90 protein-coding genes, 1 tRNA gene and 2 pseudogenes (1 of these 93 running past the window's edge) are annotated in these 115,343 nt (G+C 57.6%); 45 read left to right on the forward strand and 48 right to left on the reverse strand.

The window, feature by feature from the left end; genetic code table 11:
- The 10 genes and pseudogenes from DL88_RS00005 to DL88_RS00050 all read right to left on the reverse strand — a co-directional run.
- Window positions 1-710 (reverse strand): annotated as a pseudogene (locus tag DL88_RS00005) (hypothetical protein); the annotation flags it as partial.
- Window positions 711-882: 172 nt separating this feature from the next.
- Window positions 883-1,836: a peptidylprolyl isomerase gene (locus tag DL88_RS00010; RefSeq protein ID WP_034990548.1), complete on the reverse strand. Its 954-nt coding sequence runs from the start codon at window positions 1,834-1,836 to the stop codon at window positions 883-885.
- Between the two features lie 90 nt (window positions 1,837-1,926).
- Entirely contained in the window at window positions 1,927-2,850 is a 924-nt protein-coding gene (locus DL88_RS00015; RefSeq protein ID WP_034990551.1) for a TonB family protein, read from the reverse strand.
- Between the two features lie 10 nt (window positions 2,851-2,860).
- Window positions 2,861-3,241: an ExbD/TolR family protein gene (locus DL88_RS00020; protein WP_034990553.1), complete on the reverse strand. Its 381-nt coding sequence runs from the start codon at window positions 3,239-3,241 to the stop codon at window positions 2,861-2,863.
- 39 nt (window positions 3,242-3,280) lie between these two features.
- Window positions 3,281-3,709 carry a TonB-system energizer ExbB gene (gene exbB, locus DL88_RS00025; RefSeq protein WP_034990554.1) on the reverse strand — a complete coding sequence of 143 codons (429 nt, stop codon included), beginning with the start codon at window positions 3,707-3,709 and terminating at the stop codon, window positions 3,281-3,283.
- A gap of 14 nt (window positions 3,710-3,723) precedes the next feature.
- Window positions 3,724-5,565 (reverse strand): ShlB/FhaC/HecB family hemolysin secretion/activation protein, encoded by a 1,842-nt coding sequence (locus DL88_RS00030; RefSeq protein ID WP_084704680.1) that lies wholly within the window; start codon window positions 5,563-5,565, stop codon window positions 3,724-3,726.
- Between the two features lie 126 nt (window positions 5,566-5,691).
- Window positions 5,692-12,969: a two-partner secretion domain-containing protein gene (locus tag DL88_RS00035; RefSeq protein WP_084704682.1), complete on the reverse strand. Its 7,278-nt coding sequence runs from the start codon at window positions 12,967-12,969 to the stop codon at window positions 5,692-5,694.
- Window positions 12,970-13,418: 449 nt separating this feature from the next.
- Window positions 13,419-14,339, reverse strand: coding sequence for a molybdate ABC transporter substrate-binding protein (gene modA, locus DL88_RS19115; protein ID WP_051955405.1), 921 nt, complete (start codon window positions 14,337-14,339; stop codon window positions 13,419-13,421).
- 638 nt (window positions 14,340-14,977) lie between these two features.
- Complete coding sequence (locus DL88_RS00045; protein ID WP_084704684.1) at window positions 14,978-17,173, reverse strand: O-linked N-acetylglucosamine transferase, SPINDLY family protein; 2,196 nt, start codon at window positions 17,171-17,173, stop codon at window positions 14,978-14,980.
- A 1,197-nt stretch (window positions 17,174-18,370) separates the two neighbouring features.
- Entirely contained in the window at window positions 18,371-19,174 is an 804-nt protein-coding gene (locus tag DL88_RS00050; RefSeq protein WP_034991059.1) for an SDR family NAD(P)-dependent oxidoreductase, read from the reverse strand.
- 123 nt (window positions 19,175-19,297) lie between these two features.
- On the opposite strand from DL88_RS00050, the gene DL88_RS00055 reads away from it, so the two are divergent.
- The 8 genes and pseudogenes from DL88_RS00055 to dksA all read left to right on the forward strand — a co-directional run bounded on the left by DL88_RS00055 (window position 19,298) and on the right by dksA (window position 26,186).
- On the forward strand, window positions 19,298-20,266 hold the full coding sequence (locus DL88_RS00055; RefSeq protein WP_034991061.1) for a GlxA family transcriptional regulator: 969 nt from the start codon (window positions 19,298-19,300) through the stop codon (window positions 20,264-20,266).
- A gap of 6 nt (window positions 20,267-20,272) precedes the next feature.
- Window positions 20,273-20,395 carry a hypothetical protein gene (locus DL88_RS20915; protein ID WP_280949190.1) on the forward strand — a complete coding sequence of 41 codons (123 nt, stop codon included), beginning with the start codon at window positions 20,273-20,275 and terminating at the stop codon, window positions 20,393-20,395.
- A 3-nt stretch (window positions 20,396-20,398) separates the two neighbouring features.
- The gene (locus tag DL88_RS00060; protein ID WP_245270557.1) at window positions 20,399-20,866 is read left to right on the forward strand and encodes an SDR family NAD(P)-dependent oxidoreductase; all 468 of its coding nucleotides are present in this window, start codon (window positions 20,399-20,401) and stop codon (window positions 20,864-20,866) included.
- Window positions 20,867-20,995: 129 nt separating this feature from the next.
- Window positions 20,996-21,154: pseudogene (locus DL88_RS00065) on the forward strand (carboxymuconolactone decarboxylase family protein); the annotation flags it as partial.
- Between the two features lie 185 nt (window positions 21,155-21,339).
- The gene (locus DL88_RS00070; RefSeq protein WP_034990558.1) at window positions 21,340-22,731 is read left to right on the forward strand and encodes an NAD-dependent succinate-semialdehyde dehydrogenase; all 1,392 of its coding nucleotides are present in this window, start codon (window positions 21,340-21,342) and stop codon (window positions 22,729-22,731) included.
- 230 nt (window positions 22,732-22,961) lie between these two features.
- Entirely contained in the window at window positions 22,962-23,747 is a 786-nt protein-coding gene (locus DL88_RS00080) for a hypothetical protein (protein WP_034990562.1), read from the forward strand.
- Window positions 23,748-24,185: 438 nt separating this feature from the next.
- Window positions 24,186-25,400 (forward strand): NADP-dependent isocitrate dehydrogenase, encoded by a 1,215-nt coding sequence (locus DL88_RS00085; protein WP_034990564.1) that lies wholly within the window; start codon window positions 24,186-24,188, stop codon window positions 25,398-25,400.
- Window positions 25,401-25,820: 420 nt separating this feature from the next.
- Window positions 25,821-26,186, forward strand: coding sequence for an RNA polymerase-binding protein DksA (gene dksA / locus DL88_RS00090; protein WP_051955477.1), 366 nt, complete (start codon window positions 25,821-25,823; stop codon window positions 26,184-26,186).
- 818 nt (window positions 26,187-27,004) lie between these two features.
- Here the strand turns inward: dksA and gpt are convergent.
- Together gpt and DL88_RS00100 are read right to left on the reverse strand one after the other, a co-directional pair.
- Entirely contained in the window at window positions 27,005-27,484 is a 480-nt protein-coding gene (gpt, locus tag DL88_RS00095; RefSeq protein ID WP_034990566.1) for a xanthine phosphoribosyltransferase, read from the reverse strand.
- A gap of 10 nt (window positions 27,485-27,494) precedes the next feature.
- Window positions 27,495-28,235: a competence/damage-inducible protein A gene (locus tag DL88_RS00100; RefSeq protein ID WP_034990567.1), complete on the reverse strand. Its 741-nt coding sequence runs from the start codon at window positions 28,233-28,235 to the stop codon at window positions 27,495-27,497.
- A 150-nt stretch (window positions 28,236-28,385) separates the two neighbouring features.
- Here DL88_RS00100 and DL88_RS00105 point away from each other — a divergent pair, with 150 nt between their 5' ends.
- The 3 genes from DL88_RS00105 to DL88_RS00115 all read left to right on the forward strand — a co-directional run bounded on the left by DL88_RS00105 (window position 28,386) and on the right by DL88_RS00115 (window position 29,987).
- Window positions 28,386-28,955, forward strand: a complete 570-nt coding sequence (locus DL88_RS00105) for a hypothetical protein (protein WP_051955406.1) — start codon at window positions 28,386-28,388, stop codon at window positions 28,953-28,955.
- A gap of 166 nt (window positions 28,956-29,121) precedes the next feature.
- Window positions 29,122-29,466 carry a hypothetical protein gene (locus DL88_RS00110; RefSeq protein ID WP_034991072.1) on the forward strand — a complete coding sequence of 115 codons (345 nt, stop codon included), beginning with the start codon at window positions 29,122-29,124 and terminating at the stop codon, window positions 29,464-29,466.
- Between the two features lie 98 nt (window positions 29,467-29,564).
- Entirely contained in the window at window positions 29,565-29,987 is a 423-nt protein-coding gene (locus DL88_RS00115; protein WP_156970858.1) for a hypothetical protein, read from the forward strand.
- Between the two features lie 163 nt (window positions 29,988-30,150).
- Here the strand turns inward: DL88_RS00115 and DL88_RS00120 are convergent, their stop codons facing one another.
- From DL88_RS00120 to DL88_RS00135, 4 genes are all read right to left on the reverse strand, one after another.
- Window positions 30,151-30,591 (reverse strand): hypothetical protein, encoded by a 441-nt coding sequence (locus tag DL88_RS00120; protein ID WP_034990570.1) that lies wholly within the window; start codon window positions 30,589-30,591, stop codon window positions 30,151-30,153.
- Window positions 30,592-31,213: 622 nt separating this feature from the next.
- A tRNA-Trp gene (locus tag DL88_RS00125) sits at window positions 31,214-31,291 on the reverse strand.
- Window positions 31,292-31,389: 98 nt separating this feature from the next.
- Window positions 31,390-32,067, reverse strand: a complete 678-nt coding sequence (locus tag DL88_RS00130) for a phosphoribosyltransferase (RefSeq protein WP_034990572.1) — start codon at window positions 32,065-32,067, stop codon at window positions 31,390-31,392.
- Window positions 32,068-32,080: 13 nt separating this feature from the next.
- A complete protein-coding gene (locus tag DL88_RS00135; protein WP_034991073.1) occupies window positions 32,081-32,755 on the reverse strand; it encodes a dienelactone hydrolase family protein in 675 nt (224 codons plus the stop codon).
- A gap of 316 nt (window positions 32,756-33,071) precedes the next feature.
- On the opposite strand from DL88_RS00135, the gene DL88_RS00140 reads away from it, so the two are divergent.
- Window positions 33,072-33,326, forward strand: coding sequence for a hypothetical protein (locus DL88_RS00140; RefSeq protein ID WP_034991074.1), 255 nt, complete (start codon window positions 33,072-33,074; stop codon window positions 33,324-33,326).
- Between the two features lies 1 nt (window position 33,327).
- On the opposite strand, the gene DL88_RS00145 is transcribed toward DL88_RS00140, so the two are convergent.
- The 5 genes from DL88_RS00145 to DL88_RS00165 are packed head-to-tail and all read right to left on the reverse strand — an operon-like array spanning window position 33,328 to window position 40,320.
- Window positions 33,328-34,188: an aldo/keto reductase gene (locus DL88_RS00145; protein WP_051955407.1), complete on the reverse strand. Its 861-nt coding sequence runs from the start codon at window positions 34,186-34,188 to the stop codon at window positions 33,328-33,330.
- A gap of 16 nt (window positions 34,189-34,204) precedes the next feature.
- A complete protein-coding gene (locus DL88_RS00150; RefSeq protein ID WP_034991077.1) occupies window positions 34,205-34,630 on the reverse strand; it encodes a secondary thiamine-phosphate synthase enzyme YjbQ in 426 nt (141 codons plus the stop codon).
- Between the two features lie 7 nt (window positions 34,631-34,637).
- Window positions 34,638-38,375 carry a methionine synthase gene (gene metH / locus DL88_RS00155; protein ID WP_034990573.1) on the reverse strand — a complete coding sequence of 1,246 codons (3,738 nt, stop codon included), beginning with the start codon at window positions 38,373-38,375 and terminating at the stop codon, window positions 34,638-34,640.
- The gene (gene metF, locus DL88_RS00160) at window positions 38,376-39,320 is read right to left on the reverse strand and encodes a methylenetetrahydrofolate reductase [NAD(P)H] (RefSeq protein WP_084704686.1); all 945 of its coding nucleotides are present in this window, start codon (window positions 39,318-39,320) and stop codon (window positions 38,376-38,378) included.
- Between the two features lie 10 nt (window positions 39,321-39,330).
- Window positions 39,331-40,320 carry an ArsR/SmtB family transcription factor gene (locus DL88_RS00165; protein ID WP_210165245.1) on the reverse strand — a complete coding sequence of 330 codons (990 nt, stop codon included), beginning with the start codon at window positions 40,318-40,320 and terminating at the stop codon, window positions 39,331-39,333.
- 1,031 nt (window positions 40,321-41,351) lie between these two features.
- Here DL88_RS00165 and fldA point away from each other — a divergent pair.
- The 3 genes from fldA (at window position 41,352) to DL88_RS19685 (ending at window position 43,892) form a co-directional block, all read left to right on the forward strand.
- A complete protein-coding gene (gene fldA, locus DL88_RS00170; protein WP_034990577.1) occupies window positions 41,352-41,834 on the forward strand; it encodes a flavodoxin FldA in 483 nt (160 codons plus the stop codon).
- Entirely contained in the window at window positions 41,813-42,247 is a 435-nt protein-coding gene (locus DL88_RS00175) for a DUF2023 family protein (protein WP_245270558.1), read from the forward strand. The genes fldA and DL88_RS00175 overlap by 22 nt, the downstream gene beginning before the upstream one ends.
- A 967-nt stretch (window positions 42,248-43,214) precedes the next feature.
- Complete coding sequence (locus DL88_RS19685; RefSeq protein ID WP_084704688.1) at window positions 43,215-43,892, forward strand: PadR family transcriptional regulator; 678 nt, start codon at window positions 43,215-43,217, stop codon at window positions 43,890-43,892.
- A 256-nt stretch (window positions 43,893-44,148) separates the two neighbouring features.
- Here the strand turns inward: DL88_RS19685 and DL88_RS19120 are convergent, their stop codons facing one another.
- From DL88_RS19120 to DL88_RS00200, 4 genes are all read right to left on the reverse strand, one after another.
- Complete coding sequence (locus DL88_RS19120) at window positions 44,149-45,939, reverse strand: L,D-transpeptidase family protein (protein WP_169741511.1); 1,791 nt, start codon at window positions 45,937-45,939, stop codon at window positions 44,149-44,151.
- A gap of 358 nt (window positions 45,940-46,297) precedes the next feature.
- The gene (locus DL88_RS00190; RefSeq protein ID WP_034990580.1) at window positions 46,298-47,251 is read right to left on the reverse strand and encodes an acetyl-CoA carboxylase carboxyltransferase subunit alpha; all 954 of its coding nucleotides are present in this window, start codon (window positions 47,249-47,251) and stop codon (window positions 46,298-46,300) included.
- A gap of 480 nt (window positions 47,252-47,731) precedes the next feature.
- Window positions 47,732-49,354, reverse strand: a complete 1,623-nt coding sequence (locus DL88_RS00195; protein ID WP_084704690.1) for an OpgD/OpgG family glucan biosynthesis protein — start codon at window positions 49,352-49,354, stop codon at window positions 47,732-47,734.
- Window positions 49,355-49,690: 336 nt separating this feature from the next.
- Window positions 49,691-49,963 carry a hypothetical protein gene (locus tag DL88_RS00200; RefSeq protein WP_051955409.1) on the reverse strand — a complete coding sequence of 91 codons (273 nt, stop codon included), beginning with the start codon at window positions 49,961-49,963 and terminating at the stop codon, window positions 49,691-49,693.
- A gap of 289 nt (window positions 49,964-50,252) precedes the next feature.
- Between DL88_RS00200 and DL88_RS00205 the strand changes: the two genes are divergently transcribed.
- The 5 genes from DL88_RS00205 to cyoD all read left to right on the forward strand — a co-directional run bounded on the left by DL88_RS00205 (window position 50,253) and on the right by cyoD (window position 56,636).
- Window positions 50,253-51,989: an AMP-binding protein gene (locus tag DL88_RS00205; protein ID WP_245270559.1), complete on the forward strand. Its 1,737-nt coding sequence runs from the start codon at window positions 50,253-50,255 to the stop codon at window positions 51,987-51,989.
- Between the two features lie 688 nt (window positions 51,990-52,677).
- Entirely contained in the window at window positions 52,678-53,556 is an 879-nt protein-coding gene (gene cyoA, locus DL88_RS00210; RefSeq protein ID WP_245270560.1) for a ubiquinol oxidase subunit II, read from the forward strand.
- Window position 53,557: 1 nt separating this feature from the next.
- Window positions 53,558-55,585 (forward strand): cytochrome o ubiquinol oxidase subunit I, encoded by a 2,028-nt coding sequence (gene cyoB, locus DL88_RS00215; protein ID WP_034990585.1) that lies wholly within the window; start codon window positions 53,558-53,560, stop codon window positions 55,583-55,585.
- Entirely contained in the window at window positions 55,582-56,238 is a 657-nt protein-coding gene (cyoC, locus tag DL88_RS00220) for a cytochrome o ubiquinol oxidase subunit III (protein WP_034990587.1), read from the forward strand. The genes cyoB and cyoC overlap by 4 nt, the downstream gene beginning before the upstream one ends.
- On the forward strand, window positions 56,235-56,636 hold the full coding sequence (gene cyoD, locus DL88_RS00225) for a cytochrome o ubiquinol oxidase subunit IV (RefSeq protein WP_034990589.1): 402 nt from the start codon (window positions 56,235-56,237) through the stop codon (window positions 56,634-56,636). The genes cyoC and cyoD overlap by 4 nt, the downstream gene beginning before the upstream one ends.
- 186 nt (window positions 56,637-56,822) lie before the next feature.
- On the opposite strand, the gene DL88_RS00230 is transcribed toward cyoD, so the two are convergent.
- From DL88_RS00230 to DL88_RS00245, 4 genes are all read right to left on the reverse strand, one after another.
- Entirely contained in the window at window positions 56,823-57,044 is a 222-nt protein-coding gene (locus DL88_RS00230; RefSeq protein ID WP_034990592.1) for a hypothetical protein, read from the reverse strand.
- A gap of 57 nt (window positions 57,045-57,101) precedes the next feature.
- Complete coding sequence (locus tag DL88_RS00235) at window positions 57,102-59,657, reverse strand: arylsulfatase (protein WP_051955410.1); 2,556 nt, start codon at window positions 59,655-59,657, stop codon at window positions 57,102-57,104.
- 419 nt (window positions 59,658-60,076) lie between these two features.
- The gene (locus tag DL88_RS00240) at window positions 60,077-61,588 is read right to left on the reverse strand and encodes a TAXI family TRAP transporter solute-binding subunit (RefSeq protein ID WP_034990594.1); all 1,512 of its coding nucleotides are present in this window, start codon (window positions 61,586-61,588) and stop codon (window positions 60,077-60,079) included.
- Between the two features lie 280 nt (window positions 61,589-61,868).
- A complete protein-coding gene (locus tag DL88_RS00245; RefSeq protein WP_034990596.1) occupies window positions 61,869-62,174 on the reverse strand; it encodes a BolA family protein in 306 nt (101 codons plus the stop codon).
- Between the two features lie 134 nt (window positions 62,175-62,308).
- Between DL88_RS00245 and DL88_RS00250 the strand changes: the two genes are divergently transcribed.
- From DL88_RS00250 to cobT, 3 genes are all read left to right on the forward strand, one after another.
- A complete protein-coding gene (locus DL88_RS00250; protein ID WP_034991090.1) occupies window positions 62,309-62,911 on the forward strand; it encodes a J domain-containing protein in 603 nt (200 codons plus the stop codon).
- Between the two features lie 272 nt (window positions 62,912-63,183).
- Window positions 63,184-64,188 carry a cobaltochelatase subunit CobS gene (gene cobS / locus DL88_RS00255; RefSeq protein ID WP_034990597.1) on the forward strand — a complete coding sequence of 335 codons (1,005 nt, stop codon included), beginning with the start codon at window positions 63,184-63,186 and terminating at the stop codon, window positions 64,186-64,188.
- Between the two features lie 178 nt (window positions 64,189-64,366).
- On the forward strand, window positions 64,367-66,286 hold the full coding sequence (gene cobT / locus DL88_RS00260; RefSeq protein WP_034990599.1) for a cobaltochelatase subunit CobT: 1,920 nt from the start codon (window positions 64,367-64,369) through the stop codon (window positions 66,284-66,286).
- 289 nt (window positions 66,287-66,575) lie between these two features.
- Here the strand turns inward: cobT and rpmB are convergent, their stop codons facing one another.
- The 3 genes from rpmB to DL88_RS00275 all read right to left on the reverse strand — a co-directional run bounded on the left by rpmB (window position 66,576) and on the right by DL88_RS00275 (window position 69,492).
- Window positions 66,576-66,875: a 50S ribosomal protein L28 gene (gene rpmB, locus DL88_RS00265; RefSeq protein ID WP_034990601.1), complete on the reverse strand. Its 300-nt coding sequence runs from the start codon at window positions 66,873-66,875 to the stop codon at window positions 66,576-66,578.
- A gap of 407 nt (window positions 66,876-67,282) precedes the next feature.
- Window positions 67,283-68,038: a PRC-barrel domain-containing protein gene (locus DL88_RS00270; RefSeq protein WP_034990603.1), complete on the reverse strand. Its 756-nt coding sequence runs from the start codon at window positions 68,036-68,038 to the stop codon at window positions 67,283-67,285.
- 467 nt (window positions 68,039-68,505) lie between these two features.
- Entirely contained in the window at window positions 68,506-69,492 is a 987-nt protein-coding gene (locus tag DL88_RS00275) for a magnesium transporter CorA family protein (RefSeq protein ID WP_034990605.1), read from the reverse strand.
- A gap of 283 nt (window positions 69,493-69,775) precedes the next feature.
- On the opposite strand from DL88_RS00275, the gene DL88_RS00280 reads away from it, so the two are divergent.
- Window positions 69,776-70,276 (forward strand): GNAT family N-acetyltransferase, encoded by a 501-nt coding sequence (locus DL88_RS00280; protein ID WP_034991092.1) that lies wholly within the window; start codon window positions 69,776-69,778, stop codon window positions 70,274-70,276.
- A gap of 28 nt (window positions 70,277-70,304) precedes the next feature.
- On the opposite strand, the gene mutM is transcribed toward DL88_RS00280, so the two are convergent.
- The gene (gene mutM, locus DL88_RS00285; protein ID WP_034990607.1) at window positions 70,305-71,192 is read right to left on the reverse strand and encodes a bifunctional DNA-formamidopyrimidine glycosylase/DNA-(apurinic or apyrimidinic site) lyase; all 888 of its coding nucleotides are present in this window, start codon (window positions 71,190-71,192) and stop codon (window positions 70,305-70,307) included.
- Between the two features lie 256 nt (window positions 71,193-71,448).
- Here mutM and DL88_RS00290 point away from each other — a divergent pair, with 256 nt between their 5' ends.
- The 3 genes from DL88_RS00290 (at window position 71,449) to DL88_RS00300 (ending at window position 74,518) form a co-directional block, all read left to right on the forward strand.
- On the forward strand, window positions 71,449-72,660 hold the full coding sequence (locus DL88_RS00290) for a glycosyltransferase (RefSeq protein WP_169741512.1): 1,212 nt from the start codon (window positions 71,449-71,451) through the stop codon (window positions 72,658-72,660).
- 127 nt (window positions 72,661-72,787) lie between these two features.
- A complete protein-coding gene (mepA, locus tag DL88_RS00295) occupies window positions 72,788-73,780 on the forward strand; it encodes a penicillin-insensitive murein endopeptidase (protein ID WP_051955411.1) in 993 nt (330 codons plus the stop codon).
- Between the two features lie 99 nt (window positions 73,781-73,879).
- Window positions 73,880-74,518, forward strand: coding sequence for a sterol desaturase family protein (locus DL88_RS00300; RefSeq protein ID WP_034991101.1), 639 nt, complete (start codon window positions 73,880-73,882; stop codon window positions 74,516-74,518).
- A 117-nt stretch (window positions 74,519-74,635) separates the two neighbouring features.
- Here the strand turns inward: DL88_RS00300 and DL88_RS00305 are convergent, their stop codons facing one another.
- Complete coding sequence (locus tag DL88_RS00305) at window positions 74,636-75,619, reverse strand: class I SAM-dependent methyltransferase (protein ID WP_084704694.1); 984 nt, start codon at window positions 75,617-75,619, stop codon at window positions 74,636-74,638.
- A gap of 432 nt (window positions 75,620-76,051) precedes the next feature.
- Entirely contained in the window at window positions 76,052-76,987 is a 936-nt protein-coding gene (locus DL88_RS00310) for a class I SAM-dependent methyltransferase (RefSeq protein ID WP_034990610.1), read from the reverse strand.
- A gap of 309 nt (window positions 76,988-77,296) precedes the next feature.
- On the opposite strand from DL88_RS00310, the gene DL88_RS00320 reads away from it, so the two are divergent.
- A complete protein-coding gene (locus DL88_RS00320; protein ID WP_245270561.1) occupies window positions 77,297-78,565 on the forward strand; it encodes a glycosyltransferase family 2 protein in 1,269 nt (422 codons plus the stop codon).
- Between the two features lie 110 nt (window positions 78,566-78,675).
- Here DL88_RS00320 and DL88_RS00325 read toward each other — a convergent pair whose 3' ends face one another.
- Entirely contained in the window at window positions 78,676-79,401 is a 726-nt protein-coding gene (locus tag DL88_RS00325) for an alpha/beta hydrolase (RefSeq protein ID WP_051955412.1), read from the reverse strand.
- A 462-nt stretch (window positions 79,402-79,863) separates the two neighbouring features.
- Here DL88_RS00325 and DL88_RS00335 point away from each other — a divergent pair, with 462 nt between their 5' ends.
- Together DL88_RS00335 and xth are read left to right on the forward strand one after the other, a co-directional pair.
- Window positions 79,864-80,676: an outer-membrane lipoprotein carrier protein LolA gene (locus DL88_RS00335; RefSeq protein ID WP_034990616.1), complete on the forward strand. Its 813-nt coding sequence runs from the start codon at window positions 79,864-79,866 to the stop codon at window positions 80,674-80,676.
- A gap of 624 nt (window positions 80,677-81,300) precedes the next feature.
- Window positions 81,301-82,116, forward strand: coding sequence for an exodeoxyribonuclease III (gene xth / locus DL88_RS00345; RefSeq protein WP_034991109.1), 816 nt, complete (start codon window positions 81,301-81,303; stop codon window positions 82,114-82,116).
- Between the two features lie 109 nt (window positions 82,117-82,225).
- Here xth and DL88_RS21035 read toward each other — a convergent pair whose 3' ends face one another.
- Complete coding sequence (locus DL88_RS21035) at window positions 82,226-82,564, reverse strand: YdcH family protein (protein ID WP_370736372.1); 339 nt, start codon at window positions 82,562-82,564, stop codon at window positions 82,226-82,228.
- 349 nt (window positions 82,565-82,913) lie between these two features.
- Between DL88_RS21035 and DL88_RS00355 the strand changes: the two genes are divergently transcribed.
- The 5 genes from DL88_RS00355 (at window position 82,914) to DL88_RS00375 (ending at window position 89,169) form a co-directional block, all read left to right on the forward strand.
- Window positions 82,914-83,132, forward strand: coding sequence for a YdcH family protein (locus tag DL88_RS00355; protein WP_034990621.1), 219 nt, complete (start codon window positions 82,914-82,916; stop codon window positions 83,130-83,132).
- Window positions 83,133-83,251: 119 nt separating this feature from the next.
- Entirely contained in the window at window positions 83,252-86,398 is a 3,147-nt protein-coding gene (locus DL88_RS00360) for an O-linked N-acetylglucosamine transferase family protein (protein WP_084704701.1), read from the forward strand.
- Window positions 86,399-86,948: 550 nt separating this feature from the next.
- The gene (gene purE, locus DL88_RS00365; protein WP_034991112.1) at window positions 86,949-87,422 is read left to right on the forward strand and encodes a 5-(carboxyamino)imidazole ribonucleotide mutase; all 474 of its coding nucleotides are present in this window, start codon (window positions 86,949-86,951) and stop codon (window positions 87,420-87,422) included.
- Window positions 87,419-88,516, forward strand: a complete 1,098-nt coding sequence (locus DL88_RS00370) for a 5-(carboxyamino)imidazole ribonucleotide synthase (RefSeq protein WP_034990623.1) — start codon at window positions 87,419-87,421, stop codon at window positions 88,514-88,516. Before purE ends, DL88_RS00370 begins: the two co-directional genes overlap by 4 nt.
- Before the next feature lie 347 nt (window positions 88,517-88,863).
- Complete coding sequence (locus DL88_RS00375) at window positions 88,864-89,169, forward strand: hypothetical protein (protein ID WP_034990625.1); 306 nt, start codon at window positions 88,864-88,866, stop codon at window positions 89,167-89,169.
- Window positions 89,170-89,201: 32 nt separating this feature from the next.
- Here the strand turns inward: DL88_RS00375 and DL88_RS00380 are convergent, their stop codons facing one another.
- Entirely contained in the window at window positions 89,202-89,894 is a 693-nt protein-coding gene (locus DL88_RS00380; RefSeq protein ID WP_051955413.1) for a glycosyltransferase family protein, read from the reverse strand.
- 772 nt (window positions 89,895-90,666) lie between these two features.
- Here DL88_RS00380 and DL88_RS00385 point away from each other — a divergent pair.
- The gene (locus DL88_RS00385; RefSeq protein ID WP_034990627.1) at window positions 90,667-91,119 is read left to right on the forward strand and encodes a hypothetical protein; all 453 of its coding nucleotides are present in this window, start codon (window positions 90,667-90,669) and stop codon (window positions 91,117-91,119) included.
- Between the two features lie 61 nt (window positions 91,120-91,180).
- Here DL88_RS00385 and DL88_RS00390 read toward each other — a convergent pair whose 3' ends face one another.
- Together DL88_RS00390 and pgl are read right to left on the reverse strand one after the other, a co-directional pair.
- On the reverse strand, window positions 91,181-92,449 hold the full coding sequence (locus DL88_RS00390) for a M48 family metallopeptidase (protein ID WP_034990629.1): 1,269 nt from the start codon (window positions 92,447-92,449) through the stop codon (window positions 91,181-91,183).
- Between the two features lie 41 nt (window positions 92,450-92,490).
- A complete protein-coding gene (gene pgl, locus DL88_RS00395; protein WP_034990631.1) occupies window positions 92,491-93,216 on the reverse strand; it encodes a 6-phosphogluconolactonase in 726 nt (241 codons plus the stop codon).
- An 801-nt stretch (window positions 93,217-94,017) separates the two neighbouring features.
- Here pgl and DL88_RS00400 point away from each other — a divergent pair.
- The 3 genes from DL88_RS00400 (at window position 94,018) to zwf (ending at window position 97,979) form a co-directional block, all read left to right on the forward strand.
- A complete protein-coding gene (locus DL88_RS00400; protein ID WP_034990633.1) occupies window positions 94,018-95,268 on the forward strand; it encodes an ROK family transcriptional regulator in 1,251 nt (416 codons plus the stop codon).
- 67 nt (window positions 95,269-95,335) lie between these two features.
- Complete coding sequence (locus DL88_RS00405) at window positions 95,336-96,307, forward strand: carbohydrate kinase family protein (protein ID WP_034990634.1); 972 nt, start codon at window positions 95,336-95,338, stop codon at window positions 96,305-96,307.
- A 193-nt stretch (window positions 96,308-96,500) separates the two neighbouring features.
- Window positions 96,501-97,979, forward strand: coding sequence for a glucose-6-phosphate dehydrogenase (gene zwf / locus DL88_RS00410; RefSeq protein WP_034990636.1), 1,479 nt, complete (start codon window positions 96,501-96,503; stop codon window positions 97,977-97,979).
- Window positions 97,980-98,008: 29 nt separating this feature from the next.
- Here zwf and glk read toward each other — a convergent pair whose 3' ends face one another.
- The 4 genes from glk to DL88_RS00430 form a co-directional block, all read right to left on the reverse strand.
- Window positions 98,009-98,983 carry a glucokinase gene (glk, locus tag DL88_RS00415; RefSeq protein ID WP_034991115.1) on the reverse strand — a complete coding sequence of 325 codons (975 nt, stop codon included), beginning with the start codon at window positions 98,981-98,983 and terminating at the stop codon, window positions 98,009-98,011.
- Between the two features lie 861 nt (window positions 98,984-99,844).
- Window positions 99,845-100,165: a 2Fe-2S iron-sulfur cluster-binding protein gene (locus DL88_RS00420; RefSeq protein WP_034990638.1), complete on the reverse strand. Its 321-nt coding sequence runs from the start codon at window positions 100,163-100,165 to the stop codon at window positions 99,845-99,847.
- Between the two features lie 75 nt (window positions 100,166-100,240).
- Complete coding sequence (locus DL88_RS00425; protein WP_034991118.1) at window positions 100,241-102,448, reverse strand: primosomal protein N'; 2,208 nt, start codon at window positions 102,446-102,448, stop codon at window positions 100,241-100,243.
- A gap of 121 nt (window positions 102,449-102,569) precedes the next feature.
- Complete coding sequence (locus DL88_RS00430; RefSeq protein ID WP_051955414.1) at window positions 102,570-103,352, reverse strand: TerC family protein; 783 nt, start codon at window positions 103,350-103,352, stop codon at window positions 102,570-102,572.
- A gap of 400 nt (window positions 103,353-103,752) precedes the next feature.
- Between DL88_RS00430 and DL88_RS00435 the strand changes: the two genes are divergently transcribed.
- From DL88_RS00435 to panD, 5 genes are all read left to right on the forward strand, one after another.
- On the forward strand, window positions 103,753-105,123 hold the full coding sequence (locus tag DL88_RS00435) for a malonyl-CoA decarboxylase (protein ID WP_034990641.1): 1,371 nt from the start codon (window positions 103,753-103,755) through the stop codon (window positions 105,121-105,123).
- 87 nt (window positions 105,124-105,210) lie between these two features.
- Window positions 105,211-106,170: a biotin synthase BioB gene (bioB, locus tag DL88_RS00440; RefSeq protein ID WP_034990642.1), complete on the forward strand. Its 960-nt coding sequence runs from the start codon at window positions 105,211-105,213 to the stop codon at window positions 106,168-106,170.
- A 454-nt stretch (window positions 106,171-106,624) separates the two neighbouring features.
- Window positions 106,625-107,038 carry an ExbD/TolR family protein gene (locus tag DL88_RS00445; RefSeq protein ID WP_169741513.1) on the forward strand — a complete coding sequence of 138 codons (414 nt, stop codon included), beginning with the start codon at window positions 106,625-106,627 and terminating at the stop codon, window positions 107,036-107,038.
- A gap of 116 nt (window positions 107,039-107,154) precedes the next feature.
- The gene (locus tag DL88_RS00450; protein ID WP_034990644.1) at window positions 107,155-107,676 is read left to right on the forward strand and encodes a peptide deformylase; all 522 of its coding nucleotides are present in this window, start codon (window positions 107,155-107,157) and stop codon (window positions 107,674-107,676) included.
- A gap of 111 nt (window positions 107,677-107,787) precedes the next feature.
- On the forward strand, window positions 107,788-108,240 hold the full coding sequence (gene panD / locus DL88_RS00455) for an aspartate 1-decarboxylase (protein ID WP_034990646.1): 453 nt from the start codon (window positions 107,788-107,790) through the stop codon (window positions 108,238-108,240).
- Window positions 108,241-108,285: 45 nt separating this feature from the next.
- Here the strand turns inward: panD and DL88_RS19125 are convergent, their stop codons facing one another.
- Complete coding sequence (locus DL88_RS19125) at window positions 108,286-111,960, reverse strand: PAS domain S-box protein (RefSeq protein WP_051955416.1); 3,675 nt, start codon at window positions 111,958-111,960, stop codon at window positions 108,286-108,288.
- A 271-nt stretch (window positions 111,961-112,231) separates the two neighbouring features.
- Between DL88_RS19125 and DL88_RS00465 the strand changes: the two genes are divergently transcribed.
- Window positions 112,232-112,789, forward strand: a complete 558-nt coding sequence (locus tag DL88_RS00465) for a gamma-glutamylcyclotransferase family protein (protein ID WP_034990648.1) — start codon at window positions 112,232-112,234, stop codon at window positions 112,787-112,789.
- A 70-nt stretch (window positions 112,790-112,859) separates the two neighbouring features.
- Here the strand turns inward: DL88_RS00465 and DL88_RS00470 are convergent, their stop codons facing one another.
- The 3 genes in view from DL88_RS00470 to DL88_RS00480 are tightly spaced (at most 7 nt apart) and all read right to left on the reverse strand, a layout consistent with a single transcriptional unit that may run on beyond the window.
- Window positions 112,860-113,858 carry a CmpA/NrtA family ABC transporter substrate-binding protein gene (locus tag DL88_RS00470; protein ID WP_034990650.1) on the reverse strand — a complete coding sequence of 333 codons (999 nt, stop codon included), beginning with the start codon at window positions 113,856-113,858 and terminating at the stop codon, window positions 112,860-112,862.
- A gap of 6 nt (window positions 113,859-113,864) precedes the next feature.
- Window positions 113,865-114,434, reverse strand: a complete 570-nt coding sequence (locus DL88_RS00475) for an ANTAR domain-containing response regulator (protein WP_034990653.1) — start codon at window positions 114,432-114,434, stop codon at window positions 113,865-113,867.
- A 7-nt stretch (window positions 114,435-114,441) separates the two neighbouring features.
- Window positions 114,442-115,343, reverse strand: partial view of a bifunctional nitrate reductase/sulfite reductase flavoprotein subunit alpha gene (locus DL88_RS00480; protein WP_245270562.1) — the final stretch only. It continues 3,250 nt past the right edge of the window; only the last 902 of its 4,152 coding nucleotides appear in the window; its start codon lies off the right edge, out of view — the gene reads right to left on this strand; the stop codon is at window positions 114,442-114,444.

Here is a 115,343-nt window from a genome sequence, read left to right on the forward strand (position 1 = left end):
ACCGGCACATTCTTGACGCTGATGACCGAGACGCCATAGCCTTCACCCGCATCGTGATGATAATGCACGTTCTGCAGCGTCGTCGCATCGCCTGCGGGCACGACCTTGTAGAGATCGTTCTGCTTGAGAACCACCGCATTGATGCCGGTCAGCGCCGATTCCAGCAACCGCACGAGATATTTGCGCGGAACCGGCCGTGACGATGTCAGGCTGAGCTGCCCGTTGATGCGCGGATCGATGACGTAATTGGTGTGAAGAACATCGCCAAGGATCGTCTTGACGACGGTGACCGCGTCGGCATTCTCGAAATTCAGCTGATACCCATTAGGGTCCGCCACGGCGTCGCCGGCGGTCTCGTCCCTGACTTGCGCCTCGGCATTGCCGACGACACTGCCGCGCACGATCGTCGGCCTTGGCGTCGCCCCGAGAGCGGAGGACGCACCGCCGGCTTCCTGCGTGCCGGACCGGGCCGCGAGATCCTGCGCGCCAAGACCGTGCGCCTGATCGAAGGCCGAGGGAATCTCCGGACCGCCGACCGAATTGCATCCCGCAAGGGTCGCAGAAAGAGTCGCAGCGAGAGTCAGAAAGAGCGCAGCCTGAACCTGTGGGAAACCGGCACGACTTTGCGTAAAACTCTTCCAGACTTTGTCCAGCCCACCCTTTAAACTCGAAAAGGCGTGCCAGCGCTTTGTGGAAGCAAAGGCTTTCACTTCGACTCCTGCATACCTCCGAAGTAAATAGATTAACCCATTCGGGTTCTATTTCTATTGGCAGCTAGCATTTTATTCCGCTTTCGGCATTCTTTTTTCCTGCCGCAAGAATGCTCGAATGAACTCTTGCAAAAAGCCGAATCTCTTATTCCGTTGCGATAGAGCCCGCCTTCTATTTGAGGACGGGAGCCAGCTTGGAGAGCACCAGCTCGTTGATGACAGGGGGCTTCTCCTGCAGAAGCTTGGTGATGTAGGCTTGGCGTTCGGCAGCCTGTTTCTGACGCCGCATTTCGGCAGCGAGGGGTGCCTTGGCCTCAGCGAAGGGCAAGGGTTCAGTCCCGGCTGGTTTCATATCGACCAGACGCAGGATATGCCAACCGTCACTGAGCCGGACGGGCGCGGTGACAGCGCCTTTCTCGAGGCCTGTCAACGCCTGGCGGATCTCAGGCACGATCTGGGGTTCAGCAAACCAGCCGATCTCACCGCCCTTGGCGGCCTCCGCTTTGGCATCCGACATGTCCTTGGCGATCGCGGCAAAGTCGGCGCCCTTGGTTTTCAATTTCTTCATCACCTCATCGACGTGTTGGGTGGTTCTAGCCTGCGCTTCTTTCGCTTTTTCGTCCTTCCCATCTTTTGGTGCGGCTATGAAGATCTGAGCCAGGAGGAATCGGCGTGGAGCGACGAGAGCCGTCTTGTTGGCATCATAAAGGGCGCGAACTTCGGCTTCGGTTGGATAGGTGTCCGGGATTTTTGTTTCGGCCTGCAAATAAAGCTCGGTCAGCAAGCTGTTGCGGGCCTGATCGAGTCTGGCCTTGATCTCCGGCTTCTGGTCAAAATGGGAGCCGATTGCTTCTGTAAGCACGACGCGGTCAGCCAGATAGCCCCGCACCGCCTGTGCAAGTTGAGCCGGGTTTTTGGCAAGCCGCTCGCGATCAGCGTCTGGCAGGAGAGCAAGGTATGCTTGCAGATCGGCTGTTGAAACATCCTGCGTGCCGGCGCGGCCGATGACCTCGGTGTCTCCTGCCTGCGGTGCTGGCGTTCCCGTGGCCGGTGCGGCAAGGCCCGGCACCGTAGCCGCGCTGGCTGCGAGCAGCGCCAGGAAAGCGGAGGAACGTATGTATTGCATGGGGTTTCCTGTAACAGGTGCGAGCCTCGATGCGTTTGCACGGCTGCCTCGCATCCAGGTTGGGGGAATTAGAGCGAAATCTTGTGACGCTTACCGTCGACGGTCGAATGCGACTTCCATTGTGATAGGCAATTCTCGCGGTGGCGGTGGCAGAGGCAGACTGGCGCGAATGGTTGCAAGCGCGCAGGCGTCGAGCGAAGGCTCGCCACTACTCTTCACGATGCGCAGGCTTTCCGGGCGGATCTGTCCCATCGGCAAAATGGTGAAGGCTACTGTCGCGGCCGTGTGGTGGCCGGACTGGCGCGGGGCATTAGGGTAGATCAGATGGTGCCGCACTTCCTTGCCCAAGATACGGATATAATCACGAAGCTTATTTTGCTTACCCTCGGCGTCACCCTGGACCGTACTGGCGCTTTGCTCTTCGTCACCGCCAACCACATTCGCCGAGCCAGCGGCGCCAGCCGTTTGGCCCCCACCGGAAGCCGCTGGTTGCGGTTTCGGCTGTACGGCCCCCCCGGTCTTTTGTGCTGCGGCTTTTTCGGGTGTCGCCTTCTGTGCACTTTGCGGCGGCGGCAGGCTTCCTTCATCGGCCACAGGCACGTCGGGGCTTGCCATTCTGGACGGCCGTGCCGCCGAGGCATCCTGCGCGGCCTGCGACGTGGCTGCGCCATTTGTACTTGCCTCGGGAGCCACAAGAGTCTGCGCCGCCTTGTTGCCAACCGGTTCCGCCGCCTCGACCGCGCTTTTTGCTTCGCTCGCGGCATCACCCTTCCGCTGCTGCATGATTTTCTCTTCCGCCTGATCCTCGCCGACGAATCCGTTCAGATCGAGAACCAGTAGTGATTCCTCGGGCTTGTCGATCAGATTTGGCAACAGGGGAAGAGCGAAAAAGGCCGAAAGCACTCCGGCATGGAGAGCCAGCGACAAACAGAAGCCATGCGCCAGTGTGAAGCGTGGCTTTATGGCTTCATCGGGGCTCGGGCTATAAGGCAACACATTGGAAGCGGCTGACATGTGCCCTCCTTCACCGTGACGCTTGCGTCTGCACGGCGACTTTGCTGAAATGAGCCTGTTTCAGGAGGTCGGCAACATCAATGAATTGTTGCAGCGGGATCGATTTGTCGGCGCGGATCAGAAAGCTCGTATCCGGCGCGAGATCGGCAAGTGTTGCCGCCAGCTCTTCTTTGCTGGTTGCCTTGCCATCGAACGCCGTCTCGCCACCCGCCGTGAGTTCGATGATCCTGTCCGTATGCCGCTCAGCCGGCATGCGCGCGGCCTGGGGCAGATTGACCGGCAAGCGCCCCGTGGTGATGAAGCTCGCCGTTGTCAAAACAATCGCCAGCATGACCAGCATGATGTCGACAAAGGGAATGACATTCATGGTCTCGAACGGCTTTTCATCCATTGCATCCGCCCTCCCTGCCGCCCTTCCCGCTCTCTGTCGTCATGAGTGTGCGATCTCCCATTCGAGCATCAACACTTTGGCGCGGCGCAAAAGCGCATTGTAGGTGACGACGGAGACAAGCGCGACGACAAGGCCGACGGCCGTGGATTTCAGGGCCAGCGCCAGACCGACCATGATCTTCGTCGTGTCGGCGGCTCCCTCGAGGCTCATGTTGTAGAAAGTCAGCATGATGCCGAGCACGGTGCCGAGGAGGCCAATATAGGGTGCGTTGGAGGCGACCGAAGCGACGATCATCAGCCGCTGGCTCAAGGCGAGCTCCAATGCCTTGCCATGGGTAAAATGTGCGGTATCGAGTGCACGGAAATAGAAGAACCGCTCGAAGGCAACGGCGATGACGATGACGCTCAAGGCTGCAAGAAAGCCGATGACACCATAATCGATAACGTCGGCAAGCCAGTCCATGTGCATGATGGTCGCTCCATTTAGAAGGTGATGCCGATTTGGACGAGGCCTTTGGTCTCGCGGTCGTAGCTTGCGAGGCCACCGTTGGAGCCGTAGCTATGCGCCAGGATCCCCTTGCCGGTGAGGAACCGGCCCGGCATATATTCGTAGGTCATGTAATAGCCAAGCCCGATATCATTGATCTGGGTAAAGCGCCGCTGCACCGTCGAATAGGATGCATTCTCCAGCCAGCCGCCGGCAACGTCTGTGAAGAAGCCCAGCGAATGCTGATATTGCGGCAGCGGCGGCAGCGCGAGGCGGAACTCCGGCGTCACCAGATAGCCGCTGTCCGCTGAAAGCCCTTCGTCATAGGAACGCACACCCCAAAAGCCCGACATCGTCATCTGCTCGCTGGTATCGAGGCTGCCGCTCAGGGCTTTCTGAGCGCGCAATTGCATGAGGAATGACAAATTTTCCGCAAGCCCCAAAGTCGCATTAGCATAGAGATTCAGACGATCGTAATGGCCAGCGGTGTTGATCGTCGACTGGTTCTGCTGGAGCTGTTCCGGATCGGGAAAATTGACATAGCCCGCCGTATAAGAAAGCGACACATTGGTCGAGAGTGGCATGCCGTTGATCATGCCGAATGTCTCGTTGTTCAAAGCGATGGTGCCGAGATTGATCTCGCGATTCGCCGTCGAGATGCCGAAAATCTTGTCGTCCAGGCTCTTGTGTGTGAATGTGCCCGAGACATAAAGACTTTCCTCGCGTGATCGCAGGATGGCATAGCTGAGCGTGGCATAGATGGCGCTGGCATCACCCGTTGCGTCGAGCCCGGTATAGACGCCACCAAGCACATAGGTGGTCTTGTAGGCGCCGATCTCGCCGCGCAGACCATCATAGCCGACGGGAAAGGAATAAGCCGCACGCCCGTTCATCAGCCCCTTGCCGGCCGAGATGAGGCCGTAGAGCGACAGACGATCGCCGAAGCCAAGCAGCGAATTGATGTTGAGGCCGCCGCTCAAACGATCGCGGCCGGTATAGCGCGAGCCGGCATTATCGCCGAGCAGATAGCCGTCGACCCTTTTCCCTTCCGGCACCGAGAACACGAAATCGGAGGTCTCCGGCTGCTGGCCGGGGGCAATGGCGACACGCGGCATGCCAGCGCCGGGAAGATCGGAGACGAGCAGCATGGCCCGTTCCAACGCGGCCTTGTGAATGTTGGGATTGTCCGCGAGCGCCGTATCGATGACATCCTTCAGGAAATCCTCGCGCACCAGCGACTGGTTATTCACACTCACCTGGCCGAAACGGCCCGCCACCAGCTTGATGCGCAAAGTCCCCTTGCGGGCATCCTGGGCCGGCACATAGGCCTTGGCGACGAGGAAACCGCGTTCGCGGTAGAGCGTGGTGATCTTGTCCGCCGCCTCATAGATCTCGCCGAGCGTCAGCTTGCGCCCTTCATAGGGGGCGACCAGAGCCCGCACCTCCTCCTCGCTCGCCGCATCCACACCCTGAACCTCGATATGGCGGATCATCAGCTTCTCGTTCGAGGGAAAGCTGAGTTGCGGCTCGACGAGCTGCGGCAGCACCGGCACCGCCGCCGGCTGCGCCAGCGGCGGCTGGTGCGCGACATTGGCCTGCCGCACCGCATCACCGACATTATAGGGCAGACGCGGAAGGATCTGCGCGGGCGTCACCTGCGGTACTGACTGCGCATGCACCGCAGAGGGATTTGCCGCCGCCAGCAAGAGGACAGTGAGGCTCGGACCAAGGTTGAGAGCACAGGCACCGGCAAAAGTGGCAACAGGGGCCAGTGATCGACCGGACGACCATTTCGGGGAGAACAGTACTGGGCAAAGACGCCGTGAACAGGAGGACATGGGAGGAGACCTGCGGACCCCGTTCGGGGCATGATTGTTATAGGCGCCGGCGTGGGAATGACGGCAAGGAGCGTGAGGAATATGGCCAGCGGGGCAATGAGGTCCGCCAGCCTGGCCAATGTCCGGTCAGGGCGTCGGTGTGATCTTGGGCTCGTTCTTGGGTTCGTCTTTGACTTTGCCTTGCAGGTCGAAGCGTTGGCCGTCCACCTCGATTGAGCGGATCGAGGGGCTGTAGCCGTCGCGGCTGCGACCGCCGCCACTGCTTTGCCCACCATGACCGGCATGGGAGGAACCCATTTGCGTAATGGGCCGCTGACGGGGCACGGTGATCAGCGGCACCGGCGTCGCCGCCGCTGGCGCAGTGACTTGAAGCTTGTCTTCGATCTCACGAGCTTCTGAGGTAACTTCCATACTCCCCGCTACAGAGAGATCAGGCGCCGAAAACTGGGTCGCCGACAGAGAGGTATTGGTCGTCGTCACCGAACCCATCGACTGCATCGCCTGCGTGAACGAGAGCAGGTTCTGTGTCTGCACCACTGTCGGCGTCGGGGCCACCTGGGCTTCTACCGGATTCGTCGGCGTCGAAGGCTGCGTCGGATTGGTCGGCGTCACTGGCGTTGAAGGTTGCGTCGAAGCCGAGGACGAGCCTGAGGATGTATCCCCTGTATTTGCCGGATTGGACGGTGTCGAGGGTTGCGTCGGATTGGTCGGACTCGTGTTCCCTGCGGTATTCGAGCCACTGTTCGCACTATTGCCTCCGGTCGAGGAACCGCTGTTACCACTGCCGCCGGACGCAGTATCGGTACCGCCGGTCGAATTGCTGCTGCCACCCGTGCCCGTGTTCCCCGCCGTGTTCGAGCCGCTATTGGACGAATTACCTCCCGCCGAGGAACCGCTATTACCACCGCCGCCGGACCCAGTATCAGTACCGCCGGTCGAACTGCTGCTGCCACCCGTGCTCGTGTTCCCCGCCGTGTTCGAACCACTGTTGGACGAATTACCAACGGTCGAGGAACCACCGTCACTACCTCCACTAGACTTTCCATTATTACCGGTAGTGCTGTTGGTTCCGTCTCCGGGGTCAGACCCGTTGTTGGAGTTTTGCCCATTATTGTCTTGGGATGGAGGATTGTTATTTGGCGAAGGAGGTGTCGGAGCCGGGTTCCAACTCACATTTGTTACAGTCGTACCCAGATCAATATGCCCAAAAAGCCCAGATCCATTACCAAGGAGAGTATTATTGACTGTAGAATTGGAGATTGAACCTCCAGAGATATACCCGCCAAATGCACCTACGTAATAACCGGAACCAGTTACAGTTCCACTAGAACTGTTATTTTGAAAAATCGCACCGTCACTGCCAGCGACGAATCCACCAGCCATGGAAGAGCCGAATTGATCCGTACCAGTGGCTATTACGTCCCCACTTGAAGACGATTCTCTAATCGTCGCTACAGCGGAGCTTGCCACAATCACAACACCTATAAATCCACCAACATTGTTTGAGGCAATCACATCACCTGCGGAGTAAGATTGGAAAACATTACCAGCGACATCCTGACCTATAAGACCACCAACAATACTATTACCACGTACCGTTCCCGTCGCATAGGAATCAATAACATTACCGCCTTGATGTCTCCCTAACTGTTCCACGCTGTTGTAACCAATAAGGCCACCAACATTACTTCCGGATCCATAAACATTTCCAGTGGCAAAAGAACGGATAATATTGCCACCATCGTTCAACCCCACCAAACCGCCGGTAGCGCTACCCGTTGCGGTGACATTACCCTTCGCATAAGAGTCGTAAATACTGCCGTAGGAACTCAGGCCGTCCACATCCGGATCGGGGACGCCAGTCGTTAACCCGACCAAACCACCTACACTATCACCCCCAGACACATTACCCAGTGCATGGGAATTGGTAATAGTACCATTATTATTGTCGCCGACCAAACCGCCGGTAGCGCTGGCTCCCTTATTAATCGAATTGACTACCACATCGGTATAGGAATATCTAATCATTCCGTAGGAATTCAGCCCCACCAATCCGCCGCTTATGGAGCCCGCGCTCGTCATCGAACCCGTAACATAGGTGTTTTCGATAATTCCGTAATTATTTCCGACTAACCCACCATTGTACTGATCACTGGTCGTGATGTTGATATTTGTCACTCCAATATCACGAATAGTAGCAGTACTACCATTAGCTGTACCAAGCGTGCCGATAAGACCCGAAGCAGAATTGGTACCGGTATCGTTGATGACCAGATTGGCCACAGTATGACCAAGCCCCGTCAGGACGCCGCTATAGAGGTTGTTCACCACCGCCCTCGAATAGCTTGTTCCTGACGCATCCAGATTTTGCGCTAGAGCGTAATAGCCGGTTCCTGCCGTATTGATTGCGACCAAATCGCTCATACTGTTAATCAACGTATAGGCCTGACCATTGATCGTCAGGCCAGCATTGCTGCCCTTGAGGTCTATGCTGGCATATTGCACATTCGTGGGCACCTGCTGAGCCACCGGATAGCCATCGGCATCGAGAACCGCACCGCTATAGCTCGCAGGCGTCAAGAGGTGATAATCTCCACCATAGGCCATGGAGAGTTGCGCATTGGCCCCGCTCAACTGAACGGCATTATTGATGTAGATGGAGCCGCTGGCATTGAGGGTCAGCGCCGTCCTGGAGCCACTGGCGGTAATAGCGCCATTAATCTTAATGTCCCCAGCGGCATTAAGGTTCAACTGATTATTGGATGCCCAGTTCAAACTATCGCTGAGGGTAATTGCCCCACTGTGTGTGGTAAAGGTAAAGCCAGTGACGCCGAGAAGACTGGAAAGGCTGGCGCCATCAAGGGCACCACCAGAGCCGACGGTGAGCGCGCCCGATTGTGTCCAGGACCACAGGCCGCCAGAGCCATTGTCAAGTGATGGCGAGGTGAGTTGGACATTGACGCCGGCTGTCTCCAGAAGGCCGCCGACATTGTTTGTTCCAGCCAGGCTGATGCTGCCGCCCAGATTCACCGAACCAGACAAGGTCCCAACCGAATAGCTGGTGAGGCCCGGATCGGCCTTGTCGAGCGCCAGCGTCAGACTGCTGGCACTCGCCAGCACCGCCTTGCCCGCCGGCACGGTCGCGGCACCAGTGCTGGTCACGCCATGATCGCTCGCCAACGCCAGAAAGCCGCCTTCGACGATCACGATATCGCCATTTGAAACCACAGATCCGGTTCCGCCCGAAGCTGAGAACACATAAGTGCCGTTCAGGAAATCGCTGTCGCTGATATTGAGCGTGCTGGCCACGAGCGCGCCGACATTGACGCTGGATGTCGCGGAAAACAGGATACCGTTACTGTTGATGAGGAAAATGCGGCCATTGGCGTTGAGCGCACCGTCGATCACACTCTTCTCATTGCCCGTGACGCGGTTCAATGTTACGGAAGTCATGGCAGGCTGCTGGAAGGTCAGGGATTCCGTGGCGCCGACCGAAAACCGCGACCAGTCGATAATCGCCTTGTCCGTCGTCTGCGCGACCGTCGTTGTCAGACCCGAAGACGTAATGGAGACAGTGCCAGAGACAACATGGTCGACAACTAGGTTTTGCGTGCCGACCACTACTGTTCCCGAGGCCCCGACCAATGTGTAATTGGCGTTATTCAGCGACAACCGGCTGAAATTGGTGATGGCCTGAGTTCCCGAGGCGGAACTCGCGAGGCCCGCAGTGCCGCCAAGCCTGACACGGTCGCCATAGACCAGATTGGTCACCGTCAGGACATTACCGGCGATGGTGCTGGTGCCATCAGCCATCTTTGTGCCGAACAGGATGACGGGCCGAGGATTAATCGATGCCGTCAGGGATGACACCGTCGAGGTGAGCGTATAATTTTTCGCATCTGTGCCGGTCAGGCCAAGCCCTGAAACGGAAATGGTTTTATTCTGTCCAGCATTTCGGTCACTAAATGCAGCTTTATAGGCAAGGGCGACATTGTCGCCCGTGACAAGACCGGAAAAAGTTGAGGAGAGCGTAGCGGTTGTCGACCCGTCATAGACCTTGTCATTACCATTTATGGCAGCCGTAATCGATTTCGCCGTGATCCTGGCCGTCAGGGACGAAACGGGAACAACGACGTAATTGCTCGCCTTGCCGCCATTGTCGCCATCGGCAAGCGTATATGTCAGTGAGACACTCTTGCTCGTTCCAACATTTTTATCGGAAAAAAGACCTCCGAGACCGGAAAGGATAACGCTCTGGGTCGAACCATCCGCATTACGGACAAAACCATTGACACTCGCCGCGCCGCTGAGCGTCGCGGTGGCGGTGCCATCATAAACCTTGTCTGCCGCACTCAAGCCTGAAATCTTCAATCGCGCCGGATCGACCGTCAACACACCCTTGAGATTCGAATAGGATGAAGATGCCACGATACTCGATGCGGCATAAGCTCCGGCATCGATATAACTGCCATCAAGGACAGTCGAGTTCAATTTCAGTTGGAGAGTCGTGTCGGGATCTTGCCATGCACCCTGAAGGCCGAGCACCGTACCGTTCAAGTCGCCGAGGGACGACGCCTGACCGTATGTTGGCTCTTTGCCCAGATTGCTGAAATAAACCGGGATATTTCGCAAGATGGGATATTGGCTGTTTACTGCAGGTCCCCAGATATTTGAGTCAAACCCCACATAACTAGAATAGGACGCAGCGGTCGCGTCGGTAAGTTCTACCGCATTCGAATTATCGGGAAGGGTGGGAGCAGTTTTACCGAGTAATTGAGCATACCAATAAGCATTTGTAATCGTCCCGCTATTCGCAAAGGCGAAGCCATAACTGCCAGTTGGATTATAGGGCGACACGACGGTATAAACATTGGCAATCGTCCCTTCATTCTGATAGACGAAACCTGCTGTCCAATGATCATCAGTAGAGGGCGTGCCTGACGTATAATGCGCTAACGACGTTGTATATGAGTTTGTAATTATTCCATCCGCCAGATTGTCATAGACAAAACCGGCGAGAGAGGGACCGTAATTAAAATTTATGTAATCTGTTTTTCGGGCATAGGATTGATCAATGGTACCTGAGTTCTGACCGACGAAACCACCAGCCTTTGAAGTAGTGTCACTCAACCTGATCAGATTTGCGGCATAGGACCATTTGATTGTCCCTTTATTGATGCCCACAAATCCTCCGACATAGTCAGCCCCAGTAGCGAGGGGAGCGGAGATGGTCTCGGTATAATTATATGTATTATTCCCGCCATGCGCGGAACTATAGATGATTTTACCACTCTCTTCATTGATACCTACAACACCACCACCAACCTTCGTCACGTCAACATTAGCCAATGTATAGCTTTGCGCGATCAGTCCGAAATTATCACCGACGAGGCCACCTGCGTAATCGACCGACGCATTTTGTGCAGCATTATAAGCAGTCGAGACACGGCCTCCAGAAAAGCTATTGAGGATCGTGCCGTAATTTACATTGGCGAGAATACCAACCGCCGGCGTATCCACACCTACCAGCGGATCAATACCCGCATTAGTAACGCCGAGATTGACCACCGCGGCTGTTGAGCCGATCGTCCCAAATAATCCCGTCGCATTCGTGTTGAGATTTGAAATCAAATGGCCCATGCCATTGAAGTTCCCCGTGAATGGAGCCGAATCACCAATCGCTCCACTCCAGACATCGGATGTCAAGCCGGCGATATCACTGCCGAGGACATAATTACCTGACAGGTTTTTCTTGACGGCTATCAAATCCACGAGGCTATTGATGACCCGATAGGCTTCACCATTGAGGGTCACACCGCCGGTGCTTGAAAAATTAAGCTTCCCGTCGAAGGTCTGACTGGAGTAACCGCTAGAATCATGTGTGACCGTGCTTTGGTAAGTATAGATCCCATAGGGCATTCCATCTGAACTGGCTGTAGTAGCCGTCGCGGTAGGATTGCCCGAGGCATCGATCGCATAGCCGTAATTGGCGGCAAAGCTCGCCGTTCCGGTCGCGCTCATCACGGCATTGACGTAAATATTGGCCCCCGCGTTCAGCGTCAGCGTGCCGGAGGCCCACGAGACCGCTGCATTGACGTTGACGTCATTATAGGCAGCGAGCGTCAGGCTGTTGCCGGAAGCCCAGGTGAGCGCCGCATTGATGTTGATATCGCCCTTGTCGGTGCCGTCGCTCGAAGTGACGATCGTGACGTTACTATTGGCGAGATTGGCCTCGAGCGTCGTCACACCGATGCCGCTGGACGTCTGAGCCGCCGCGCCATTGCTGATCGTGAAATCGGTCGGATCGATCAGCCATGAACCATTCTGGCCCGAAGCGGATTTGGTGGTGACGAGCGCGTCGGAAGCGACCAAAACCTTGGTGCCCGAGGTCTCGATCGAGCCGCCCTTGCCGCCCTTGGGCGCCGAGGCGTCGAGCTTGCCCGCGACATTCACCGTGCCCCCCTGAGCGAGCAGCTTGATTGTGCCGACATGCACGGAACCGCCAGTGCCGGACGCCTTGCCATGGCCACCCGTGAGATCAGACAGCGTGCGGGCCTGGATGATACCGGTATTATTGACCTGCGCTGAAAGCACCTGATCCGCCGCCTTGGCGGTCATGATTACGCGGCCGCCATCGGCCTTGATCGCCCTTTTGTTGGCCACCAGGGCATCGAGCGTGCCTTTGTCGATGGTCACGTCGATCAGCGAATCGCCGTTGAAGTTCAGCGTGATCTTCTCGCCCGAGGCCATCGCCACCGTGCCGAGCTTTGCCGAGATCACCCCGTCATTTTCGACCGTCTTGCCGAGCAGCGCGACATAGCCACCCGAATGGGCGTGGATATGCCCCTGATTGATGACGGAGGCCTGTGAAGTGCCGGAGAAAGTATATTTCCCGGCCATGAAATCCTTATTGGAAATATCCAGCGTCGAGGCAACGATGCCGCCGACATTGACCTGCGCCGTCGAGGAGAACAGAATACCGGCAGGATTTACCAGAAAGACCTGACCATTGGCATTGAGGGCACCGGCAATGACGCTTTGCTCGTTACCGGTGACACGGTTGAGAATGGCGGCGCTGGCGGAGGGCTGGTGGAAATTGACCGTCTCATGCTGGCCGATGGAGAAACTCTGCCAGTTGATGATGGCCTTGTCTGACCCTTGATTGATGTTTGTAATGCTTCCGGCCGTAGAAATGGCAGCCTGCCCGGCCACAACCTGCCCGCCCTGTGGTTCCGCGAAAGCGGGACGAGGCAAGGCCATGAGTGCGGCAAGCGCCGTCATCGCAGTGACTGGGCGATAGGCACGCCGTCTCTCCAGAACCCGTTTTGGGTTCGAGAAGACCGACACATTTGAACAACCCATACGGGAAGGTAAGAGGTCAAGCCCAGCCTTTGCGCGACGCATGACAAACCTCTGAAATTACGGAGAAGATGATGTCCTTTGCGCTATGTGAATCGTTCTGCCAGAAAAAATAAGGCAAAATAAATCAATATGCTAAGACTCATACATAAATTTTATCGATATATCCTTAGCTATAGTTCAAAAAAACGTCAAGCTACGGTTGTGCTAAAACAAAATGCATAATCGAACAAAATAAATGCAATTGATGCGTGTCTTCGCACGAGATCATGCTGAGTCTTTAAGGGAATTGCTTGGCACTGTTGGGGTAATGCCGTTAACCTCATGAAGGACGTATGAGATTTTCGATTGTTCTGTCACCCATGAGTGTTACTTTGAGCCTGAACACGAAATACCTATGCTGCATAAAGCAGCATAGGCTTGATAAGATATTTGTTGGATCCGAGAGCCGCGCAGGGAGCCGGATTGTGCCGCAGCCCCTATCCCATGATATTTTATGGTGCCATATAACAGTATTTTGAGAGCGTTGCCGTCACTGATGTAGAAGTTAGATAATTGACAAAGGCCGTGAGTGCGGCCTCCGTGCCTGCATCTCGATAAGTGGGCGAACTTCCACCACCTGTAGACGAACGATTTACCCTGACCGCACCCTGCAGGATTGCATTATAATTTGTCTTTACTGACCCTTGACTTGAGGATGTTCCTTTATAGTAAACAAATTCAATAGCCGGATATAACCGAACCGCCTGGTAGGTTCCCGCTGGATTTGGAAACTTTTTGCTGTTGCAAATGGCCGACGCGGCGATAAAGCCAACAGGAACCGCCCCGGTGCTGACAGCGCTGTAAACGGCATCAATATTCGTATAGCTGACGAAAGTCGCCGGGAAGGTCGTTGTACTGAATTGATTCTCCAGCAGCTCTAAAGTCGCCTCGCCATAAGGCGCTTTTGTCGGGTCAGCGACCGCCACGCTGGTATAGCCGCCAGTCGAATATCCTTGCGACGCATCGACACCATTCGTATTGCTCCAGAATGCGAGCGTCCCGATGGCGTAGGTAAATGGAATCCCCTCAACCGTCGTGTTATAATTATTATAGAGATCAAAAGGCTTGGCGGTATCGGCCGACAGGAAGAGATCGACGTTCAGGCTGTTGCCGCTGCTGGTGATCTGGCTCTCAAGCGAACCAGAAGATCCATTTTGGACCACGACGACGCTATAAGACGGATTAGCGGCGACGAAAGACGAAATAATATTACCAATCGGACTCGTCGTCGGGAATCCGCTCGTCGTTCCGTAGAAATTCGAAGCTACGGCGAGATTGATCGTCGTCGTCGCAACCGCTTCAGCGCCAGCGGACAGCAACATTGCAGCCGAGGCGGCGGCAGGTACAATATGTTTCATTTTTCTATTGAGCATAGCTCATCCTTTGCAGATAGTTTGCTAATCGATCGTGGCCCGTCGCCCGCAAGCCACAGGTTGGTAATTCACCGCGAAAAGTTTGTTGGAGGGCGAAAATTCGGGTGAAACGGTGAATACTTCTGATCAGCGCTCCGAATGACGCCTCAAAGGACTTAAGTTGTGCGACCCTTCGCCCATGACGTCGCAAAAGACAGCCATGCGTATTGATTGATATTCGTCACCCATCAACATGAAACGCCCATGTTCTTGAGCGATTCAATATTATAGCGTTAGTTTCTATACTTATGAGAATAGGTTAGATTGCCCCGAAAGGCGATTACCTATCCAGCCTAGAGGGACCGCACACTCAAGCCTACAAGACTCACCCCCTCCAAGGACGAATTTCACAACGCCCAAGGGTGATGACAAGCCATTGATTTTCGAAGATGTTATAGATGTGTGTAAACAGACTTACCCACGCGTGATTTTGAAACGCAACATACATCCGGCGCTGTAAGCTATATTCTTTTGTACCATTTACATGGAACAGTCAATGGCCTTGCCCGCCTCGCGACAAATTTTGTACTCATTTTCGACGTATTATAAATACATTCTTGCCGTATTTATTTTGCGATCAATTTGCTATAAATTCGGGCTCAACCCTCATTTATAGCACGCATATCGCACCATTCTTTCCATAGCCGTGTTAAGGCCGCATCGAGATTATGGCCGAAGAGAACCGGATTATTTAACGGAGAAGCAGCGACTTTATCGCGCAAGCTTGCTCGCAAAGCAGCGAGTTCCTTTGGCCGTTGAGCCCAGTCCACCGCGAGATCAATGTAGGCTTCCACGGAATTGGTACAGAAATCCGCAAGGCCCGCCGCCGTGAGATGCGATGCGGAATGTCGTCCAGCAAAAGTGTCGCCGGCAAATGTGATTGTCGGAACGCCCATCCACATCGCTTCGAGTGTTGTAACCCCTCCTGAATAGGGGAACGGGTCAAGCGCCAGATCAACTCTTTCGGCATAGGCTTCAAGCAGTTTCAACTGGTTGGTTTCACCAATGAGTTCCACCCGATCGCGAGAGAGCCCGCCACTTTCCAGAATGTTATAGATGGCTTCCTGTGTGCTTGCCTCGCCTAAACCGCCATAGACCATGAGAATACGTGCATTCGGCACGCGTTCCAGGATCCTGGACCAGGCTTTCCCGACTTCAGAATTGAGCTTTGCCGGGCGATTGAAACAACTGAATGTAAAGATGCCGGTCTTATCGTAAGGAAGCGGCCCCACATCGACGTCTTGGGTTGGGGGGTGATAGCAGACGTAACAGTCTGGCAGACGAATGACCGGCTCGAGATAATGATCATCATGGCTCGGCGGAATTTCGACCGGATCCGCAATGATCCCGTCGAAAGTGTCCAATCCAACCGTGCCAACATAACCGGCCCATGTTAGCTGGATTGGAGCCGCGCGCAGCGCGAACAGGGACAGACGGTTTCCGCTCGTGTGGCCGGCAAGATCGAACAATATGTCAATCTCCTGTTCGGCAAGGAGCTCCACAAGCTCAGTATCCCTCAGGTCGGATATATCGCGCCAGGATTTCGCGGATGCTTTGTAACGATCGCTAAAATCGTCGTCGCGGCGCTTTGGATCGGTCTTATAGCAAAAAATCTCATAACCCTGCGCCGCGAGTTGCTCAAAGGCCCGCAACGTCAAAAAGGCGACGGCATGACGGTGCATATCAGCCGATACCAAGCCAATTCGCGGTTTCCTCTGTGGGTCAGGATGATTTGTAAATGACATCCGGTCTTTTGGTGGGTGAGGCTGGGCAAGCTTTCCCCATTTCTTATGCGCTTGCAGCAACTCGGCCCTTGTCACTCCGGGCTTGTGTTGCAAAGTGAAGAGAGGCGCCCCGGCGACTTCAATATTATCAGGCGCCAGTGCGCTTGCCCGCTGATAACAGCTCATCGCATCCTGGATACGGCCTTGTCCAAGAAAGCCTAAAGCACGCGCAAGATATGGCGCCCATTGTAGCGGGTCTAATTCTATTGCGCGGTCGACGAAGCTCAAACCAAGCTCATGCATACGGTGGCTAATGAGAAAATGACCATAGGCATATTGCGCCAGAGCCATCTTGGGAGCGATTTTGGCTGCCACCTCGAGAAGCCGACTGGCTTGGGGCAGATTCGACTTCTCATTATTTCGTGTGCCAAGAGTAACGAGAATATCGAAATTTTTCTTGTCAAGGAGTGCCGCAACACGCAAGTCTTGAAATGACTTCTCGTCATCTCCATTCATTGCGTGGGCCAAGCCGCGCAGGCGATAGGCATCCGCATAATTTACATCGATCTGGATTGCACAATCGCAGGCATTGATTGCCTCTTTACGTCGATTTTCTGTTAATAAAGCCAGTCCAAGATTGAATTGCGCCTGCGGCAAATGAGGCATCAATTCCAGGCCGCGCTGTAAATAGGAAATAGCTTCCCGGTTGTGCCCGGTGCGCGCAAAACAGGCCCCCATCTCAGCGAGCGCCGACCCATGACCCGGTACGATCGCAAGTTCACGTTCAAATGCCTTTATGGCATCACCAAAGCGACCAAAATGACATAATGCGACTCCATGCGCATAATGGAAATTGGGTTCATTTGGCGCCCGGCGTGCGGCTTCTTCAAATTCGTGGAGCGATTGTCTCCATCGATTTTCACGGGCATACTCAACACCCTTCGCATGGTGCTTGTAACCGCGCCGTATTTGGATGGGGGACACGGCCGCCTTTTGAAAGATCCGAGCGGGATTTGCATTATTGAGGCGAAATGATGCTGCCGGCAAATTCGCACATGGTTTTTCAGTCATCTCGCGATCTCAGAGAAAGGGGAAAGATCACACCGCTTAGGCTTTTTAGACTTGAACCCAAAAGAAAAGAGTAGAATAAAAACCTACGCTTCTAAAACATCCCAGAAGACGCCGATTGTCTCGGGACCAAAACTCACAGCATAACAATCTGAAGAACACAGCTGAGGTTCACTTTCAACGTCCCCCTCTCGCATACCGTCTGACAGATTCGCTCACGCACATCTCCGCAATGTCTTGGACGTAAACGAAAGTCCAAAACCCTCAGAGCTATCCCTCATCTCCATGAACGAAGACGCAACGCGGACGCAATCTCCCTGAGCACACCCGCGGAAGCCAAACCTACGAAGAAACACGACAATCATGAAGGAACGATCGCCGCCACGAGAGCACCCCAATACTTCACATTTTCAATGAAAGGCCATCGCGATTCATCGAAAGCATCAGACCTGCACGCAAATCTTACATCCCAGACAAAACGATTTGGTTTTCAGATCAATAAAGCACCGGAATTGATTTAATTCGGAGATTAGACGCCTCAAGCTTTCCAGCCTGACGATTAATACAATCAGATTACTGTAAAACCACAGGTTTTACAGAGAGCGGACAAGCATGCGCCTGGGGAGGAGAGGGAATATGACTCAGAAGGACTCATAAGTGGTACGAGATTATCAAGCCTTTTCAGTGACGAGCGACAAAAAGCGCCCTAACCATTAACTGGAATTAATATAGGTTTGTCTCCCCCGAGTCTATATAAAAATATATATATCATGAGTATCAGACCAAAATGGTCCACACTGGCCGGATTTGGGCTTAATCCGCTTATTCTTGCAGATACATGAAACCGCCTGGTGATATCGAGCAAGTACAGAAAGCACTATGGGTCACACCCTACATCGTGATCCAGACACACAGGTAAAAGCCGCCGTGAAATGGGATCCACTGCCTGTCAGAGACGTGTGGGCCCTGTAAGAGGCAACTGCTCGTCTTGCCGTGGTTTTCCCATGCGATTTGTTGAAGGCGAATTTACTCATCCGAACAATTACAACGCAGCAACGAGCATGTCATACCAAGTCTCTATGAGTCATGCTCATTGAGACCTGGTATCAGACCTCCGAACATCGGCAGCAGCGTAAACAGGTCCCCTGCTCATGCTCCAAGTCCTGCCTTGGCGAGCGGCAGACTGCGAATCCGATACGTTCAGGCTACCTTGGCGCCGCGATACCGATCGGCCGGGACGGCACTGGAAAGATGCGGTAGCATGGTCTGGCGCGCCGCCTCGAATGTGTCCCATTCCGCACCGTTCAGCAGAGAGGGAATGGTGACGAATTCGCCCCGATCGAGGCCAAGAAGAGCCGAGTCGACGAGATCGGCGGCTGACATGACCCATTCGCTCGGCAGATTGCTTGCGGGCATGCCGACGACGTCCCAGAACTCAGTCCCGGTGGCGCCAGGCAGAACGACCTGCACGGTGACGCCCATGCCGGCGAGTTCCTTGCGCAGCGACTGGCTGAAAGCGAGGATGAAGGATTTGGTCCCGCCATAAACACCGTTCAGGATTTCCGGACCGATGGCGACGATGGAAGAAATGTTGATGATCGTGCCGCTGCCACGGGCGATAAATCGGGGGACCGCGGCATAGGTGAGCCGCATGGGCGCGGTGACGTTGATCGCCACCATTTTCTCCATCTCATCGACCGGGGATGCAGCGAGAGGCGACGCACTGCCGAACCCCGCATTATTGACGAGATGGCTGATGGTCTCATCCGATTTCAGGATGGCTTCGACTTCGGCCAGGCCGGAGTTTCTGGCAAGATCGGCGACGACGACGCGGACTTTAACGCCATGGAGGTCTATAAGCTTCGCAGCGACGGTATCGAGACGCTCCTTGGTCCGTGCCACGAGAATGAGGTCATGGCCGCGGCTGGCGAAGCGATCGGCATAGACGGCACCGATACCGGACGAAGCGCCGGTAACGAGAACGGTTCCTTTGGCGGCAGTCATTGTCATGTCCTGTTTGAAGCGTGATGGGGACGCTGGTCCCGACACGCAGAAAGCTAGCCCTCGACCACCATGTCTGAAATGACATATAAACGGCAAAAAATGACAGGCTTCGAGGCTCCAGACATGCGTCACATCAGCTTTATTCTGGAAGACGAATTCCAGGTGATGGGCCTTGCCGCCCTCACCGCCTTCGAACTGGTCAATTTCGATCTCGGCCATGAGGCCTATCGATTGAGCGTCATGTCCGAACGCGGAGGCACGATCTGCTCGTCGCTCGGTATCCGGATCGAGACGCAGCCACTTGGCGATTTCCCGGATACGCTGATCGTGGTCGGAGAACTGATCCCGCGCCCGCCGAAGCCGGATTTGCGCGACTATATCGCCCGGGCAGGCCGGGAATCCCGGCGTGTCGCCGGAGTCTGCACCGGCGCTTTCGCGGTCGCCGAGGCGGGGTTGCTCGACGGGCGCGTCGCGACCACCCATTGGGCACATGCCCATCTATTGCAGAAGCGATTTCCGCTGATCAAGGTGGACGCGGACCGGATCTTTACGCGCGACGGCAACATCTGGACATCGGCCGGAATGAGTGCGGCGATCGATCTGACACTGGCCCTGATCGAGGAGGATCACGGCACCGCCTTGTCGCGCGCGGTTGCCCGTAATCTGGTCGTCTATCACCGCCGTCCGGGTGGCCAGTCGCAATTTTCCGCCCTGCTCGAACTGGAGCCGCGCTCGGATCGTGTCCGCCGCGCTCTCCTTTATGCCAAGGAGCATCTGCGCAATCCGCTGACCGTGGAGGAATTGGCGGAGGCGGCGAGCCTCAGCCCGCGCCAGTTCAGCCGCGTCTTTGCCGAAGAAACGGGACAATCTCCCGCCAAGGCAGTCGAGCGTCTCCGGTTGGAGGCGGCAAAGGCGATGCTGGAAGATGGGCGGCATGCCCTGGATGTCATCGCCCGCGACACAGGCTTTGCCGACCGCGACCGCATGCGCCGTGCTTTTCTTCGCTTTTATGGCCAACCGCCACAAAGTCTGCGCCGCAATCTGCGCGCGGTCCAGGAGGAGGACGAATCCGGAGACGCCGTGGTTGAATGAGAAAGCATGCATTTTCTTCTGATGTCAGCCGCACCTTCCATCGAGGAAGTTGCAGTCTCCGCCGTGAAAATCGCCCCTACCCTGCTTGCACTGGCTTGCGTCCTGAATCGCTGGCTTAATGTCATTTGAGCCATGACCTTTCAGCGTCAATGTCGGGCCGCTGAAAACCGGCCTCGCATCATGGCGGCGGCCACCAACCAGGGATTGACGCCCCATGCAGATGAACAGCAAGCCGTTGTCATCTACAGTACCTCGGTTCTCGCCTATGTGCCGCTGGCGACGGCGGCGGTCTATTCAGCGAGCAAAGCGGCATTGCACTCCTATGCACTGTCGCAACATTTCATGCTGCGCGATACCAATGTGCGCGTGCAGGAGATCGCGCCTCCCTGGGTCGATACCGACCTCGTCAAGAAGAGCTGTGATCCACGCGCCATACCGCTCGACCTCTTCATCACCGAGACCATGAAGGGCCTTGCGACCGAAGCGGAAGAAGTGATCGTCGAGACCATCCGCCCCCTGCGCGACAATCCCGGCAATGGCGAGCACAAATTCGTCAACGACTTCAACGCCAGCCTCATGGCCAATCCGATTCCGGCATGAACGGCGGACGCATACCTGGTCTCAATGCCATCCGTAAATTCAAAGCCAAACAAACAAGAAGATGTCTGTTTGCGGTATCGAACGGGAAAGCAGACCCTGCTTTTGAGAAAGAATTTTCTGCATTCATACGGCTGTATCAGTGTGCACAGCGAACAGGCACGAAAACTCGACGCGTCCCGCGAGGAGGTCGCGGAAGCGCTCGGCCTGGCTATAGCACTGAATGCGGGAGCCGCTCTCGTTTATTCCACACGCACTCTGGACGCCTTTACCGCCGCTAGCGACATCTGATCAGACCCGAAGCGCAAATCACGATCGGCTCGACCGGTCCTTGCATCCAGCCCTTTCAAAAACCGTATCCTTTTGAGGATACAGGCTTCTTTTTTCCGCACCTTGCCGTTGAGAACGGACTTGATTGCCTACAGAACTTTGGACGGCTTCCACGGCGCGCCGCTCTTTCGAGATGGAGAATGACAATGGCCTATCAGACCATTAATCCTTATACGGGCGAAACCGTCGCCACCTTTCCCGACGCTACGGACGCGGATGTTCTGATCGCGCTCGACAAGGCCCAGGCAGCCTTCCTGCATTGGAAGAAAAAAGGTTTCGCCGAACGCGGCCGTATCCTGCAGAAGGCGGCTGACCTGTTGCGCGCCAATGCCGATGGCTATGCCAGGCTGCTCACGCTCGAAATGGGCAAGCTCTTCGCGGAGGCACGGGCGGAAGTCGAACTCTCGGCGAAAATCTTCGAATATTACGTGCGCAATGCGGAAACGCTGTTACAGCCGGAGGCGTTGCCTGTCCTTGATCCCGCCGAAGGTGACGCCGTTGTCGTTCATGAGCCCCTCGGCATTATCCTCGCGATCGAGCCCTGGAACTTCCCTTATTATCAGATCGCCCGCATCCTCGCGCCGCAGCTCTCCGCCGGCAATGTTCTGGTTCTCAAACATGCCTCGAACGTTCCGCAGAGCGCCGCCATCTTCGAGACCTTGATGACGGAAGCGGGATTGCCGGAAGGAGCCTTCAAGAACCTCTACGCGACGCGGTCCCAGATCGAGATGATCATTAATGATCCGCGCGTTCACGGCGTGGCTTTGACGGGATCAGAAGGCGCCGGCGCCCTTATTGCCGCGCAGGCCGGCAAGGCGCTCAAGAAATCCACCATGGAGCTCGGAGGTGCCGATGCCTTCATCGTTCTGGAAGATGCCGATCTGGAGAAAACCGCCAAATGGGCAGTGGTGGGTCGGCACTGGAACGGCGGGCAGGTCTGCGTTTCCTCCAAGCGCATGATCATCGTCGATCCCATCTATGATGCATTTCTCACACGCTATCGAGCCGGTGTCGCAAGCCTCGTGGCGGGCGACCCGTTTGATCCCAAAACCACACTGGCGCCATTGTCATCCAAAGGCGCGGCCGACGAGGTGAAAGACAAGATCCGCGAGGCGGTCAAGCTCGGAGCCAAGGCGGAAGAGGTCGGGCCGCCCGTCCCCAACCAAGGTGCTTTCGTGCAACCGACGATCCTGACCGACATCGGCGAAGACAATCCGGCCCGTTATTGGGAATTCTTCGGTCCTGTCTCGATGCTGTTTCGCGCGGCGAATGAAGATGATGCCGTACGCATCGCGAATGATTCGCCTTTCGGCCTCGGCGGCTCGGTCTTCACCGCCAATCCGGCTCACGGCGCCGAAGTCGCCAAACGTATTTCGACGGGCATGGTCTTCGTGAACCATCCGACCAAGGTGGAAGCCGACCTTCCTTTTGGTGGTATCCGCCGCTCGGGCTATGGGCGTGAACTGATCGGTCTCGGCCTCAAGGAATTCGTCAATCACAAGCTCATCGATATCGTCGATATTGATGCACGCTTCTGATTGGCTCTTCGCTCAGAAGAAAGGCATCGCGCATCTCAGAAGTCCGGCAACGGCGCAAAATTGATGGATGGAAACCTTTGGCCATTGTGGCGGCATGGTCAAAGGCCCCAGCGTGAACCGCCGGTTGCGCGGATCCTCCCGCTGCACCGAACGATGGATATCCTTCACCGCGACAAATCGTGGGCAAAAAGCCATGCTATAATGGCAAAATCCCCTGAAGGATGGGCCATATGAACATAGCCTCAAAGTCCCTCGTCATGAGACGGCGCAAGTTTTCCCAAAGACTGCCCGACGCATCCGGATTCGACGACAATGCAGGCGGCATGGCGGCCTCTACCTCTTCGCTCATGCGCAAATCATTGTTCGCATTTGCTGTTTTGATCGCTCTTTGCGGATTGTGGATTTTGGTTCCCGGCCTGCTGACGGCACAAACCATCGGTCTCCCGCTCTCACAGCCGGAGGCGGAAGCCGCGCAAGCCTATGCCTCCCGCAACCGGCTCGCAGCGATTTTAGGAATGATCCGTGGCGATCTCTGGTCGCAGGCGAGTTTTGCGACAGCCAACGCGGTTTGGTTCGCGACGCCGTCGAAGACAGATGCCGACCAAACAGAAAAGCTGCAAACCGCGCGCGACCTGGCAACTCATGCCTTGAGACTGGCGCCGATCAATGGCGCGCAATGGCTGCTCCTGGCCCTCATTCGTGACCACAGTCTCGATCACAACGCGGCTTCCGCACTTCAAATGTCTTATTATACGGCTCCGGTGGATTTTCGGATCATTCCCCTGCGTCTCGCCGCCGCCTTCAAGGCCAGCACGCTGGACGATACGGATTTGCAATTGTTCATCCAGTCCGATCTGCGCCATCTTCTGACCCAGGAGCCGCAATTCACGCCCTATATTCAGACGCTTTATGGGGCCGCACCTCCGGAAAGGAAGACCCGGCTCTTCGCAATGATCAAAACTGTCGATCCGGCTTTTGCCGCCTCCTTGCAAGAGACCCAACCGAAACCCGAATAGGGCCGAGATCGAGTCTTCCCCAATTCAGCCCCTCGACCGATCTCGACGATCTGCCCGCTGCAAGGAGGGCCCCGCCGCGCGGATGCGCCCTCGGCGCAATTGGATGAACGCCCTGTCGAAATTGTCCATCATCCCGGTTTGATGGCTGCATAGCCCCTGTCTATTAGGCGATTGCCCTCCCGCTTCCGCCTTGCTAACGACACGCCGATGCATTCCGCCTTAAGGCCTGATGCATAGGCGTGAGCCAAAGTCGTTCTGATGTCCCCATCCGAAATATCGTCTTTGCGTATGCTCGGCGTATGCTCATCCTGGAGCGGAATGAAACCAGGTTGAATCGCTTCGCGATCTCTAAAGCGCTGTCTCGTCAGCTCCGCGCAACGAGACCGATTCAGTCACACCGTAGCATTGCCGCAAACGTCCATCCGCAAAGGGGTTTCCATGGAAAAGATCAAGGTCGCCAATCCGGTCGTTGAGCTCGATGGCGATGAGATGACGCGGATCATCTGGCATTATATTCGCGACAAGCTGATTCATCCTTATCTCGACATCAATCTCGAATATTATGATCTCTCCGTCGAGAATCGCGACAAGACCAAAGATCAGGTCACGATCGATTCCGCCCATGCCATCCAGAAACATGGCGTCGGTGTGAAATGCGCGACGATCACGCCTGATGAAGCCCGTGTGAAGGAATTCAATCTCCACGAAATGTGGAAATCGCCGAACGGCACGATCCGCAACATTCTCGGCGGCGTGATCTTCCGCGAGCCGATCATCTGCAAGAACGTGCCGCGCCTCGTCCCCGGCTGGACACAGCCGATCATCGTCGGCCGCCATGCCTTTGGTGATCAGTATAAGGCGACCGATTTCAGGGTTCCCGGCAAGGGTCGGCTGACCATCAAATTCGAGGGTGATGACGGTCAGGTCATCGAGAAGGAGGTCTTCCAGTACCCAGGCTCCGGCGTCGCGCTCGCCATGTACAATCTCGACGATTCGATCCGGGATTTTGCCCGCGCCTCCCTGAATTACGGTCTCCTCCGGAAATATCCGGTCTATCTTTCAACGAAGAATACGATTCTGAAAGCCTATGACGGCCGTTTCAAGGATCTGTTCCAAGAGGTCTACGAAAGCGAGTTCAAGGATAAATTCACGGCGGCGAAGATTATCTACGAGCATCGCCTGATCGACGACATGGTTGCCTCCTCGCTCAAATGGTCTGGCGGCTATGTCTGGGCTTGCAAAAACTATGATGGCGACGTCCAGTCGGATTCCGTTGCGCAGGGCTTCGGTTCCTTGGGCCTCATGACCTCAGTTCTCATGACTCCCGATGGCAAGACCGTCGAGGCCGAGGCGGCGCACGGCACCGTTACCCGCCATTACCGCGAATATCAGAAGGGCAACGAAACCTCGACCAATTCGATCGCCTCGATCTTCGCCTGGACGCGCGGCCTGGCCCATCGCGCCAAGCTCGACGATAATGAAAAACTGACGAAATTCGCTTCAACCCTCGAAAAGGTCTGCGTCGATACGGTCGAGGCCGGCTATATGACCAAGGATCTGGCCCTGCTCGTCGGTTCGCAGCAGAGCTGGCTCTCCACCACCGGCTTCCTCGACAAGATCGACGAAAATCTGAAAAAGGCGATGGGGGAGTGATTTCCACTTCCACCCCTGCACGACTGCGACAGGTTTAAACTTCGAACGTGATCCCGGCATTGCTCAATGTCCGGGATCATTTCTTATCCGTTGAACGCCATTTTGCTGCGTCAAAAAGTCCAAAATTGCGCGGTTGGCTGATGAAATGAACGGATATTGTCCAGAAAAACAACTGGATTCAGACATTTGATGGGATTCGTGGCTCGTTTGACCGTGTGTATTTCACCCACTTCCCGGTCACAAAAAAACCCGTTCAGACAGGTTTGCGGGAAGGTGCTGTGGGAAATGGCACCGTATTCGCACGCGATGATTGTCTCTTTCCGCACGAACCGTTATAAGGGCGCGTTTCTGGTTGAGGGAGACCGTTCTGTGCCTGCCGACCCGATCGACGGTTACACGCCGTCCGATGAAGAACCATTCATGAATGATCGCCAGCGAGAATATTTTCGGCGCAAGCTCCTTGTTTGGAAAGAGGAAATCCTCAAGGAAAGCCGTGAAACGCTGGTCGTTCTCCAAAACGAGAATGAGAACCATCCCGATCTCGCGGACCGCGCTTCTTCCGAGACGGACCGCGCGATTGAATTAAGGGCGCGCGATCGCCAGCGTAAGCTGATTTCAAAGATCGACTCCGCGCTATTGCGCATTGAAGACGGTACTTATGGCTATTGTGAAGAAACCGGCGAACCAATTGCGGTAAGAAGACTGGATGCGCGGCCGATTGCAACACTCTCGGTCGAAGCCCAGGAACGCCACGAAAAACGCGAACGCGTCTACAGAGATAATTAATCACACTTTTCAGGCGTCGGATAGGGCCTTTTGCCCATCCGTCGCTGTAAATTCTTGAAAAATTCCTTCATTTCCCAAGTCAACCCTTGACCGGGGCAATCATTCCCCAAGGCAAGTTCTGAATTCAATTTCTGAATTCAAGGCACCACAGGAAAGCAACGGGCCAGAGCCCCAGATCCCTTGCAGAACTTGGTGCGGACGGCGGGACTCGAACCCGCACTCTTTTTCAAGAAGCAGATTTTCGTACCACTTCGGCTTTCGCCGCCGCTCCGGCCATCGATAGGCCGGCGTTCGTGGTCTGGACTATCCCTTCGCCCTAGCCATCCGCGGCCTTAGGCGCCCCCCGTCTAGTCTCTACACCTTCCCCGAGGACAGACTAACTCTCGTCAGGGCTTGGCTCGGGATTGGCCTGGGCCTCGTGCAAGCGATCTCGCCTCGGCCGTTAGCTTTCCCCGAATTTGGGCGGTTCTACTCCGCGGATTTCCCCGCGGGCACTCCAATGAAGTCTGCTGCGTCTACCGGTTTCGCCACGTCCGCATCATCGTTCCCGTTGAGCCGAGTCGATGAATCTTCTTCCGGTGCCGTTCTGATTAAAACAAAACGCCCGCGCGTCAAACGCCATTTCCGCAATTAGAGTATTTTCGGCTCGGATTGAATCGCTACGTGATTTAAAATGGCTGAAAATGCTCTAATTTTTCCAAGTGGAGCATGTTCGGAAACATCCGAACATGCTCTAGCCGCAAAAGCGTGAATTCTTGCGAGCCAATCTTGCCGAGCGCCTACTCCCTCTGTCGGCCATCGGGACAGGCCGAAACGGCTCACCCCTTTACGAGAGGGGCCTGAAAACCGAGGCCGAGATCCCAGGGGAAATCGACCCAGATCGCCTGTTCGAATTCGGTCACGAAAGTATCGACGAATGGCCTGCCGAGCGGCTTTGCGTAAAGAGTCGCAACATGGGCTTTTGGCAGAAACTGTCTGATCACCCGCAGCGTGGTTCCCGTATCGACGAGATCGTCGATGATGAGCATCCCTTCGCCTCGCGTTTGACCGATCTCTGACGAGACTTCCTTAACGATATTGACTTCTCCAGGGCTGTTGCCGGTGTCATAGCTCGTCACGCAGAATGTGTCGATGCGGCGCAGATCAAGTTCACGCGCCACAATGGCCGCCGGTACAAGGCCGCCACGGGTCACCGCGATCAATCCTTGAAACGGACCCTGACGCATCAAAAGCCGCGACAGGCTGCGCGCGTCACGGTGGAATTGTTCCCAGGAGATTTGAAAGTGCTGATGCTCCATGACGCCGCGATCAACCAGCCGAAAGACGGGTGATCAGATCACGCACTTCGGCAACGACACGTGCGCGCACTTCGGCATCCTTGCCGCGCACGACGATCTGATTGTGAAATTTCCCATCGACGACATGCGGATAGGAACCGATCGACACTTGCGGGTAGTCCGACGCAAGCCGTGCGAGATCGGCGGCATAGGTTCCTTCCGCAACATTACCGGCCAGGATCGTCTCGGCAACGGTGGGTACACCCGCGACGAGCTTCGAGACGATCGACTTCAGCATCGCCTGCATGATCGATGGCACGCCGGCCATGACGATGACATTCTCGATCCAGAAACCGGGCGCCTTGGAAATGGGATTGTCGACCAGTTCCGCGCCACGCGGTATGCGCGCCATGCGCCGGCGCGCCTCGTTGAGATTTTCCGGTTTGATGATTTCCAGGAGCAATGCGATCGCGCGCGGATCCTCGATGATTTCCACGCCAAGCGCCCGCGCCACCGAATCGGCGGTGATATCATCATGCGTCGGTCCGATGCCGCCCGTCGTGAACAGATAATCGTAACGGATACGCAAGGCGTTGACCGCCGCGATGATTTCGGCCTCTTGATCAGGCACGACGCGCACTTCGGCGAGATCAATACCGATCCCGGTCAGGAATTCAGCCGTGAAGCCGATATTCTGATCCTTCGTGCGCCCGGACAGGATTTCATCGCCGATGACGAGCAAAGCGGCGGTAACGGATTTCTGCTGTGTCATGATTCCTCGCGGATTCGACTTTTAGCATGAATCCGCAAGAAATCGGCAATGGATTGCCATATTCCGGCGAGAGGTTTGCTTGCCAACGGGCAATCTTTCCTGAAAGCCCACCTCCGGCGCCAGAACAGCCGCGAAAGGATCCTTTAGTCCATGCCGAACGATAAGGCGCATGATCCGGCGAACGAGGCCAAGGCCCGCGCGGCGCTTACCGCCAATCCTTTTCCGCCATCGCCCTGGATTTCCGTCGGCGACGAGGGAATCATCATCGCCACCGGCTATAGCGAGGCGCTGAACCGGCTTCTGCGCTGGGTGCCCAAAGCAAGGTGGCGGCCGGACAGGCGCTGCTGGCTCGTGCCTTTCAGCGGCGCGGAAGCCGTGCGCGCGGTTCTGCCGGAAATCATCCGCCTCGCCGATGCGACCCAGGAACTCGCCGATGCCGAAGCGCGCCACAAAGCAGGCGAGCGCAAGCCCGCCGCTTATCTCGCCGAGGCCGCCGAACGCCTCTATGGTGCGGATTGGCCCCATCAGCTCACACAGGAAACCGGCCTCTCACCCGAGCGCCTAGCCGCCTGGCAGACGGGCGAGCAACAACCCGTAGTGAACGATCCTCTGTTCTCCGAGCTGATACGCCGCATGCGCAAACGCGCAACCGAACTCATCAATGGCGCGGACCAGCTCGAAGAATGGCTGGCGACGCGGAAACGCGATGAAGCCATATGATCACACCGCGCATGATGACCGCGCGCGTCAATGGACCTATAATTTTGCGCGCACCATCAAACCGGAATAACGTACCCATCATAAAGCATTTTTGGAGTGGAGCGTTGCTGGATATATCCGCAACACTCAGGGCATGATTGTGGACCGAGCCTGCGTGAACCAAGGCATGACGAAGAAAGATTACATTCCCGAACTCAGCGAAATCCGCATGGTCCAGCGTGCGCCGGAGGGCCCCCTGCCCTTCAGCGCCTCCGATAAGGCCTATATTCTCGCCTGCCTTGCAGACGTCCAACAATCCTTCGGCCTCGACGGCTTTCCGGGAATCCAACCAGAACAGATCACCGCCAAGGCGCTGATCCGGCAATTGATCGAATGGTGGCGGACGCTCGAGCCGGAGACGGAAGCACAGGCCGATGCCTATGGCCGTATGCCTGGAGCGATCCGGCTCATTGATACAGTTGCAACCTGGGTGGAAGAACGCGAAGCGGCGCGCGCCGGGCGCAACGGGTGATGCCGTGCAGACGTTGTCTGGCGTAGGTAGGTTGCAGGGCCACGCCTGACAATAAAACCAGATCGACAACGAAGCCATCCTGTAGGCAGGGTAGCAAGATGGCACTTTCACAATCTGACATGAATGCCTTGCGGGAAGCTCTCCACAAGGCATTTTCCGATGTGGATTGTCTTCGCCTGCCTGAACCGACCCAGGAAGAACTGGAAGGATTTGTCGGTTTACCCGCGAGTTGCCGGAACAATGCCGCGAGATGGTGCGCAGCCCATCCGGGAGACGGAGAGATCGAAGGCTGGGCGAAGGACTCGTGTCAAGCAGCGAAACACGTCATCGTCAAAAGAAAAGACAAAAGATATCTCGATGTTACACCGGGCATATCGAGGCCCAACGGAACGCTCCTATTTGTTCCTCATCACGAAATAAGCACTCGACCGTTCGAAACCTATCCTGAAACGATCAATGTCACGGAACATGGTCTTGATGGCATTTGGCCGGTTATTGACGGAAAGCCGGAATTCTTCTGATCAAGTTGATCACCCCTCCAACGCGAAAGGCGCCGAGTTACCCCGACGCCTTTCGAATTTGTTTTGTTGCGGCGCAAAATCTTGCATCATTGTAGACGATCGCCTCGTCTATTCCGACGAGATCACTCAATGACCGAAGTTTCTCACGCCTCTCACGACATGCTTACGCCGCGATGCGCCACTCATTGCCATCGAGCATGATCTTGCCCGCCTGCCGCAAACGCTGAAGCGCGACGCTCACCGTCTGCTTACCGATCTCGCGACCTTCACGAACCCGTGATTCGATTTCGGCGCGGGGAAGCGGACCTTCCGTCGAAAGAAGATTGAGAATGACAGTCGGCGTGGACTCGCCACCATCGACCGGGCGGCCACGATGTTCGACGATGCTGACGACTTTGGCCGGCTTGCGGCCTCGCTTGACGACGGGCGCGACGACAGGCTTAGCAGCAGGCTTGGCGGCGGCCTTGGCCTTCTGCGCTTTCCCGATCTTCGCCGGTACAGCCTCGTCTTCCAGCTCGGAAAGAACGGCTTCGATCTTCTTGAGCTTTTCGACTCGGGCTTCCATCACCGCGATCTCATCGCGGATTGTATTCAATGTTGACATTTGGAGAGATGACCCTCGGCCAAAAGAGCGCCGAGCAAAGCTCCAGGCGCATTCTGTAATTCGGACACATTCCGTTTACCATATATAGGATGCGTACCGTTCAACACTGCAAAACATGAAACCACATTTTGCAGTTATCCACACCTTTATCACAAACCAGATCAAATTCAATAGTGATACGGCCAACAATCCGAACAAAGGCCGCGCTCAGACGGTCGGCTTCATGAACGATACTTCATAAATAACGCTCGATGAATAACGCTCCATGTTGCCGCCGTTCATCAGGATGTCCTGAACCCTCTATTGGCGTCGTTACCACGGGCAACCATTGGCAGCAAAGACGGCGGCAATCAAAAGCCAACGCAATCGAAAGCGCATTCGCGCCCGTACATGCACCGTCATGCAGCGAACAAGGCGACAGATGAAAAAGCATCACCGATTCGCATCAAAACGGAGCGACGTTGAGGGGATTGGAAATGCCTTTATCTTCGCGATTTGATTTTTCGCGGTGCGGCCCGGAATCGATCGAACGAAAAACCGGACCAATCCCAGAGGGATTGGTGTCGCTTGAAGGCGCCGACATTTTGTGAGGAAAAGCAATATCTAGTACTGCCGAATGCTTTGGCAGGAGAGGAGGGACTCGAACCCCCAACCCCCGGTTTTGGAGACCGGTGCTCTAACCAAATTGAGCTACACTCCTAAAGCCGGATCGTTTTAGCTTCATCCCACGATCAAGGCAAGGCATTCCAACGTGTGATTTGTGCCTGCGCAACCGGCCTCGCTAAAAAAGAGGCCATTTCACGAACCCGCATCCGCTGGAAACAGCCGCGCCTCGTGCAAAAGAGCCACGACTTCTTCATCCGTCGTCTGTCCGAAAATTTCATAAAACTGACCGACAGCGTAAAATGGCTCAGGCGCCTCAAGGCAGATGATCTCATCCACTTCTTCGCGGAGAGAAGCGAGCACCGATGGCGGTGCAACGGGAACGGCGAGTATGATCTGCGCGGCACCGGCCTGTTTGACCGCCTTGATGGCCACCTTCACTGTGCCCCCCGTCGCAATCCCGTCATCGACAATGATGACGCTGCGCCCCTTCAGCGGCATTGGAGGCCTGCCGTCGAGATAATAGGCGCGACGGCGTTCGATTTCCTCAAGCTGGCGTTGTTTTTCTCTTTCGATATAGGCTGGCGAGAGATCGGCGATCGCCATGGCATCTTCATTGAGGACGATTTGCGGATTACTGCCGTCGACGACGGCACCGATGCCATATTCAGGATTTCCCGGCGCCCCGATTTTGCGAACAAGCAGGATATCGAGGGGCGCATGAAGCGCCTTGGCAATCTCGAAGGCGACGGGGACACCGCCGCGCGGCAGAGCCAAGACTAGCGGCTCCCGTAATGGAATCTGTTCAAGCCGCACGGCAAGCTTCCGGCCCGCATCAAGCCGATCGACAAAAAGTGCCTCGCTTCCCCACATTGCCCGCTCCTCCTCACCACCTTTGCTCGCGACTTCGCCGGGCGGGGTCGAGATAGGTCAGGAACCAATCCGTCGCATGGCGGACCACCACATCCAATGTTCCCGGTTCCTCGAAGAGATGACTGGCCCCTTCGACAATGACCAGCTGCTTGACGGTCTTCAAACCGGCCAACGCCTGCTCATTCATCGCGATGACCGGTCCATCAAGGCTGCCCACCAGCAGAAGCGTCGGCGCGCGAACATCGGCAAGATCCCCGAGCGCGAGATCGGGACGCCCGCCGCGCGAGACGATGGCGGCGACGGCGGAAGAGGGCGATGCCGCCGCCTTAAGTGCCGCCGCGGCCCCGGTGCTGGCGCCAAAATAACCAGGCAGGAGCGCCGCGGTCCGTGGGTTTTCGGCAATCCATTGTGTGGCGCGCGTCAAACGCGCGGCAAGCAGAGCGATATCGAAAACATTGCGCCGATCCTGTTCCTCGGCAGGAGTCAGGAGGTCGAGCAGGAAGGTCGCAAGCCCGGCTCTTCTGAGCGCCGCAGCCACATAATTATTGCGCGGGCTCATCCGGCCACTGCCGCTTCCGTGGGCGAAGATCACAATGGCTTCAGCCCCTTCCGGAACGCCCAGGAGACCGCGCAAATGTTCCGGCTCGATCACGACTTCGGTGACTTTATCCTCAAGCACATGTGGCATGACTGATCTCAAAAGTTGAACCGCAATCGTGACAACGATTGGCGCGGCAACTGGCCTGTCAGCGATCATTCCTGCAGCAAAATCATCAGACTCCCGTACAGTTCCGTGGTTCTGCGCAGATCTTCCAGTCAACATCCTCCAGGCGCAGGAAAAGCTGCGCATGATCATTGCATGGATGGGCATCATGAGCCTGGGATGGTGTTGCCCCCGACGGCTCGCCTTCTTCGTCATGCGGATTCAGGAAAAGCTGACGAAGATCAATGCCTTTACCGGAGCGTCCGCCTTTGCGCTGTCGCTTTCATTGGGGGAGACGAAAATGCTGCCAACCATTATCATGGTCGATAATGTGCCGCGCTGCGTGGTGCGTCCGACCGACAAGAAAGATCTCGATCGTTTCATTCGCAATGCGAAAAAATATCTGATCGGGGAAAATGAAGACGCCAAAGTCACCCACCGTCCCGCCGATGAGGCGGAATCGGCGCAATGGTATGAAGGTGCGGCGTTGAACAAAGCCTGGGGCGGTCAGGAAGACAATTATTTCGGCCTGCCGATCTTCCTTCCCAAATCCTGAATCACAGCATTGGCAGAAGATCCGGGCAGGAACCTCGCGGAAATGCCCGATCGATCACCGCCCATTCGGCATCGGTCAATAAAAGCGCCGCCGCGCCGGCATTTTCCTCGACATGCGCGATCGTCGAGGCTTTGGGGATCGTGAAGACATTTTGACGGTGCGTCAGAAAGCTTAGCGCGATCTGGTGTACCGTCGCGCCATGCGCCTGCGCAATCTCAGCAAGCGCACGCCCGCTTGCCTTGCGCGAATCCGGAAATTCTCCGTGACCGAAAGGCGAATAGGCGACAACGGCTATGCCTTCCCGTTCACAAAACGGAACCAACCGATGTTCGATCGCGCGTTCTCCGAGATGGTAGAGAACCTGATTGCAGGCGATTTTCCCGGGCCCCGCGATCCGCAAAGCCTCTTCAAGGTCACTCACATCGAAATTGCTGACACCCCAGGACAGGATCTTGCCCTGCCTATGCAGGGTTTCGAAAGCCGCAATGGTTTCAGTAAGCGGCTCACCGCCGCGCCAATGGAGGAGATAACAATCGAGGTGATCGGTGCGCAGCCTGCCGAGCGATCGATCGCAAGCGGCGATCGTGCCTCGACGCGAGGCATGGCTAGGCAAGACCTTGGAAACAAGAAAGACCTCATCCCGCCGCCCGGCAATGGCTTCGCCGACAAGCGGCTCCGCTTCGCCATACATTTCGGCGGTATCGATATGGGTCAGACCAAGATCGATCCCCTTGCGCAACGCCGCAATCGCCGCACTGTCATTACGGCCATCGATCTCCCAGGTCCCTTGACCGATGACTGGCACCTGAAAGCGCGTTTGACCGAAAGCGCCAAGGGGCAGGCGAGAGACGGAGAGTGCCATGCTATTCGCGTTCACTCTACTCACGTTCACCGAGGAGATGCAGCACGATCTCACGGCGATGCGGCCCGGAACGATGTTCGAAGAGATAAAGCCCCTGCCAGACGCCAAGCGCGAGCTGACCACCCACCACCGGAATGGAGAGTTGAGTCATGGTTAGCGCCGTGCGGATATGCGCCGGCATATCGTCTGGCCCTTCTGTGCGATGACTGTAATCCGTATCGCCTTCGGGAACGAGCTTTTCGAAAAAGGCAAGAATATCGCGGCATACATCGGGATCGGCATTTTCCTGGATCAGGAGAGAAGCCGATGTATGCCGACAGAAGATCGTCAAAAGGCCGGTAACGAAACGCTGGTCATGCACAAAGGCACGGGTGGCATCGGTAAAGGCGACGAGACTTTTTCCCTGGGTCGCGATCTCGAGTCTATGCGTCGCCTGCCGCAGCATGTTTCTACTCCGCCGCTTCCGCGACCGCCGCAGGATTATAGTTCAGGACCGGCGCCAGCCAGCGCTCGACCTCGCTGACGCTCATGCCCTTGCGCGCCGCATAATCCTCGACCTGATCGCGTTCGATCTTTGCTACACCGAAATAATAGGCTTCCGGTTGCGCGATATAAAGCCCCGAGACGGATGATCCGGGCCACATGGCGAAACTTTCCGTGAGGCCGACGCCGATCCGCCGTTCCGCCTCCAACAAGCGGAACAATGTCGCCTTTTCCGTATGATCGGGCTGCGCCGGATAGCCGGGAGCAGGCCGGATGCCGCGATAGTCTTCAGTGATCCGCTGCTCATTGGTAAGTGATTCGAAGGGCGCATAGGCCCAGAATTCGCGCCGCACACGCTCATGCATACGCTCGGCAAAAGCCTCGGCGATGCGGTCGGCGAGCGCTTTCACCATGATGGAACCGTAATCATCATTCGCCTTGGCAAAACGATCAGCGATCTTTTCCTCGCGCGCACCCGCCGTTACCACAAAGCCGCCGATATAATCGGCTTTGCCGGAATCGCGCGGCGCAATGAAATCGGCCAACGCCAGATTGGGCTTGCCATTCTGCTTGGACAATTGCTGGCGCAGGGTGAATAATGTCGCGAGCTCCTCGGAGCGCGATTCCCCGGTATAAAGCTTGATGTCATCGCCAACCGCATTGGCCGGCCAGAAGCCGATCACCGCCTTGGGATCGAACCAATGGTCCTCGACGATACGCTTTAGCATGGCCTGCGCATCCTCGAATAATTGACGCGCACTCGCGCCCTGCTCCGCATCCTCTAACAGCGCAGGATAACGGCCGCGCAATTCCCAGGTCTGGAAAAACGGTGTCCAGTCGATATAGGGAACAAGTTCTCCCACGTCATAGCTGCCGAAAACCCGCGCGCCGGTGAAAGTCGGCCGCGGCGGCACATAGCCCGCCCAATCCGCCTGGAAGGCGTTCTGCCGCGCGCGTTCAAGCGGCACACGTTGCTTGTCAGCCTCCGCGCGTCGATGTGTCTCCGCAACCTTCTGATATTCATCACGGATCTTGTCGATATAGGCCACGCGCATTTGATCCGAGAGGAGCGATTGCACGGTTCCAACCGCCCGGCTCGCGTCCGTGACGTAAACCGCCTGTCCACGCTGATAATTCGGATGGATCTTGACCGCCGTATGCACGCGGCTCGTCGTCGCGCCGCCGATCAGCAAGGGAACATCGAAACCCTCACGTTCAAGCTCGGCGGCGACGAAACACATTTCATCGAGCGAAGGCGTGATCAGCCCGGAAAGGCCGATGCAATCGACCTGTTCCGCGCGCGCGTTCTCAAGGATTTTCGCCGCCGGCACCATGACGCCGAGATCGATGATTTCATAATTGTTGCAGGCGAGCACGACACCGACGATATTCTTGCCGATGTCATGGACATCGCCCTTGACCGTGGCCATGAGGATCTTGCCGGCGCTCGACCGTCCGGCACCGCCTGCGGCCTTTTCGGCCTCCATGAACGGCATGAGATAAGCGACAGCCGCTTTCATGACGCGGGCGGATTTGACCACCTGCGGCAGAAACATCTTGCCGGAACCGAACAGATCGCCGACGACATTCATGCCGGCCATCAAGGGGCCTTCGATCACGTCGAGCGTGCGCGTGCAGGCAAGCCGTGCTTCCTCGACATCCTGGTCGATATATTCAGTGATGCCATTGACGAGCGCATGTTCAAGCCGCTTCTCGACCGGCGCCTCGCGCCAGGCGAGGTTCTTTTCCTGTTTCTCTCCCCCCTGACCCTTGAAGGATTCGGCAAGCGCGAGCAGCCTTTCCGTCGCATCGGGGCGCCGGTTGAGAACGACATCCTCGCAGGCCTCGCGCAATTGCGGGTCGAGTTCCTCATAGACGGCGAGCTGGCCCGCATTGACAATCCCCATATCCATGCCGGCAGCTATGGCATGATACAGAAACACCGAATGCATGGCCTCGCGCACCGGCTCGTTGCCGCGAAACGAGAAGGACAGGTTGGAAACACCGCCGGAAATATGCACGAGCGGGAAAGTCGTGCGGATCTCGCGCGTCGCCTCGATGAAATCAACGCCGTAATTATTATGGTCCTCGATACCCGTCGCCACCGCGAAAATATTGGGATCGAAGATGATGTCCTCAGGCGGAAAACCGCATTGCTCGACGAGGATCCTGTAGGCACGCGAGCAGATCTCGACCTTGCGCGCGCGCGTATCCGCCTGCCCCTGCTCATCGAAGGCCATGACGACGACCGCCGCGCCGTAACGGCGCACGAGCTTCGCCGCGCGGATGAAATTTTCCTCGCCCTCCTTGAGGGAAATCGAATTGACGATCCCCTTGCCCTGAAGACATTTGAGACCAGCCTCGATCACCACGAATTTCGAGGAATCGACCATGACCGGCACACGCGAAATATCAGGCTCCGCGGCGACGAGATTGAGAAAATCCCGCATGACGGTTTCGGAATCGAGCAGGCCCTCGTCCATGTTCACGTCAATGACCTGCGCGCCCATCACCACCTGATCACGCGCGACATCAAGCGCCTCGGACGTGTTTCCTTCCTTGATCAGCCGGCGAAATTTGGCCGAACCCGTCACATTGGTACGCTCGCCGACATTGACGAAACGAATGTCACTCGTGAGCGTGAAGGGTTCGAGCCCGGATAGCCGAAGCCGAGGCTCAACCTCGGGGATTTTACGCGGCGCAATGCCGGCAATGCGTTTGGCAATGGCATGGATATGCTCGGGCGTCGTGCCGCAGCAACCGCCGACGATATTGACGAGACCCGCTTCAGCGAATTCGCCGACGAGCGCGGCCATATAGTCCGGGCTTTCGTCGTAAAGGCCGAATTCATTGGGCAGGCCGGCATTGGGATAGGCGCAGATCAATGTATCCGCGACGCGTGATAATTCGGCAATATGGGCGCGCATCTCACGCGCGCCGAGCGCGCAATTGAGACCGATCGTCAACGGTCGCGCATGGCGTAGCGAATACCAGAAGGCAGTCGGTGTCTGACCCGAGAGCGTGCGGCCGGAAAGATCGGTGATCGTGCCGGAAATCATCACCGGAAGACAGACGCCCATACGTTCATAGACGTCATCGATGGCGGCGAGCGCGGCCTTGGCATTCAATGTGTCGAAAATCGTCTCGACGATCAAAATATCGGCACCGCCTTCGATCAGAGCTTCGGCGGCTTCGGCATAGGCCACGCGCAGGTCATCGAAAGTCACGGCGCGGAAACCCGGATTGTTGACATCCGGCGAGATCGAGGCGGTGCGATTGGTCGGACCCAGAGCACCGGCGACGAAACGGCGGCGGCCATCCCTCGCCTCGCTCTCATCAGCCGCGCGGCGCGCGAGCTGTGCCGATTCACGGTTCAATTCGAAAACCAAATCCTCCATGCCGTAATCGGCCTGGGAAATACGCGTCGAATTAAACGTATTCGTCCCGACAATATCCGCGCCCGCGTCGAAATAGGCGCGATGGATGGCGAGGATCGCTTCGGGTTGCGTCAGAGTCAGAAGATCATTGTTGCCGCGCAGATCGGACGGCCAGTCGGCAAAACGCTCGCCGCGAAAATCGGCCTCGGTGAATTTGCGGCGCTGGATCATCGTGCCCATGGCGCCATCAAGCACAAGAATGCGTTTTGCTGCTTCTTCCCGCAAGGCGCGCGCCGTTTCGGGACCCTTCACACCAGACTGGCTCATTCAGGCAGCTTCTTTCTCGATTTTCGGCCGCAGCCCCAGAAGGTGGCAGATCGCATAGACAAGGTCGGCCCGGTTCATCGTATAAAAATGGAAATCACGGACGCCGCGATCAACGAGGTCAAGCACCTGTTCGGCGGCCACCGTCGCCGCAATCAGGCGGCGTGTCTGCGGATCATCATCAAGCCCCTCGAAACGCTCGGCAAGCCAGGGCGGGATGCTAGCGCCAGTTTTCTGTGCGAAGCTGGCGGTCTGTTTGAAATTCTGTACCGGCACGATGCCGGGCACGATCGGGATCGTGATACCGCGTGCGCGCACTTTGTCGAGATAACGCAAATAAAGGTCATTCTCGAAGAAAAACTGGGTGATCGCGCGTGTCGCTCCGGCATCGATCTTCGCTTGCAAAACGTCAAGGTCGGCCTCGAGCGAGGCGCTTTCGGGATGCTTTTCGGGATAGGCGGAAACGGAAATCTCGAAATCGGCGATCTTTCGCAGGCCGGCCACGAGATCGGTCGAATGCGCATAGCCTTGCGGATGCGGCTGGAACCGCGCTCCGATCCCATCCAGCGGATCACCCCGCAAGGCGACGATATGACGAACTCCGGCATCCCAATAGGCTTGCGCGACACCATCAACCTCACCACGGCTGGCTGCGACGCAGGTGAGATGGGCGGCGGGCTTGATATTGGTTTCCCTGACGATCCGCGCGACGGTCGCATGGGTCCGTTCGCGCGTCGAACCTCCAGCCCCGTAAGTCACCGAGACGAAATGCGGGTTCAAAGGCGCAAGACGATTGACCGACTCCCAAAGGGTTGTCTCCATCGCCTCGGTTTTCGGTGGAAAGAACTCGAAGGACACATTGATGTCCCCGCAGGGGGAGCGGCTCGCGCGGATGCCCCCCTCGCTTCTGCCAGCCTCGTTCATTTCCAGCAGCCTCTTTTCGCTCATGGCGTTACGTTCATACTCTTTCTTCGGCGGGCGATACGGTGGAGCCTGTATCCGCACCGGGATGGGCGGAAGCGGGCTGGCCGAGCCACAGCGAAACGGTCAGTTTACCGCCTTCATCGGGTCGCGGGACGAGATCACGCCGGGCTATACAGGCAAGGCCAGCCTGCTCCATACAGGCCGAGATTTCCTCTCCGGCAAAGCCCAGCCGGCGATGCGCATGGACCATGCGCAAGGATTCCTCCTCATGCGGCGCGAAATCCACAATGAGCAAACGCCCATCAGCCCGCAGGGCGCGGCCAGCCTCGCGCAAGGCACGCGTGGGATCATCGAGATAATGCAGGACCTGATGCATGACGACGAGATCGTAAAATCCCGCCTCGACGGGGAGCGCATAAAGATCACCTTGCCGCAACTGCACATTGCGTAAACCCGCGCGCTCCAGCCGGACACGAGCGAGCCCAAGCATTTGCGGCGATTGATCAACGCCGACGGCGCGGCCCGCGATGGGCGCGAGCAATTCCAGCATGCGCCCAGTACCAGTGCCGAGATCCAGCAATGTGTCGACTGGCGCGGGTCCGACAATCTCGCGGATCGCCGCTTCGACGCGCTCCTCCGGCACATGCATGGCGCGCACTTCATCCCAGTTCTGGGCTTGCGCCTCAAAATAGCGCGCCGCCTGTTCCGCCCGCTGCCGGCGCACTTCCACCAGGCGGGCGCGATCAGCGGAAAAGACGGGATCATTGGGCATGATGCGGGCGATCATATCGCGCACGAAAGTCGCCAGCGGGCCACTCTGAGCAATCAGGAAAAAGGCCCAGGCCCCTTCCCGATGGCGCTCGACGAGACCGGCTTCGAGAAGCAATTTCAGATGGCGGGATATGCGCGGCTGCGATTGGCCGAGAATGATGACGAGTTCACTAACGGTCAACTCGGCTTCAGCCAAAAGCACCATGAGCCGCAGGCGCGTCGCCTCGCCCGCCGCCGACAGGGCGGACAGCATCGACTCAAAAGAAAGCCGTTCGGCTGAACGCAAAATCCTCTCCCAATGGACCGCACCCTCGATGCGGATCTGAGGGCCGCTCGAATAGCTTCGACCGGCATCAACCTAAATTAACAACCTTTTCCGTACCTTGCGGATCATTCACCCATATCATTTCGACGGAAAAGCTACGATATAAAGATATATTTATATGTAAAACACGCTTTGAGGCAAGTCCATTTCGATGAAATTGCCTGAATTTCACAGGCTTTCGCCGGGCATACGGATCAAAATCGGAGCACATGCAAATCTTTGCTCACGTTCCTTCTCGCCCATCCGGATGCGAAACCTCCCAAGCACCCGAAGGCGTAGCCGCTGACATTTGCAACGGGAACGCAAGCTTCTCAGAAGCTCGTCCAATGCACCACCTCAACGCTGCTCGATACATCGCGCTCACACTGGAACATCATTGTTTCCGCAAGAGGGTACAGCTTACACCTCGGCCGATATCCAACAATTCGCCACAGAAGACGGCCGCGCCTTCACCAAGCACCATCCTGCTCCACCATTCGAAACAGATGGATAGAGGTCGCTTTCGCGATGGTTCCGATGAACGGTTTTCGCTGACATCAGGCTCTCCTCTTGTTGCCGAGGCCCATTCCAGATCCAATGACATTGAGACCGAATCGCACGGATCATGGCTTGTGATGATTCATGCTGTTCGGAGGAAAGCCGCCACCCTACTGTCGTGGGGAGAGCCAAGTGATAAGTCACCCTCATCGCCCATTGGCATGAGCCGCGATATGCACATCCTATTTCGATTTATTTAAATACAAAATACAGAAGCGGTGCTTGTTATTATAATAAGTCTAATACAAATATTGTTTATTGTATTGGTTCAAAAATAAAACGTATTTACAAGAGACTATTCCTCACATACATTCAAATCATCGAAGAGTTAATAAGACTCAGAAGCGAATATCATCAGTATATTCGTATTCACGACATATCCGTTGACTTAGACTGATTCAAAAACAGCAAATGGTGAGGACATGAGTGTCACAATTATCTTCGGTTCCGATGGCGGCGCGACGATGGGCGTCGCGAAGAGAATTTCAAAGAAATGCAGCGGGCGGTCAGTCGACATCAAGGATGCAACGACAGCGGATTTCGAAAATTGCCAGCTCCTGATTTTGGGTTCGCCCACCTATGGCGATGGTACCCTGCAATCGGACTGGGAAGACAATATCGACAAACTGCGCAACGCCAATCTCAAGGGGAAGAAAGTCGCTCTGTTCGGCACGGGTGACCAGACGACCTATCCAACTTCCTTTGTGGATGCGATAGGCATTCTCTACGACGAGGTCTTGGAACTTGGCGCCAAAGTAATCGGCTTTACGGAAACCTCGGGCTACGATTATGTCGGCTCGACCGCCGAGCGGGACGGCAAATTCGTGGGCCTCGCCCTCGACCTCGACACACAATCCAGCATGACCGAAAAGAGAGTGACCGCATGGCTGAGCCAATTGCTCTGATCGAGGAGGCTCAATGGCCACTTTCTCCCGCAACCAGCCGATCTCCCGATGCGCTGCCGATCCTGCGGCTCTTTCACCATCATATCTATGAATATAGCCGGGGCGTCCGTTCCCTGTTTCTGATGACGATCACCCGGCCAGAACTCGCGTTCGTGCTGGCCAAGCTCGAAGCCCAGGGCATTCCCCACTTCGTTCAGGAGGTGAATCCGGGCAAGGTAAATCTCTTCTTCGGGCGGCCCGCCTTCGTCGCCGTTGCGCGGTCCTTCGTGACGCGTCCGCTCAACACACTCTCGGTGGAAGAGGATTTCATGCTGGGAATGTTGCTTGGCTACGATCGCGAGCAGCAATGTCTTCGCTTTCTGGTCCGGTCTGGACGAGGCCTGCCCGAGGATTTGCCGCTGGCGGCCGAATGATCAGAGCGTTTCGGATATATCCAAAAATGCTCCACCCGAAATATCCTGCCTTTTCCAAGCAATGAAACCGCAAGGCGTTTCAATGTCATTGGAAAACACTTCAAGCATGGAGAGAACAGGAGTTCGACACGAAACCGCGTGCGTCCCCGGCATCGCAAATCTGCCGGGGATGCATGATTATGAATACTCTCGGTGCCTCCAGCGTAAGCGCAGCGACGGAACCGAAAGCTCGCACGCTCGCTCGGTTCACACGTCGCTTCTGAAACGGATTTTGTCTCCTTAGACTGAGAGTCCGCGCTTTCCGGCGGATTGATCGCCCCAGTCGCGCCAGATCGCCAGGCACAATCTCCGAATCCTCCTGAGAACCCTCCTTCAAACCGAAGACCCACCACGTGATGCGGAAACCTCAGGAGGTTTCCGCAATCGGCGCGCCCGTCCCTTCGCCACCAGCATCATCATGGCATCGGGCCAAATCCTTCGCTCTTTTCGCCCGCCGCACCATTAACGTCGGTCGGAGCATCATGCGTTCATCCGACCGTCCCGTTATTTCCTTGAAAGTCCGGCCATTATAAGCCGCACGGCCTTGCGTAGGCCTTGCGCCTTTCTCGCGACATTGCCCTTCACCACGCCAGTACTTGTGGCAGGGTTTCCCTCTTATAGCGGCCGCGCCACTCATCAATTATATTTTAGATATATCTAACTTGAATTTCGAAAAAAGGTTCGCTATATCGTCGTTATCGATATATCTAAGAAAGGACGAAATATGCGATTTTCTACACCTATCCCCTTCGAGCATTCGCGCGATGAAGATTTTACCGAAGGCCGCTTCGGGTTTGGCAGGGTCGGAAGGCACCATGGACGTGACTTCCGGGACGGTGAACCCAGAGGCCGGCGGGATGGCCAAGGATCTGGGGAAGGACGAGGCCAGGAATATGGACGGAGAGATTTCAGAGAATGGAGAACGGAAATGGCCGATGACAGGGATCAGCCACGACATGGTGGTCGGCGGCACGGCCCGGATTTCGGTGGCCCGAGCGGACCTGCCGAAGGGGGCCATGGGTTTGGCGGACATCGCGGCCAGGGTCGCGGTTTTGGGCGCAGAATGGGATGGGAAGGCGATGAATTCGCCCCTGTCCGCAATGGGCAGGACTATCCTGAGCGCGGCTTCCGCCATCGGCGTGGCCCATCACGGCGCCCATTCGAGCAAGGCGATCTCAAATGGCTGACGCTCGACCTCATCGCCGCGCAGCCACGCCATGGCTACGATATCATCAAGGCCATTGAGGAAGCGCTCGACGGACATTACAGCCCAAGCCCCGGCGTGGTCTATCCGACGCTGACCCTGCTGGAGGAAACCGGCCTCATCGCCAGCGAAACGCAGGGGGCAAAAAAGCTCTACAGCCTCACCGAGGCAGGGCGTGCCGAACTTGATGCCAATGCGGCAACGCTGGCGGCGGTTCGGACGCGGCTCGGCGAAGCCCGCGCGGCATTCGGCGGCGTTCCGGCGCCAGAGGTTTTGCGCGCTATGGGGAATATGCGTGCGGCACTTCAGGTGCGCCTGAGCAAGGGACCGCTTTCTGCCGAAGCGATCAGCACGATAACGGCAGCGCTCGATCGCGCCGCATCAGAGATCGAGCGTAGCTAAGGGAAGGAAATAGGGGAGCTCCTCCCCCACCCGGTCAGGGCGAAACCGGCGTGCGTGGCGTTCTTGCACCGCACGTCCGTCCTCGGAGAGGCAAAGATCGGTGAGAGGCTCAGAACCTGCGGAAGTTTCGGAGTCTTATATTGTGTCTCATTGATCCCCAACCTGTCGGAATCAATGAGATCCAGCGGGAAGCCATCGCGGAGAAATCACAATGAGTCCTTCTCATTGCGACTTCATATTATCAATATCCTCGCGCTCAATGGTCCGCCACGGCTAGGGTCGCGGCGGCGGGCTGCAAGCCCTGCGGGGCCACCATCCCTTTAGTCGGGGTAACCAACCCGCTTTTCTGTGCGGTACCCCCGTCCCGAGGCGCGGCAGGCTTTCCTTCATCCGGTTTCTTGGCCGGCAGCGCTTTGGCGGAAGGCGCAGATTTTATCGACGCAGTGACATCCGACGTCACTGGTAACGCCGGCCTGTGGGGGGCCACGGTGCTTTGCGGTCCAGCATGAGGCTGCGGCCTGCCCGTCGGCGGCAACACTTTGGCCACATTCGCCGGGGTTCCAGCCGCCACTTGAGAGGTCGCTGTTTGCGAGGGCGCCGATTGTGGCAGCGCGGATTGGGTCGTTGCTCCAACCGGAGCCGCTGCCGTCGCCGCGACAATCGGCTGCGCCGCATTGGCGGGCGGCGCGGGTTCAGCCGCTTTTCCGCCAAACAACCCGCCAAAGCTGAAAAACGAATTGCTTGCCGCCTGTGTGGCCGGTGTAGCAGATGCCTGGTTCGTTTCTTGGTGCGTTTCTCGGTTGGTTTCCTGGCCTGTTGCCTGGGCAGGCGCGACCTGTGCGGTCCCGACGATTGCTCCCGTCTGCGCGCCAGATCGTGCCCCCAGACCCGATGCTGGCCCCACCTGCGCGGACGCGATGCCTTGAGCTCCTTGAGCCGGCGCCTCGACATGAGCTGCCAGGACGGGCGTCACCTTGCCTTTTTTAGTCTTGGATTCTGCTTTGAGGGTGGCCTTGCCTTCATCCACGTCATAATCCACCGGCGCCTGCGCGAGCGCTTCCGGCCGGCTGACCTCACCCCGCCGCGAGGAGAAGCTTGGATGCTGGCCGCCGTCGGCATAAACTGTATGAACCGGTTTCACGCCATGAGCCGCATAATCGAGGATTTTTTCCTCATCATGCTTGGAACGGGCCTCGACCGCAGTCTCTTCTTCAGGATTACGCCGCAAGGGCGGACAGGGGCCTACCGGATCAAAACTCCCGGTCGTCGGCAAGGCATTGAAGACGTAATGCCTATCGCAGACACCGACGATCACCTCCTGGCGGGTGATATCGAAATGATCCGAACCTTCCTTCAACTGACGCCAGAACGCGATATTCGGATCGAGCCTGTATTTGGCGAGATTCTGCGCCGTCATATGGAAGGGATAGGATTGCATCTGGATGGCGCGCTGCCCCCCGGCAAAGGCCTCACGGACCAGGGCGTAGATTTCCTGGATCTGTTCATCCGTCATGGAGAAACAGCCAGCCGAGGAACAGACGCCATGCACCATAATGGAGCCGCCGCTGCGGCCCCAGGCGCGATCGAATGTGTTGGGATAACCGACGTCGAACGACAGATAATAATGCGAATTCGGATGCATCTGCGCCGGCGTAATTGCGTAGAAACCTTCCGGCACCTGGCGGTCACCTTCCCGCACCTTGGGACCGAGTTGCCCCGACCAGCGGCACATTGGATAGGTCTTCAGATGAACATAACGCCCGGAGCCGTTCATCTTCCAGATTTCGAGCTCGGCTTCCTTCTTGTAGGAGCGAATCAGGATCGGCGCCGATGGCGACGTGCCCGCCTCCGAGAGAAACACCCTCATGCGTTGGGAGAGCGGAGCATAGGCCCGCGTATTGGTGAAGGCGCCTGGAGTCGTCGGACTATCGCATCCCGCGAGGAGCGAAGCGGCGAGCCCGAGAAAAGCAAGGGCCGCCTGATTGCCACGCAGGTGACCAAGCAAACGGCTGCGCCGCCCCGAAGCCAATGGGAGACGAGCAGGCATGAGATCTTTCAAGGAAAAATCTCGCGATAGAAACATCCTCAAGGGAAGGCGATTCGCGAGAGGCAGAGGGCGGGATAGGAAAACGGCTTTGAAACGCATCGGCGATACACTCATTGACCGGCCTTCCTCGGGCCCGAAATGATGGGAAGACCTCCGCTCTGATGGCCAGCACGAAACCCGGCCCGCGTTGCCCGCGTCAGGCCGGTGGTATGACCACCAAAGGACGATGATCCTAACGCCCCCTTCCTTGAGAAGAGGTTTACTCTGCGTCAGGCTTGCTGACGCAGACGGCCTCTCCCACGGCCCATAGGGGCGGCCGTTCTATTTTTACCCTTGAGACCATCACAGCTTGTGACCGTCACAACTTGCGCCCCATGGCGAGGAATTTTTCCCGCCGCGCGCGGCGGGCCTCGTCAGGAGTATAATCACGCAGCGCCGCAAGGGCCTCGCTGACCGCTCCTTTTACGGCGGCAATGGTCGCCGCGCAATCGCGATGAGCACCGCCGAGCGGCTCGCCTATGATCGCATCGATAATGCCGAATTTGAGCAGATCCTGGGCAGTGATCTTCATATTTGTGGCGGCATCCTGCGCCCGCCCCGCATCACGCCAGAGAATCGACGCGGAGGCTTCAGGAGACGCCACGGTATAGATCGCATTTTCCAGCATCAGGACACGATTGGCGGCGGCGATCGCAATCGCGCCACCCGAGCCACCTTCGCCCAAAATGACCGCGACATTCGGCACGCCAAGTGCGAGACAAGCTTCGGTGCCCCGGGCAATTGCTTCGGCCTGGCCGCGTTCCTCAGCATCCACACCGGGAAAGGCGCCCGCTGTATCGACCAGCGAGAGCACCGGCATGCCGAAACGATCGGCAAGTTCCATCAGGCGCACGGCCTTGCGATAACCTTCCGGCCGCGCCAGACCGAAATTATGTCGGATGCGACTTTCGGTATCGGACCCTTTTTCCTGTCCGATCACACAAATCGGCTGATCCTCGAACCAGCCGAACCCGCCGATGATCGCATTATCGTCGCCGAATTTCCGGTCGCCCGCGAGCGGCGTGAAATCGCTGATGAAACCTTGAACGTAATCCACGAAATGCGGCCGCTGCGGATGCCGAGCGACTTGCGTTTTCTGCCAGGGGGTAAGCCCGGCATAAAGGTCGGAGAGAGCCTTTTCCGCCTTTGCTTCGAGTTTGCTCAACTCTTCGCCAATCGCCGGCATATCGCCCTGGGCGTTGAGCGTGCGCAATTCCTCGATCTTGGCTTCAAGTTCCGCGACCGGCTTTTCAAAATCGAGATAGCTTCGCATTGGGACCAATATTTAGAAGAATGGGCGGAGCGTGGTTTCTTTACGGCTTGCTGTCAAGCTCTCAAAAAGTTGAAAATCTTGCAGTGCAAAACGCATCACTTCATTCGCAAGTAAAAGCACTTCCTGTCTGCTGTTACCGAGGCATTATAAAAGTCCATCGCTCGCGCGACAAAGCAAGTATCCGTTCGCGCGAAAAGGGAGACGATAATTGCGAATCAAGGGAGTCCCCTTGCCGCCGGACCGCTCGAAATTTCATTCACCGGGTCCCATTGGTCAGGTCACGTCGCTAAACGGCCGCGTGTCAGGTTTCGCAGGGCTTCACAACGGAAATTTAAATCCCGGCAGTAATCGCCCAAAAAGTCGGCATAAATCAGCCGCCGAACGCCTTTTCCCATCATCAGGTCAAAACGCTTCTGAATTTTATCCCTTCGAACATTTTCTATTCATCCGGTCCGTGACGCGCAGTGAATCCTGTTTTCGTCAAAAGGGATGATATTGAAATGCCCAGGTCTCGCTTAAGGTTTTCTCTCCCGCTTTGAGAGTGAGGCGCATCTCGACGGGGTCCTTGGTTTCTGATGCCGCGCTGTCGGTGAAATCGAATTGCGCCCGCCAATGCCCCACAACATCATCCGGCACGGCTTCTGTGAATATGTAGGAAAAGCTGCCGCGTGATGCCCACAGCACCGCCTCGGGTTTTTCTCCAGAGGCCAAATCCGCCAATGGGCCGCCCAGAAATTCGACCACGAATTTACGCCTGCCCGCAGGCCTTGGCCGTCCCGGCTCGCCGCCATTGCCGAGACGTGTCGCGACGCAGCGTGCGAGCGTGGTCGGAAAAGGCTCGTCTGCCTGCCAATAGAGACGGTAGGCGAGCGAGATCTCCTCGCCGGCCCCGATCGCACGATCCGGCACCCACATCGCTACAATATTATCGTGGATTTCATCATTCGTCGGAATTTCGACAAGCTGCACACTGCCCTTGCCCCAGCCACCGACAGGCTCGACCCAAAGGCTTGGCCGACGGTCGTAAGCGACGCCGTCGAGATAATGATCGAAGCGACGATCCCTCTGCAACAGGCCGAAGCCACGCGGATTTTCATCCGCGAAGGAAGACACGATCGTACGCGGAGGATCATTCAACGGACGCCAGATCCGTTCACCCGAACTCGTATGGAGCGCAAGGCCGTCGGAATCATGCACCTCGGGGCGCCAATCCACCGCCATTGGTTTTACCGTTTCAGAAAACCAGAACATCGACGTCAAAGGCGCGAGGCCGAACCGGCGTACCGGCGCACGAATATAAAGCGCCTGCTCGATCTCCATCGTAACACCCGCCTCACGCCTCAGCACGAAACGACAGGCGCCTGCGAGCGACACGCTCTCCAGAAGTGCATAAATCGTCACGTTGTCATGGGCGTCATTCTGCTCGATGAAGAAATGGGTGAAATCCGGAAATTCCTCAGCCTTCCCTTCAACCGCGACATCGAGAGCTACCGCACGCGCCGACAGCCCATATTGATGCAGCGAGCCAATCGCCCGGAAATAAGAAGCACCGAGAAAGGCAATCCAATCATTGCGGCGCCAGTCCAGCGCGCCATCCCTTGGCTCCTGAATACGCAGCCCGGCAAAACCGGCTCCCTCCGGCAAACGACGTGCGGGCGAATCCGCGGGCATGTGGAAATAGGAAGAATTGTAGAGGATTTCGCGTGCCATGCCGCCGGAGACGACATGCATGCCGACCGATTTGCGGAAGAAGGTGCCAAGCGGAAAGAAACTGATCGGAAAGCGCTCCGGCCCGTTGGCAAAAAGCGCATAATCCATGTTGAAGCGGATTTTACCCAAAACCTCGTAATCGAGTTGGCGCACGATATCCGGCGAGGGTTCCGGAGGCGGAATATAGGGCAGCGCAGCGTGAGACCGCGCCCTCTCTTTCAGAAGTTCAAAGGAAAAGGGTTCGGGAGCGCCGAAGTGCAAACCCTGCTGAGTTTCAGCCGCCGCTTCTCGACCTCCCAGGGCTATGGCTCCCAGCGTCCCCAGGAATTGCAGCATCGCCCGACGATGCCAGCGGACACCGGCACCCGGTAAAGGAGAACAACAATCACTCATCTCGATGTCATACCGGACACGGAACACATGCCCCCAATGAGATAAACCGTCACAAATGATGAAGACGCAAGAGAGAACCAAGCCATGGCCACCCCATGCGTTGCAAAAAAGACATAAAATCAAACGTTGAGAACAATCATCATAGACAAACGATGAAGATGCTCGCTTTTCTAATCCCACCGTCCCGGAAACATCTGAACGAGGGCGAAAAATAATACACGCCCTAAAATGAATGAATCTGATATTTACAGCCCGTGGCCCGTGCCTCGTTCAAGGCAAGACGAGTAGCAACCGTGGGAGAAATCCGCCTTGGTCGCCGAAGCGTCCCTCTTGCGGTCAATCGGAAATCGGTTCGTTCCGGATGGCGGTGCGCATAAAATAATAAAGCAGCACGAAACCACAGGCCGCGAACAGAATTTCGATCGCACGGCTGATCATCGGATCGAGTTGCAGCAGGCCGCCGAGCGCCCAGCCCGCAGCCCAGGAGGCTCCGACCATCTCCGTCCCGACGAGAATCGCAACAGCAACGAGGGTCGAAACATGCAGCCAGTTGATCCTCTTCTGTGTCGATACGGCCAAGGCCTTGTCCTCGCGTATGGTTTTCGTCATGGGTTAAAGATCATGATGACCCAAAATTCGGAATCACCCCTTTTCTAAGAAAGATATAGAAAAACTTCATTCATCTGAAAAGCGGATGAAGCACGATAAAAGTTTCTCGTGGGCTTTCCCACGCAAAGACAAGATACAGGTGGGAAGAAGCGCCGGTCGTGAAAGCCGCCTGGAGTCTTTTCAGGTCACGTCGAATCGCCATGCGATCCAAAAGCACTGAAAACACTCTCATTTTTCAGTGGAGCCGTACGGCGATAGCCAAACCGGCTCTCGCGTTAAGGAGGAATGAATGGATATGCCAGCCACTTCAACAAGCGGCGGCGGCGCAACGGGCGGACAGGATGCTGCCGATCATCCGCCAGGGGAAGCTGTGCCGGGCGTACCGCAGATCAAAATGCCCTATCGCTTCCTCGGCGATATGGCGTCGGATCTCGCCAGCCGGCGCGGCAACTCTTGCGCCTTTACCACGGTGCTGCCAAACGGCATGAACGGCTCCCTGACGTTTGCCGAGATCGAGAGACACGCTAACGCTTTCGCTGCCTATTTGCGCAATGAACTTTGTCTTCCTCCCGGCGAACGCATCGCCATCATCATGCCCAATTCGCTCACCTATCCGATTGTGGCGTTCGGCACGTTCAAGGCCGGCTGTGTTCTCGTCAACATCAATCCGCTTTACACATCCACAGAAATTGCTCATGTCCTCTCGGACGCGCAACCAGCGGTCATCGTGGTCCTCGATATGATCGCTGACCGGGTCGCCACCGCACTCGCAAACTCCGCCCGGCCCGTCGTCGTCCTGGCATCCGTCGCCGAATGTTTCCCATGGCACCGGAAAATGCTGGTCGCGTTCATGCAGAAACATATACGCCGGGAGATTCCACGGCACGATTTCGCCGCTCTCAGTTTCGTCTCCGTGCTGCGCGATGGTGCCGGGCTCATCTCCGCCGGAAGCGATGTCAGCCTGTATATGAAGGATCTGTCGTCGGAATCGATCGCCTGTCTGCAATATACAGGCGGCACGACAGGCGTCAGCAAGGGCGCCATGCTCAGCCATCGCAATTTGCTGATGAATATCGTGCAATTCATGAGCTCGGCGGCGCATGACGTCAATGAGAACGACGTGATGCTGACCGCTCTGCCGCTCTATCACATCTTCGCCTTTACCGTGAATTTTCTCGGTCTGTTTTCCGTCGGCGGCCGCAATATTCTCATTCCCAATCCACGCCCGCTCAGCAATCTGCGTCCCGCTTTCAAACATATGCCGATCACTCTGATGACCGGCGTCAATCCACTTTTTCAAGGGCTTTTGCGAGATGGCTGGTTTCGCGACGCACCGCCGCCGACATTGCGGCTTTCCTGGGCTGGCGGCACCTCCTTGCAGAAGGAGGTCGCGCAAAAATGGGAGGCCAGCGTCGGCAGTCCGGTGATCGAAGGCTATGGCCTCACGGAGGCTTCGCCGGTCGTCACTTTCAATCCCGTGCTGCGTCCGAAGCCCGGATCGATTGGCATCGTCGTTCCGGGAACGGAAATCCGCTGCGTCGACGCGGAAGATAAAGAGGTGCCACGTGACATGATGGGAGAACTCGTCGTGCGCGGCCCCCAGGTGATGCAGGGCTATTGGCGACAGAAACAGGAAACCGCCGTCGCCTTGCGCGGAGGCTGGCTGCATACAGGTGATATCGCCACCATCGACGAGGAAGGCTATGTCACACTCATTGATCGCCTCAAGGACATGATTCTCGTTTCTGGCTTCAATGTATATCCGAGTGAGATCGAGGCTGTTCTGTCGAAATGTCCGGGTGTCGTGGAATGTTGTGCGGTCGGCGTACCAGACCCGATCGCCGGCGAAGTGCCGAAAGTCTTTGTCGTTCGCTCTGACCCGGATCTGACGGTCGAGGCAATCCGTGATTGGTGCCGCCGCGAACTTGCGGGCTACAAGACACCGCGCCATGTCGTCTTCGTCGATGCCCTGCCGAAATCGCCGCTCGGCAAGGTTCTCCGCAAAGATCTCCGCGAAGTCGCATAAGCGACACAATAAAAATCCTTGGTTCAGATTGAATCGAGGCATCATCAAAATTGGCCAAGGACATTCAAATTTCTTTTAAATTGGCGGCTTGGAGACAAAACAATGCTCCAGCCGCTCGGCGCCCGGCGCGCTAAAGTGAGCATGTTGGCACAGACATCTTGTCGCAGGCATCGCGCTTGCCGGCGGAGATTGTTCAACGCGCACCATCTTTGGCATGAGCCACAAATCTCGGCGCATAAAACCTATAAGCCAATGATTTTAATCTATTTTAATTTCCGCTGCGCAGTCGATTCCAAACCGGACGACCGCGTTTTTCGTCGTGGATCATGAGCACGAGCTGCGTCCTTTTGTAACACCGCTTGCGTCATTCCGCCGCCAAATGTGATGATCATGGGTCTTTCCTGACACCGCGCCATCCCCTATTGGCGTGGCGAGAATAATTATTGCACCTATCGTCACACCTCCGACTATCGATACCGATATGTCCGGATTTCCACCCCCCAAACCGAAAGAAAATGAACAACACTCCAGCATCACGCTGAGAATGAATGCGCCACTTTATGACTCCATCGGCCCCAAGGGCTGGAACCCCACGCTGGGAATGATCATGCCAAAGCCAGCACATCTCTGCTCCCGGAACGACACACGTTCCGCTTCATACAAATATCCCTCATGGCGGAAGCTCGCCATGGCGACTGCGGCCATGAGTCTGCTTGGTCTTTCGGCCTGCAGCAAAGGCATTCTCGATCCGCAGGGACCTATTGCCGAAGCCAACAAGACCATTCTGATCGATTCAATCGCGATCATGCTCGCCATCGTCATCCCGACGATGATTGCCACCGTCGGCTTTGCCTGGTGGTATCGCGCGTCGAATACACGCGCAACCTACCGGCCGGACTTCGCCCATTCAGGCGCCGTCGAACTGGTGGTCTGGAGCATTCCCATCCTCGTCATCCTCCTGCTCGGAGGTGTCGCCTGGATCGGTTCGCACGATCTCGATCCGGCAAAGCCCATCGAGAGCACTGAGCAACCACTCGACATACAGGTCGTGGCGCTCGATTGGAAATGGCTGTTCATCTATCCTGACGGACATGTAGCGACGGTCAATGAATTGACGGTGCCGGTCAATGTACCGCTCCGTATGTCACTGACATCGTCAAGCGTCATGAACGTCTTCTTCGTTCCCCAGCTCGGAACGATGATCTACGCGATGAGCGGCATGCAATCGCCCCTCAATCTCATGGCTTCGAGCGAAGGGACCTTCCACGGTCTTGGCGCACATTATAGCGGCGCCGGCTTCTCCGACATGAGCTTCAAGGTGAATGCGGTTTCCAAGGAACAGTTCCAGGCTTGGCTCGCCAAGGCACAGACTGCGCCGGAACGGCTCGATAGGGCCGCATACGAGGAACTCGCCCGTCAATCGAGCCCCGTGGCACCCAAAACCTTCACGCTTGCGGATCCCGGATTGTTCGACGCGATCGTCCGGCACAAAATTCCGCCGGGCCCTGGCCCGCAGCCGGAAAGCGCAAGTTCCACTCCTTCCGTCTCTTCAAGCAACGGAGGCTGACATGTTCGGCAAGCTCACCTGGGCTGCTATTCCTTTCGACCAGCCCATCCCCCTCGTCACTTCGGCGATCGTCGGCCTTATCGTTGGCGCGGTGCTGCTTTGGGTTCTCGTCAAGGGATATCTTCCCTACATCTGGCGGGAATGGATCACCAGCGTCGATCACAAGCGGATCGGCGTCATGTATGTCCTCCTTGCCTCGATCATGCTGTTGCGCGGCTTTGCCGACGCTCTGATGATGCGTGCGCAACAGGCGTTCGCCTTTAATGCCCCAGGCTATCTACCACCGGAGCATTACGACCAGATCTTCACGGCGCATGGGACGATCATGATCTTCTTCGTCGCCATGCCATTTGTGACCGGTCTGATGAATTTCGTCGTTCCGCTCCAGCTCGGCGTGCGCGACGTTGCTTTCCCCACAATCAACTCGGTCGGCTTCTGGCTTACCGCCACCGGCGCGTTGCTGATCAATCTGTCGCTCTTCGTCGGCGAATTCGCCCGCACTGGATGGCTCGCCTATCCGCCGCTTTCAGAAGCGGCCTATTCACCCGGCGTCGGCGTCGATTATTATCTCTGGGCATTGCAGATCGCAGGTGTCGGCACGCTGACATCCGGCATCAATCTCGTGACGACGATCTTGAAGGTACGTACCTATGGCATGACCTATCTGCGCATGCCTGTGTTCTGCTGGACTGCGCTCGCCTCGAACCTTCTGATCATCGCCGCCTTCCCGATCCTGACCGCCACGCTCGTCATGCTGACGCTCGATCGCTATCTGGGCTTTCATTTCTTCACGAATGATGGCGGCGGCAATGCGATGATGTTCATCAACCTCATCTGGGCATGGGGTCATCCGGAAGTCTATATTCTGATCCTGCCTGCTTTCGGCGTGTTTTCGGAAGTGGTCTCGACTTTCTCGGGCAAGCCGCTGTTTGGCTATCGCTCGATGGTCGCCGCCACCATGGGCATCTGCATCCTGTCCTTCATGGTCTGGCTGCATCACTTCTTCACCATGGGCGCTGGGCCTGATGTCAACGCCGTCTTCGGTATTGCGACAATGATCATCGCCGTGCCGACAGGTGTCAAAATCTACAACTGGCTGTTCACCATGTATGGTGGCCGCATCCGGTTCGAGACACCTATGCTGTGGTCCGTCGGCTTTATCATCACCTTCATCGTCGGCGGTATGACCGGCGTGTTGATGGCGGTGCCGCCGGCCGATTTCGTGCTGCACAACAGCCTGTTCCTCATCGCCCACTTCCACAATGTCATCATCGGCGGCGTGGTGTTCGGTCTCTTTGCGGGCTATACTTATTGGTTCCCCAAAGCGTTCGGCTTCAAGCTTGATGAAGAGCTCGGCAAGAAAGCGTTCTGGTGCTGGTTCATCGGCTATTATGTCGCCTTCACGCCGCTCTATATCCTCGGCTTCCTTGGTATGACGCGGCGCATGCAGCACTATGATGTCGCAGCCTGGCAACCCTGGCTCATCATCGCTGGTATCGGTGCTCTCATCATCCTTGCCGGCATCGGCTTCCAGGTTGCCCAGATCGTCGTAAGCATCCGCAACCGCGAGGCTCTGCGCGATGTGACCGGCGATCCCTGGGATGGACGTTCGCTCGAATGGTCGATCGCGTCGCCGCCTCCGGTCTTCAATTTCGCCTTCATGCCGGACGTCAGCGGCGAAGAGGCCTATTGGACCGTCAAGCAGACCGCGCGTTCGCAAGGCGCTCTGATCCCCAGGCCTCCCTATCAACCGATCGAAATGCCGCGTAACACCGCTACCGGCTTCGTATGCGCCATCTTCTCGAGCATCATGGGTTTCGCGTTGATCTGGCAGATCTGGTGGATGTTGGGGCTTGGCGCCTTCGGTGCCTTCGCGACCTTCGTCGTCTTCGCCTGGCGTGATCACGATGAATATGAAATCCCCGCCGCGACGGTCGAAGCGCTCGATGCAGAAAACCGGCGTGCGCGTGGCATCGCCCTTGAAGACTACTTGAAAACCAATCCTATCGAAGAAAGGCAGAGCGCATGACTGCGGTGACTTTCTCTCCCAGTTCCGCTGATCCGCACCGGCTCGGTCATGCGCATCCGCAAGGCTATTCGGATAGCGCAGCGGGCCCGGCACCCAAACGCGTCATAACCGGTTTCGGTTTCTGGATTTTCCTGCTGACCGATATCGTCATGTTCTCGGCGTTTTTCGCCGCCTATGCTGTCCTCGTCGGCGAGACCGACGGCGGACCGACGGGCGCCGAAATATTCGAGCTGCCGCGTATCGCTCTTGAAACCGCTTTGCTGCTTGCATCGAGCTTCACCTGTGGCATGGCGGCCATCGCGGCCGATGCCGGCAACAAGCGCTGGTTTTATATCTCGATGGCGGTGACGGCCGTGCTCGGCCTCGGCTTTCTTGGACTTGAGCTTCAGGAATTCTCCGAGCTCATCGAACATGGAGCCGGCCCGACTCGCAGCGCCTTCCTGTCGGCCTTCTTCACCCTCGTCGGTTGCCACGGATTACATGTTTCCGTCGGTATTCTCTGGCTCCTGACGATGATGGCCCAGGTCTTCGCCAAAGGCTTCCGCGCCAACATCATGCGCCGCCTCCTCTGCTTCGGGCTGTTCTGGCACACGCTCGATATTGTCTGGGTCGCGGTCTTTACAATCGTCTATCTGATGGGGACTGTAAAATGAGCACGGCCCATGCAACTGACCCGAATCAAGGACACGAATTGCCCCCGGGGGATGATTCGGCCTACAGCCACAATGTCGCGGAAGGCATCAAAACCTATCTCGCCGGCCTCGGTCTCGCGGTTCTTTTAACCGCGACATCCTTCTTCATCGCCAAAACCCACCTTGTCTGGGGTCCGAGTATTCCGGTCGCCCTGATCGTGCTCGCGGTCGCGCAGATGGGCGTCCATCTCGTGTTCTTCGTGCACATCACCACCGGTCCGGAGAATACCAACAACGTCATGGCGCTGGCTTTCGGTATTCTGATTGTTCTCCTGTTGTTTATCGGTTCTGTGTGGATCATGGACCATCTCAATCATAATCTGATGCCGATGGACATGATGATGAAAATGCAGCGATAAAGCAGGTTCCGGCGGAAAGACAATCTTAAGAAGACGCCGTCTTATCCCGCCGGAATGATCAGTTTCATCACTACCAAAGAACTTTGCCCTGGAAAGTGCCTCCACTTTCCAGGGCAATTCATTTCGTGATTCAAATCTCGAACATCACGCATGGCTTTGACTGATCGTCGCCATGCTTGAAAAGCGTCAATAGGAGTGACGCCGCTCCACTCGGCGTGCTGTCCTGCGGGAGGAACGATGGGTGACGCCTGCACGCGTCACGGTTTTGAGGACGAGGTCGCCATAGACCGATGTTTCCTGGATCGTACGAGAATAACTTGCGGGTGCTGCCTGAACATCTATGCTCAGACCCATTGTCAAAACCATTGCCAATGTCAGACCTGCGAATTTCAGCACATTTTTCGACATTGCCATTCTCCCTGATTGAAACATATTGAGACAACCTCAGGATTGTCTCTGGATCGTTCATTCGCTCATATGGTTGTTGCGCTGACTTTCCTGAATGAGGCGTTTCTTGTCCGCCTCAGACAATTGAGGTCGATCGATCTTGATCATCAGCTTGTCGAGAACACCATTGAATGCGAAAGGAAGTTGATAATCTTTATCATCGACGGGCGTACCTGTATCTGCACCGATATCGAACGTCTCATCCCATTGCAGGATCACCGGGATCGTCCGTTCCACCTTGTGCGTCGCCACAGCCTTGCCATCGACCGTAAGCGTTCCGGTGCCGCCCCGGCCAAGGCCGCTCATGGAGTTGAACGCCAATGTTCCAAAGCCAAGCCCGTCGTATTTGAAGTCAAAGACCAGAACGTGCTTGCCTGGCGCCAGTGCCTCCGCATCCTCCCAGCGAATGCGCTGAAGATCGAGCAGGTTCCATGTGAAAACCGGCTTGCCCTTCAAGAGATAGAAGCCCCAGCCCCCGAAACGTCCTCCCTGGGTCGCCAGTACGCCCTGCGCTCCATCCTTGGGAACGTCGATCTCCGCCGTGATTGTGTATGAAGCCGCGATGAGACTTGGAGCAGCCCCCATGGGAATACCGGTGAGCATGCCCGAATAGGTAAATTCGGTCCGGCCAGCGGTCGCGCTCGGACGCGGCGTCACCATGCGCGCGGCCAGTGAATTATCAAGAGGAAAGACCTGATATTTCGCGGCTTCGACGATGAAGAGATCCTGCAATTCCTTCAGTTTCACAGGGTTGGCATCCGCAAGGTTTTTGCTTTGGGTCCAGTCCTTGGTCAGGTCGTAGAGTTCCCATTTGTAGCTGTTCATGACATCGGGATTGGGGGTCGCCCCGAGTTTCCACGGGGGACTGATCGGCTGCGTATTGGCATACCAGCCATCATGGTAAATGCCCCGGTTGCCAAACATCTCGAAATATTGCGTATGATGACGCGTCGGTGCATCGGCATTGGCATTATCGAAAGTATAGGCAAGGCTTACACCTTCGATCGGATTTTGAGCGATGCCATCGACCATGACGGGAGGGACGATTTTCGTCGCGTCCAGAATAGTCGGCACGATATCGATGACATGATGAAACTGGTTACGGATGCCTCCAACATCCTTGATATGGCCCGGCCAGGAGATCGCCATGCCCTGGCGCGTGCCCCCGAAATGCGACGCCACCTGCTTGGTCCATTGGTAGGGCGTGTCGAAGGCCCATGTCCATCCAACCGCCATATGGTTGTAGGTCTGGTCCGACCCCCAGACGTCATAGAAATATTTGAGCTGATCCGCGACAGGGACCTCGACGCTGTTGAACTGGGCAACCTCGTTGGGTGTTCCTTCGAGCGACCCTTCGGCGCTCGAGCCATTGTCGCCGCTGATATAGATGATCAATGTATCATCGAGCTTGCCGATATCCTCGACGGCCTGAATCACGCGGCCGATCTCATGATCCGTATAAGCGAGATAGGCACCATAGACATCCGCCTGTCGGATAAACATCTTCTTGTCGTCCGCGCTGAGCGTGTCCCAGTGCTTCAGAAGTTTATCCGGCCATGGTGTGAGCACGGCAGATTCCGGGATGACGCCAAGCCTCTTCTGATTGGTGAAAATCTGTTCGCGAAGCGCGTTCCAGCCCTTGTCAAACAGATGCATGTCGCTGATCTTCTTGATCCATTCCGGAGTGGGATGATGCGGCGCGTGGGTGCCGCCCGGAACATAATAGACAAAGAAGGGCTTGGCCGGATCGACCTCATTCAACATCCTGATATGAGCGATGGCGTCATCCGCCATGGCTGTCGTGAGGTTCCATTCGGGATGGCCTAGATAGGGGTAGATTGCAGTCGTCTGGCGAAACAGATTAGGCTGCCATTGGCTGGTATCACCGCCGACGAATCCGTAAAAATATTCAAACCCCATGCCGAGCGGCCATTGATCGAAAGGTCCCGCCTGACTGGCCTGAAAAGCCGGCGTATTGTGGTCCTTGCCGAACCACGAGGTCGCATAGCCATTTTCCCTCAGGATTCGGCCGATTGTGACAGTATCTCTAGTGATAATGCTGTCATAGCCAGGAAAACCCGTCGACATTTCGGAGATTTGGCCAAAACCCACGGCATGATGATTACGCCCCGTGATCAGCGCCGCACGGGTCGGCGAGCAGAGAGCCGTCGAATGGAATTGCGTGTAGCGTAAACCCGCCTTGGCGATGCGGTCGAGCGCCGGCGTCGGAATGACACCGCCAAAAGTGCTCGGCGCGCCGAAACCGACATCATCGGTCATGATCAGGAGGATATTCGGCGCTCCCTTCGGCGGCACGACGCGCGGCGGCCAATAGGGTGTCGATTCTGCCGCATTGAGATTGATGACACCGCCGAAGGGGGGAGGCGGTGGTGGCAAATATCGTCCATCAATCGTGGTAGTGGCGGCGGGCGAACCCGCTGCACTTCGCGCTTCCAGGGGCACTCGCGGTCCCGCCGATGGCGTCTGCTGCGCAGACGCGAGCGTAGCCATGATACAGGACAACGCCAGGATGATAACGGACAGGCCTACCCCTCTCGCGGCAATATTGTGCATGGCGCACTCCTGAAATCATTTGGCGGGATCATATAATCTTTAAAAATCAACAGCGCATATTATCAGCACATTAACATGAAACATTAATGGCACAAGCAGTGTGCTTCCTGCCAAGCTTACGCCTCGCCATTAACATTTCTGAATTTGTCGAAAGATATGAGGGGAAATCAATCAAATCGTGAGGATTGTCCCGCATGCCCGTCCATATACAATACGACTATTGATAGAACATATGTATGAATGCCTTATGTGGCAATTCATGCGGACGGCCGGTTGATTTTCTAACGGGAAAGGAAGATTCTTGCCGCTCCTCGCAAGCGGTCCTGCGCATGTGCCTCAAGGCCAGTGCGCCCAAAAGCCGCCGCCCCACCATCGTGAGGAGCCTAATCTCAATGACCCATTCTCATTGAGATCCGGTATTAATCGTTCCCGCGTTTATGCGGCAGAAGCGCTTCGTTCAGCAGGCGATACATGGCGCGCGGGGACCGCTCCTCCGTAGGAACGGCAGACTGTTTGTCCAGCATGATAAACCGCAATTCATCAAAGGCGATGCCGAATGCCGCAAGCCGGACAGGGCCCATCACCTGGATGTTCGCCGGTGTCAGGACGCGATCAAACAGAGCCTCCGCCTCACGCCGGCACGAATCGAGCTCCTCTCGGTCCCGGCTCTCTCTCGCGCACCCCACGAGGGAGAGCAGTTTCTGCAGATCCTCATCAACTCCATCGAGAGGATTGTCCCGCAGGCGGCCCATCATGGTCGCAATGCCGGTGCCAAGCAGACTCAAAGCCATGATGCCGAGATAGAACAGGTCGCTATAACGATCGAAGAAGCTTTCCTCTTCATCATCCAGATAGGCGAGCGTGCCGGGATGGACCGGCAAAACCGCATCCTTGCGGGAATCCGGTGCCTGAATTTGGTTGGCGATGGGAAACTGGGCCGCAAGACCCGGTTGCGCCGCAAGCAGAACCCGCGTGAGTTCGCCGGCAAGATCATTGCCGATACGCGTCGTCGCGACGAGCCGTGTCGTCGTGCCGAGCGTATCGAAATCCTCTTCGGGGCGCGGCGGGTCGGCACCGCCAAAAACGCCCCGTACCACCTCGACGACATCGAGATTCGGCATTCTCTTGACGATGGCTTCGGCTTCCTTGATCGGCACAAAATTGATCGCGTGTCCGCTTGCCCGCATCAGCGTATCGATCGCCGTCGCCACTTCAGGTGCTTCCTGCGCATCGACGATCAGGATGGCATCGAGCTGATTTTGCCGGACCATTTCGGGAATTTCCGCAGCGGTGAGGCGCATTTTCGTCACCGATGCCGCCGGAACATCATATTGCGCCAGCACAAGCGCAAGCAGCGCCTCAGGATGGCCGTTGTCGAGCTTTTCTGCAGCAGTGAAACGCGGCTGCGGACGCAAGATACCGATGCGCTTGCCGGCAAGATCGGAGATCTTGTGGATTTCCTTGTCATCGGGGGCGAAGATCAGCACCGCATTGTGGCGCATGATCAAAATCGTGCGCCCGGACGGAGGCATTGCGGTGTCGCTGCTTAAAACGGCCAGATCGGCCTTGCCATCGCCCAGCAGCTTCGAGGCGCCGCGGAGATCCTCTGCGGTGACGAGCTTGAGCCGGACCGGCTCATGGGCCTGTGAAAGAATATGCGCGGCGGCGCTCATCATCGCCTGATCCCGGCTGCCGCGTACCACCGCAACCCGCAAGGGCGTCGGTTGCAGATAATAAAAAAAGCCGAGCAGAACCGTGAGAAGAACACAGGCGATGGCAACGGTGGCCACGACGAGATGGAGACGCCGCACGCTTCCCCCAAAAGCCGGAGATCCAAGAAAGGCACCAAACCCGAAAGCCGGTGCCGCGCCCTTTTCCGTTCCTCTTGCCGGTCCTGGTGTCAGCTGTGCAGCCTCAAACGAGGCTCCCACCACGCGCCACCGTTAGGGCCAAGCCTCGGCGGCGCGCAAGACCGGTAGTTTCTCATAGATGAGAGCGATGACGGCAAAATAAAGAGGCGGACCACCATTCCCGCACGGTGCCTCAGCCGCTCACTCTCCCTAAGGGATCTGACACCCCTCTTTAAAGGCAAGGCATCGCCCGCCCGAATCCCGTCGCGGGCGATGCTCCCTTCCGTGGCTGTCGACGATCATCCCATTGCACCGGAGCGCTTCGCGCCCCGATTTGACGCTTTTTCCGTCCTGGCGCGGCTCATTCGCCCGGAGCTTTGGCATCGATCACGAGAGCGTGAACACCATCGTCGAATTGCTTTTGCAGCAGGCTGTTGATGGTGCGGTGGCGATCAATACGGCTCTTGCCCTTAAAGGCTTCGGAAACCACTTTGACCTGAAAATGCGTCCCACCTTGGCCCTTGGCTGTGCCGGGGCGCATGACGGCATGGGCATGGCCCGAATGTTTATGCGAATCATCAATCACTTCGAGAGAGATGGGATTCAAAGCCTCCTGCAGCTTGGCCTTGATCGCATCCCCCACGGAGATTTCCGCCTGTTCGCTCATCGTTTCATCCTTTCATGCTCAATGTTTCGACCGACCGTCGCCGACCTCACGCAAATCCGGCCGCATTCTTCGCCGTCAATTTAACCAACCGAAACGCTTGCGGCCACCTCAAAGACCTTCATAATGTCAGCATCATGAATCTGAATTCGCGTCTATTCGATCGTATCCGGGTCAAACCCGACCGGAAGCCAGCCCCCCGGACTGACCAAGTGCGTTGCGATCATCCCGGTTGTCAGGCCATTGGCGAATTTCGTGCCCCGCAAGGACGTCTGCGGGAAGGCCAATATTTCAACTTCTGCCTTGACCACGTCCGGGAATACAACGCATCCTATAATTATTTCAATGGGATGAGCGCAGAAGACGTCGCCGTCTATCAGCGCGACGATGCCATCGGCCACCGGCCGACCTGGGCCATGGGCGTCAATCGTTCGAGCAAGAGCTTTCGCGAGGATGGCGATGATCCGCAGCAGGCGCAGGATCCGCTCGGCGTCTTGCGCAACGGCGGAGCAAGAGCCCGCCGGGCCGAGTCACGGCCGCGCCACGGCGTCGCCGTGCTGAAAGCACTCGACCAACTGGGACTAGACGAAATGGCCGATGCCGCCGCCGTGAAGACCCGCTATAAGGATCTGGTCAAGCGTTTGCATCCAGATGCCAATGGAGGCGACCGGTCGAGCGAGGATCGTCTGCGGGAAATCATCCGTGCCTACAATTATCTGCGCTCGGTCAAGTTCGTCTGAAAGGCCAAACCGCCTTCACAAGGCGTGTTTTGCTCATGCAACGGTTCCCACCCGTTCGTGCCCGATCAGAGGCACCGGAGGCAATGCTCCGGTTACGGGCGCGATTCTCGATGTGGAACTGGTTGGATAGGACGGGATGGAAGAACAAAGCGCGGACGGAATTTCGAAGGGAGCCCACGCCCCGGCCTGCCGGATCGTCACGGCCTCACTATTTAATGCGAACAAACTCTTCTGAGTTTGCTAAGAACCGGGCCAATGGGCACGGAGGATCTATGCCAAGCACAGTCACTCACGAAGTCGCAGCGCCCTCGCACGGGCTTCCGGACTTGAAGATTTCGGTTCGCCAGGTGTTCGGCATCGACACCGATATGGAGGTTCCGGCCTATTCCGCTGCCGATACCCATGTGCCCGATCTCGATCCGGACTATCTGTTCGATCGCGATACGACGCTCGCCATTCTCGCCGGCTTCACCCGCAATCGCCGGGTCATGGTCACCGGCTACCACGGCACCGGCAAATCGACCCATATCGAACAGGTGGCGGCGCGCCTCAATTGGCCCTGCGTGCGCATCAATCTCGACAGCCATGTTTCACGTGTCGATCTCGTCGGCAAGGACGCCATCGTCCTGCGGGACGGTAAGCAGGTCACCGAATTCAGGGACGGAATTCTGCCCTGGGCGCTGCAGAACAACGTCGCCCTCTGCTTCGATGAATATGATGCCGGACGCCCGGATGTCATGTTCGTCATCCAGCGCGTGCTGGAAGTCTCCGGCCATCTCACTCTGCTCGACCAAAGCCGCGTCATCCGCCCTCACCCGGCGTTCCGCCTGTTCGCCACGACGAATACGATCGGCCTCGGGGATACGTCGGGCCTCTATCACGGCACCCAGCAGATCAACCAGGGCCAGATGGACCGCTGGTCCATCGTCACCACGCTGAACTATCTGCCGCATGACCGGGAAGTCGATATCGTCATCGCCAAGGTCAAGCATTTCCAGGACAAGAAGGACGGCCGCGACACGATCAGCAAGATGGTGCGTGTCGCCGATCTGACCCGCAATGCCTTCATAGCGGGCGATCTCTCGACCGTCATGAGCCCGCGCACGGTCATCACCTGGGCAGAAAATGCCGAAATCTTCGGCGATGTCGGCTTTGCCTTCCGGCTGACCTTCCTCAACAAATGCGACGAACTGGAACGCACGCTCGTCGCTGAATTCTATCAGCGCTGCTTCGGCAAGGATTTGCCCGAGAGCGCCGTCAATGTCGTGATGAGCTGATCCGCAGGCCGGAGCGGAACGGCTTTCCGCTCCGCTTCCTCGGAAACGCTCCACTGAAAAATTAGAGCATTTTCAAAGAAATGGAATTGCGCAGCGATTCAATGTTAGCGAAAAATGCTCCAGGCCGGGCAAGCCGCTTTCGCGGTGGACCGTCTCCCCACAATGGTCAGGAGGCTCGATGAGCTCGAACCAGAAGCCCCCCACCAAGATCGAAAGCCCACAGGAGCCTTTCAAGCGCGCGGTCGCCAGCTGTATGCGCGCGCTTTCGGGAGTGCCTCAGCTCGAAGTCACCTATGCGGCGGAAAAGCCGAGCCTGATGCAGACCGGAGGCGTGGCACGCGCGCGGCTCACCGATCTGTCGCGCAAATTCGACAAAAAGGACATTTCGATCCTGCGCGGCCAGGCAGATTCCATGGCACTGCGCCTCGCCTGCCACGACAGTGAACTGCATCGCAAGATGCAACCGAATACGGTCACCGCCCGCGCCATTTTCGATGCCGTCGAACAGACCCGCGTGGAAGCCATCGGCTCGCGTCGCATGGCGGGCGTCGCCGCCAATCTCGACGCCATGCTGACGGAGCATTTCCAGCGTGGCCGCTATGCCGATATCACCGACCAGGACGATGCGCCGATCGAGGAAGCGATTGCGCTGATGGTGCGCGAACGTCTGACCGGCCTGAAACCGCCACCGCAGGCGCAAAATCTTGTCGACCTATGGCGGCCTCTGGTGGAAGACAGAGCCGGCGCCGATCTCGACAAGCTCGCCGCCTCGATGGAAGACCAGCGCGCCTTTGCGCAGTCGATCCACAAGCTGTTGAACTCCCTCGACATGAAGGACAACGGTCAGTCGCCCGAGGAAAACGAGGAAGAACAATCGGACGACCAGGAACAGCAAAACAACCAGGATAATCAGAACCAGGAAGGCACCGACGAGACGATGGGCGACGTCGGCCAGGTCCAGCAGGCTGAAATGCAGCCACAGACCATGGACGAAGGCGAATTCGACGAATCGGAAGCCGAAACCGGGGATTTCGAGCAGGACAGCGATTATTCCGATGCCGAGGAAGCTGGTGAGCCGCGCCGCCTCCCCCCGTCCCAGAAATCCGAACAGAAAGCTTTTGAATACAAGGTCTTCACGCGGCGTTTCGACGAGACCATCGCCGCCGAGGATCTCTGTGACGCCGACGAGCTGGAACGGCTACGCGCCTATCTCGACAAGCAATTGCAGAATTTGTCCTCGGTCGTGGCGCGGCTCGCCAACCGCCTGCAGCGCCGGCTGATGGCGCAGCAGAGCCGTTCCTGGGAATTCGATCTCGAGGAAGGCATGCTCGATCCCGCACGCCTGCCGCGCGTCATTATCGATCCGCAGCAGCCGCTTTCCTTCAAACAGGAAAAAGACACCGACTTCCGTGACACCGTCGTCACGCTGCTGCTCGATAATTCGGGTTCGATGCGCGGCCGACCGATCACCGTCGCCGCCACCTGCGCCGATATTCTTGCCCGCACGCTGGAACGCTGCGGCGTCAAGGTCGAGATTCTGGGATTCACCACCCGCGCCTGGAAAGGCGGCCAGTCGCGCGAAGCCTGGCTCCATGCCGGCAAGCCGCCAATGCCCGGCCGTCTTAATGATCTGCGCCACATCATCTATAAATCGGCCGATGCGCCCTGGCGGCGTGCCCGCAAGAATCTCGGCCTGATGATGCGTGAAGGCCTCCTCAAGGAGAATATCGACGGCGAGGCGCTCGATTGGGCGCATAAGCGCCTTTTGGCGCGGCCGGAACAGCGCAAGATTTTGATGATGATTTCCGACGGCGCGCCGGTCGACGATTCGACACTCTCCGTCAATCCCGGCAATTTCCTTGAAAAGCACCTGCGTCATATCATCGAGGAAATAGAAACGCGTTCCCCGGTCGAGCTGATCGCTATCGGCATCGGCCATGACGTGACGCGCTATTATCGCCGGGCGGTCACGATCGTCGATGCGGAGGAACTCGGTGGCGCGATGACCGAGAAACTTGCCGAATTGTTCAGCGAAAAGCCCGAACCGAAGAAATTGACGGCGACACGCGGAAAGCAATTCGCCTCGACCCTGCATTGAGGCGGGGGGGGGGCGATAAGCCCCCCCCCCGGCTTTTGCCGCAGATCACCCCATTTCGCTCTTGCATGCGTCTGCTTCGCCCCCGCGCTTTTGCGCGTATTTTCACATTGGGCGTCGCCTTACTCTCGGCCTGGGGTTCTTGGCTCTCTCGGGCCCAGCCCTTGAAGGGCATTCCCCTATCCGCCGGCGCATACCCCCCATTGCGGATTTTATCCATACAAACACAAGAAACCCGGAACGGCATCCCGCTCCGGGTCTGGAATAAAGCTCGCTTTTGGAACGAAGCCGTTCAACCAGCGACGGCGGCGGTGGCCTGCTTCTTGACGATCTCACGCTTGATCGAAAGCGCATTGGTCGACAGCTGCGCATCACCGGCCTTCAAAAGGAAGGCGTCGAGACCGCCACGATGTTCGACGGACCGCAGGGTCGCGGCCGCGACGCGGAAACGAATGCCACGCTGCAATGTATCCGAAATCAGCGTCACATTGCAAAGGTTGGGCAGAAACCGCGTCCGCGTCTTGCGGTTCGAATGGCTGACCAGATTGCCGGTCTGCACGGCCTTCCCGGTCAATTCGCAACGGCGGGACATGGACCTATTCCTTAAATGATAGGAGAAACGAAAATCTTGGGAGGAGCGTCAGCAATCCCTTACGGGACCATCAGAAACACCCGCCTCCTGGAACCTCGGTTCATAGGCGGTCAAGGCTTGCACGTCAAGTCCTGGCTCATGTCCCGCAACCGCAACCAACGGGTTTCATGATCGCGACCGATCCCATTTCCCAATATCGCCAGCCAAAATATTTGCCGCGCCCGCAATGCGGGCGCGGCTGCATGATCCTCCACCCCGCAGCGCGGGGGCGAAGCCTCAAGGAGGCACTCTCATTGAGGCCTGGCATACCACTGTTCCGAAGGAATAAGGTTACACACTCTTATAAACCATTGAAGTAAAATGATTTATAAGAACGGAACACGGAATTCCTGCAGAATTCGGGTCTATTACATGCGTTCCGTGATGGCCGCTTTCTTGTCGAAGGATGGTGCCGCCTTCAGCTGATCCTTGCTACGGTCGAGCATAAACCGCTCCTTGCCCTCATGCATGGCAACCTTGAGGTCTGTGAAAGGTACCGCCACTTCTTTCTCGCCAATTCCCAAAAAGCCGCCGACACCAATGACGGCGGTGGAAATATTGCCGGCGCTGTTCATGATGAGATCTTCGACCGCACCGATCTTGTTATTGGCCGTATCATAGATGTCGGCACCATAGATTTCCGAAGCCATCCATTGGCCCGTTCCAAGGGAGGATGGCGCGGCCGCCACAGAGCGCCCGGTCTTGAGCGTCGTCATCAGCGCGGCCTGCCGGTCGAAGGAAGGCGACGCCTTCAACTGATTCTTGCTGCGATCGAGCACGAGCCAATTCTTGCCTTCGCGCGAAGAAACCTTCAATTCCTTGAAGGGGACTGAGACATCCTTCTCGCCCATGCCGAGGAAACCACCAACACCGATGACCGCAGTCGTGACATTGCCGGATCCATCCAGAATGAGATCCTCGATCGTTCCGATCTTGTTTTCCGCCGTGTCATAGACAGCGCCCTTATAAACGTCGGAAGCAAGCCAGCGATTGACTGCGGCGGAAGGCATGGCCGTGGTCGCCGCACGCTCCTTCATCGGATGCGTCATCGTCGGCTCTTCCGCGAAGAGGGCTCCACTCGTCAAGGCGAGGATCGACGCTGCATAGGCAAGTTTCTTCATCATGAAATCCCTCCATTGTCTGTCAAGCACAGGATGCGCGCATGCACATCAGACCGGCGATTGAACGCAGCAGGGACCGTGCGATTGAAATCGCTAGAGCATTGTCGTATTAAACAGAAACACAGCGATTGATGAGCATGGGAAACACTCTCGTTCCCGAATGAACCGCCCGACGACATCCGCACTGGCTCTAAAAGCGTTCTCCCGCGAGACCGTCCCGCCATCGTGATTGGGCGACGCGCGTACGGAACCGGATCATCCTGTATCCGTCGCATACGTTGCGATGACGCGATCGCAAATCAGGACCGCACCCGTTCACCCATTCTGCGAAGGGAATGTCGCTTTGCTGCTTTAGTTCCGGATTTTCAAATTTCGTTGCGGCTTCAGCTTGCTCGAAAAGAGAGCGTCACCGTCTTCAGATCACCCAACTCGCGATCATGAAAGACGTCGTCTCCGCCAGCCCTTGGGTGCTACCACCAGCCTTTATACTTGAACCAAACTAATGGCAGAATCGTCGAGATCACGATCAGCGCGAGACCGTATTCATAGCCAAAGGCCCAGTCGAGTTCCGGCATTTGCTTGAAATTCATGCCGTATATGCTTGCGACGAGGGTTGGCGGAATACCGACGACGGAAACGACGGTGAGAATGCGGAAAATATCGTTCTGATCGACATTGGTGAGCCCGAGCGTCGCATCGAGCAGAAACTGAATCTTGTCAACGAGACGGGCTTGATAATCATTCAGCGAACTGATGTCACGGTTGAGATTTTTCAGCCGGTTGCGTTCATCGGCGGCAAGATAGGTCGAAGCACTGCTGACCACATAGGGGATGATACGGCCGATACCGAGCAATTCCTCGCTGCTCTTCGAAGTCAGATTGCCAATCCGGCCGATCCGCCGCAAAACCTCCCGCAAATCCTCTCCATTCTTGCGCCGCGCCTGGTCCTTCGCCGCAATGGAAAAACCGAAAATATCCTCGGAAAGCGTATCGAGATCGGCGGTGACGCGCTCGAGAATATCGGCGATATGATCGACCATAACTTCGAGAATGGCGATCAGCGCCTTCGGGCCGCCCGATCCCTCGGCATCCTTGCGGGCAATATGGACTTCAATACTGTCGAAAGCCTTCAGCCGATGATAACGCAAGGTCAGAAGCAGCGATTTCGACAGGATGAACCCAAGCGGCGCGGTGATCGGCACATCTTCATTCGAACGGAAGATCGCCGGCATGCTCAGATAGAGGTAACTGCCGACACTGGAAAGGCGGCTGGTGCTTTCGATTTCCGACAGATCGGCATAGGTTGGGATGGTGGTGGCAAGTGCCTTTTCGAGAAACTGGGTTTCGCGCAGATCGGGATTGAGAGCATCGATCCAATTGACTTCCGTTGGCAGGATTCCGCTGGAAAGATCGACGGGGACAGTGGTTTTGGTAACGGATGAATGAAAGGTCAGCATGATTTCGCGAGGCGGGAAGGAGAAACAAGCTGCGGAACGGATCCGGAAATCATCCGCACGATATTCCCATAAGATAAAGAAACGCTATGCCGTCCTGCGCCCAGAGCATTTTCCGATAACGTTGATCGCTTCGCGATTCCATTTCCGTGAAAATGCTCTCTTTTTTTGAATGGAGCGTTTCTGGATATACCCGAAACGCTCTATGCAAAACTACGATCCAGATGCAGATCCCGACGCAAGCGCCCAATCTCCAGGCCGCAGGGCTTCCTCTTCAGGCCATCTCATGACCACCGATCTCTCTCTCGTCCTCATGCCGCAAACGCCAGCCGATCAGGCGGCCATCGACAAACTCGACGAACGCACCTTCGGGCCCGGTCGCTTCGCTCGTTCCGCCTACCGGCTGCGGGAGGGGCGTGAGCCGGATTTCACGCTGTCTTTCGTCGCGCGGGTCGGCACCCTGCTCGTCGGCGCCAATCGCATGACACGCATCGCTTGCGGACCGATAGAGGCCCTATTGCTTGGCCCCCTGACCGTCGAACCAGCCTTCCGGTCCGGTGGCATCGGTGAGGCCCTGGTGCTGAAATCTCTGGAAGCCGCCAAGGAAGCTGGACACGAACTGGTTCTGCTCGTTGGTGATGAGCCCTATTACACTCGCATGGGCTTTCGCAAAGTGCCCATGGGCCATCTGACCTTCATCGGTCCGGTGGATCCCGACCGTCTGCTCTATTGTGAATTGCGGGAAGGCGCGCTCGAACGGGCGCGCGGACGCGTCGGCAGACTTTAAAACCTTAGCCAAACCGGACACACTGAACTCACTTCTGGCAGGCGGGGCAATAGAAGGTGGAGCGGCCATTCTGCACGATGCGGCGGATGGTGCCGCCGCACCCTTGCGTCCGGCAGGGCTCGCCTTCCTGATCATAAACGCGGAAATTGTGCTGGAAATAGCCGAGCGCCCCATCGGCCTGCCGATGATCGCGCAAGGAAGAACCGCCCGCCTCGATTGCCTCCTCCAGAACCTCGCGAATGGTTTGAGCCAGACGATGGATGCGCTCCAGCGGCCGGCCGTTCTTGCCCACGAGCGTACCGGCCGCCCGGCGCGGCGAAAGGCCCGCGCGATGCAGAGCCTCGCAGACGTAAATATTGCCAAGCCCGGCAATCAAGGTCTGATCGAGCAGAGCGGTTTTCAGCGGGGTCGTTTTGCCGGCGAAGAGGCTCGCCAGCAAGGTGCCGTCAAGCTCATTTCCAAGCGGTTCGATGCCGACATTGCGGAACAGGGGATGCGCCGCAAGCTCGGAGCGCGCGATGAGCAGCATGAAGCCGAACCGGCGTGGATCATTATAGGTGATACGCGCGCCATTCGAAAAATCGAACACGACATGGTCATGCGCCGCGAGCTTGGGTTTCGGCGCATTGACGAGCGGTGGCGTGTTCCAGCCCGCCGCATCTGCGGCTTCGACGCGGAACGAGCCGGACATGCCGAGATGCATCACGAGAACCATGCCGTCGTCGAGATCGGCGAGCAGATATTTCGCGCGGCGGCTCAAGGAATCGATGCGGCGGTTAGCGAGGCGCGAGGCAAAATTCTCCGGGAAGGGAAAGCGCAGATCCGGCCGCCGCTGCTCGATATTCGTGAAGGTCGCCCCGACCATCGCCGGGGCAAGACCCCGACGGACGGTTTCGACTTCGGGCAATTCAGGCATGTTACAACCTTGTAACCAATCGTCACCGCAGCGCTGCTCTTTGTGCCTGCGTAATCTGATAAATAGAGAAGAAGCTTCGCCGCCGCCAAGATTTATGCGCATCTCACCCGCCTGAATGCCGGAAAAGCAAGCCGCGAAAGGCGGAGTGGATTAAAGCGAGGTGTCATCAAGCCCCTGGTTAAGAGCGAGCGGCGCCGCGAGCACCTGACTTTCCGAACTTGACGAACTTACCGAACCTGCGGAGATCGAAACAGACGTGTGGGAATTGCTTGGTTTTCTCGCAGCCCTTTGGTGGGCTTTGTCCTTCGTCGTTCTCCTCGCCAATCTCTGGGGCGCTTTGGCGCAGCCCGCGATCCAGAGACGCCGCCTGCCCGCTTCGCCGCTAACGCCACTGCCACCTGTCTCCATAATCGCACCGGTCAAACTGCGCGATCCGGGCTTCGTCCGCGCGTTCAACTCGCTCTTCACACTCGATTATCCCGATTATGAGATTCTCGTCGGATCGGCGGAGGCGCAATCGACGGCGCTGGAAACGGCGCAGGGCATAGCCGCCGCCTATCCCGACCGGCCCTGCCGCCTCATCCACTCGGACGGGACACAGGCCGTGAGCCCGAAAATGAACGTGCTCTGGCGCCCGTTGCAAGAGGCGCGGCATGATTACGTGCTGACCAAGGATTCCAACATCACCTTCTCTCCCAAAACCCTGCGGGTGGTTTTGCGTTCGATGGCTCCGGATATCGGTCTCGTCGTCATGGTTCCAGTCGCGGTGCGCGCGAAAGGGCTTGCCGGGGAAATCGAGGCCTTTCTCATCAATGGCCATGCGCGCCTCTTGTTGACCGCCTCGGCGCTTGGCCAGGGGTTCGGCGTCGGCAAGGTCATGCTGTTCCGGCGCTCCGATCTTGCCCGTATCGGCGGTCTTGAAGCCCTGAGCCATAGTCTTGCGGAGGATAGCGCGCTTTCCAAAACCCTCGCGGCCCACGGCCTCAGGACAGTTTTCGCACCGATCACTGTCGAGCAGGAAACCGGGGCGCGGACGTTTCGCGACATCTACCAACGCCAATGCCGCTGGGCAGTCATCCGCCGCAAGGAGGAACCTCGCTCCTTTCCCCTCGAACCGCTAAGCAGCCCCTTGCCCGCCGCCCTTGCCAGCCTCCTGGCGGCGCCTCTCCTTGGCATTCCGGCATGGATGGGATTTGCCGGAACGCTTCTCCTCTGGTTCCTTCTGGAAACCGGCTGCGCCATCCTCAAGGGCTGGGAAGTCTCGGCGCTCACGCCTTTTGCCTTTCTCGGCCGGGAAATTCTGGCGCTCGCGGCATGGCTCAGGGCGTTTACCACTCATCAAGTGGTTTGGGCGCAAGGTCGTTTCGATGCCCGCCACGGCGCCCGGCATCCAACAGAAGCAGCCGAGCCGAGAGGAACGGCGGAAACCGCCACGCCGGGTGATACCCGGGGCATTCAAAGCATTTAGCACAGCTTCGTACAGCCTGAACAAGCTTGCACACCAAGGCGCCAAAGAAGCCGTTTCCCGGCAACGCTTGAGTCCGGCGCCCGATGCTGGATAATGGTTCAACTCTTTTTCGGCACGGATCGTTTGCATGGCGAAAACTCCCGCTCCGAATGAAGTCCGCGCGTTCCGGCGCCGGCTTTCCATCGCTCTCTTCATGCTGGCGCTTGCAAGCCCGGGCGTTTGCCAGGCCCAGGAAAAAGGATCGGTCGATCCGAAACCGCTGCCTCCGCTTGCGCATCCCGACGCGCCCACCGTGCCGGCCAAGGAATTGTTCGGACGCGCGCGGACCCCGGCGCCGCTCGCCGCCCGCACCATCGGCTTTTATTCGCGTGGCTGCCTTGCCGGAGGCCAGGCCCTGCCGGTCAATGGCCAGGCCTGGCAAGTCATGCGCCTCTCGCGCAACCGCAACTGGGGCCATCCGGCGCTCATCGCCTTTCTCGAAAACTTCGCCCGCCGCGTCCCCTATGTAAGTCACTGGCCAGGCATTCTCGTGGGCGATATGTCGCAACCACGCGGCGGCCCGATGATCACCGGCCACGCCTCGCATCAGATCGGTCTCGATGCCGATATCTGGCTGGTCCCGATGCCGTCTCACGAGCTGACCCGCACCGAGCGGGAAAATATGAGTTCGACCAGCGTCGTGCGCTCCGACCGGCTGGATATTGATCCTGCCGTCTGGACCCCGGACCATCTCGCCGTCATCAAGGAGGCCGCGCGGTCACCCGACGTGCAGCGGATCTTCGTCAATGCCGCGATCAAGAAGGCGATCTGCCGGCAGGCGACGGGCGACCGTTCATGGCTCACCAAGGTTCGCCCCTATTTCGGGCATGATTATCATTTCCATGTACGTCTCGCCTGCCCGGCGGGCGAGGCAGCCTGCCGCGATCAGGATCCGGTTCCCTCGGGAGACGGGTGCGACGCTTCGCTCGCCTGGTGGTTCTCCGACGGCGTGCTACATCCACGCCCGAAGCCGACGAAACCGAAGCCGCCAGTCACTTTGGCGCAGCTTCCGACAGAATGCCGGATGGTTCTCCATACACAACAGGCCGCCGGCGCTGCCGAGCCCGTCCAGGCTCAATGAAGAGCGAAAGATGAAAAGCGAAATATGCCGTGATTTGCTTCGCGGGAGGTGGATAAGCTAGTAGATCACCATCTCGCTTTTTCGAAAAAGGGCGCCTGCATGCAAAAGACCGCCGAGAGCCTGGCGAATGACTCGGACCACCTCAGCGCCTCGCCCCGCCTGTTCGAGAATCCGCTTCTCGACAAACTCTCGCGCGTCCATTGGTCGGTGCCGCTGTTCGTCTATATTCCGGTCATCCTGGCCCTGGCCGTGGTGAGCCTGCAACAGGTCTCGCCCCTTGCTGCGCTTGGCGGCTTTCTCATCGGCTATGTCATCTGGATCTTCACGGAATATTTCGGCCACCGCTTTCCGTTTCATTGGCAATATCCGGGCACTTTCGGCAAGCGGATCCATTTTCTGATTCACGGTGTCCATCATGTGCATCCGAGCGATCCGCTGCGGCTCGTGATGCCGGTTCTCCTCAGCGTGCCGATCATGCTGATCGCCCATGGCATTTTGAAGCAGATCTTTCCCGCCGTTTACGTCTATCCCGTGCTCACTGGCTTCATTACCGGCTATCTCATCTACGACGAGACGCATTATTATCTGCATCACGCGGATCCGAAGACAAAGCTCGGCATCTTCATGCGGCGGTTCCACATGCTGCACCATTTCCGTGATCCGACGCGCGGTTTCGGTGTCAGCGTCCCCTTCATGGATTATATTTTCGGGACCCAGCACATCCGGCCCAAGGAGTGACGGGCCCGGCGAAGACCAAGGGGAAGTAAAAGGCGCTTTTCGAAACAAACCGCCTCGCTTCCCTGCATCACTTGCCCCCAAACGCCGTTCACCCGCCCAGCCTTGTAGCCGGCCTTCTCAGATGGGCTTGCGGGCGATCAGCAAAAGACCAGCGCCTTTTTCATGGGATGGCGGCTTGCGGAATTTGTTGAGCACATATCCCCCTATGAGGGAGGCGAGCATGGCAATATGCCAGCGCCAATCGGGGAGGAAATGTTCCTTGTGGGCCTTGATCCAGGTGCATTTCTCCGCCCAATAGATTGGCGCATCGGGCTGGCTCCAGGGCATTTCCTCAATGATTTCAACCACGAGCCCTTCGCCCTCGGCCAAAGCTGTCAGCGCCCTATCCGTCCACCAGGTGAGGTGATGCGGGGGCGCATTGAGGACGAAATTGGGAATTTTCGTCATTGCCGACGGTACGTGTGGCACGCCGATAATGACGAGGCCGCCGGGCTGTGCCGCCTCGCTCAACAGGTGGAAGAAGCCCCTCGGGTCAATGAGATGTTCCAGCACCTGAAACGCGCAGACGGCGTCATAGCCTCCTGAACGGGTCAGATGGCCGGCAAGGGTCTCCTTGCGCAGATCGACGCCCGGGATATCGATGCCGAGATTGGGATCAAGACCCGTATAATGCGCATGCGGTAGGCAATGACGGAAGCTCGCGAGCCCACAGCCGACGTCGAGGACATGCGCGCCCTTGGGAATGCGCTGGCCGGCAACGGCAAATTCCGCGCGTTCGTCATCGAAACCGAAGAGCGAAAGCGAGCGAAGCCGGTCCTGAAAGACGCGATAGAAGGTCTCGTCTCCCTCACAGGGAGGATCAAAGAAGTAAAGCCCTGTGGGAGATTCCCAAAGGCCGAATTGTTTAATCCGGCCGAAGCTCGATCCAGCATCGGTCTTGTAGATGAGCCGCCAGAGATCTGCCAGGAGGCGGGCCGGCACCCATTGGACGAGCCGTCGTGCCGGTTGTCCGGTGACAGGGCAAAGGGGAGGCCTCGTGAGCAGATCCGCACCGGGAACTGAAGCAAGACTCTGTATCGATTCCCTTGGATAGAAAAACATTTGAAAACCGGCCGTCTATCAATGACCAAATGAAACATTCGACCCTGTCGATTGAATCATCGGTGTTCGGGATGGATAGAAGGTCGGCGGCTGGATACCTCCATGCCCCCTTGCCGGGACGGATCTTTGGCAAGACCCACTCCGCATAAACCCTTTCCCGGAGGCCTCCATAATGGATCCCCACACAAGTCGGGCCTCATCTTCCCGATCCGATAGATCCCCTTTGGGCAAATGTCCGCTTTTCATAAAATTAGCGTCTTTATAGACGGTTAAAGCGTCGCACCGGATCAAGGACGTGAGAGGCTTGGCGCGTTTCGGATGGACCCGGAAACGCGCCAATCGAAAAGAAGAGCATTTTCAAAATCATAAAGCTGCGAAGCGATTCACAGTCACCGGAAAATGCTCTCGAAAATGCTCTCATGGCGTTTCGCTTCAGGGGGTTTCCTCCCCGCGCTTGCGGGCGACCAGCAGCAAACCGCCGCCTTTTTGCGATGCGGACGGCTTTAAAAAAAGATTCATGAGATAGCCGCCGACCAAACCGCCGAAAGCCGCCAGATGCCAGCTCCAATGGCCGCGGAAATGCTGGTCGCGCGCCTTAATGATGGAGCTTTTCTCAATCCAGTAGATCGGCCTGTCGGGCTTGCTCCAGGGCATTTCCTCAATGCTCTCGACATCGAGCCCTTCCCTTTCGGCCAGCGCCGAAAGCGCCCCGGCAGTCCACCAGGTCAAATGATGCGGCGGGGCATTGAGCACGAAATTGGGAATTTTCGTCATGGCCGAAGGCACATGCGGCACGCCAATGATGATGAGGCCACCGGGCTTTGCCGCCGCGACCATTTCTTTGACGAAGCGCCGGGGCTCTTCAAGATGTTCGACCACCTGAAAGGCGCAGACGGCATCATAGGCACCGGGGTTTGCAGCGGCGTGTTCGCTGATATTTCCCTTACGTAGATCGACGCCTGGAATCTCGACGCTGAGATTGGGGTCGAGCCCCGTATAATGGGCGTGTGGCACGCAATGGCGAAAACTCGCCAGCCCGCAGCCGATATCGAGCACACGAGCGCCCTCGGGGATGCGCCGACCGGCAATGGCGAATTCGGCGCGTTCATCATCGAGGCCGAAGAGCGACAGTGCCCGCAGCCGTGTATAAAAATCTCTATAGAAACCGGCATCCCCCTCCCGCAGGGGATCGAAGAAATAGAGGCCGCAAGGCGATTCCCATAAGCCAAACCGTTCGATGCCGGCAAAGCTCGGCCCCACATCCGTCCGGAAGGTAATGCGCCAGAGATCAGTGAGCAGACGGACGCTGACCCACTGAACCAGGCGGCGCGCGGGCTCCCCTGTGATGGGGCAAACCGGATTGTCCATGAAAATCCTTCGAACCTCGCGAAATTTCAGCCGCTAAAGCGGGATCGCGAAGGAATGGAGAAAGGGAAGCTCGCTTGTAGACTTATTCACCTGGCGGCGAAAGACTTATCCCAGGCCCGCCGATCACGGCTTGTCATGAAAGCCGCCATCCACAACCCCATAGAGGGAACGAAGGCCAAGACTGTGAAAGAAAGTTCCACAGCTCTCGCTGAAAGTGGAAGCCTGAAAGCGCGCGAGGGTTTACCCGGCAATTGACGTCAAGTAAGGACGTGGCTAGAGCCGGTCCCCGGACCGGGAGCACCGTTACCCTTGCGACGAGGCTTCATCATCACTCCGCTTCTCACGACCCTCTTTCCGATCCTGGCGGTGTTTTGGGGGATCATCATCGCGGTCAGCACGATTTCAGCCTGGCGCTACGGCTGGGGCCTGCCGCGCGCGGAAATCCCCGGCCGCAAGCCCCGCGTCGTTATTATCGTGCCCGTCAAGGGCGCGGCCTCGATGACGCGCGTCTTCTTCAGCAAGCTGCTCGGTCAGGCCTATGACGATTTCCGCGTGATCGCGGCGGTCGAATCCGTCGAGGATCCCGCCTATGCGCTGATCCACGACCTCATAAGGCCCACCGCCGCGGATCTGAGGTTGGATGAGCTCAAGGGCTCGGTGACACATCATCCGCCAAAGATCACGACTGTGGTCGCTGGCATGACCAAAATCGGCGGCCAGAAAGTCGCAAATCTCATCGCCGCGCTCGATCATATCGAGCCGCAGGACGAAATCGTCGTTTTTACCGATGCCGATACCTGGCCTGACCCGCACTGGCTCGAAAGGCTGGTCGCGGCCCTCATCAATGCGCGTTACGAGGCGGTGACCGGATATCGCTGGATGGTCCCAGTCAATTCCCATCTCGCCAGCGCCGTCGTCGCCGCGGCAAATACCTCCATCGTGACCTTGCCGCGCCTGCCCGACGTGACGAATCCCTGCTGGGGCGGCACCGTGGCGCTGCGCCGGGAGACTTTGGAGCGGCTGAATATCAGGCAATATTGGCAAGGCGCCGTCAGCGACGATCTGCAGATGACGAAAGCCTTCAAGGATCAGGGCATCAAGGTCTTTTCTCCGCGCCAAAGCCTGCTGCTTTCGCCAATCGCCTTCGATTGGCGCAGCGCTTTCGCCTTCGGCACACGCCAATATCGCATCGTCTTTACCCATGTGCCCTGGCTGTGGGCCTTCGCCGCCTTCTGCCTTGTGGTTCCGATCATCTCCGTGATATTCGCCGGGATTCTGGCCTTGCATGGTGATAGAGGCGCAATCATCATGCTCGCGGCCTCGCTGATCGCAGGAGAAATCCGCTTTCGTTGCCGCAGACGCATTGCAACGGCTCTATGGCAGGTCGATCATGGCGAAGACGAGCGGCTAGCAAGCTGGGTGGACCATCTCCTGCGGCCACTCTGGTGGTGCTTTCATGCCCTCTGCATCCTCGCCGCGCCCTGGTCACGGCGCATCAGTTGGGCCGGCATCGATTATCTGATCGCCGGACCGCAGGATGTCCGGGTGCTTCGCCGCGGATTTCCGCCAGCAACCTGATCGGCAGTCAAATCCGGCAAGAATGAGAGACGATGGCCCGTTGCGGGCTAGCCCTCCAACGGGGGCAAGGAATCGTCGCGGCCCCATCCCGGCGCGCCCGGGATCGGGCCTCAATGATCATGATCGTGATCATCAGCGGCTTTCTTCGGCACCAAAGCGTCATGCAGGAAATCACCGGCAGCCGCGATGCCTGTTTCATCGATCGTATGGCCAAGCCCCTTGCGCGTCATGGATTTGACCGGCACGTCGAGGGCCTTCAAGGCCGCCTTGGCCTCTCCCATGCGCTCATAGGGGACGACTTCATCCTGGTCGCCATGGACGAGCAGAACCGGCGGGCGCGACACAATTTCGTGCGGCAAAAGGTCCGGCGCCACCAAAGCGCCGGAAAATGAGACGATAGCCCCCGTTTTCGGGCGTCTCAGCCCGGTATGAAGCGCCACCATCGCCCCTTGCGAGAAACCAACCAGAGCAAGATGGCGATCTTCTAGCCGCCGCTTCGCAAGCGATTCATCGAGAAACTGGTTCACGATTCCGGTCGCCGTGCGCATTCCTTCCAGAATTTTGTCCGGGCTGCGATCGGCGATGCTGAACCATTGGCGGCCGACTGGAGCCTGATCAAAGGGGAAAGGCGCATGCATCGCCAGAAATTCCGCCTTGAGCAGGCTCGGCTGCCAATTCACTGCAATATCAATGAGGTCATTCCCGTCGACGCCAATCCCATGCAGCAGAACGACAAGATAAACCGTCTTGCCGCAGGAGAGCGGCGCATAACTGCGCCCTTCCAGATCGGGGCGGGAAAGAGCGGGCTTCACCGGATCGGATGCGGTCTGATCCATGTCATTCCTCTCGTAGGTTACATGGCCTGTGTTACTGAGCCTGAGTGGCAAGGCATGAGTACAGGACTTACCCGACGCCCAATGCCCGGCTGGATGTCTTGAACGAATGGGTTGAGGGAAAGGCCAAACAGGTCCCCGGTAGCTTTGCTTTTGCGTTGAAAAACCAAAATCAAGCTCGCCTGAACTTTCAAGCGCCAGTCATTTCGGAAAAGTTTGCGAAGTGATTCATTTATGATTCACCAAGGGATTGACGATATGATCCCTCTTCTTGCCCCCGGCGAGAAGCAAGAAACGGACTGGACCAATCGATTTTCCTTGCATGCACGCGCGGCATTCCTCATCGCAGGTACTATCTCCCGCCGCATAACGGCTTTAGGAACCGGAACGACTTTCAACGGCGCACAGCACGCGGACGGAACCCATCGGCCCACCGGACAATCTGATGAATCAAGAGGCAAGCCCATGCAAAGGCTGATGACCCAATGGACGAAGGCAAGGAGCGGGGGAGTCACCCGCACTCTGCGCGCGCATGCCCTTCTCGCGACGGCGCTGACGATGGCCTTGCTTGGTGGCGCTCTTTCACCCGCTGAGGCAGTGACAAACCGCCAGCCGGAGGCCGGGCCCGCAGCGAAACAGTCCGGGAAGACAAGCTCACAGCCATCAATGACGCGAATGGCGGCAGCCAAGCCCGCGACGCCCGCAAAGCCGTCGCCAGCCCCTGCACCCGCGCCCGCCTTCATCCCGATGGACGAAGCAACCGCCATCCAGAAAGCCAATGCCTATTTCAGCTCGGCGACGACTATGGTTGGCGATTTCGTGCAGGTCGGCAGCGACGGCCGGCGCACGGAAGGCAAGCTCTATGTCCAGCGCCCCGGACGCCTGCGCTTTGAATATGCCCTGCCAGCGACGCTCGAAATCGTCGCGGACGGCCTGTCGCTCGCAATCCACGACCGCCGTACCGCCACCAAGGACGTCTATTTCATCAGTCAGACGCCGCTGAAATTTCTGTTGAAAGACCAGGTGGATCTCGCCCGCGACGTCAAGGTGGTGGAAGTCGTGAGCGACCCTTCAGCGGTCACGATCGTGATCGAGGACAAGGCGACATTCGGCGGCACGTCGCGCATCAATCTGGTGTTCGATCCAGTCAAGTTCACTCTCAAGCAATGGAAAGTAACCGATCCGCAAGGCTATGAAACACTGGTCTCGCTGTTCAATCTGGACCTGAGCAAGAAGCCGGATCCCGGACTTTTCCAGCTTTCCCCCGATCATCTGTAAGACACGTTAATTTGAGGATCAGATTGCCCGATTTTGCCTCCTGCGACGCTTGTCGAGCGGCATTGGCGGGCCTATTTGAGCCCCGTGCAGGCGATCAGCCGATCGAGACGTATCCCCCGTTTCGGTTCGATCGGTTCATGCCGGTTCCCCTCCCGGCACATCGCTGCAAGAGGGCGCTCGGTCCCCCCGACCGGGCGCCCTTATTTTATGCCTTTTTTCTCATCGACGCGCTCAGACCCAATCCCGGCAAGAACAATCCCTTGAGCCTTGGGCTCCGTGACTTGGACTCCCGGCTTTAGACTCTCGGATTTAGACTTGGGGATTTCCCCCGGCGATGACGGGGCGGCGCCTCCCCATGGGACCTCATTGATTCAACAGGCCGGAAGCAATGAGACTTCCTATAACGACGGCCAAAGCCGTATCGGAAAGCGCGAATTCCTGATAGTGGAGCCTCCGCTCGAGTCGTTCGTCCCGGTCAAAATTGCCACTATGCTCTCATCCATACAGGGCTAAGGGACCAATTTTCGGGATCGCTCAGACAGGCAGCAATACAGCCCGTCCGTTTCGGTGCCCTTGATGCTGCAACGAGACATTATGGCATCACTTGAAGGAAGGGACAGGATCGTGCGTTTCAGCCTCGCCACATGGAACATCAATTCGGTTCGGCTGCGCATTGATCTCGTGTCCCGTTTCCTGACCGAACAAGCGCCAGACGTCCTGTGTCTTCAGGAAACCAAATGCCGGGATTCCGAATTCCCGCTGTCAGCTTTTCACAAGCTTGGCTATCCGCATGTCGCGATCTGCGGCCAGAAGGGCTACCATGGGGTGGCTATCGCCTCGAAAATCCCTTTCCTCGAAAACGGACGGAGGGATTTCTGCGCCAAAGGCGATGCACGCCATCTCACCGTGACCCTGGCACCGCTGCCGGAACGTCCGATCACTTTGCACAATTTCTATGTTCCGGCCGGCGGCGACGAGCCGGATCCCGCGATCAATCCGAAATTCGCCCATAAACTCGCCTTCCTGGACGAAATGGCCGAATGGATGCAAACGGACAAGATTGCGGAACGCGATGCGATTATCGTCGGGGATCTCAACATTGCACCGCTCGAAACCGATGTCTGGAATCACAAGGCGCTTTTGAAAGTGGTGAGCCATACGCCGATCGAAGTTGAAAAACTTGGTCGGGTGCTCGCCGCCGGGCCATGGGTCGATGCCTTGCGTCATCATATCGCGCCGGAAGAAAAGCTCTATACATGGTGGAGCTATCGCTCGCCCGATTGGGCGAAGGCCAACAAGGGACGCAGACTCGACCACATCTGGGTCAGCGAAAGCCTCAAGCGCCATCTCGATGGTCTCGCGATCTTCCGGGAAAGCCGCGGCTGGGAACGGCCGTCAGATCACGTTCCCGTCCTTGTGCACCTGAATCTGGCGGGATGACCCCCTCTTTTTAAGACACTGAGCCGACAACAAGAGAGCCCGGACCATTGCGATGCCGGGCTCGAAAACGCTGTGAAAAAGGGATCGGGCCCCGAAAGGTGTCTTGATGTCAGGAGCTCACAACAAGGATTTCACCCTTGAGCCTCGCGATCTCATCCTTGAGCGAGAGCTTTCGGCGCTTCAATTCGGCAAGTTTCAACGGGTCGGAAGCAGGTCGGAGCATTTCCTGGCTAATTTCCTTTTCGAGAGCATCATGGCGTAGTTCAAGCGTGGCCAAATGGTTTTCAAAAGACATAGGGCACTCCTCGAATATTGACCGATGAATTGCACGCGCATCCGCCCTCCCCCTTCGAAGACAAGGCTTCGCAACGGGTTCGAGGCGAAAGCCGCCTGCGCCGATTGTCGCGAGCTCCCTGACCATACCCTTCATCGACAGACGAACAGGCACGGGGCGGAGCTCCCGCCTTACCGTCCTTGCTTTCCTTAGAGACCCGTTAATGGTAAAGATTGATAATCTGTCCCGGGCCCGGTTTCTGGCCGCTTTCATTCGAAAACGGCCTATGAACGTGACACAAGTTTCCTGTCTTGCGAAGTGGAATTATATGCCGGCATAAGCTTAAGCAGCATGATGGATGTTTCTCCAGTTTTAGGAACTCTCCACTTTTTCAAGTGCATAGGAATGAGTCCGGCGCGCTCGGCAATCCTCTTCAAACAATTTCCCTGCGACGATCGGCCAAACGACAGGCCTACGGTGACCGCAAAGGGAAGACGAGACTCCAGAGAGTTGAAGGCAATCGATGGCAGATAAACTGAGCGAGGATGAACGCATCTCGTTGCAGAAAGAACTTGAGCATTTGCGAGAGGAACATCGCGATCTCGACGCCGCCATCGAAGCTCTTCTGCATCTTGGGACGACCGACCGGCTTCAGGTCCAACGGCTAAAGAAACGCAAGCTGGTCCTGCGCGACCGCATCGTCTATCTCGAAGACCAGCTGACACCCGATATCATCGCCTGACGCCAACCGGCTGCTCCCTGAGAGATCCACTTGGCGGGAGGTTGGATTGGAGAAGACATCGGCTTGGCGCAAGCTTGGCGCGTTAGAACGGCGGCGTGAAAGACTGCGCCAGGGCCGTTATGACTACTCTGCTTTGCCACGAACATTCGACACAGGACCATAAAAGCTTCAACGATGAAGACGGGGCCGTACCCGTCGTCGCCCGAAACGATCCTGATCGAGACGACTCGGATCGAGCCGATAACGGCCCCAGTCTTTCCTCCACCTTTCTTCTTCCCGCCATCGAAATGCATCGGGTCGGCAGGTTCGATCAGGCGGAAGCACTTTACGAACGTATTCTCCTCGCCGAGCCAGAGAATGCCCTTTGTCTGCATCACCTCGGTCTGATTGCACATCAGCACGGCGATCTGGCGACTGCCATCGCTCGGCTCGAGCAAGCGATCCGGGTCAAGCCCGATTACGTCGAGGCCCTCACCAATCTCGCCGCCCTCTATCGGGCGCAAGGGCTTTTTTCCAAGGCGATCGAAACCTGCCGAGCGGCACTCGCGCAGGATCCGTCGCATGCCATCGCTTATAGCAATCAGGGCGGCGCCCATGAAGATTTGGGCGAGCAGGAGGAAGCGCTTGCCTGCTACCGGAAGGCCGCTTCCCTCAATCCGGCTTTCATCGAGGCGGCGCTCAATGCCGCGCATCTGCTGCGGCGCCTGCAACGCCGCGAGGAAGCCATTGCCGCCTGCGAGACCCTGATCGCCCATCGCCCCGATGCCGCCGAGCCTCATATGGTGCTCGGCAATATCCTGCGTGATCTTGGCCGCCATGAAGCGGCGCGCGCCGCCTATGAGCAGGCGCTGGCCCTGCGGCCTGATTATGCAGAAGCTTATAACAACCTCGGCAATACGCTGCATGCGCAAGGCAAATATGAGGAGGCCAGGAGGGCCTTTACCGAGGCGATCCGCATCAAGCCGGATTTCGCGCAGGCGCATGCGGGACTTGGCGTGACGCTCGAAAGCCTCAAGCGTCCAAGGGAAGCCATCGCCTCGTTCCAGACCGCGCTCCATCATGATCCGCAGATGTTGAATTTAAGGCTCTGGCTGCATCATCGCCGCCGGGCGATCTGCGATTGGCACCACATCATGGAAGACGAAGCCGAATTGCATCGGCAATTCGCGACCAACACGAATATCGGCAACCCGTTTCCCCTCATCAGCATGGAAACCAGCGCCGCCGAACAATACCGGCTCCATCGCGCTTTTGGCGAAACCTTTGGAAACAAGCAGGATGCCTTCGTCCATGTCCCGCGGCCACGCGGTACACGCAGGCTCAAGATCGGCTATCTCTCCAGTGATTTCTACCGCCATGCGACCGCCCTCCTGATGGTCGAGCTATTTGAACGCCATGACCGCGAGGCTTTCGAAATCATCGCCTATTCGCATGGCCCGGACGATCACAGCGAGCTGGGGATCCGCACACGCGAGGCTTTCGATCGTTTCGTCGACATCAACGCCCTTTCGGATTTTGAAGCGGCAAGCCTCATCTATAGCGACGGCATCGATATTCTCATCGACCTCAAGGGATATACCGGCAATGCGCGGACCGGCATTCTCGGCCTGCGCCCGGCGCCGATCCAGGTCAACTTCCTCGGCTTTCCCGGCACGATGGGAGTCGATTTCATTGATTACATCATCGCCGATCCGATTGTGGCACCAATGGATCAGCAACCCTTCTTCGGCGAGCGGATCGTGCATATGCCGCATTCCTATCAGCCTAATGACTCACGCCGGATGATCGCCGATCTGACACCGACCCGCTCCGGCTGCGGCCTGCCGGAGGAAGGTTTCGTTTTCTGCTGCTTCAACAATTCCTATAAAATTACGCCAGCCCTGTTCGATCTGTGGATGCGGCTTCTCGATTCCGTTCCTGGCAGCGTTCTATGGCTGCTCGAACCGCATCCAATTGTACGGGACAATCTCGGCCAGGAAGCCAAAAAACGCGGCATCGACCCGTCACGGCTCGTCTTCGCCCCAAAGATCGCCATTGCCGATCATCTGGCCCGCCACCGGCTCGCCGATCTTTTCATCGATTGCCTGCCCTGTAACGCGCATACGACGGCAAGCGATGCGCTCTGGGCCGGCCTGCCGGTGCTCACCTGCCTTGGTCAGACATTTGCCGGACGCGTCGCCGCCAGTCTGCTGCAAGCCGTCGGCCTGCCTGAGCTCATCATGGCCACGTTCGAAGATTACGAGGCCGAGGCGCTTCGGCTCGCCCGTGATCCCGCCGCGCTGCAGACTCTACGCCGCAAATTGCTGACGCTGCGCCATAAGGCACCGCTTTTCGATATCGCCCTTTATACCCGCCATCTCGAGCGCGCCTATCAGCAGATGTGGTCCGTCTTCGAGGCGGGCCAGACGCCGCTGGCCTTCGCCGTCGAACCAACCCATGCGGCCGAGGATGCCAAGCCCGCGGAAATAGCCCGCATCGCTTTCAAGGCCTGCCCCTTGTGCGGCGGATCCTTCAGCGCGCTCCTCACCGCAGATGTAAACCCCGATCCGCTCTACCGCTCCGTTCTGCCGGGGCAAGTTGAATGGGAACGCTGCCATGAATGCGGCCATGTCTTCGCCGAAGGCGCCTTCCCCGATCATGTGCAAATAGCGCATTTCGCTCGGCCCTTGCCCGAGGAAGCGGTCGGGCATGATCTGGAAAAGCAGCGCTCCCTGTCCGCCGCCATTGTCACGCAGGTTATGCAGTTCCTGCCACGCGCCGAAGGCTCCTGGCTCGATGTGGGTTTCGGCAATGGCTCCTTGCTTTTCACGGCGGAAGAATGGGGGTTCGTACCGGTCGGAATTGAACGCAGGCCACAGCACGCCGAAATCCTGAAAAACCTCGGTTATGAAGCCTCTTGCGGGCAGATGGCGGAGCATGGCTGGAATGAGCATTTCAGCGTCATCAGCCTGAGCCGCACTCTCGAGCGGGTGGCTGAGCCCCTAGCCGAATTACGCATTGCCCGGCGGCAGTTGCGGCGAGACGGAGTCCTGTTTCTATCGTTGCGCAACCGGGGATCGATGGTGTGGCGCCTGCTGCAAGCCGGTCAGGAAAACCCCTATTGGGGAGATCTGCGGGCGGTCCATCTCTTCGACCGCGCCCGCATTGAAACACTGCTCGTAGAAGTCGGGTTTCAGCCCCTTTCCTTCATGATCGACGCGCGTTTTGCACTCGGCATGGGAATTTTAGCGGTTCGCGATGATTCTCCCCTGCTGGACCACGAGTGACCGGCTTGGGTCTGTATCGCCCTGAGCTTGGGTAACCTTGCACCTGGTCCATCGGCTGATGGACATTCCGCCAGCTCCGTTTTCGGAGGGACCGGATCCTTGCCGCTTGACACTTTCCTGCTGGGACAAGGATCCCTTTGAGAGCATTTCGGATAAATCCGGAAACGCTCCCCTTCAAAACAGATGCGTATTTTCAAGGGAAGGAAGGCGAAAAGCGATTCACCCTTATCGGAAAAGACTCAAGAACGGCAAATCCTCGAGCATTCAGTGTCGTGCTTGAGGCCCGTCGAGATTTTGCCTCAAAAGCGATCGAGTGCTTGCGCGCGCTGGCCTGTTCGTTTATGCCGCTGCTTTCGCGATGAATGGACCATCGCCGCGCGACAATGTCTCCGCTTTCCGGGCCTGGAGTTCTGAACTCTGAAATCAGGCTGTGGTCCGAAAGGCCCATTGAAACGACGGCAAGCGGCCGCTGTCAGCGGCATGCTTTCATGGATAAGCTTTGCGGAGTTATTCATTGCCGTCGCCTACAATCAAGCTCGTCGCGCTCATCATGGGCAGCCAATCCGATTGGCAGACCATGCGCTATGCCGCGGATGTTCTGACCGCGCTCGAAATCAGCTTCGAGCCGCTCATCATTTCCGCCCATCGCACCCCACACCGTCTGGCGGCCTTCGCCACGGGAGCCAAGGAAGCGGGCTTCAAGGTCATTATTGCGGGTGCCGGCGGAGCCGCGCATCTACCCGGCATGACGGCGGCTTTCACTTCGCTGCCGGTTCTCGGCGTTCCCGTCGAGAGCAAGAGCCTCGCAGGGCTTGATTCCCTTTATTCCATTGTGCAGATGCCCGGTGGCGTGCCAGTCGGCACCCTGGCGATCGGCAAACCGGGGGCCATCAATGCCGCCTTGCTCGCGGCGGCAATCCTCGCGCTTGGCGACGAGGAACTCGACCAGCGGTTGACATCCTGGCGCTCCGCACAAACGGAATCGGTCGCGATCACCCCCCGCGACGAGGATGAAGCGCAATGAAATTCCCGCTGGCTCCCAATGCCACCATCGGAATATTGGGCGGCGGCCAGCTCGGCCGCATGCTGGCTCTCGCCGCCGCAAGGCTTGGGCTGAAGACCCGGATCTACGCTCCCGAGCCCGACAGTCCGGCTTTCGACGTCAGCTCCGGCCATCGGATCGGCGCTTATGAAGACGAGGGCGAGCTAGCGCTCTTTGCGGCAGAGGTCGATGTCGTCACCTATGAATTCGAAAATGTACCGGCCCGCACGGTTTCGGTTCTCGAAGAGAGCGTGAAAGTCTTCCCTGGCGCGGCAGCGCTGACGGTGAGCCAGGATCGTCTCGCCGAAAAGGAATTCATGAGTTCTCTCGGCATTGCCACAGCTGCCTATCTCGCCGTGGACGATGCCGGAGCACTGGCGCGCGCGGTAGCCCAGCTCGGCCGTCCTTCCATCTTGAAAACCCGCAGATTCGGCTACGACGGAAAAGGCCAAATTCTCATCCGGGAAGGCGCCGATCTTGCGGCCTGCTTCCGTTCCCTTGGCGATTCACCCGGCAACCATTCCGCCATCCTCGAGGGATTCGTACCCTTTCTCAAGGAAGTTTCCGTAGTGGCGGCGCGTGACATGCACGGCGGTTTTGCGGCTTTCGATGTCTGCGAAAATCAGCATGAACATCACATCCTGCATCTGACCCATGCACCGGCAGAGATTGATCCGGCAACTGCCGAGCTTGCAGTCGATATGACAAAAACCATTGCCGAAGCTCTTGATTACGTCGGAGTCCTTGCGGTGGAACTCTTCGTCGTCGAGGAACACGGCGGCAAAACGGCACTTCTCGTCAATGAAATGGCTCCGCGCGTCCATAATTCCGGCCATTGGACCGAAGGTGGTGCGGTGACGTCGCAATTCGAACAGCATATCCGCGCCATAGCCGGGTGGTCTCTTGGCTCTCCCCAAAGACATGGCCGTGCGGTGGAAATGCGTAATTTGATTGGCGATGAGGCTGATGCCTATCTTCAAATCCTGTCCGAACCAGGTGCTCGCCTCACACTCTACGGGAAACGGGAGGCGCGCTCCGGTCGCAAGATGGGGCATGTCACCCGCATCCTCGAATAGGTGCCTCCCTTCTTCATAGGAAAGCACCTGTCTTCCGCACGAAGCCTTTCGGTCCGGAACAATAGCGCCAGCGCATCAAACCATCCTGAAAGTCTAAGGCTGCCACCGGAAAGGCCTTCGGCTCTTCTCTCCTCTACCTTTTTCCTGCCGCACCTTCGCAACGCTGGTCGTGCTCTCGTCTGGAGCAATCCTTGCTTGGTGCTTCCTGTCTTTTGGTCCCAGCAGAAGATTTCAAGCCTCCCTGCTGAGGAGGCGGCGGTGCTGCGCCGAACCGCATGGCTCGTGACGAGGCGGATCCATGTGATTTGGAACAGCCACGTTCACATTCCAGACTAGGAAGCTCGGCCATGGCCCTCTCTGCGATTCCCGCTCTGCCTCCCGAACGCCTTGAGGAATTGCGCCTCAAAATTCTTCCCTATCTCTACAGGACCGGTACGCCGCCGGATCATTCGGTCCAGGCCGCGAAGATCGAACAGGACCTCAAGATGACCCGCGACGAGATCCGGGCCGTGCATCATCATATTCTCCTGCTCGGCTATGTCGCCGAGCGTGCCCGCTCCGGCTTCATCGGGCTGAGTGGCAAGGGCCAGCGGGCCGCCCGCCAGATCATCGACCCAACAATTGTGGAAGATGACGAAGAATTCGACGATTGAGTGCGACAGAGCATCGGAGGCTCAACGCGCCCTTACGCCGAACCATCGACGAAAGTGACCAGTTCAGTCATGGTGTAATCCGGCCTGCTGTTGAAATGAGCGCGTATCGCTGCATAGCGCGGCAGATCTTCGGGTCCGCGCAAGGCCAATGAAAGATCAGGCCGATGCAGATGTGCCTCAGGCTTCACGCTGAGAATCCGGTAGAGTTTAGAATGGCTTCGCAGATAGTGCGTCGCGTCCGCCCGCTCTCCCGGATCGGCACATCGATGATGTGAATCCTTTAGCGCCGCCAGGGTAAATCCTTCAACATCCATGCCTTGCGGATAGGTCGGCGCCAGAGTCGTCCCGACAAAATCCAGCATACCATCGGTCAATTCGACCAGATTGGCCACGTGATCTATCACCGCGGGATCGATCAGCGGGCTGTCCGGCCGCACCAAAATCGCCCCTTTGCGTCCGGCCGCTTCGAGTGCTTGAACAAGCAGGCCCAGCCAGTCACCGCTCGGGCCTCGATGACAATCAAGCCCATGCTCGGTGCAGAAAGCGGCAATCGCGTCGTCAGCACCCTCCAGAGTCGTCACGACGACGAGACCAGCAATATTTTGCGCCCGCGCCATGCGCTCAACCTGACAGGAGAATGGCAACACGCCCTCGACCTCGTGAAAGGCAAGGTTGGGACAATATTCTTCGACGAGACTAATGGGCAGGAGGGCGACAGGCTGCATGACATTTTCCAGAGTGTGAAACAGGGTCTATTGCGGGGATCATGAAACCTCGCTCGAGGACGCAACGGCATCGAGGAGGAACTCTACCGCAACACTCCCTGCAAAGCGGGAGCCCATTTGGATTTTCTGGAACGATCAGGGACCTGGCACGGCACAGCCGACCTCGCCCCGCGAGCCCTGCTCCCTCAAAAACCAATTCTCCGCGAGGCAAAGAAAATCGAAATGAAGGAACAAATGCCGTGCAAGACTGTTGTCATGGCATGAATTGAGAGCTTCAAGGCACTGAATTCGTTAATTTTATTAATGAATATCCAATAATAAAAAATAGCTATGACGCCCAATCATTTAGCAGGTGCACAACAGGCGTCGTCCCGGTTTTCACTAAGAAGCAGGATCCCATTTCCTGCCGGATAATTGCTCCTGACTTTTCCATTCCGGCGCTAAGACAATGACCGTGCCGATGGCTACGGCAGATAGGCTTGACTACCCTCCGCTACTCTCCCGGATGTCCATGTTTGTGGACATTCTCGAAAGCTGTCGGGTGTTTATTCCCATCACCACTTCCATCACACCGGTATTACCGGAACATTCGGAGCAGGGTCGGATTTAAAAATTCATCATTATCTCCCGGGACCACATTTCCGCTCCGGAGATACACAAGACAGATCAGAACAAGAACCAGACAGTAGGTGCTTAAGTTACAAATACACAGATTTAAACGCACAGGAAAGGCTGTCGATGACAATTGGGCATGATCCGGGAACGATCACGAATGGAGCATTTCCCGGGACCAGTCACGGCCCAGAAAGAGCTGGCAATGAGTAGGGACATCGAAACACACAAGATCCACAGGATCTCCCCTCGACGCGAGAGGAATTTCGGCATTTCGCCCTATGACGGGATGGACGGATCAGGTGATGGATATGCCATGTTCACGTCTATGATCTATGACGTAAATGGACAGAGCTTGCATATGGCCCCTGCTGCTCCCAAACATCCACCCAACAAACACACATCCCGACTGGAAAAGCCAGATATGATGGATGACGGCCAAGTCTCACTTACAGATCGCCTTGGCCGCCAATTACGCGACTATTATTCCATAGCCGACTATTCCATCAGCACCCACGACGGATCCGGTGACGGCAAAGTCGCGGATGGCCAGATTTCAGATCCCTTCGCGGCGCTGGTACAGAAACTGGCGGAAAAACTCGGAGAACGGTGAACACCATCCTCTCTTGGCGCCGCCATGATCAGCTATCCAGATACATGGGCAGGCGCATGGTTCATGCCGCGCCTGCCAATTGTGGTTCCCCAGCAGCATCTTGACGCAATTGCCGCACCCTTATCGGCACGGGAGGGTGAGAATAATTCACCAGCGCATAGAGCGGGTCCGGCGTCAGTGTCGAGCCATTGTCACGGGCAAGTTTGGTTAGAGCGGTGATCATCGGTATGGCGCCGACATTCTGGCGGGCATAGGCATCCGCCTCGAATTCATTCCGGCGCGAAATCCAGTTCCCCAGAGGCGCAATAAGCGGCCCGACAACCGAGGCAAGCAGCATACAGACGAAGAGCGCCAGGGCGTCATCCTGATAGGCGACGCCGAAGGACGGCAAAAGCCACGCCTGTTTCGTCAGCCAGCCGAAGGCTGCAAGCATGGCGAGACTGACGAGAGCCGACCGGACAATTCCGTAAAGGATATGTTTGTGCCGAAAATGGCCGAGCTCATGCGCGACGATGGCTTCCACTTCCTCCGTCGTGCTCTGCGTCAGGAGCGTGTCGAACAAAACAATCCGTTTGGAATCTCCAAAGCCGATGAAATAGGCGTTGCCATGGGCGCTGCGCCGCGAGGCATCCATGCTGAAGAGGCCGGACGCATGAAACCCGCAACGCTGCAGCAGATTTTCGATCCGTGTTTTAAGAGGCCCCTCCGCAAGCGGCGTGAATGTGTTGAAACGCGGTGCGACGAAGCGGACATAAACACTCGGCGCAACGATCATGAGGGCGAGAAGGCCGCACCAGACCCATAGCCACCAGAGACCGGAAAACGAGCGCATGACCCAAAGCGCGCCATAAAGCAGGGGTGTCGCGACCACCAGCGCAATCAGCCAGCTTTTGAGGCGATCCGCGATGAAGGTGGCGGGGCTCGTGCGGTTGAAGCCGAATTTCTGCTCGAGCCAGAATGTTTTGTAGAGGCGGAAAGGCAAGGCATAAACCGAACCGATCATCGTCACCGCAAGAAGAAACACGACACCACGCGTGAGGGATGGCGGGATGAAAGAGGCTATCGCGCCATAGAGAAGATTAATGCCGCCAAAGACCCAGGCAAAGGTCAGCGCCAAATCCGCCATGCTTTCCAAGCGGCCGAGTTTTTCCCGTTCGATAGTATAATCAGCGGCTCGGCGATGGTCTTCGAGCGTTATGCTGTTTGCGAAATCCACCGGCACCGCATCGCGATGCGTCAGTACCGAGGCGGTCTGACGGCGGGAAAGAATCCGGGAAAATATTGTGAGCAGCAGTGCCGAGATGATGAATGCAAGACTGAGAGGGGGCATGGAACGCTCTTGGACTACGGGACAGAACCGATTCCACGCCCTTAAGCGTCGGAAACGGTATCCTTATCTGTAAAGATAAGGATACGGCCCTTTGTGGCAATACGCGCGGCGGGCAGCGTGGAGCCTTGCGCCAGCACTTCCCTCAATATGGGCTGTTTCGCCTTTCCTTCTACCAGAAACAGAATCGTGCGGCTGGAGCCAAGGGCCGGATAGGTCAATGAAATCCGTGGTTCCTTTTGAACGCCCTCAATGGCGACAACCCAGGCTTCACGCTCTTCGAGCGCCGTCGTGCCGGGAAACAATGAGGCGGTATGGCCATCCGTACCGATGCCGAGAAGAACAACATCGAACAACGGACGCCCTTCCTCTAGCCGCGTCGCGCCATAGAAATTCTGCAAGGTTTCCGCGTAACGCGCCGCCGCCTCGCCTGGCGTCGTCCCTTCGGTCAGAACGGGATGGATCTGATCGGGTGGGATTGGCACATGCGCGAGAAAAGTCTCATACGCCAATCTGTAATTGCTGTCGGGATGGTCGTGCGGCACGAACCGCTCGTCACCCCAGAAAATATGCAGCCTGGACCAATCAATAGCGGATCGAAAAGCATCCGAACCGAGCCGCCTGAATAGCCGCGCAGGCGTCGAACCACCTGAAAGAACGAGGGAAACAGGCCGTTCAGTGAAAGCGACACAATTGGCGAGCCAGAGCGCGACACGTTCGGTCATATCCTCGGCATCGAGAGCGACATCGAGAACGGGATCTGGCGTCATGAAAGTTTCCTCTCAGGAGCTGCAGCATGAAACCGCAAGGCAAGCCTCTTTTCGGTTTGATGTTCTTACATGAATAATGTGCACCGCTTACCCATGCGATGATCGAGCGATGCTCCGGAACCGCACATGGACTTCATGCGGGAACGAACTCCATGCAGGAAACGCGCGACGGCGCGGCTCGCGACCGTAATCCTGTGGTTCGTGATCTCGCCACAGCCTGCGGTTGGCCGATCTCCACGAAATTGCAGGACAGCTGAAAGCCTTTGCAAGACAATGGTTTTTTAAAGGGAACCATAGGGAAACGCCAAAATGGCGCTCCGACTCTGCGCCATTTTCTATCCAGCACCTTGATGATCCGCTTCCCTTGTCGGGTGCTGCTCATCAATAGGCGGTTCCCACCACTAATTCATTCAGGGTACTTTAATTATTGACAGGCTCTCACCCGCGCGCAAGATTTGATTTCTGACCTTTCGCAAACCAGACCATCGACCGGCACGGCAAGAACGATCTTTCGCCCAAGATGGATGTCCCGAGGCCAAAGGCCGAACCGAAAGACTATTTTGAGTGAATTGCCCCTGGCAATGGCTCGTGTGCAGCCACCTCATTATCCCCCCGCCAGAAATGGGCTCGACAGGAAATGAGACTACCGGCTCCGCTAGCGCCATAATGAAGGACATGCCAATGGAATCAACTGCTTGGCAAAGTTAATTGACCACATTTCTGCCCTGCGGCGCATTCTAACCCCGATAGAAATGGTTTAATCGTCGCCTGAACCGGGATCTCCACTCCGAAAGCGGCTTAATGGTCTTTCACCCCTCTCATACGCCCCAAGCCACCATACCGGCGAGGGGAACCAATGTCGTCGGCGTCCGCGCCTATAATGAACGCCTCATTCTTTCGTTGATCCGGCAACATGGCAGCATTCCGAAATCCGATATCACCAAATTGACGGGTCTTTCGGCACAGACAATATCGGTCATCGTCAGGGCGCTCGAAGCCGACGGGCTGTTACTGCGGATGGAACCGCGCCGTGGCCGGATCGGCCAGCCTTCCGTTCCATTACGTCTCGATCCGGACGGTGCCTATTCACTCGGACTGAAGATTGGCCGGCGAAGCGCCCATCTGATCCTCATGGATTTCATCGGTGATATTCGTGCGCAGGTGCAATGGACCTATCCCTATCCGACACCGGACATTATTTTTCACCGCCTCGAGACTGCTTTGAGGGAGGTTCTGGCGGTCCTGCCCTCGCAGAGGCATGAACGGATTGCGGGCCTCGGCATCGCTATTCCCCATGAGTTATGGAACTGGGCCGATCAAGTCGGCGCGCCCCACGAGGCACTCGACGCCTGGCGCAATCTCAATCTTCAGGCGGAGTTCGAACTTTTCTGCCACTACCCCGTGACCATGGCCAATGATGCGACGGCAGCAAGCGGCGCCGAACTCATCTTTGGCCATGGTCACGACTATCCCGATTTCGTCTATTTCTTTATCGGCGCCTTCGTCGGTGGCGGGATTATTCTCGGCGGCAGTTTCTACCCTGGACGGCGCGGCAATGCCGGGGCTCTCGGTTCCATGCCGGTTCCCGTTCCACGACGGGATCAACCCGGGAATGAACCACCCCGCCCGACGGAACAATTGATCCACCACGCCTCGCTATTCCGGCTGGAGGAACGTCTCGTCACGGCGGGCAAGGATGTGGGACCGCTTTTCCGTCTGACCGGGGATTGGTCGATGCTCGAACCCTTCCTCGACGATTGGATCGAAGAGGCCGCCGAGAGCCTCGCCTATGCGATCACGGCAGCCGTCTCCCTCATTGATTTCGGCGCCGCCATCATCGACGGCGCCTTTCCCGCCCCGGTGCGGCAACGCCTCGTCGAGCGTGTATGCATGAAGATCACCGAGATCGACAGGCGCGGGCTGCTCCCCTTCAATGTCATCGAAGGCGGAGTCGGCGTCAATGCACGATCGATTGGCGCGGCCAGCCTGCCGTTCTTCGCACGATTTCTGCTCGATCGCGATGTTCTGTTCAAAGAGGAAAATCTATGCTGAACGCCTTTGCGCGCATTCACATGAATACATTGTGTGCCGCACCCGGCTCCATTGACAGGTACATACAATGATTCTGGTTTGCGGCGAAGCCCTGATCGATCTTTTCGTCTCTGATACTCCTTCCGCCTCCCCCACCGGCACGCCAAAGACGGAGGCGGTTCTCGGCGGATCACCCTTCAATGTCGCGATCGCTCTTTCCCGCCTCGGCGAGAAGGCGGCTTTCTGCGGAGGTCTTTCGGGCGACCATTTCGGACATTTGCTGCGCGAGCGGCTCACGAAGGAACAGGTCGATCTCGCCTATAGCGTGGCTTCCGACCGTCTCACGACAATCAGCGTCGTCGCGACCGATGACGCCGGCCGTCCCACTTATGCCTTCCATGGTGAAGGCAAAGCCGACAGACAGGTGACAGAGTCCGATCTCGCCAGGCCCTTGCCCGACGATATTACGGCAATCACTTTCGGATCCTATACATTGGCCGTTGAACCTGTCGCCGATGCCTTTGTGACACTCGCACGCAGAGAAGCCAAACATCGCGTGATCTCGCTCGACCCCAATCTGCGGCCGACAGTTACGCCCGACAAAACCGCATGGCGGCGCCATTTCGACGGTTTTCTCGCGCTTGCCGATATCATCAAGGCAAGCGATGAGGATATTGCCAGTGCCTATGGCCAGGATGCCGATTGCCAGGCGACCGCCGAAAGCTGGTTGCAGGCTGGAGCGTCCCTCGTCGCCGTCACTCGAGGACCGGAGGGCGCAGATGCCTTTCTGAAGAATGGTGACAAGCTCAGCATAGCCGGACGTGCTGTGCCTGTGGTTGATACGGTCGGCGCCGGCGATACATTCCATGCAGCCCTCCTGGCGGAGCTTGACAGGCTGGGCCTTCTGGAAAAAGCGGCCTTGCGCATGCTTTCGGCGGAGACCCTGCGCCCCATTCTGTATTATGCAATGGTTGCCGCATCCATCACCTGTACAAGGCAGGGTGCCGACATGCCGACACGATCCGAAGTGCTCGCAGCCTGCGAGACCATTGCGCCCTGATCCCTCCCCCGGTTCATTGAGCCGAGCCACCGCATCGGGACACGACGATGCAAAGGGCATTTCTCTCTTTTTATTTATCAATCATCCTGAATTAAAATTGATTTTCGAGAAGTTCAACTGAACCGGCACCTTCCGCGTTCACGAGCAGGAAGCGCAGACCCTCGTCAGTCTCGAACAGGGAGGACTTACAATCATGGTGTCCCGGATTGTGAAGGTCGAGCCTTTTGATCTCGTCGTCTTCGGCGGGACGGGAGATCTCGCCTTTCGGAAACTCTATCCAGCTTTGTTTCGCCGTTATCAGGACGGCCAACTCACTGAGCCGACGCGCATTCTCGCCATATCGCGCCAAGAGATCACCCCCGAGGATTTCCGCGCGCGCGTCGCCGGTTCCCTGCGGAAGATTTCCGGCCACGAGGCGAGCGAACTCGATTCGGCAAAGGGCTTCTTCACGATGCTCGATTATTGCGTCACCGACGGCAATGGCGAGCGCGGATGGGATGATTTGAAAGCCCGGCTTGGCGACACCAAAGATCGCGTCCGCGCCTTTTATCTCGCCACGAGCCCGGATCTCTTCGGCCCCGTCACCAGCCGGCTCGCGGCGCATGGGCTGGTATCGGAACGGGCGCGTATCATCGTCGAAAAACCGCTCGGCAAGGACGGCGCGTCGGCGGCACGCATCAATGATGCGATCGGCGCTGTCTTTTCCGAGGATCGCATCTATCGGATCGATCATTATCTCGGCAAGGAGACGGTGCAGAATCTCATGGTGCTGCGTTTCGCCAATGCCCTGTTCGAACCGCTGTGGAACGCCGCCCATATCGATCACGTGCAGATTACCGTCGCCGAATGCCTCGGCGTCGAGGGCCGCGCCGCCTATTATGATACGGCGGGCGCTTTGCGCGATATGGTCCAAAACCATATGTTGCAGCTGCTTTGCCTGATCGCCATGGAACCGCCGGCCACGCTCGACGCCGATGCGATGCGCGATGAAAAACTGAAAGTGCTGCGTGCGCTGAAACCGCTCGACGAACAGAATGTCACCCTCCACACCGTGCGCGGACAATATCGCGCCGGCAGCGCGCATGGCAGCGCCGTGCCGGGCTATCTGGAGGAATTGGGGCAGGATCGCAGCATGACCGAAACCTTCGTCGCACTCAAGGCGGAGGTCGAGAACTGGCGCTGGGCCGGTGTCCCCTTTTATCTGCGCACCGGCAAGCGTCTCGCCTCGCGCGTTTCGGAAATCGTCGTCGCCTTCCGGCCGATTCCCCATTCCGTCTTCGGTACCTCGACGGGCTCCATCGCCGCCAACCGGCTCGTCCTGAGGCTGCAGCCGGATGAGGGCGTCAAATTATGGGTGATGATCAAGGATCCAGGTCCAGGCGGGATGCGGCTGCAATATGTGCCGCTCGACATGACGTTCGCGGAAGCTTTTCATACACGCTACCCCGACGCCTATGAACGACTGCTGCTCGATGTGGTGCGCGGCAACCAGACTTTGTTCATGCGCCGCGACGAAGTGGAAGCGGCCTGGCGCTGGATCGATCCGATCCTCGAGGCCTGGCGCAACAGTGGCGAATGGCCGAAACCCTATCTGGCCGGCACCTGGGGACCTTCCGCCTCGATCGCGCTCATCGAACGCGACGGCCGCACCTGGTTCGAGGACTCCTTCTGACACACGGCCCGATGTAATCGTCCCTGTGTTTAGTGATCATTCGGATGATCGATGGCGAAGGCTGCGGCAGCGCCATATAATCCTGGCTGCGGATGAATGATACAACAGACAGGTATATCCGCCATCAGCGTCGTGAAACGGCCCTTGGCGGTGAAACGCGCGGCAAAGCCCGATTGCAGCAGGAAAGGCGCGATGCGCGGACCGATACCGCCGCCGATGACAATTGTTTTGGCACCGAGCATGAGGGCGACATCGCCGCACACAGCGCCGAGACAGAGGCAGAAGCGGTCGAAAGCCGCGGCGGCGAGAGCATCACTGCCGTCGAGAGCGGCTTTCCACAAAGTCTTGTCATCGACTTTCGCAACCGCTTTCCCCTCGATCACCGCAAGCGCCTCATAAAGATTGGCAAGACCCGGCCCAGAAACCAGACGCTCGACTGATACGCGGGAATATCGCTGCCGTAAAATGCCGAGAATCCGGTCGTCAAGGGCATCGAGCGGCGCAAAATCAATGTGGCCACCCTCGCTCTCGAGAACATGATAATGCGCGCGGCTGCGCAAGACATGACCAATGCCGAGCCCGGTTCCCGGTCCGACGATGCTGATGACACCCTCGCACGGCAGGGGATGCCGGGGACCGGCCACCGGCACGAATTGATCCTCGCCAAGATGCGCGACGGCGTGAGCCACGGCGCCGAAATCATTGATCACGCGCCACCGCTCCACATGCAATGTCTCGCCGATCTCGGATTGCCGGATGATCCAGGGATTGTTTGTGAGCTTGAGCACATTGCCGCCAACGGGACAGGCGATGGCAATGGCGATAGCGCGCGGCGGGGGACGGCCGAGAATATCCGCGAACCGCGCCCATGCCAGCGCGAGGCTCGCGTGATCGGCGCATTTCAGCGTGACGGCTTTTCCGAGATGGACCACCCGGCCATCGGCAATTTCAGCCAGAGCGAAGCGGGCATGAGTCCCGCCTATATCGGCCGCCACGATTTCCACATCCGCCTCCCGACCCGACAATGTCGATCCGCACTATACTGATACAGCGCGGATCGCCAACCAAGATCGCGGCGCACTGAGAGCCGCACGGTAATACCAAAGTGCATGGATCACGATTTGTCGTGATCCATGGTGTTAGGCGAACTACCGCTGCGCTGCTGTCACGGAGTGGTAGTAGCCTTGTGCTTCATTTGCTTGCGTGATTTGCGCATCTGTCAGATCGAAAGTATTGAGGGTCGCGAGTTCGCGCCTAAGTTCTTTGGCCTGATCTGTCAGTGTTTTCTGGGTGGACGACGAGGTCGCCAGAAATCACAATTCTGGCACAACTGATGGACCTTATTGCTTTTTGGCGTTTTACGGCATCGCCTTGAAAACCAAGAACCTCTTTTGAAATAATAGCAGGAACAGATAAGACGCTACTGACAGCATTCGTTTGATAGCAATTGGATATAAGGTTGCCATAATGCGCATACGGCATTTTATCTACACTTTATTCGTTAGTCTACTTATCTATACACCAACGACGGCCATCTGCTTAGATAAATCGCGCGACATATACATTTCAGGCGGCCGGAAACTCTGCCACGTCGCGGAGATCATCAAACCTGGATTCCCGACAATACCGCCATCAGAGTGCGTCTATGCCCCGATAAACATCCGCGTCAGAATCATTGAAGAGCGCGGATCGGATGCGCACAAATCATTCCACGTCCACCCCGTTTTTCCGGGAAACACTGGATACGATGGTTGGGTTTATGAGGGAGACCTGACCAACGGCTAGTCAGGAAGCGTGGCATTGACCACCAAGCAGTCGCACGGGCCAAAGGGCGATGAGAGTAGCTCATCGCCTCTGAAATAAGCTTAGAGGTTGGGATTGGGCATATGCAGCACCAATCCGTCGAGTTCCGGCGAGACGACGATCATGCAGGTCAACCGGCTATTGTCCTGTTTGGTGAAGAGCGAATCGATCATCATCTGTTCAAGCTCATGCGGCGGTTTCAGCCGGTCGCGCCAAGCTTCATCGACATAGACATGGCAGGACCCGCAGCTGCAGGTGCCGCCGCATTCTCCGAGAATGCCGGGGATTTCGCAGCGTTTGCCGACCCGCATCAGCACTTCGCCGTCCTCGGCCTCGACGGGAATGGGCGTGCCGTCAAAAGTGGTAAAGGTGATCTTGGTCATGGAGCGCCTCGCTTTCCGCACAAGCGATGCAAGGAACCGGCCTGCCAGTGGTCTCATTCCGATCGCGGCTCGCGATCAGAGAAAACTCTGCGGATCGATATCGACGCTGACCCGAAGGTCGCCGCGCGGTTTCGGCGCGGCGGCGAGCATCGCGCGGATAAAGGTCTGAAGATCGGCGCCGCGCGGCGCCTTGATGAGCAAGCGGTAGCGGTGGCGGCCGCGTATGACCATGATCGGCGCCGGCGCCGGACCCAACAGGACAATCCCCTCCCCTTCCAGGGCGATACCTTCGCGGGCCAGCGGAAAAACGGGATCCGGCGGCAGGGAATGGGCCGCCTTGACCAGCGCCCGCGCATGCTGCTCCGCCGCCGCGGCCTCGCCCGCCGAAACAATGAGCGCGGCAAGACGGCGGAATGGCGGCAAGCCGCCGCGCTGGCGCTGCTCGGTTTCCTCCCGATAGAAGCGCTCGGCATCGCCGGACAAAAGCGCGGCGATGACCGGATGATCCGGTTGCCAGGTCTGGATCAGGGCCGCGCCCTCGGTGCCGAACCGCCCGGCGCGGCCGGTGACCTGGCTCAGCATCTGGAACGTGCGTTCGGAGGCGCGCGGATCGCCATTGGTGAGGCCAATATCGGCATCGACGACACCAACCAGCGACAAAAGCGGGAAATTATGCCCCTTGGCGACGAGTTGCGTGCCGATGACGATGTCACAGGCTCCTTGCGCCACGGCCTCCAGCTCGGCCCGCATCCGCGCTGCGCCGCCCGGTATGTCCGAGGAAAGGACGAGGATGCGGCTCTCGGGAAACAGGCCGGCTGCCTCCTCGGCGAGGCGTTCGATACCGGGACCGCAGGCGGTGAGCTGATGCAGCGCGCCGCAGGCTGGGCAGGCCTCCGGCACACGTTCGATATGGCCGCAATGATGGCAGATGAGCGCCTTGCGGAAACGATGTTCGACTAACCAGGCGGTGCAATTGGGGCATTGGAAACGATGACCGCAGGCGCGGCACAGCGTGAGCGGCGCATAGCCCCGGCGGTTGAGGAAGAGCAAGCTTTGCTCGCCACGCTTCAACACTTGCCCCATCGCTTCGGCGAGGCGCGGCGAAATCCATTTGCCGGAGGCCGGTCCCTCACGCCGCAGATCGATGGCGGCAAGCTTCGGCAAATCGCGTCCGCCATGGCGCGCATGCAGCCGCAAATGATTGTAACGGCCCTGCTCCGCATTCACCCGCGTCTCGATCGAGGGTGTCGCCGAGGCGAGCACCACCGCCGCTTTGGCGAAACGGCCACGCACCACCGCCATGTCACGCGCATGATAGGTGACACCATCCTCCTGTTTGTAGGCGCTGTCATGTTCCTCATCGACAACGATGAGCCGCAGATCGGTGAAAGGCAGAAACAAAGCCGAACGGGCACCGATAACCACTTTGACCGCGCCGGAGGCGACGCCCTGCCAGACCCGCGCACGCTGGCGGGTGCCGACCGCCGAATGCCATTCTCCCGGCCGCATCGCAAAACGCGCCGTGAAACGCTCGAGAAATTGCGTGGTGAGCGCGATTTCCGGCAGCAGGATCAAGGCCTGGCCACCGGTCTCGATCGCCGCCGCCACGGCCTCGAAATAGACTTCCGTCTTGCCCGATCCCGTGACGCCTTCAAGCAACGTAACAGCGAATGCATGCCGCGAGACATCGGCGCGAAGCGCGGCGGCGGCTTCGGCCTGATCCTGTTCGAGCCTTTTCGCCGATGGCAGGGCAACGGAGGAAGGCACTTCCTCTGCCAATAAAGCGGTCGCGAGAGTGCCTTCGTCGATCAGGCCATTGATGACGGCGGCGGAGCATTGCGCGCGCGTGAGCAGATCCTTGCGCGGCAGAATGAGGCCATCATCGAGAGCCGCTAGAACACGGGCGCGCGCGGGCGTCATGCGCGCGGGCAGCGGCCCCGCCCGGGTGATGCCGAGGCGAGGTGCTTCCGGCTCAGCCTGCAAGGGCGCGCGTATGGCCATGCGCAGCACCATGCCGCGCGGACTGAGCGTCCATGAAGCCACCCAATCGACAAAGGCGCGCAATTCTTCCGGCAAAGGGGGAAGATCATGCCGCGCCAGAACCGTCTTCAGATTGCCGGCGGCGCCCGGCCTCAGCGCCCAGACGATGCCATCGGCTTCCCGAGTGCCGAGCGGCACACGGACGCAATCGCCCGGTGCCAGCGTCAGTGTCTGAGGCACGGCATAGGAATAGGCTGTATCGACAGCGACAGGAATAAGCACATCGGCGATCAGTGCGTTCATGCGCCTGCTGCCAACTCCATCATTGTCATTCCGCCTTGTCATTCTACATTGTCATCCCGCGCGGGATCACTTTCGTGTCCACGATCGGCGGCAAACAATTGGACACGTCGAGGAAGCTCACTCAGGCGCGGCGCTTCCTGCGGTTGCGCACCAGCATGTTCAGCGCCTCGACGAGCGCGGCAAAGCCCATCGCCGCATAAACATAGCCGCGCGGGAAATGGAAGCCGAAACCATCGGCGATCAGCGTCGTGCCGATCAGCAAGAGAAACCCGAGCGCCAGAATCACGATCGACGGATTGCGGTGAATAAAACCAGCGAGCGGATCAGAGGCGAGCAGCATGACCAATACGGCAATGATGACCGCAACAATCATGATCGGCACATGCTGTGTCATGCCCACCGCCGTGATGATGCTGTCGATCGAGAAAACGATATCGAGCAGGATGATTTGCAAGATCACCATGCCGAAGCCGGATTTTTTCGCCGGCTTTTCCTCCACCGCCTCCTCGGGCTCAGCCCGCTCGGCGATTTCGCTGGTGGCTTTGTAGAGGAGGAAAAAGCCGCCAGCGAGCAGGATCAGATCCCGCCACGAGAATATATGTCCGAAAAGCGTGACGACGGGCTCGACCAGATGAACGATATAAGCGGCCATGCTCAACAGCAGAATGCGCAGGATGAGCGACAGGCCGATGCCGATGCGCCGCGCCCGCTGGCCGTCCGGCGGCGGCAGCCGTCCGGAAAGCAAAGCGATGAAGACGAGATTGTCGATCCCTAAAACGATTTCCATGACGATCAACGTCAAGGCGGCGATCCAGCTCGAAGGATCGGTTGCGAGATTTACCAAATCCTGTGCGGTCTGCGCGAGGTTGCCTGAAGGTAAAAGGGCGAGATCGAGCGCAAGCATGAAACCGGATTCCGAGAGAGGAAGCGGAAGGGCCGCTCCGGCCGAAACATCGAAAGGGTTTGTTTAAAAGGATTTCCCCGGAGACACAAACAGCAGCGGCCAAGAAGCCTCGCGGGCGAAAGCCACAATTTAAAACAAGCGAAAGCCTGACCTCACGCCGCTTGGTCTTACGCGTTCCTTTCCGTAAAATTCGTCGGCAATTCTTTCGCTTCGCGGGAATCGAATGATTCTCGCGAGGTGTATAATGTTGCCCGTTAGAGCATTTTCGGTTCAGATTGAATCGCTACCTGATTCAAAATGGTTGAATATACTCTAATTTTTCTAGGTGGAGCAGTTCGGAAACATCCAAACATGCTCTAGAGCTCCGTGGCGGGGTTAGAGGCCAGTCGAAGGCGCGCGTATGAGCAACACTTCCTTTTACGATCTTGTCGCTTCCATTACCGAGCGCGGCCGCGAATTGATCGCGAGGCGCCGGGGCCAATCCGATCCGGCGCAAAATGTGGCAAGCATGATCGACCTCTGCGAGGCCCTGCTGTCCGAACGCGGCGAAGCCTCCGGCCTCGCTCAGGCCGCCGAAATCCTCGATCTGTATCAGACGCTTGGCGAGGCGGAAAAACTCACCCTCTTCACCGCTTTGCTGGAAAAATTCGGCCCGAACCGGCAAAAACTGCAGGAAGTCGTGCGGCGCTGGCTGGAAGATCCGGCCCATGCCGATGCCGGCGATCTGCACTATTTTTCCGAGGCCGCCCGGCAGGAATTGTTTCGCCGTCTCAACCGCGCGCCGGGTGGCACCCATGCTTTGGTGCATATGCGCGCAGACCTACTCGCATTGCTTGCCAAACACAAATATCTCGCACCCGTCGATCGCGATTTCGCCCACCTGCTCGCCGTTTGGTTCAATCGCGGCTTCCTCGTTCTGCGCAGTATCGACTGGTCGACACCGGCAATCGTTCTGGAAAAGATCATCCGCTACGAGGCGGTGCATCAGATCCATGATTTTTCCGATCTTCGTCTCCGGATCGATGCCCCGGACCGGCGTTGCTACGGCTTCTTCCATCCTTCCCTCAGCGACGAGCCGCTGATCTTCGTCGAAGTCGCCCTGACCGAGAAAATTCCTTCCGCCATTGGTCCCTTGCTTATGGTGGAACGCGAATTCGTGCGGCCGGAAAAGGCACGTACCGCCGTCTTCTATTCTATCTCGACCTGCCAGAAGGGTCTTGCCGGCGTGAGTTTCGGCAATTTCCTCATCAAGCAGGTCGTCGAGGAATTGCGCCGCGATCTGCCCAATCTGACGACTTTCGTGACGCTTTCCCCGGTGCCGGGCTTCATACAATGGCTGCAATCCGCCGAAGATTTGCCGGTCAACGCGGACCAGCGTTCCGCCCTGCAGGCGTTGCAGGAGCTGGATTGGCCGGACAAAACCGAGGAAACCGAACGGCTGCAGAAGATTCTGGAGCCGCTGGCGGCGCATTATTTCCTCAAGGCGAAACGCGCCGATGGGCGGCCGCGAGATTCTGTCGCAAGGTTCCATCTCGGCAATGGCGCACGGCTGGAACAGATCCATTGGCTGGCCGATAAATCCCCCAAGGGTCTGCGCGACGGCGCCGGTTTCATGGTCAATTATCTCTATGATCTCGACGATATCGAGAAAAACCACGAGGCTTTCGTCAAAACGGGCGACGTCACCGCCTCCTCGAGCGTCAAGAAAATGCTCAAGGCGGAGCCGAAAATTCGGGCGCTGGTCGGCGTCGCCCCTCCGCCGCGCGGCTGATTGCCGCCACACGGCGCGTCCATTATTTCTTTTCTCATAAATCCGTTTTGCGCTGCCGCAGGCCGCGTCAAATGTCCGAGGGTCTTCATGAACGCACCTTTTCCCAGCCCGCTCCGGCATGATTGGACCGTCGAGGAGATTCTCGATCTCCACAATCTGCCTCTGCTCGAACTGATCGCCTGGGCGAGCCAGGTGCATTGCCTTCATCACGATCCTAACGATCTGCAGAAAGCGAGCCTGCTCAGCATCAAGACCGGCGGCTGCTCAGAAGATTGCAGCTATTGCGCGCAATCGGCGCGGCGCGATGAAGTGCATCTCGACCGCGTCGATATGATGCAGCCCGACGAGGTGCTGGCGGTCGCAGCCGCGGCGCGCGACAAGGGCGCCGACCGCTTCTGCATGGGCGCGGCCTGGCGTCAGGTCCGCGATGGCGCCGCTTTCGACGCCGTTCTCGAAATGGTCGAAGGCGTCCGTGCGCTCGGCATGGAAGCCTGCGTCACGCTCGGCATGCTGAACCAGAGCCAGGCACAAAGGCTGAAACAGGCGGGGCTCACGGCCTATAATCACAATCTCGACACGAGCCGCGATTTCTACCCGCAGATCGTTACGACACACACCTATGATGATCGGCTGGCGACGCTCGATGCCGTGCGCGGCGAAGGCATAGCGCTCTGCTGCGGCGGCATCATCGGCATGGGCGAGACGGTCAGGGATCGCGCCGCCCTGCTCGCCGTCCTGGCCGGATTCGATCCGCATCCCGAAAGCGTGCCGATCAATGCGCTCGTCCCGGTTGCCGGCACGCCGCTCGGCGAAAACGCTCCGCTCGACCCGCTCGACGTAGTGCGTATGATCGCCACCGCGCGTCTCGTGATGCCGAAATCACGCATCAGGCTGTCTGCCGGCCGCTCGTCGCTCAGCCGCGAGGCGCAGGTTCTCTGCATGGTCGCGGGCGCGAATTCGGTCTTCTACGGCAATGTGCTTTTGACGACCCCCAACGCCGATGTCGATAGTGATGACGCGTTGATGGAAGCCTTGGCTGGCCGCTGAAACCGCCCTGCCCCAATTGTTCCTTATATTTTGAAGGCATCGAACCCAGATTCGGTGCCTTTTTCTTTCGGAAAATTCTTGCGAAGCCGGATGCCCTTCATCTGTGTTTGAACGTCCGGAAGGTTCCAACGTCCGGGCTCGGCAGATCACTCCATTTCCAATCGGCTCATAAATCCACTTGTTTTATATTTATACTGTTCTACTATTCTATCCTTATGTATCGTACGGGATATCGTTCGGGGATGCAAAAATCGGCCCTGTTCCTCCGTGCAATGCCCGTCGCCACTAGCCATCAGAGCGAAAGCGGATTCCCGCTTTCGGGCCAAATCGACGCTTTTGCTTAGGAAGAGACCTTCGGACGGATGAGCCCCGACCATCCGCCGTTTCGGAAAAGGACATCAAAATGGCCGTCGCATCGCCGGATGCCCAGATAGAAAGAGCTGAGCCCCGCAAAATGCCTTCACAGTCGGATCTTCTGAGCGGCAAGGAAGGCTCGCAGCTCGTCGACCAGATGCTCGTCCTGCTCATCCTCCTTATGCTCGCAACACCGATGATCCTGACAAACGCCCCAGCCAGCAAACCGGCAGTTGTTCCCGCTGCTCTTTCCAATGTGCAGGCGCTGAACCAGCCGGATACCGCAATAGCGGTGACCATCGACGGAACCGGCCAATATTTCGTCGATCAGGTGGCGGTCGCTCCGGAAAATCTCGTTTCCGTGCTCGGCCAGAAAAGCGATGGCAAGGCGCGCATTCAATTGCGCAGCGGCGAGGCGATCGCGCAGAACAAAATGATCGAGATCATCGATCTTCTCCATGCCGCCGGATTCAGGGTCGACATCCTGCCGGAACTGTCGCATCCGCAGGGCTAGTCCCCTCCCGCAAACCCGACCACGGCGCGTTGAACCCACAGGCCGCTCTTGAGTTTTCTGGCGCTCCGCGCCATTCCTCTCGTGTCACGGCAGGATGACGACACGAGAATGGTGCCATGCCGGCGCAGCCAATCCTTCTTTATCCAGATCCCCGGCTCTGCGTCACCGCCGCGCCGGTCGTCGATTTCGACGCCTCTCTCAGCGCGTTGGCCACGGATCTCGCCGAAAGCCTGGAGGCGGCGCAGGCGATCGGCCTGACCGCACCGCATATCGGCATTCCTCTGCGCCTCGTCGCCCTGCGCCTCTCCCCTGGTGAAACGCGCCTCTACGTCAATCCCGAAATTCTCTGGTCCTCTGACGAGAAGCTCCGGCACCGCGAGGGAAGCGTCTCCATGCCGGGCCTCGTCGAATTTGTCGAACGGCCAGCACGTGTGCGGATCGGCTACCGGGATCTTGCCGGGATCGAGCATGTCGAGGAGGCCGAGGGCTGGGCCGCCGCCTGCCATCAGCACGAGATTGACCAGATCGATGGATTATTCTGGATTTTCCGCCTGTCACGCCTCAAACGCGAGCGCCTCGTCCAGCGTCATGAAAAATTGGCGCAAGGCAATTCGCACCTATATAAGCGGCGGCGTTGACGTTCCGGCGCTTTGGCCGGGGCTCGGCATGCTCATGGGCTGGCCTCCCAGCGTTTGCACGCGCCCGCGCTCTCCCATGCGATGATTTGCTTTCCGATATGAGGTTCGTCTATGCGCAAAGTCATGGCTGCGAAACTGCACGGTATCCATATTACCGCAGCCGATCTCAATTATCATGGCTCGATCACGCTTGATCCGGATCATTGCGAACAGGCAGGCATTCTGCCGCTCGAATTCGTCGAGATCTGGAATAAGAGCTCCGGCGCGCGCATTTCGACCTATGTCATTCTTGGAGAGCGTCATTCCCGGTGCTGTATTCTGAACGGTGCGGCGGCACGCACCTGCCAGGTCGGCGATGAAATCATCATTTGCAGCTCACATTACATCGACGCTGAAAGCATCCCCAATTTCCAGCCGAAGATCCTCACTTTCGACCAGGAGAACAATGTCATCGAGACATTGAGCTATATCGTCGAACGCGACGACTCCGGCCATTATCGGTTCGATATCGTCACTGAAAGCGGCGACTCCCTGCCGATTCCGGCAAAGGTGCGCCGTCTCTAAGCCGATTGAATAGGCAGGAGCATTTTTCGATCCGGTTGAAATGCTCTACCGGTCGAGAACCGACCGTATCTTCGCCGCCAGCTCTTCAAGGGTGAACGGTTTTCCGATCAGTTCGACGCCCTGATCGAGGATACCGTCATCAAGGATGGCGTCTCGCGCATAGCCGGTCGTAAAGAGAATTTTGAGATCCGGATGCCGCCGCCGCGCCTCATCGGCCAGTTCCCTGCCATGAATGTTCGGCATGACGATATCGGTGAAGAGAAGCGTGATTTCCGGATGAAGATCGAGCAGCGTGAGAACGCTCGTCGCATCTTCCGCTTCCAGGACATTATAGCCGAGTTCGACCAGTGCATCGATACTGAGCTGTCTCACGACAGGCTCATCATCAACGACGAGAATGGTTTCATCGGCATGCACACCCGGCAATTCCGCCGGCACCTTTTGCTCCACGTCGGCAGACGCCCCCAAAAAACGCGGCAGATAAATCCTCACCTCGGTCCCCACTCCGAGTGCGGATTTGATCTTGATATGGCCGCCACTTTGTTTCACGAAACCATAGACCTGGCTAAGGCCAAGGCCAGTTCCTTTGCCCACCTCCTTGGTAGTGAAGAAGGGATCAAAGGCGCGGGTGACAATGTCCGGCGCCATGCCTGTGCCGGAATCGCACACACATAACATGACGTAATCCCCTTCGGGAATATCCTGCTCGTCGTAATAAAAAACGTCGATCGTGATATTCTTCGTTGCAATCGTCAGCAAGCCTCCCTGGGGCATGGCATCGCGGGCATTGACCCCAAGATTCAGAATGACATTTTCAAGCTGGTTCGGATCGGCATTGGCGCGCCACAGACCGGAACCCAATCGAGCATCGAGCCTGATATCACTGCCGAGAGAATGTTTCAGGATTTCCGTCATGCCGTTCACGAGATCGTTGACATCGATCGGAACAGGATGAAGTGGCTGCTGGCGCGAGAAGGCTAGCAGCCGCTGCGTCAGATTGGCGGCCCTTTTGGCCGCATCGAGTGCGCCATCGATATAATGTTTCGTGCGCGGATTACTCATGCCGGTCCGGCGATCAAGCAAGTTGAGACTGCCGATGATGACCGCAAGCATATTATTGAAATCATGGGCTATCCCTCCTGTCAGCTGGCCGACCGCCTCCATTTTCTGACTTTGCCGGAGTGCATTCTCCGTCTGCCGCAGGGCGTCCTCCCGCAGCTTATCGGCGGTAATGTCGCGGCCATAGGCATAAACGAGATCACCCTCGATGGAGGAGCGCCATTCGAGCCATATAGGCGAACCGTTGCGGTGACGGTATCGCTTGTCGAAATCCGTGGGTAACCCCTTGGTCACGGCATCCAACGCATGCGCATTGTCTTCCGGCCACACGAATGCATCCAGCTTTTCGCCGATGACCATTTGCGGCTCGTGACCGAGAATCTCCTGCCAGGCGGGATTGACGCTGCGGATATAGCCATACCGATCGAGGATAACGATCAAGTCACGGGAATTGCGCCAGACACGGTCTCGTTCCACAGTCCGGATCTCGACCTGACGTTCGAGATCTTCGTTCAATTGCCATAACCGTTCCTCGATCGCCTTGCGCCGGGTGATATCGATCACCGTGCCGATGACGCGTATACACCGGTTTTTTTGATCGAAAATGCCACGCCCCTTGGCCGCAACCCAGCGGGTGATGCCATCCTCCCGGCCGATGGTACGATATTCCACATCATAAAGAGCCCTCCGTGCAGGATCAATGGCGGCGGCATAGGCTGCGCTTGTGGGTTCACGATCCTCGGGATGCAAACCGGCATAAAAATCAGCCATGGTGACCGGCACCTCCGGCGATATTCCAAACATCGCCTTGACACGCGGCGGCCATGTCAATGCGCCGGTGAGAACATCCACATCCCAGAATCCGACCTCGGCGGCTTCCGTCGCCAGTCGCAGCTGCTCCTCGCCACGGCGCAACGCGGTTATCGCAGTCTGCTGCTCGGTCACATCGATGCAGGAACCGATATAGCCCAGAAACGCACCATCCCCCGCAAAACGCGGCACTCCGACATCCGCGACGATCCTCCATTCGTCATCGTGGTTGCGTAGACGATAAGTCATGCGGAAGTGTTCCCGCCGGTCGAATGCGCTCTCATAGGTGGAAAGAACATGGCCGGCGTCGTCCGGATGAATCCGCCGCACCCAGCCGTAGCCACATTGGTCTTTCATGGTGCAGCCGGTAAAATCCAGCCATGATTTGTTGAACCAGATACAATTCTTGTCCGTATCGGAAAGCCAGATGAGGACGGGCGCGGCATCCGCGACCTCACGGAATCGGGTTTCGCTCTCCCGCAACAATTCGGTACTGCGCGCGCGCTCCACCGCATTCCATGTCAGTTCGGCAACATCGCGAACGAGATCGATTTCCGCCGGTGTCCAGGCGCGTACGCTCGCCTGATTGACGTAGACGCCAGCCGTCAGTCGTCCGCCACGGATAATTGGCGCGCCAATGCCAGACCGTATGCCGATATCGAGAAAATGGGCATCCTGAGTGAGCGGATCCTTTTCAACATCGGTGAACCCTTGGGTTTTCCCTTCGCGCAGTTTCGCGAGATAGGCCGTGCCGGTATTTTCGGCCGCCCATTGGCCTGTGAGACAGGGAAGGATGCCGTTATTCCAGCTGGCGCCGAACGTAACCAGATGGTCGCCCGCCATTTCGAAGAAACCGACACGGTCAGCATTCAGCAGGCGTCCGAGTTCCTGCGATGCCTGTTGCATCATCACCTCGGGATCATCTTTCTCCCGCTTGCCCTGTAATAGCCTGACGAGCATGCTCTGGCGTTCGTTCGTCCATTTGAGCAGCCTGTGCGCCTCATAACGATCGGTGACATCGACACCTTCGACGAATATGCCCGTCACCGTGCCCGCAGTATCCCGGATCGGCTGAAACACGAAATCTGCATAGCAGACACGCACGGAAGCACCGGGCTCCGGCTGCACGTCATAACGCGCGCCAAATGCCGTATAGGGCATTTGGCTGGCATAGACATTATCAAGCAGCGCAAGATAACCCTGTTCGACGGCATCAGGCAGCACTTCAGCGGTGGGCTGCCCGATGATGGCCTTACGTTTTCCAATCAGCCGCTGATAGGCGGGATTGATATATTCGAACCGATGGTCCGGCCCACTCAGAACCGCCATGAAGCTCGGCGCCTGTTCAAACAATTGCAGGAAGCGATTGCGCTCTTCCAGCAATTGCTGATCGGCGTGAACCTTGCCTGTCGTCTCGACCACGGTGTCGAGCATGCCGACGACAATCCCGTTCTCATCCCGCACCGGGCTGTAACAAAAAGTAAAATAAGCCTGCTCGGGACGTCCGAAACGATTGATCGCAAGCTCGTAATCCTCGATGAATGTGGCCTCGCCCGCCAAGGCGCGCCCGACGATCGGTGCGATTTCATCCCACGCTTCCGACCAGACGTGCCTGAACGGCCGTCCCAAAGCCTCTGGTTTCTCGCCGAGAATTGGCCTGTAGGCATCGTTATAGAGGCTGATGAGATCCGGCCCCCAGCACAGACATTTCGGGAAATGCGAAGCGAGCATCATATCGACGACGATTCGCAATGTCGCCGACCATTCAGCAATAGGCCCAAGGGATGTCTGTGCCCAATCGAAATCACGGACCCTGGCGGCCATTTCCCCCTTCGCCGCCGGAAACGTCATTTTCTTGTCGGCTGGCTTCAAAGGCGTTACCTCTGTCTTGACGGCAGGCAGAACGGAAATGTCACGTTCACGCCACCGCGATCGATTTGGTGCTTCCGGGGCTGGTGCAAATCGTTCCAGAATACCCCATTACCAATCATTGTTTTTCAAAAATTTCGAAACCGCCGCGATTCTTTTTGCATCGAAATTGCTCTGGAAAAGCTGGTTTCGCGGATCAGGCAGACCGTCGTCAAAACAGATATAGGTCCATCCCTTTCCACTGGTAGAGTCCATGATACGTATCCGATGGCGGCGGCTCGCTGCACAATCCTGGCTTTTGTCACAATGGCATTATCGTTATCATAAGCTTGACCTTCCACGGCGTCCGTCCGACAGAATCTGGTACTTCGCCTATGGTTCCAACATGCATGACACCGCCTTTCTCGAACGGCGCGGCATGCGGCCTCTCGAATGGAAGGCCGGTTGCCTCAAGGGCTACCGTTTACGATTCAATCTCGATGGACGGCCGAAGGGCAAGGCGGCGCCCGCCAATATCTGCCCTGACCCAGCCTCGGAGGTATGGGGCGTCCTTTACAGCATCACCGCGCGGGAGATGATCCGGCTCAATGCCAGCGAGGGAGTCCCTGGCAGCCGCTACCGCCCGGTCTGGCTCGACACCGAGACTCATGACGGCTTCCCGGTGCCGGCGATGACCTATATTGCGCAGGGTAATGAGGAGGATGGCAATCCGTCGCTGCGCTACATCACGCTGCTGAGGGAAGGCGCGCGCTCCCACGGCCTGCCCGAGGATTGGGTCCGCTTTCTCGAAGACGTCGAACCGGCGCGCTGAAAGCGCGGCACCGCTCGAAAAGGCAATCAGAAGGATCGGCGCTCACGCGCTCACACGGAAAGAATGGCGCTCATGCGCTCCGGCGCAGCAGCAGATCGCCGGTCTGGTCGTTCGAAAGCCAATCGAGACGCTGCATATCGTCGACGCACCAGGCAAGATCCTCCGGTGCGAGCGTCTGCGGCGCGCAAAATTCCATGCGCTCCGGCTGGTCTCCACAGGGCAATACCGCCAGCGTGGCGGCAAAGGGCAAAGCGAGGCCGCCTTCGCCAATATCGAGTGCGAGCAGCCGGGCAATATCCTGCTGCCGGTCCGGCGCATTGCAAAGATCGATGCTGCGCTGGAACGCCACCCGCAGTGCCCCGAGACCTTCGGGATATTGCGCCAGCCATTTTTGCGAGACCACCAGACATTTTTCGATATGCCGTGGCATGACCGTCGACGAGCCACCGATCATGAAACCAAGCCCTTCGAGACAGGCTTCCGCGCCCCAGGGCGGCCCGGCGCAGAAGCCGTCGATCTCCCCGCGCGCCATGGCGGCGACAATCTGATCCGGCGGCATGATGGTAATATCGACATCGGCAACAGGATCGACACCAACCGAGGCCAGGAAACGGCGCAGGATCAGCATATGCGTCGAGAATCCGTGAACGACGGCGAAGCGCGGACGGCGGCCGAGCCGTTGTAACCAGACGCTCACCGTGGCCTGGCGCGCAGCGGCGTCGCCAGGTGGCGCTCCCCGAAGATCGCCCGCGCGATCCCCATCGTCCGCCGCGCCGCCGAGACGGCGCAGGACGATCATATTGCCGCCCCGGCTGAGCGGAGCCGCGAGCGACAGCGCCACCTTGCGGCCGCGATAGCCCGCCGCCGTGACGAGAGCCAGCGGCGGAAACAAAATCGCCGCGTCGAGCTTGCCCCAGGTCAGCTTGTCGGCGAGATTGGCCCATGACGGTTCGACGCAAAGGCGCGCCTCTATGCCTTCCTCAAGAAACAGGCCGAAGGCATGCGCCGCGACGACCGGCGCGCTATCGGCCAGACGCAGAAAGCCAATACGGATGGGAAACAGGCTCATCTCGGCTCAACCATCCATTGTCCGCAGGTAATCTTCCGCCACATCGGCAATTTTCCTCGCCTGATCCATGGCCCGTTTGCGTAGCCAACGATAGGCTTCGGGCTCACTCATCCGTTTCGTGCGCATCAGGGCGGCTTTGGCGCGATCGACCGACGCCCGTTCGGAAAGCTGTTTTTGCGCACTCCGCAATTCCTCCTCGGTGCGGCGGAAACGCGTATAAAGCGCGATCGCCGCCCGCAGCAGCGGCTTCACATCCTTGAGCGGCGCATCGACCACATTATAGGAGCAGACGCCGGCCTCGAAAGCCGCCTCCATCAAGTCGGCATCATCCTCGTCGACGAAGAGAACCACCGGACGCGGCGTCCCCGACGCCGAAAGGGCGCGCACGGAATCGAGCGCATCACGATCGGGCCGGGAGATATCGACCAGAACGACATCGGGCGCCTCAGCAGCGACCGCATCGATCAGACTCTGCCCGGGCTTTAACCGCGCGAGTGCCATCGACACATCCCCCGCGAGAATGTCCGACAGAGCACGTGCGCGGCTGCTGTTGTCATCCGCCAGCAGGATCTTCATTCACGCCTCAATAGACATCGCGGCGATAACGCCCTTCCCGCCCCATCCGCACAACATATTCATCGGCGCGCGCATCCGCCATGGCGCCATGCCGCACCACGATCCTGCGCAATACAGCATCGACGTCACGAGCCATATGCGCGGCATCGCCGCAGACATAAACATAAGCGCCCTGTTCCAGCCATTTCCATAGATCCGCACCCGCCGCCATCATCCGGTCCTGAACATAGATACGCTCGGTCTGATCGCGCGAGAAGGCGGTATCGAGCCGCGTGAGGCAGCGCGAGGCGAGAAAACCCGCAAGTTCCTCCTGATAATAGAAATCACTCGCCGCGTGGCGTTCGCCGAAGAACAGCCAGCTCCGGCCTTTTGCCCCCTGTGCCTGGCGATGATGCAGGAAGCCGCGGAACGGCGCTATTCCGGTGCCGGGACCGATCATGATGATCGGCGTATCGCTCGCCTCCGGCAAGCGGAAATGTAGCGACGGCTGAACGAAGATCGAGGCGCCGCAATCACCCGCGCGATCAGCCAGAAACGTCGAACAGGTGCCGGGATAGGCCCCGCGCACGACGCCGACAGTGAGATGCACCTCCTGCCCCATGGCGAGCGGCGACGAGGCAATCGAGTAAAGCCGCGGCTGCTGCCTGCGAAACAGAACCGGCACATCGGCTGGCAGAATCTGGAGCCGGACATCACGCAACAGATCGAGGACGTGGCCTTCAAGCGGTCCGGCCTCGCCGTGCTTGTCTCCTTGCTTGCCATCAGCCCGCCCCAAACGCTGCAGCAGCGCGGGCGCCGGACGCGACAGATCGAACCGGTGGCGCAAGGCTTCCCGGAGTCCAATCTCACCAAAGCCGCGCACCATCACCGGCGTGTCGCCCGGCAAGCCAAGAGCCTCCAGCACGCATT

Origin of the sequence: Beijerinckia mobilis, from assembly GCF_000745425.1 — a bacterium.
Taxonomy (GTDB): Bacteria; Pseudomonadota; Alphaproteobacteria; order Rhizobiales; family Beijerinckiaceae; genus Beijerinckia; species Beijerinckia mobilis.

Bases quoted from the DNA above. Each gene is read 5' to 3' on its own strand.
- DL88_RS00270 (WP_034990603.1), bottom strand. From the start codon at position 68,038: ATGATGAAGAAACTTGCCTATGCAGCGTCGATCCTCGCCTTGACGAGT.
- DL88_RS00145 (WP_051955407.1), bottom strand. From the start codon at position 34,188: ATGGCACTCTCCGTCTCTCGCCTGCCCCTTGGCGCTTTCGGTCAAACG.
- DL88_RS00205 (WP_245270559.1), top strand. From the start codon at position 50,253: ATGGATATGCCAGCCACTTCAACAAGCGGCGGCGGCGCAACGGGCGGA.
- cobS (WP_034990597.1), top strand. From the start codon at position 63,184: ATGCCAAGCACAGTCACTCACGAAGTCGCAGCGCCCTCGCACGGGCTT.
- DL88_RS00060 (WP_245270557.1), top strand. From the start codon at position 20,399: ATGACCTTTCAGCGTCAATGTCGGGCCGCTGAAAACCGGCCTCGCATC.
- DL88_RS00355 (WP_034990621.1), top strand. From the start codon at position 82,914: ATGGCAGATAAACTGAGCGAGGATGAACGCATCTCGTTGCAGAAAGAA.
- DL88_RS00275 (WP_034990605.1), bottom strand. From the start codon at position 69,492: ATGCTGACCTTTCATTCATCCGTTACCAAAACCACTGTCCCCGTCGAT.
- DL88_RS19125 (WP_051955416.1), bottom strand. From the start codon at position 111,960: ATGACGTTTCCGGCGGCGAAGGGGGAAATGGCCGCCAGGGTCCGTGAT.
- DL88_RS00045 (WP_084704684.1), bottom strand. From the start codon at position 17,173: ATGACTGAAAAACCATGTGCGAATTTGCCGGCAGCATCATTTCGCCTC.
- DL88_RS20915 (WP_280949190.1), top strand. From the start codon at position 20,273: ATGCATTTTCTTCTGATGTCAGCCGCACCTTCCATCGAGGAAGTTGCA.
- DL88_RS00450 (WP_034990644.1), top strand. From the start codon at position 107,155: ATGCCGGCGCAGCCAATCCTTCTTTATCCAGATCCCCGGCTCTGCGTC.
- DL88_RS00035 (WP_084704682.1), bottom strand. From the start codon at position 12,969: ATGCGTCGCGCAAAGGCTGGGCTTGACCTCTTACCTTCCCGTATGGGT.
- DL88_RS00230 (WP_034990592.1), bottom strand. From the start codon at position 57,044: ATGTCGAAAAATGTGCTGAAATTCGCAGGTCTGACATTGGCAATGGTT.
- DL88_RS00020 (WP_034990553.1), bottom strand. From the start codon at position 3,241: ATGGATGAAAAGCCGTTCGAGACCATGAATGTCATTCCCTTTGTCGAC.
- DL88_RS00140 (WP_034991074.1), top strand. From the start codon at position 33,072: ATGCTGCCAACCATTATCATGGTCGATAATGTGCCGCGCTGCGTGGTG.
- cyoA (WP_245270560.1), top strand. From the start codon at position 52,678: ATGGCGACTGCGGCCATGAGTCTGCTTGGTCTTTCGGCCTGCAGCAAA.
- fldA (WP_034990577.1), top strand. From the start codon at position 41,352: ATGAGTGTCACAATTATCTTCGGTTCCGATGGCGGCGCGACGATGGGC.
- cobT (WP_034990599.1), top strand. From the start codon at position 64,367: ATGAGCTCGAACCAGAAGCCCCCCACCAAGATCGAAAGCCCACAGGAG.
- DL88_RS00030 (WP_084704680.1), bottom strand. From the start codon at position 5,565: ATGTCCTCCTGTTCACGGCGTCTTTGCCCAGTACTGTTCTCCCCGAAA.
- DL88_RS00085 (WP_034990564.1), top strand. From the start codon at position 24,186: ATGGAAAAGATCAAGGTCGCCAATCCGGTCGTTGAGCTCGATGGCGAT.
- DL88_RS00465 (WP_034990648.1), top strand. From the start codon at position 112,232: ATGATACGTATCCGATGGCGGCGGCTCGCTGCACAATCCTGGCTTTTG.
- mutM (WP_034990607.1), bottom strand. From the start codon at position 71,192: ATGCCTGAATTGCCCGAAGTCGAAACCGTCCGTCGGGGTCTTGCCCCG.
- cyoD (WP_034990589.1), top strand. From the start codon at position 56,235: ATGAGCACGGCCCATGCAACTGACCCGAATCAAGGACACGAATTGCCC.
- DL88_RS00380 (WP_051955413.1), bottom strand. From the start codon at position 89,894: ATGCAGCCTGTCGCCCTCCTGCCCATTAGTCTCGTCGAAGAATATTGT.
- DL88_RS00235 (WP_051955410.1), bottom strand. From the start codon at position 59,657: ATGCACAATATTGCCGCGAGAGGGGTAGGCCTGTCCGTTATCATCCTG.
- DL88_RS00130 (WP_034990572.1), bottom strand. From the start codon at position 32,067: ATGTGGGGAAGCGAGGCACTTTTTGTCGATCGGCTTGATGCGGGCCGG.
- rpmB (WP_034990601.1), bottom strand. From the start codon at position 66,875: ATGTCCCGCCGTTGCGAATTGACCGGGAAGGCCGTGCAGACCGGCAAT.
- DL88_RS00115 (WP_156970858.1), top strand. From the start codon at position 29,565: ATGGCACTTTCACAATCTGACATGAATGCCTTGCGGGAAGCTCTCCAC.
- DL88_RS00385 (WP_034990627.1), top strand. From the start codon at position 90,667: ATGGAGCATTTCCCGGGACCAGTCACGGCCCAGAAAGAGCTGGCAATG.
- panD (WP_034990646.1), top strand. From the start codon at position 107,788: ATGCGCAAAGTCATGGCTGCGAAACTGCACGGTATCCATATTACCGCA.
- zwf (WP_034990636.1), top strand. From the start codon at position 96,501: ATGGTGTCCCGGATTGTGAAGGTCGAGCCTTTTGATCTCGTCGTCTTC.
- DL88_RS00120 (WP_034990570.1), bottom strand. From the start codon at position 30,591: ATGTCAACATTGAATACAATCCGCGATGAGATCGCGGTGATGGAAGCC.
- dksA (WP_051955477.1), top strand. From the start codon at position 25,821: ATGAATGATCGCCAGCGAGAATATTTTCGGCGCAAGCTCCTTGTTTGG.
- pgl (WP_034990631.1), bottom strand. From the start codon at position 93,216: ATGACGCCAGATCCCGTTCTCGATGTCGCTCTCGATGCCGAGGATATG.
- DL88_RS00190 (WP_034990580.1), bottom strand. From the start codon at position 47,251: ATGCGAAGCTATCTCGATTTTGAAAAGCCGGTCGCGGAACTTGAAGCC.
- modA (WP_051955405.1), bottom strand. From the start codon at position 14,339: ATGCTCAATAGAAAAATGAAACATATTGTACCTGCCGCCGCCTCGGCT.
- DL88_RS19685 (WP_084704688.1), top strand. From the start codon at position 43,215: ATGGCCGATGACAGGGATCAGCCACGACATGGTGGTCGGCGGCACGGC.
- DL88_RS00100 (WP_034990567.1), bottom strand. From the start codon at position 28,235: ATGACACAGCAGAAATCCGTTACCGCCGCTTTGCTCGTCATCGGCGAT.
- DL88_RS00400 (WP_034990633.1), top strand. From the start codon at position 94,018: ATGGTCTTTCACCCCTCTCATACGCCCCAAGCCACCATACCGGCGAGG.
- exbB (WP_034990554.1), bottom strand. From the start codon at position 3,709: ATGCACATGGACTGGCTTGCCGACGTTATCGATTATGGTGTCATCGGC.
- DL88_RS00405 (WP_034990634.1), top strand. From the start codon at position 95,336: ATGATTCTGGTTTGCGGCGAAGCCCTGATCGATCTTTTCGTCTCTGAT.
- metH (WP_034990573.1), bottom strand. From the start codon at position 38,375: ATGAGCCAGTCTGGTGTGAAGGGTCCCGAAACGGCGCGCGCCTTGCGG.
- gpt (WP_034990566.1), bottom strand. From the start codon at position 27,484: ATGGAGCATCAGCACTTTCAAATCTCCTGGGAACAATTCCACCGTGAC.
- DL88_RS00445 (WP_169741513.1), top strand. From the start codon at position 106,625: ATGCCTTCACAGTCGGATCTTCTGAGCGGCAAGGAAGGCTCGCAGCTC.
- DL88_RS00435 (WP_034990641.1), top strand. From the start codon at position 103,753: ATGAGCAACACTTCCTTTTACGATCTTGTCGCTTCCATTACCGAGCGC.
- DL88_RS00310 (WP_034990610.1), bottom strand. From the start codon at position 76,987: ATGGACAATCCGGTTTGCCCCATCACAGGGGAGCCCGCGCGCCGCCTG.
- mepA (WP_051955411.1), top strand. From the start codon at position 72,788: ATGGCGAAAACTCCCGCTCCGAATGAAGTCCGCGCGTTCCGGCGCCGG.
- DL88_RS00250 (WP_034991090.1), top strand. From the start codon at position 62,309: ATGAATCTGAATTCGCGTCTATTCGATCGTATCCGGGTCAAACCCGAC.
- DL88_RS00175 (WP_245270558.1), top strand. From the start codon at position 41,813: ATGGCTGAGCCAATTGCTCTGATCGAGGAGGCTCAATGGCCACTTTCT.
- DL88_RS00015 (WP_034990551.1), bottom strand. From the start codon at position 2,850: ATGTCAGCCGCTTCCAATGTGTTGCCTTATAGCCCGAGCCCCGATGAA.
- metF (WP_084704686.1), bottom strand. From the start codon at position 39,320: ATGAGCGAAAAGAGGCTGCTGGAAATGAACGAGGCTGGCAGAAGCGAG.
- DL88_RS00470 (WP_034990650.1), bottom strand. From the start codon at position 113,858: ATGAGCCTGTTTCCCATCCGTATTGGCTTTCTGCGTCTGGCCGATAGC.
- DL88_RS00055 (WP_034991061.1), top strand. From the start codon at position 19,298: ATGCGTCACATCAGCTTTATTCTGGAAGACGAATTCCAGGTGATGGGC.
- DL88_RS00360 (WP_084704701.1), top strand. From the start codon at position 83,252: ATGACTACTCTGCTTTGCCACGAACATTCGACACAGGACCATAAAAGC.
- DL88_RS00305 (WP_084704694.1), bottom strand. From the start codon at position 75,619: ATGTTTTTCTATCCAAGGGAATCGATACAGAGTCTTGCTTCAGTTCCC.
- DL88_RS00245 (WP_034990596.1), bottom strand. From the start codon at position 62,174: ATGAGCGAACAGGCGGAAATCTCCGTGGGGGATGCGATCAAGGCCAAG.
- DL88_RS00375 (WP_034990625.1), top strand. From the start codon at position 88,864: ATGGCCCTCTCTGCGATTCCCGCTCTGCCTCCCGAACGCCTTGAGGAA.
- DL88_RS00420 (WP_034990638.1), bottom strand. From the start codon at position 100,165: ATGACCAAGATCACCTTTACCACTTTTGACGGCACGCCCATTCCCGTC.
- purE (WP_034991112.1), top strand. From the start codon at position 86,949: ATGGGCAGCCAATCCGATTGGCAGACCATGCGCTATGCCGCGGATGTT.
- DL88_RS00080 (WP_034990562.1), top strand. From the start codon at position 22,962: ATGAACATAGCCTCAAAGTCCCTCGTCATGAGACGGCGCAAGTTTTCC.
- DL88_RS00425 (WP_034991118.1), bottom strand. From the start codon at position 102,448: ATGAACGCACTGATCGCCGATGTGCTTATTCCTGTCGCTGTCGATACA.
- DL88_RS00050 (WP_034991059.1), bottom strand. From the start codon at position 19,174: ATGACTGCCGCCAAAGGAACCGTTCTCGTTACCGGCGCTTCGTCCGGT.
- DL88_RS00300 (WP_034991101.1), top strand. From the start codon at position 73,880: ATGCAAAAGACCGCCGAGAGCCTGGCGAATGACTCGGACCACCTCAGC.
- DL88_RS00110 (WP_034991072.1), top strand. From the start codon at position 29,122: ATGACGAAGAAAGATTACATTCCCGAACTCAGCGAAATCCGCATGGTC.
- DL88_RS19120 (WP_169741511.1), bottom strand. From the start codon at position 45,939: ATGCCTGCTCGTCTCCCATTGGCTTCGGGGCGGCGCAGCCGTTTGCTT.
- DL88_RS00195 (WP_084704690.1), bottom strand. From the start codon at position 49,354: ATGAGTGATTGTTGTTCTCCTTTACCGGGTGCCGGTGTCCGCTGGCAT.
- DL88_RS00475 (WP_034990653.1), bottom strand. From the start codon at position 114,434: ATGAAGATCCTGCTGGCGGATGACAACAGCAGCCGCGCACGTGCTCTG.
- bioB (WP_034990642.1), top strand. From the start codon at position 105,211: ATGAACGCACCTTTTCCCAGCCCGCTCCGGCATGATTGGACCGTCGAG.
- DL88_RS00280 (WP_034991092.1), top strand. From the start codon at position 69,776: ATGACCACCGATCTCTCTCTCGTCCTCATGCCGCAAACGCCAGCCGAT.
- DL88_RS00325 (WP_051955412.1), bottom strand. From the start codon at position 79,401: ATGGATCAGACCGCATCCGATCCGGTGAAGCCCGCTCTTTCCCGCCCC.
- DL88_RS00135 (WP_034991073.1), bottom strand. From the start codon at position 32,755: ATGCCACATGTGCTTGAGGATAAAGTCACCGAAGTCGTGATCGAGCCG.
- cyoB (WP_034990585.1), top strand. From the start codon at position 53,558: ATGTTCGGCAAGCTCACCTGGGCTGCTATTCCTTTCGACCAGCCCATC.
- DL88_RS00370 (WP_034990623.1), top strand. From the start codon at position 87,419: ATGAAATTCCCGCTGGCTCCCAATGCCACCATCGGAATATTGGGCGGC.
- DL88_RS00335 (WP_034990616.1), top strand. From the start codon at position 79,864: ATGCAAAGGCTGATGACCCAATGGACGAAGGCAAGGAGCGGGGGAGTC.
- DL88_RS00165 (WP_210165245.1), bottom strand. From the start codon at position 40,320: ATGCTGTCCGCCCTGTCGGCGGCGGGCGAGGCGACGCGCCTGCGGCTC.
- DL88_RS00070 (WP_034990558.1), top strand. From the start codon at position 21,340: ATGGCCTATCAGACCATTAATCCTTATACGGGCGAAACCGTCGCCACC.
- cyoC (WP_034990587.1), top strand. From the start codon at position 55,582: ATGACTGCGGTGACTTTCTCTCCCAGTTCCGCTGATCCGCACCGGCTC.
- DL88_RS00390 (WP_034990629.1), bottom strand. From the start codon at position 92,449: ATGCCCCCTCTCAGTCTTGCATTCATCATCTCGGCACTGCTGCTCACA.
- DL88_RS00430 (WP_051955414.1), bottom strand. From the start codon at position 103,352: ATGCTTGCGCTCGATCTCGCCCTTTTACCTTCAGGCAACCTCGCGCAG.
- DL88_RS00105 (WP_051955406.1), top strand. From the start codon at position 28,386: ATGCCGAACGATAAGGCGCATGATCCGGCGAACGAGGCCAAGGCCCGC.
- DL88_RS00010 (WP_034990548.1), bottom strand. From the start codon at position 1,836: ATGCAATACATACGTTCCTCCGCTTTCCTGGCGCTGCTCGCAGCCAGC.
- DL88_RS00200 (WP_051955409.1), bottom strand. From the start codon at position 49,963: ATGACGAAAACCATACGCGAGGACAAGGCCTTGGCCGTATCGACACAG.